Annotated in this window: 118 protein-coding genes, 2 pseudogenes and 1 other annotated feature (1 of these 121 running past the window's edge); of the genes and pseudogenes, 99 read left to right on the top strand and 21 right to left on the bottom strand. The window is 30.5% G+C overall.

What is annotated here, in order from left to right; genetic code table 11:
• Positions 1-1,364, top strand: the 3' portion of a protein-coding gene (locus ACREWB_RS13860) for a penicillin-binding transpeptidase domain-containing protein (protein WP_431548037.1). The gene continues 694 nt to the left of window position 1, outside the view; 1,364 of the gene's 2,058 nt are visible here — the last part of the coding sequence; its start codon lies off the left edge, out of view; it ends in the stop codon at positions 1,362-1,364.
• Between the two features lie 66 nt (positions 1,365-1,430).
• On the opposite strand, the gene ACREWB_RS13855 is transcribed toward ACREWB_RS13860, so the two are convergent.
• Positions 1,431-1,901: a GreA/GreB family elongation factor gene (locus ACREWB_RS13855; protein ID WP_431548036.1), complete on the bottom strand. Its 471-nt coding sequence runs from the start codon at positions 1,899-1,901 to the stop codon at positions 1,431-1,433.
• Positions 1,902-2,131: 230 nt separating this feature from the next.
• Between ACREWB_RS13855 and ACREWB_RS13850 the strand changes: the two genes are divergently transcribed.
• The 5 genes from ACREWB_RS13850 to ACREWB_RS13830 all read left to right on the top strand — a co-directional run bounded on the left by ACREWB_RS13850 (position 2,132) and on the right by ACREWB_RS13830 (position 6,552).
• Positions 2,132-2,857 carry a YybI family spore inner coat protein gene (locus tag ACREWB_RS13850; RefSeq protein ID WP_431548035.1) on the top strand — a complete coding sequence of 242 codons (726 nt, stop codon included), beginning with the start codon at positions 2,132-2,134 and terminating at the stop codon, positions 2,855-2,857.
• 253 nt (positions 2,858-3,110) lie between these two features.
• Complete coding sequence (locus ACREWB_RS13845; RefSeq protein ID WP_431548034.1) at positions 3,111-3,347, top strand: hypothetical protein; 237 nt, start codon at positions 3,111-3,113, stop codon at positions 3,345-3,347.
• Positions 3,348-3,473: 126 nt separating this feature from the next.
• Positions 3,474-4,637, top strand: a complete 1,164-nt coding sequence (locus tag ACREWB_RS13840; RefSeq protein WP_431548033.1) for a class I SAM-dependent methyltransferase — start codon at positions 3,474-3,476, stop codon at positions 4,635-4,637.
• Positions 4,638-4,661: 24 nt separating this feature from the next.
• Positions 4,662-5,576 carry an SMR family transporter gene (locus ACREWB_RS13835; RefSeq protein ID WP_431548032.1) on the top strand — a complete coding sequence of 305 codons (915 nt, stop codon included), beginning with the start codon at positions 4,662-4,664 and terminating at the stop codon, positions 5,574-5,576.
• Between the two features lie 76 nt (positions 5,577-5,652).
• Positions 5,653-6,552, top strand: a complete 900-nt coding sequence (locus ACREWB_RS13830) for a fumarylacetoacetate hydrolase family protein (RefSeq protein ID WP_431548031.1) — start codon at positions 5,653-5,655, stop codon at positions 6,550-6,552.
• 76 nt (positions 6,553-6,628) lie between these two features.
• Here ACREWB_RS13830 and nfsA read toward each other — a convergent pair whose 3' ends face one another.
• Complete coding sequence (nfsA, locus tag ACREWB_RS13825; RefSeq protein WP_431548030.1) at positions 6,629-7,366, bottom strand: oxygen-insensitive NADPH nitroreductase; 738 nt, start codon at positions 7,364-7,366, stop codon at positions 6,629-6,631.
• Positions 7,367-7,492: 126 nt separating this feature from the next.
• On the opposite strand from nfsA, the gene ACREWB_RS13820 reads away from it, so the two are divergent.
• Positions 7,493-8,425 carry a S66 peptidase family protein gene (locus tag ACREWB_RS13820; protein WP_431548029.1) on the top strand — a complete coding sequence of 311 codons (933 nt, stop codon included), beginning with the start codon at positions 7,493-7,495 and terminating at the stop codon, positions 8,423-8,425.
• Positions 8,426-8,448: 23 nt separating this feature from the next.
• Here the strand turns inward: ACREWB_RS13820 and metA are convergent, their stop codons facing one another.
• On the bottom strand, positions 8,449-9,366 hold the full coding sequence (gene metA / locus ACREWB_RS13815) for a homoserine O-acetyltransferase MetA (RefSeq protein WP_431548028.1): 918 nt from the start codon (positions 9,364-9,366) through the stop codon (positions 8,449-8,451).
• 245 nt (positions 9,367-9,611) lie between these two features.
• Positions 9,612-9,943, top strand: a binding site (T-box leader).
• Between the two features lie 65 nt (positions 9,944-10,008).
• Here metA and ACREWB_RS13810 point away from each other — a divergent pair.
• The 4 genes from ACREWB_RS13810 (at position 10,009) to ACREWB_RS13795 (ending at position 11,830) form a co-directional block, all read left to right on the top strand.
• A complete protein-coding gene (locus tag ACREWB_RS13810) occupies positions 10,009-10,254 on the top strand; it encodes an ACT domain-containing protein (protein WP_431548027.1) in 246 nt (81 codons plus the stop codon).
• On the top strand, positions 10,254-10,400 hold the full coding sequence (locus ACREWB_RS13805; protein WP_431548026.1) for a hypothetical protein: 147 nt from the start codon (positions 10,254-10,256) through the stop codon (positions 10,398-10,400). Before ACREWB_RS13810 ends, ACREWB_RS13805 begins: the two co-directional genes overlap by 1 nt.
• Positions 10,401-10,571: 171 nt before the next feature.
• Positions 10,572-10,940 (top strand): response regulator, encoded by a 369-nt coding sequence (locus tag ACREWB_RS13800; RefSeq protein ID WP_431548025.1) that lies wholly within the window; start codon positions 10,572-10,574, stop codon positions 10,938-10,940.
• Between the two features lie 17 nt (positions 10,941-10,957).
• Positions 10,958-11,830 carry a cyclic di-GMP-binding domain-containing protein, MshE-related gene (locus ACREWB_RS13795; RefSeq protein WP_431548024.1) on the top strand — a complete coding sequence of 291 codons (873 nt, stop codon included), beginning with the start codon at positions 10,958-10,960 and terminating at the stop codon, positions 11,828-11,830.
• Positions 11,831-11,903: 73 nt separating this feature from the next.
• On the opposite strand, the gene ACREWB_RS13790 is transcribed toward ACREWB_RS13795, so the two are convergent.
• Positions 11,904-13,928: an alpha-amylase family glycosyl hydrolase gene (locus ACREWB_RS13790; protein WP_431548023.1), complete on the bottom strand. Its 2,025-nt coding sequence runs from the start codon at positions 13,926-13,928 to the stop codon at positions 11,904-11,906.
• A 334-nt stretch (positions 13,929-14,262) separates the two neighbouring features.
• Here ACREWB_RS13790 and ACREWB_RS13785 point away from each other — a divergent pair, with 334 nt between their 5' ends.
• The 3 genes from ACREWB_RS13785 to ACREWB_RS13775 are packed head-to-tail and all read left to right on the top strand — an operon-like array spanning position 14,263 to position 16,180.
• Positions 14,263-14,823, top strand: coding sequence for a sugar O-acetyltransferase (locus ACREWB_RS13785; RefSeq protein WP_431548022.1), 561 nt, complete (start codon positions 14,263-14,265; stop codon positions 14,821-14,823).
• A gap of 6 nt (positions 14,824-14,829) precedes the next feature.
• Entirely contained in the window at positions 14,830-15,825 is a 996-nt protein-coding gene (locus ACREWB_RS13780) for a DMT family transporter (RefSeq protein WP_431548021.1), read from the top strand.
• A 4-nt stretch (positions 15,826-15,829) separates the two neighbouring features.
• Positions 15,830-16,180, top strand: a complete 351-nt coding sequence (locus ACREWB_RS13775) for a hypothetical protein (RefSeq protein ID WP_431548020.1) — start codon at positions 15,830-15,832, stop codon at positions 16,178-16,180.
• A 52-nt stretch (positions 16,181-16,232) separates the two neighbouring features.
• On the opposite strand, the gene ACREWB_RS13770 is transcribed toward ACREWB_RS13775, so the two are convergent.
• Complete coding sequence (locus ACREWB_RS13770) at positions 16,233-16,523, bottom strand: hypothetical protein (RefSeq protein ID WP_431548019.1); 291 nt, start codon at positions 16,521-16,523, stop codon at positions 16,233-16,235.
• 291 nt (positions 16,524-16,814) lie between these two features.
• Here ACREWB_RS13770 and ACREWB_RS13765 point away from each other — a divergent pair, with 291 nt between their 5' ends.
• From ACREWB_RS13765 to ACREWB_RS13720, 10 genes are all read left to right on the top strand, one after another.
• Complete coding sequence (locus tag ACREWB_RS13765) at positions 16,815-17,189, top strand: CidA/LrgA family protein (protein WP_431548018.1); 375 nt, start codon at positions 16,815-16,817, stop codon at positions 17,187-17,189.
• Entirely contained in the window at positions 17,182-17,883 is a 702-nt protein-coding gene (locus tag ACREWB_RS13760) for an LrgB family protein (RefSeq protein WP_431548017.1), read from the top strand. Before ACREWB_RS13765 ends, ACREWB_RS13760 begins: the two co-directional genes overlap by 8 nt.
• 146 nt (positions 17,884-18,029) lie before the next feature.
• The gene (gene ybaK / locus ACREWB_RS13755; RefSeq protein ID WP_503417247.1) at positions 18,030-18,491 is read left to right on the top strand and encodes a Cys-tRNA(Pro) deacylase; all 462 of its coding nucleotides are present in this window, start codon (positions 18,030-18,032) and stop codon (positions 18,489-18,491) included.
• A gap of 30 nt (positions 18,492-18,521) precedes the next feature.
• Complete coding sequence (locus ACREWB_RS13750) at positions 18,522-19,526, top strand: Gfo/Idh/MocA family protein (protein WP_431548015.1); 1,005 nt, start codon at positions 18,522-18,524, stop codon at positions 19,524-19,526.
• Between the two features lie 92 nt (positions 19,527-19,618).
• Complete coding sequence (locus tag ACREWB_RS13745; RefSeq protein WP_291639796.1) at positions 19,619-19,840, top strand: YdbC family protein; 222 nt, start codon at positions 19,619-19,621, stop codon at positions 19,838-19,840.
• A gap of 114 nt (positions 19,841-19,954) precedes the next feature.
• Complete coding sequence (locus ACREWB_RS13740; RefSeq protein ID WP_431548014.1) at positions 19,955-20,359, top strand: hypothetical protein; 405 nt, start codon at positions 19,955-19,957, stop codon at positions 20,357-20,359.
• 149 nt (positions 20,360-20,508) lie between these two features.
• Positions 20,509-21,603, top strand: a complete 1,095-nt coding sequence (locus tag ACREWB_RS13735) for a GerMN domain-containing protein (protein WP_431548013.1) — start codon at positions 20,509-20,511, stop codon at positions 21,601-21,603.
• A gap of 166 nt (positions 21,604-21,769) precedes the next feature.
• Positions 21,770-22,534, top strand: a complete 765-nt coding sequence (locus ACREWB_RS13730) for a histidinol phosphate phosphatase (protein ID WP_431548012.1) — start codon at positions 21,770-21,772, stop codon at positions 22,532-22,534.
• Between the two features lie 34 nt (positions 22,535-22,568).
• On the top strand, positions 22,569-23,477 hold the full coding sequence (locus ACREWB_RS13725; RefSeq protein WP_431548011.1) for an AEC family transporter: 909 nt from the start codon (positions 22,569-22,571) through the stop codon (positions 23,475-23,477).
• A 33-nt stretch (positions 23,478-23,510) separates the two neighbouring features.
• Complete coding sequence (locus ACREWB_RS13720) at positions 23,511-24,011, top strand: flavin reductase family protein (protein ID WP_431548010.1); 501 nt, start codon at positions 23,511-23,513, stop codon at positions 24,009-24,011.
• 145 nt (positions 24,012-24,156) lie between these two features.
• Here the strand turns inward: ACREWB_RS13720 and ACREWB_RS13715 are convergent, their stop codons facing one another.
• Together ACREWB_RS13715 and hisS are read right to left on the bottom strand one after the other, a co-directional pair.
• On the bottom strand, positions 24,157-25,506 hold the full coding sequence (locus ACREWB_RS13715; RefSeq protein ID WP_431548009.1) for an aminotransferase class V-fold PLP-dependent enzyme: 1,350 nt from the start codon (positions 25,504-25,506) through the stop codon (positions 24,157-24,159).
• Between the two features lie 147 nt (positions 25,507-25,653).
• Entirely contained in the window at positions 25,654-26,970 is a 1,317-nt protein-coding gene (hisS, locus tag ACREWB_RS13710; RefSeq protein WP_431548008.1) for a histidine--tRNA ligase, read from the bottom strand.
• Between the two features lie 308 nt (positions 26,971-27,278).
• On the opposite strand from hisS, the gene ACREWB_RS13705 reads away from it, so the two are divergent.
• The 46 genes and pseudogenes from ACREWB_RS13705 to ACREWB_RS13480 all read left to right on the top strand — a co-directional run bounded on the left by ACREWB_RS13705 (position 27,279) and on the right by ACREWB_RS13480 (position 72,936).
• The gene (locus tag ACREWB_RS13705) at positions 27,279-27,719 is read left to right on the top strand and encodes an RrF2 family transcriptional regulator (RefSeq protein WP_431548007.1); all 441 of its coding nucleotides are present in this window, start codon (positions 27,279-27,281) and stop codon (positions 27,717-27,719) included.
• A complete protein-coding gene (gene nifS, locus ACREWB_RS13700; protein WP_431548363.1) occupies positions 27,715-28,893 on the top strand; it encodes a cysteine desulfurase NifS in 1,179 nt (392 codons plus the stop codon). Before ACREWB_RS13705 ends, nifS begins: the two co-directional genes overlap by 5 nt.
• 1 nt (position 28,894) lies before the next feature.
• Positions 28,895-29,320, top strand: a complete 426-nt coding sequence (nifU, locus tag ACREWB_RS13695) for a Fe-S cluster assembly scaffold protein NifU (protein WP_431548006.1) — start codon at positions 28,895-28,897, stop codon at positions 29,318-29,320.
• A gap of 10 nt (positions 29,321-29,330) precedes the next feature.
• Entirely contained in the window at positions 29,331-30,407 is a 1,077-nt protein-coding gene (gene mnmA / locus ACREWB_RS13690; protein WP_431548005.1) for a tRNA 2-thiouridine(34) synthase MnmA, read from the top strand.
• Positions 30,408-30,591: 184 nt separating this feature from the next.
• Positions 30,592-31,098 carry a PRC-barrel domain-containing protein gene (locus tag ACREWB_RS13685; protein WP_431548004.1) on the top strand — a complete coding sequence of 169 codons (507 nt, stop codon included), beginning with the start codon at positions 30,592-30,594 and terminating at the stop codon, positions 31,096-31,098.
• On the top strand, positions 31,085-32,113 hold the full coding sequence (locus ACREWB_RS13680) for an AI-2E family transporter (protein WP_431548003.1): 1,029 nt from the start codon (positions 31,085-31,087) through the stop codon (positions 32,111-32,113). The genes ACREWB_RS13685 and ACREWB_RS13680 overlap by 14 nt, the downstream gene beginning before the upstream one ends.
• Positions 32,114-32,457: 344 nt before the next feature.
• Entirely contained in the window at positions 32,458-35,103 is a 2,646-nt protein-coding gene (gene alaS, locus ACREWB_RS13675) for an alanine--tRNA ligase (RefSeq protein WP_431548002.1), read from the top strand.
• Between the two features lie 159 nt (positions 35,104-35,262).
• Positions 35,263-35,520 (top strand): IreB family regulatory phosphoprotein, encoded by a 258-nt coding sequence (locus tag ACREWB_RS13670; RefSeq protein WP_431548001.1) that lies wholly within the window; start codon positions 35,263-35,265, stop codon positions 35,518-35,520.
• A gap of 74 nt (positions 35,521-35,594) precedes the next feature.
• On the top strand, positions 35,595-36,014 hold the full coding sequence (gene ruvX / locus ACREWB_RS13665) for a Holliday junction resolvase RuvX (RefSeq protein ID WP_431548000.1): 420 nt from the start codon (positions 35,595-35,597) through the stop codon (positions 36,012-36,014).
• Between the two features lie 58 nt (positions 36,015-36,072).
• Positions 36,073-36,330: a DUF1292 domain-containing protein gene (locus ACREWB_RS13660; RefSeq protein ID WP_431547999.1), complete on the top strand. Its 258-nt coding sequence runs from the start codon at positions 36,073-36,075 to the stop codon at positions 36,328-36,330.
• 125 nt (positions 36,331-36,455) lie between these two features.
• Positions 36,456-36,908 (top strand): Fur family transcriptional regulator, encoded by a 453-nt coding sequence (locus ACREWB_RS13655; RefSeq protein ID WP_431547998.1) that lies wholly within the window; start codon positions 36,456-36,458, stop codon positions 36,906-36,908.
• Positions 36,909-37,116: 208 nt separating this feature from the next.
• On the top strand, positions 37,117-38,940 hold the full coding sequence (gene typA, locus ACREWB_RS13650) for a translational GTPase TypA (protein WP_431547997.1): 1,824 nt from the start codon (positions 37,117-37,119) through the stop codon (positions 38,938-38,940).
• A gap of 21 nt (positions 38,941-38,961) precedes the next feature.
• A complete protein-coding gene (mltG, locus tag ACREWB_RS13645) occupies positions 38,962-39,957 on the top strand; it encodes an endolytic transglycosylase MltG (RefSeq protein ID WP_431547996.1) in 996 nt (331 codons plus the stop codon).
• A gap of 126 nt (positions 39,958-40,083) precedes the next feature.
• A complete protein-coding gene (locus tag ACREWB_RS13640; protein ID WP_431547995.1) occupies positions 40,084-40,758 on the top strand; it encodes an O-methyltransferase in 675 nt (224 codons plus the stop codon).
• Positions 40,758-41,981, top strand: a complete 1,224-nt coding sequence (locus ACREWB_RS13635; protein ID WP_431547994.1) for a peptidase U32 family protein — start codon at positions 40,758-40,760, stop codon at positions 41,979-41,981. The genes ACREWB_RS13640 and ACREWB_RS13635 overlap by 1 nt, the downstream gene beginning before the upstream one ends.
• Positions 41,981-42,610 carry a uridine kinase gene (gene udk, locus ACREWB_RS13630; RefSeq protein WP_431547993.1) on the top strand — a complete coding sequence of 210 codons (630 nt, stop codon included), beginning with the start codon at positions 41,981-41,983 and terminating at the stop codon, positions 42,608-42,610. Before ACREWB_RS13635 ends, udk begins: the two co-directional genes overlap by 1 nt.
• Before the next feature lie 82 nt (positions 42,611-42,692).
• The gene (locus ACREWB_RS13625; RefSeq protein WP_431547992.1) at positions 42,693-44,390 is read left to right on the top strand and encodes a penicillin-binding transpeptidase domain-containing protein; all 1,698 of its coding nucleotides are present in this window, start codon (positions 42,693-42,695) and stop codon (positions 44,388-44,390) included.
• A gap of 105 nt (positions 44,391-44,495) precedes the next feature.
• Complete coding sequence (gene sigK, locus ACREWB_RS13620; RefSeq protein WP_431547991.1) at positions 44,496-45,215, top strand: RNA polymerase sporulation sigma factor SigK; 720 nt, start codon at positions 44,496-44,498, stop codon at positions 45,213-45,215.
• Positions 45,216-45,299: 84 nt separating this feature from the next.
• On the top strand, positions 45,300-46,355 hold the full coding sequence (locus ACREWB_RS13615) for a type IV pilus twitching motility protein PilT (protein ID WP_431547990.1): 1,056 nt from the start codon (positions 45,300-45,302) through the stop codon (positions 46,353-46,355).
• Positions 46,356-46,710: 355 nt separating this feature from the next.
• The gene (gene ftsA / locus ACREWB_RS13610) at positions 46,711-47,952 is read left to right on the top strand and encodes a cell division protein FtsA (RefSeq protein WP_431547989.1); all 1,242 of its coding nucleotides are present in this window, start codon (positions 46,711-46,713) and stop codon (positions 47,950-47,952) included.
• Positions 47,953-47,967: 15 nt separating this feature from the next.
• Positions 47,968-49,059, top strand: coding sequence for a cell division protein FtsZ (gene ftsZ / locus ACREWB_RS13605; RefSeq protein ID WP_431547988.1), 1,092 nt, complete (start codon positions 47,968-47,970; stop codon positions 49,057-49,059).
• Between the two features lie 172 nt (positions 49,060-49,231).
• Positions 49,232-50,035 (top strand): sigma-E processing peptidase SpoIIGA, encoded by an 804-nt coding sequence (spoIIGA, locus tag ACREWB_RS13600; RefSeq protein WP_431547987.1) that lies wholly within the window; start codon positions 49,232-49,234, stop codon positions 50,033-50,035.
• A gap of 54 nt (positions 50,036-50,089) precedes the next feature.
• Positions 50,090-50,797 (top strand): RNA polymerase sporulation sigma factor SigE, encoded by a 708-nt coding sequence (sigE, locus tag ACREWB_RS13595; protein ID WP_431547986.1) that lies wholly within the window; start codon positions 50,090-50,092, stop codon positions 50,795-50,797.
• A 75-nt stretch (positions 50,798-50,872) separates the two neighbouring features.
• Positions 50,873-51,367, top strand: a pseudogene (locus tag ACREWB_RS13590) (sigma factor); the annotation flags it as partial.
• Between the two features lie 272 nt (positions 51,368-51,639).
• Positions 51,640-51,900 carry a YlmC/YmxH family sporulation protein gene (locus ACREWB_RS13585; protein ID WP_431547985.1) on the top strand — a complete coding sequence of 87 codons (261 nt, stop codon included), beginning with the start codon at positions 51,640-51,642 and terminating at the stop codon, positions 51,898-51,900.
• Positions 51,901-51,978: 78 nt separating this feature from the next.
• Complete coding sequence (gene nrdR, locus ACREWB_RS13580) at positions 51,979-52,434, top strand: transcriptional regulator NrdR (RefSeq protein ID WP_431547984.1); 456 nt, start codon at positions 51,979-51,981, stop codon at positions 52,432-52,434.
• Between the two features lie 81 nt (positions 52,435-52,515).
• Positions 52,516-53,232, top strand: coding sequence for a peptidoglycan editing factor PgeF (gene pgeF, locus ACREWB_RS13575; RefSeq protein ID WP_431547983.1), 717 nt, complete (start codon positions 52,516-52,518; stop codon positions 53,230-53,232).
• A 31-nt stretch (positions 53,233-53,263) separates the two neighbouring features.
• Complete coding sequence (locus ACREWB_RS13570) at positions 53,264-53,959, top strand: response regulator (RefSeq protein ID WP_431547982.1); 696 nt, start codon at positions 53,264-53,266, stop codon at positions 53,957-53,959.
• Between the two features lie 2 nt (positions 53,960-53,961).
• Complete coding sequence (gene pnpS / locus ACREWB_RS13565; protein WP_431547981.1) at positions 53,962-55,665, top strand: two-component system histidine kinase PnpS; 1,704 nt, start codon at positions 53,962-53,964, stop codon at positions 55,663-55,665.
• Positions 55,666-55,758: 93 nt separating this feature from the next.
• Positions 55,759-56,583, top strand: coding sequence for a substrate-binding domain-containing protein (locus ACREWB_RS13560; protein ID WP_431547980.1), 825 nt, complete (start codon positions 55,759-55,761; stop codon positions 56,581-56,583).
• Between the two features lie 287 nt (positions 56,584-56,870).
• Entirely contained in the window at positions 56,871-58,205 is a 1,335-nt protein-coding gene (locus tag ACREWB_RS13555; protein ID WP_431547979.1) for a DUF512 domain-containing protein, read from the top strand.
• Between the two features lie 2 nt (positions 58,206-58,207).
• Positions 58,208-59,524 (top strand): ribosome biogenesis GTPase Der, encoded by a 1,317-nt coding sequence (der, locus tag ACREWB_RS13550; RefSeq protein ID WP_431547978.1) that lies wholly within the window; start codon positions 58,208-58,210, stop codon positions 59,522-59,524.
• A gap of 1 nt (position 59,525) precedes the next feature.
• Positions 59,526-60,518, top strand: coding sequence for an NAD(P)H-dependent glycerol-3-phosphate dehydrogenase (locus ACREWB_RS13545; RefSeq protein ID WP_431547977.1), 993 nt, complete (start codon positions 59,526-59,528; stop codon positions 60,516-60,518).
• 154 nt (positions 60,519-60,672) lie between these two features.
• Complete coding sequence (gene spoIVA / locus ACREWB_RS13540) at positions 60,673-62,151, top strand: stage IV sporulation protein A (protein WP_431547976.1); 1,479 nt, start codon at positions 60,673-60,675, stop codon at positions 62,149-62,151.
• Positions 62,152-62,590: 439 nt separating this feature from the next.
• Positions 62,591-63,811, top strand: a complete 1,221-nt coding sequence (locus tag ACREWB_RS13535; protein WP_431547975.1) for an MFS transporter — start codon at positions 62,591-62,593, stop codon at positions 63,809-63,811.
• 288 nt (positions 63,812-64,099) lie between these two features.
• Positions 64,100-64,306, top strand: a complete 207-nt coding sequence (locus tag ACREWB_RS13530) for a hypothetical protein (protein ID WP_431547974.1) — start codon at positions 64,100-64,102, stop codon at positions 64,304-64,306.
• 170 nt (positions 64,307-64,476) lie between these two features.
• Positions 64,477-65,739 carry a putative DNA modification/repair radical SAM protein gene (locus ACREWB_RS13525; protein WP_431547973.1) on the top strand — a complete coding sequence of 421 codons (1,263 nt, stop codon included), beginning with the start codon at positions 64,477-64,479 and terminating at the stop codon, positions 65,737-65,739.
• Positions 65,732-66,547 (top strand): TIGR03915 family putative DNA repair protein, encoded by an 816-nt coding sequence (locus ACREWB_RS13520; RefSeq protein ID WP_431547972.1) that lies wholly within the window; start codon positions 65,732-65,734, stop codon positions 66,545-66,547. The genes ACREWB_RS13525 and ACREWB_RS13520 overlap by 8 nt, the downstream gene beginning before the upstream one ends.
• Before the next feature lie 109 nt (positions 66,548-66,656).
• Positions 66,657-67,022 (top strand): hypothetical protein, encoded by a 366-nt coding sequence (locus ACREWB_RS13515; protein WP_431547971.1) that lies wholly within the window; start codon positions 66,657-66,659, stop codon positions 67,020-67,022.
• A 177-nt stretch (positions 67,023-67,199) separates the two neighbouring features.
• Positions 67,200-68,393 (top strand): acetate kinase, encoded by a 1,194-nt coding sequence (locus ACREWB_RS13510; RefSeq protein WP_431547970.1) that lies wholly within the window; start codon positions 67,200-67,202, stop codon positions 68,391-68,393.
• Positions 68,394-68,525: 132 nt separating this feature from the next.
• The gene (locus tag ACREWB_RS13505; RefSeq protein WP_431547969.1) at positions 68,526-68,789 is read left to right on the top strand and encodes a DUF3243 family protein; all 264 of its coding nucleotides are present in this window, start codon (positions 68,526-68,528) and stop codon (positions 68,787-68,789) included.
• Between the two features lie 477 nt (positions 68,790-69,266).
• On the top strand, positions 69,267-71,084 hold the full coding sequence (locus tag ACREWB_RS13500; RefSeq protein WP_431547968.1) for an NAD(P)/FAD-dependent oxidoreductase: 1,818 nt from the start codon (positions 69,267-69,269) through the stop codon (positions 71,082-71,084).
• A gap of 151 nt (positions 71,085-71,235) precedes the next feature.
• Positions 71,236-72,207 carry a polyprenyl synthetase family protein gene (locus tag ACREWB_RS13495; RefSeq protein ID WP_431547967.1) on the top strand — a complete coding sequence of 324 codons (972 nt, stop codon included), beginning with the start codon at positions 71,236-71,238 and terminating at the stop codon, positions 72,205-72,207.
• Positions 72,208-72,231: 24 nt separating this feature from the next.
• Positions 72,232-72,396: a hypothetical protein gene (locus ACREWB_RS13490; RefSeq protein ID WP_431547966.1), complete on the top strand. Its 165-nt coding sequence runs from the start codon at positions 72,232-72,234 to the stop codon at positions 72,394-72,396.
• Between the two features lie 214 nt (positions 72,397-72,610).
• A pseudogene (locus tag ACREWB_RS13485) lies at positions 72,611-72,760 on the top strand (hypothetical protein); the annotation flags it as partial.
• A complete protein-coding gene (locus tag ACREWB_RS13480) occupies positions 72,751-72,936 on the top strand; it encodes a hypothetical protein (protein ID WP_431547965.1) in 186 nt (61 codons plus the stop codon). The pseudogene ACREWB_RS13485 and the gene ACREWB_RS13480, both read left to right, overlap by 10 nt.
• Before the next feature lie 223 nt (positions 72,937-73,159).
• On the opposite strand, the gene ACREWB_RS13475 is transcribed toward ACREWB_RS13480, so the two are convergent.
• Complete coding sequence (locus ACREWB_RS13475) at positions 73,160-73,699, bottom strand: hypothetical protein (protein WP_431547964.1); 540 nt, start codon at positions 73,697-73,699, stop codon at positions 73,160-73,162.
• Positions 73,700-74,138: 439 nt separating this feature from the next.
• Between ACREWB_RS13475 and ACREWB_RS13470 the strand changes: the two genes are divergently transcribed.
• From ACREWB_RS13470 to ACREWB_RS13460, 3 genes are read left to right on the top strand one after another with little or no spacing between them, the layout of a single operon-like run.
• Entirely contained in the window at positions 74,139-74,486 is a 348-nt protein-coding gene (locus ACREWB_RS13470; protein WP_431547963.1) for an FMN-binding protein, read from the top strand.
• A gap of 23 nt (positions 74,487-74,509) precedes the next feature.
• Complete coding sequence (locus ACREWB_RS13465; protein ID WP_431547962.1) at positions 74,510-76,093, top strand: ATP-binding protein; 1,584 nt, start codon at positions 74,510-74,512, stop codon at positions 76,091-76,093.
• A complete protein-coding gene (locus ACREWB_RS13460; RefSeq protein WP_431547961.1) occupies positions 76,086-76,781 on the top strand; it encodes a response regulator in 696 nt (231 codons plus the stop codon). The genes ACREWB_RS13465 and ACREWB_RS13460 overlap by 8 nt, the downstream gene beginning before the upstream one ends.
• A gap of 33 nt (positions 76,782-76,814) precedes the next feature.
• Here the strand turns inward: ACREWB_RS13460 and ACREWB_RS13455 are convergent, their stop codons facing one another.
• Together ACREWB_RS13455 and nudC are read right to left on the bottom strand one after the other, a co-directional pair.
• Positions 76,815-77,990 (bottom strand): DUF4317 family protein, encoded by a 1,176-nt coding sequence (locus tag ACREWB_RS13455; RefSeq protein ID WP_431547960.1) that lies wholly within the window; start codon positions 77,988-77,990, stop codon positions 76,815-76,817.
• An 85-nt stretch (positions 77,991-78,075) separates the two neighbouring features.
• Complete coding sequence (gene nudC / locus ACREWB_RS13450; RefSeq protein WP_431547959.1) at positions 78,076-78,903, bottom strand: NAD(+) diphosphatase; 828 nt, start codon at positions 78,901-78,903, stop codon at positions 78,076-78,078.
• Positions 78,904-79,103: 200 nt separating this feature from the next.
• On the opposite strand from nudC, the gene ACREWB_RS13445 reads away from it, so the two are divergent.
• Positions 79,104-80,258, top strand: a complete 1,155-nt coding sequence (locus ACREWB_RS13445) for a ribose-phosphate pyrophosphokinase (protein ID WP_431547958.1) — start codon at positions 79,104-79,106, stop codon at positions 80,256-80,258.
• A 150-nt stretch (positions 80,259-80,408) separates the two neighbouring features.
• Positions 80,409-81,122, top strand: coding sequence for a purine-nucleoside phosphorylase (gene deoD, locus ACREWB_RS13440; RefSeq protein ID WP_431547957.1), 714 nt, complete (start codon positions 80,409-80,411; stop codon positions 81,120-81,122).
• A 107-nt stretch (positions 81,123-81,229) separates the two neighbouring features.
• On the opposite strand, the gene ACREWB_RS13435 is transcribed toward deoD, so the two are convergent.
• From ACREWB_RS13435 to ACREWB_RS13425, 3 genes are all read right to left on the bottom strand, one after another.
• A complete protein-coding gene (locus ACREWB_RS13435; RefSeq protein WP_431547956.1) occupies positions 81,230-82,849 on the bottom strand; it encodes a carbon starvation CstA family protein in 1,620 nt (539 codons plus the stop codon).
• 14 nt (positions 82,850-82,863) lie between these two features.
• Positions 82,864-83,373: a DUF8052 family protein gene (locus tag ACREWB_RS13430; RefSeq protein ID WP_431547955.1), complete on the bottom strand. Its 510-nt coding sequence runs from the start codon at positions 83,371-83,373 to the stop codon at positions 82,864-82,866.
• Between the two features lie 153 nt (positions 83,374-83,526).
• Entirely contained in the window at positions 83,527-84,513 is a 987-nt protein-coding gene (locus ACREWB_RS13425) for an SNIPE associated domain-containing protein (RefSeq protein ID WP_431547954.1), read from the bottom strand.
• A 186-nt stretch (positions 84,514-84,699) separates the two neighbouring features.
• Between ACREWB_RS13425 and ACREWB_RS13420 the strand changes: the two genes are divergently transcribed.
• A complete protein-coding gene (locus ACREWB_RS13420) occupies positions 84,700-84,936 on the top strand; it encodes a TIGR04540 family protein (protein ID WP_431547953.1) in 237 nt (78 codons plus the stop codon).
• 53 nt (positions 84,937-84,989) lie between these two features.
• Here ACREWB_RS13420 and ACREWB_RS13415 read toward each other — a convergent pair whose 3' ends face one another.
• Positions 84,990-86,357 carry an MATE family efflux transporter gene (locus ACREWB_RS13415; RefSeq protein ID WP_431547952.1) on the bottom strand — a complete coding sequence of 456 codons (1,368 nt, stop codon included), beginning with the start codon at positions 86,355-86,357 and terminating at the stop codon, positions 84,990-84,992.
• A 205-nt stretch (positions 86,358-86,562) separates the two neighbouring features.
• Between ACREWB_RS13415 and pulA the strand changes: the two genes are divergently transcribed.
• From pulA to ACREWB_RS13400, 3 genes are all read left to right on the top strand, one after another.
• The gene (gene pulA, locus ACREWB_RS13410) at positions 86,563-89,298 is read left to right on the top strand and encodes a type I pullulanase (RefSeq protein ID WP_431547951.1); all 2,736 of its coding nucleotides are present in this window, start codon (positions 86,563-86,565) and stop codon (positions 89,296-89,298) included.
• A gap of 67 nt (positions 89,299-89,365) precedes the next feature.
• Positions 89,366-90,286: an alpha/beta hydrolase gene (locus ACREWB_RS13405; RefSeq protein ID WP_431547950.1), complete on the top strand. Its 921-nt coding sequence runs from the start codon at positions 89,366-89,368 to the stop codon at positions 90,284-90,286.
• A gap of 21 nt (positions 90,287-90,307) precedes the next feature.
• On the top strand, positions 90,308-91,252 hold the full coding sequence (locus ACREWB_RS13400) for a TRM11 family SAM-dependent methyltransferase (RefSeq protein WP_431547949.1): 945 nt from the start codon (positions 90,308-90,310) through the stop codon (positions 91,250-91,252).
• A 112-nt stretch (positions 91,253-91,364) separates the two neighbouring features.
• Here the strand turns inward: ACREWB_RS13400 and ACREWB_RS13395 are convergent, their stop codons facing one another.
• Positions 91,365-91,517, bottom strand: coding sequence for a lmo0937 family membrane protein (locus ACREWB_RS13395; RefSeq protein ID WP_431547948.1), 153 nt, complete (start codon positions 91,515-91,517; stop codon positions 91,365-91,367).
• A gap of 97 nt (positions 91,518-91,614) precedes the next feature.
• Positions 91,615-91,776: a lmo0937 family membrane protein gene (locus ACREWB_RS13390; RefSeq protein WP_431547947.1), complete on the bottom strand. Its 162-nt coding sequence runs from the start codon at positions 91,774-91,776 to the stop codon at positions 91,615-91,617.
• A gap of 167 nt (positions 91,777-91,943) precedes the next feature.
• Here ACREWB_RS13390 and ACREWB_RS13385 point away from each other — a divergent pair, with 167 nt between their 5' ends.
• The 4 genes from ACREWB_RS13385 to ACREWB_RS13370 all read left to right on the top strand — a co-directional run bounded on the left by ACREWB_RS13385 (position 91,944) and on the right by ACREWB_RS13370 (position 94,613).
• Positions 91,944-92,267 carry a hypothetical protein gene (locus ACREWB_RS13385; protein WP_431547946.1) on the top strand — a complete coding sequence of 108 codons (324 nt, stop codon included), beginning with the start codon at positions 91,944-91,946 and terminating at the stop codon, positions 92,265-92,267.
• A 124-nt stretch (positions 92,268-92,391) separates the two neighbouring features.
• Positions 92,392-93,348, top strand: coding sequence for an ROK family protein (locus ACREWB_RS13380; RefSeq protein WP_431547945.1), 957 nt, complete (start codon positions 92,392-92,394; stop codon positions 93,346-93,348).
• Between the two features lie 34 nt (positions 93,349-93,382).
• Positions 93,383-94,240 carry a DegV family protein gene (locus tag ACREWB_RS13375; protein WP_431547944.1) on the top strand — a complete coding sequence of 286 codons (858 nt, stop codon included), beginning with the start codon at positions 93,383-93,385 and terminating at the stop codon, positions 94,238-94,240.
• A 61-nt stretch (positions 94,241-94,301) separates the two neighbouring features.
• Positions 94,302-94,613: a hypothetical protein gene (locus tag ACREWB_RS13370; RefSeq protein WP_431547943.1), complete on the top strand. Its 312-nt coding sequence runs from the start codon at positions 94,302-94,304 to the stop codon at positions 94,611-94,613.
• Here the strand turns inward: ACREWB_RS13370 and ACREWB_RS13365 are convergent.
• The gene (locus tag ACREWB_RS13365) at positions 94,610-94,942 is read right to left on the bottom strand and encodes a hypothetical protein (protein ID WP_431547942.1); all 333 of its coding nucleotides are present in this window, start codon (positions 94,940-94,942) and stop codon (positions 94,610-94,612) included. The two genes, ACREWB_RS13370 and ACREWB_RS13365, sit on opposite strands and share 4 nt — an antisense overlap.
• Positions 94,943-95,123: 181 nt before the next feature.
• Between ACREWB_RS13365 and ACREWB_RS13360 the strand changes: the two genes are divergently transcribed.
• The 14 genes from ACREWB_RS13360 to ACREWB_RS13295 all read left to right on the top strand — a co-directional run bounded on the left by ACREWB_RS13360 (position 95,124) and on the right by ACREWB_RS13295 (position 109,089).
• Positions 95,124-96,659 (top strand): methyl-accepting chemotaxis protein, encoded by a 1,536-nt coding sequence (locus tag ACREWB_RS13360; protein WP_431547941.1) that lies wholly within the window; start codon positions 95,124-95,126, stop codon positions 96,657-96,659.
• 130 nt (positions 96,660-96,789) lie between these two features.
• On the top strand, positions 96,790-97,455 hold the full coding sequence (locus tag ACREWB_RS13355; protein ID WP_431547940.1) for a prepilin peptidase: 666 nt from the start codon (positions 96,790-96,792) through the stop codon (positions 97,453-97,455).
• 141 nt (positions 97,456-97,596) lie between these two features.
• A complete protein-coding gene (locus tag ACREWB_RS13350) occupies positions 97,597-98,778 on the top strand; it encodes a sensor histidine kinase (protein WP_431547939.1) in 1,182 nt (393 codons plus the stop codon).
• Positions 98,759-99,427, top strand: coding sequence for a response regulator (locus ACREWB_RS13345; protein WP_431547938.1), 669 nt, complete (start codon positions 98,759-98,761; stop codon positions 99,425-99,427). The genes ACREWB_RS13350 and ACREWB_RS13345 overlap by 20 nt, the downstream gene beginning before the upstream one ends.
• Positions 99,428-99,590: 163 nt before the next feature.
• Entirely contained in the window at positions 99,591-99,764 is a 174-nt protein-coding gene (locus ACREWB_RS13340; RefSeq protein ID WP_431547937.1) for a Flp family type IVb pilin, read from the top strand.
• 112 nt (positions 99,765-99,876) lie between these two features.
• Positions 99,877-100,266, top strand: a complete 390-nt coding sequence (locus ACREWB_RS13335; protein ID WP_431547936.1) for a TadE/TadG family type IV pilus assembly protein — start codon at positions 99,877-99,879, stop codon at positions 100,264-100,266.
• A 33-nt stretch (positions 100,267-100,299) separates the two neighbouring features.
• The gene (locus ACREWB_RS13330) at positions 100,300-101,193 is read left to right on the top strand and encodes a TadE/TadG family type IV pilus assembly protein (protein WP_431547935.1); all 894 of its coding nucleotides are present in this window, start codon (positions 100,300-100,302) and stop codon (positions 101,191-101,193) included.
• 33 nt (positions 101,194-101,226) lie between these two features.
• The gene (gene cpaB, locus ACREWB_RS13325; RefSeq protein ID WP_431547934.1) at positions 101,227-102,204 is read left to right on the top strand and encodes a Flp pilus assembly protein CpaB; all 978 of its coding nucleotides are present in this window, start codon (positions 101,227-101,229) and stop codon (positions 102,202-102,204) included.
• Between the two features lie 10 nt (positions 102,205-102,214).
• Positions 102,215-103,366, top strand: coding sequence for a CpaE/TadZ family protein (locus ACREWB_RS13320; protein WP_431547933.1), 1,152 nt, complete (start codon positions 102,215-102,217; stop codon positions 103,364-103,366).
• A 10-nt stretch (positions 103,367-103,376) separates the two neighbouring features.
• Positions 103,377-104,705 carry a TadA family conjugal transfer-associated ATPase gene (locus ACREWB_RS13315; protein WP_431547932.1) on the top strand — a complete coding sequence of 443 codons (1,329 nt, stop codon included), beginning with the start codon at positions 103,377-103,379 and terminating at the stop codon, positions 104,703-104,705.
• A 50-nt stretch (positions 104,706-104,755) separates the two neighbouring features.
• Positions 104,756-105,715, top strand: a complete 960-nt coding sequence (locus ACREWB_RS13310; protein WP_431547931.1) for a type II secretion system F family protein — start codon at positions 104,756-104,758, stop codon at positions 105,713-105,715.
• Between the two features lie 90 nt (positions 105,716-105,805).
• Entirely contained in the window at positions 105,806-106,657 is an 852-nt protein-coding gene (locus tag ACREWB_RS13305) for a type II secretion system F family protein (RefSeq protein WP_431547930.1), read from the top strand.
• 10 nt (positions 106,658-106,667) lie between these two features.
• On the top strand, positions 106,668-106,994 hold the full coding sequence (locus ACREWB_RS13300) for a DUF192 domain-containing protein (RefSeq protein WP_431547929.1): 327 nt from the start codon (positions 106,668-106,670) through the stop codon (positions 106,992-106,994).
• 97 nt (positions 106,995-107,091) lie between these two features.
• The gene (locus ACREWB_RS13295; protein ID WP_431547928.1) at positions 107,092-109,089 is read left to right on the top strand and encodes a YgiQ family radical SAM protein; all 1,998 of its coding nucleotides are present in this window, start codon (positions 107,092-107,094) and stop codon (positions 109,087-109,089) included.
• 44 nt (positions 109,090-109,133) lie between these two features.
• On the opposite strand, the gene ACREWB_RS13290 is transcribed toward ACREWB_RS13295, so the two are convergent.
• Positions 109,134-109,322: a hypothetical protein gene (locus ACREWB_RS13290; RefSeq protein ID WP_431547927.1), complete on the bottom strand. Its 189-nt coding sequence runs from the start codon at positions 109,320-109,322 to the stop codon at positions 109,134-109,136.
• Between the two features lie 188 nt (positions 109,323-109,510).
• On the opposite strand from ACREWB_RS13290, the gene cysK reads away from it, so the two are divergent.
• Positions 109,511-110,431, top strand: a complete 921-nt coding sequence (cysK, locus tag ACREWB_RS13285) for a cysteine synthase A (RefSeq protein ID WP_431547926.1) — start codon at positions 109,511-109,513, stop codon at positions 110,429-110,431.
• Positions 110,432-110,502: 71 nt separating this feature from the next.
• Positions 110,503-110,982: a PIN domain-containing protein gene (locus ACREWB_RS13280; protein ID WP_431547925.1), complete on the top strand. Its 480-nt coding sequence runs from the start codon at positions 110,503-110,505 to the stop codon at positions 110,980-110,982.
• 51 nt (positions 110,983-111,033) lie between these two features.
• Here ACREWB_RS13280 and ACREWB_RS13275 read toward each other — a convergent pair whose 3' ends face one another.
• The 3 genes from ACREWB_RS13275 to pgmB all read right to left on the bottom strand — a co-directional run bounded on the left by ACREWB_RS13275 (position 111,034) and on the right by pgmB (position 114,713).
• Positions 111,034-111,618 carry a protein kinase gene (locus ACREWB_RS13275; RefSeq protein WP_431548362.1) on the bottom strand — a complete coding sequence of 195 codons (585 nt, stop codon included), beginning with the start codon at positions 111,616-111,618 and terminating at the stop codon, positions 111,034-111,036.
• Positions 111,619-111,705: 87 nt separating this feature from the next.
• Positions 111,706-114,015, bottom strand: a complete 2,310-nt coding sequence (locus tag ACREWB_RS13270) for a family 65 glycosyl hydrolase domain-containing protein (protein ID WP_431547924.1) — start codon at positions 114,013-114,015, stop codon at positions 111,706-111,708.
• A 50-nt stretch (positions 114,016-114,065) separates the two neighbouring features.
• Positions 114,066-114,713 carry a beta-phosphoglucomutase gene (pgmB, locus tag ACREWB_RS13265; protein WP_431547923.1) on the bottom strand — a complete coding sequence of 216 codons (648 nt, stop codon included), beginning with the start codon at positions 114,711-114,713 and terminating at the stop codon, positions 114,066-114,068.
• Between the last annotated feature and the right edge of the window lie 630 nt (positions 114,714-115,343).

Here is a 115,343-nt window from a genome sequence, read left to right as displayed (position 1 = left end):
CAATTGTTAATATAATTAAAGGTGATAAAACATCTGAGGCTAACAAACTTGATGGAGTACTCTTCCAGTCTGATATTGGAAGAGTATATCCAGGAGGAGAAGCGTTTGGGTCGCTTATAGGATATATAAGGCCTATACAGGCTGATGATATAAAAAGAATGCCTGGTCAGGGTTATAGTTCGGTAAGTTTTATAGGTGCTGCAGGTGTAGAACAAGTATATGAAAAAAGACTCAAAGGAGAAAATGGAGGAAGAATATATATATCAGATAAAAGTGGTGTTGAAAAAAAAGAAATTCTTACAAAAGAATCTAAAGCTGGAGAAAATATAACATTGTCAGTAGAATTAGTGCTTCAGACAAAAATATATGAAGGAATGAAAAATGATGCGGGGGCTAGTGCAGCAATAAATCCAAAAACTGGAGAAGTATTGGCTTTAGTAAGTTCCCCGTCATATGATTCAAATGCATATACTACTTATAAATCTAATACAATAGTTGCAAAATGGGAAGAACTTCAAAAAAGTGGTGTGGATCCATTTCAAAATAGATTTTCAAGGGCGTATTCTCCAGGATCTACATTTAAATTGATAACGGCGGCTATTGGTTTAGAGCAAGGTACTATAGACCCAACTAAAAAAATAGAAATAATAGGTGAAAAGTGGCAAAAAGATGCATCATGGGGACCACATATGGTTACCAGGGTTGGGACTCGGGTAGCACCAGTTAATCTACAGGATGCATTTGTATTTTCTGATAACATATACTTTGCAATGTCAGCTCTTGACATAGGTAAGGATGAATTCATAAAAGGAAGCAGCAAATTTGGCATAGGGGAAAAGCTACCAATAGTTTATCCTATGGTAAAATCACAAGTAGCTACTGATAAAATTATAAATGATGAGGCATTAGCAGATACTGGTTATGGTCAGGGCCAGGTTCTTATGAGTCCACTCCATATTGCACTAGCATATAGTTCGATTGTCAACGATGGCAATATTATGTCCCCAACTTTAGAGGGTTTTAATGAAAAGGTAAAATCTAAGGTTTGGAAAGAAAGTGTAATTTCTAAGGAAAATGTTAAAATTATAAAAGATGATTTAACTGCTGTAATAGATACAAAAGGGGGCACAGGTAATGCTGCCCAAATTGCAGGGGTAGTTCTTGCAGGTAAAACGGGAACTGCGGAACTTAAGAAAAATGCAGAAGATGCTAATGCAAAGGAAAATGGATGGTTTATATGTATGGATACAGCAAATCCTAAAATAGTGGTAGCAATGCTTATAGAGGATGTCAAAGGAAGAGGTGGAAGTCATTATGTGGTACCGATTGTAAAAGAGGTAATGGAATATTACTTAAAGAGATAGTAAAATAATAACATCCCAAAATGCTCTAGCTAAAGTGATAGAGCATTTTGGGATGTTTTATTTGTATCATTCTTTATTTATATTTATTAATTCTATTTTATAATTTCCATCAGGAGATTGTACTTCTACAATATCGCCTATTGTCTTTCCAAACAAAACTCCTCCTATTGGCGACTCTATGCTAAATTTGCAATTTATTATATCCACTTGTAATGTTGTTACAAGTTCTATTTCTTCTACATCATCACTGCCTTCAAATTTTATCAGTAATTTATCTCCTATATTTGCACCTTTAATATTAACAATAACATCATCTATAACTTCGGCAGTTCTAATCATTTTTATTAAATAACCCATTCTTCTGTAGTTGTCGTACATGCTTGATTTTGCGGCTTTATATTCAGCATTTTCACTTCTATCACCATGAGCTGCAGCTATCATTTTTTCATGGGCAATTTCCATTGTCAAAGGCCCTTTACGATAATCAAATTCTTTTTGGAGTTGTTCAACATCTTTTTTAGTAAGTTTATTGTTCATTTTTTCACCTTCTTTTTTTAAAAATTACATTATATTAAAAAAACACTAAAGTCATATATACTATATATTGTGATTAAAATATTCTACGCTTAAGACAACCATTATACCACCAAAGTTATGGACTGATGTAACCTTTTATTTTAGTCAAGTGAAGTAAAAAAAGATAATGGAACATTTTTGTAGTTTAGCTCGTAAGCTATTATACAAAGCTTACATTGGAAGGAGCTACTATGTGTAATAGTTATTTTAGAGGTAATATTATATGTCCTATAATTGTATCTTATGCAAGAGGTGATGTAAACGGTGATGGAATACCTGACAATGTTTATTTAACTGGTGTTAAGACATCGGACAGTCCTTTTACGGAAGATATCACTCTAGTAATACAAAGCGGAAGGACAGGGAGTTTTACTAGTATACAACTAAGTGAAAACGTAGGTTATAACCCTACACTATTTTTAGGGGATTTTACAGGAGATGCTGTAGATGATATATTAATAAGTATTGCTACAGGTGGCAGTGGTGGAATAATGCACTACTACATTTATTCTTTCCTTAATAATAAAATACGATTAATGTTTGATTTTGATTTATTTAACGAGAAGTATCAATATGATGTTACTTTTGAAGACAATTATAAGGTTTACGTTATCAGTGTGATTAATAATGAGAAATATATTATAGATATATCCAATAAGGATGATGATTATTTAAATGAAATATACGATGAGTTTGGTAAGCTAAAGAATCCAATTGATGGATTTGTAAATCCGCTAAGTGGTTTATATCCTGTGGATTTTGATGCAAATAAAGTATATTCGTTACTCGCTTATCAAAAAATAGCTGGAAGGTACAACGCAGATTCTTTAGGTTATGTTATGAATACTCTAGAATGGAAAGATAACATATTTGTTTTGGATAACCAAAATGTAGCTATCTTTGGAGCAAAGGTATAGATATATGTTAAATCTAGTTAGTATTAACAGAAAAAAAGGACTATCTCAAAAGGTAGTCCTTTATTTTCTGTTAAAAAAAATAGGGGGTTTTATAGTATATGTATAGATTATTATATTATAAATTAGGGAATAATTCTAATAATACAGATTAATAATTACATGAATTAAAAGGTAATAGCTTTATCTAGGCCCTAGCTTTGAGAATAGCAAGGTTCACAATAGCATAGAATTTAACTGCATAGGAGGTAAACAAATGGGTGATGATTACAATGTGTATTGTTTTAATCACATAGCTAACACTGAAAAAGTTATTAATAATCAGATTGAGGATTTAAAAACTGATATTTCATGCTTAAGTTTTGAAATGGAAAATATGTCTCAGGGGCCTAATGGGCTTTATTCAACAGACGGAAGAGTAGCGGAACTAACTTATCAAATTAATAAGCTGAAATCGCAATTAGATAGACTAACAAAAGAAGAACAAAACTAAAAAAAGTTAATGGAGTATCGTCTTGTAAAAAGGAGGGTGCTTTATTAATTTTATGATGCTTAATTGTCTTTAAAGTGTTAGAATTAATTGATTTGATATAAAAATAAATTGTAAGGCGTGATGAAAATGGAAGAATTAAAGAGTGCAATTGATGAAATTATACAACAAGACGTTATAAAATTAGTTATAAGTAATAAAATGAGTGTGGATGAGAAGTACAATAAAATAACCTTTATTCTTAAAGAAAATGCTACAAAACAATATTATCAAATAGAAAAATGTACAGATAAGCAAGTATTTCATGAAAATATTAATATAGATATTTTAGGTGAAAAACTTTTAGAATATGTATCATCCCATTATAAACAAATTGATGCTTGGTCAGATACAACAACATTTGATTTGAAAATTTCTAAAAAAGGTAAAGTACATTTAGGCAAGAAAAAAAGTGATAATGCAAAACTTACCAATAAAGCACATAACAAAGAAAAAAATTATATTCTTAAAGAGGGTATGATAATTGAACCTCTTATAGATTTAGGCATTTTCACAAAAGATGGCAAGGTTGTAAGTTCAAAATATGATAAATATAAGCAAATAAATAGATTTGTTGAAGTTATTGATGACGAAATTAGAAATAATAATTTTGCGGAGCTTACAATAATAGACTTTGGTTGTGGGAAATCTTATTTAACATTTATACTATATTATTACTTTGTAGAAATTAAAAAAATTGATGTTAAAATGATAGGGCTTGATCTTAAGGAAGACGTGATTAACAACTGTAATGATATAGCTAAAAGGTATAATTATGAGAACTTGCATTTTGAGTTAGGGGATATAAATGGATTTAAATATAATGATAAAGTTGATATGGTTATAACATTACACGCTTGTGATACAGCTACCGATTATGCATTATATAATGCTGTAAAATGGAATAGTAAGATGATTTTCTCTGTTCCTTGTTGCCAACATGAAATAAATAGCCAAATTAAAACAGAGTCATTGTCTATAATAACTAAATATGGAATAATACAAGAAAGGGTTGCAGCGCTTATGACAGATGCAATAAGAGCAAATCTTTTAGAGTGCGTCGGATACAAAACCCAACTTCTAGAGTTTATAGATATATCACATTCTCCTAAAAATTTATTGATCAGAGCTTCAAAATCTAATATATCTACAGAAAAAAAATCAAAAGCGCTGGCTGAAGTTAATGTTTTAATTAATGAGTTTAATTTAAAGCCTACATTATTTAATTTATTAAAAAAGGATAATTTAATTTAAAATAGATGTGAAGGGATTTGAAATATGTTTAATTTATTTTTGGCTATATTGTGTAGCTCATCTATTGCTCTTATTTTTAAGTATAGTGAAGGCAATCAAATGAACAGATATGCAGTTACAAGTGCAAATTATTTTACTGCTTTAACTATAGGACTCCTAATGATTATAGTTAAACCACCACTAGAAATTAACTTTTCAGCAACAAATTTTATTGCTGAGTTCATTAATGTTTTATCACAAAATAATGTGGCTTTTTCTAAGGATGCCAGTTTTGTTTGGTCCATATTACTTGGTATAATAGGGGGCGTTTTTTTCTTTTTGTCATTCCTTTATTATCAGAAAAGTGTAAAGGAAAATGGTGCATCTCTTTCAGGAACATTTGGTAAGCTTGGAATTTTAGTGCCTATGGTGTTTTCTATCATATTTTGGAAGGAAATTCCCAAAGCTATTCAATGGGTAGGAATATTTATAGCTTTATTTTCAATAGTTTTTTCCAATATATCACAGGATGAAAATAAAAGTACAAGCATAAATTTTACACTCATTTTATTGTTTTTATTTGGAGGTATGGCAGAATTTCAAAATAAGTTATTTCAGAAATATGCTTTAATAGAATATAAAGATATATTTTTATTTGTTATATTTATTACAGCATTTTTATTTAGTTTATACTTCGTTGTAAAATCAGATAAGATAGTAATGAAAAGAGACTTACTCATGGGAATGTTGGTGGGGATACCAAATCTATTTTCTTCTTATTTTCTTATAATGGCTTTGAATTCCATACCCACATCCATAGCTTTTCCAGTGTACAGTGCAGGAAGTATAATATTTATAAGTATAGGAGAAGTAGTCTTATATAAAGAAAAGTTATCTAAAAAGAATGAAATAGCGATAGGACTAGTTATTATAGCATTAATATTAATTAATTTAGGATAATACTAAAGTGAATACATATTAGACTTGTGATATAATTACAGTATTATACAATTGAATAAAAAGTGGGGGGCTGAAAGTGAAATTCGTTACTTATACTTATAAAAATCAAACGTCAGCAGGAATATTAATAGGAACTAAAATAGTTCCTATTATGGAAACTATGAAAAGACTTAATCTACCAGAAATAAGTGGGCTTCAGGAGTTTATAGAAATGGCCGATGACAAGATAATAATGATGTTAGAAAATGAAGTAATTACAACAAATACTTATACCATAGAGTTATCAGAGGTAAAACTTTTGGCGCCTATTCCTTATCCTAAGAGAAATGTGTTTTGTATAGGAAAAAATTATGAAGAACATGCAAAGGAAATCAAGATTACTCAAATTTCAGATAATTTTATACCAGAGCATCCTATATACTTTACAAAAGTGGCTAGTCCAGCTATAGGAACTGGAGAAAAAATTTGTTTTTCAAAAGAAACAACTACTGAGGTGGATTATGAGGCTGAGCTTGCAGTTATTATAGGGAAGGAAGGTACAAACATAAAGCTAGAGGAGGCAGAAGATTATATATTTGGGTATACTGTTGCAAATGATGTTTCTGCAAGGGATCTTCAAGCAAAGCACAAGCAGTGGTTTAAAGCTAAAAGCCTGGATACTTTTTGCCCTATGGGTCCAACAATAGTGCATAAAAATGAAATTGTTTTTCCTGTAGAGTTAAACATACAGTGCAAAGTTAATGGAGAACTTAGACAAAACTCTAACACTAGAAATATGATTTTTGATATTGAACATATTATAAGCGATTTATCTAAAGGGTTAACTCTTAGGCCGGGTGATATAATCTGTACAGGAACACCGGCTGGTGTTGGAATGGGATTTCTACCAGGAAAAATGTTAAAAGATGGGGATGTAGTGGAATGCTATGTGGAGAATATAGGTTCAATTGTAAACGAGGTTTATAATAAAAACTAAAAGCATTTAGAGTAAAGAAATAAGGGATGCATACAATAGGGCATCCCTTATTTTTAACAGTATTAATTAGTTAAATCTATTTTATTATAAACCCTTGTTTTTCTAAAAAATCCTTCATATGAGGTCTTTGAGGTTCCTTCATTTGATTAGATATTTGATTTGTCCATGTGTCTAATCTTTTTCCTTTAGTTCTTCTCTCATAATAATCTTTAATATGAATATCGTATTCTTCTATTTTTTCAGCATCGCCGTTTGTGTTGTATTCATCTGTTTTAAATATCACGTCTAGTGGTAATCTTTCTTTTTTCTCTGGATTATGATTAGGATAACCTAGGCACATTCCAAATACAGGGTATACACCATATGGCAAGTGTAAAATTTCACTGATTTGTGATGGATTATTTCTTACTCCACCTATATATACTCCACCTAGGCCTAATGATTCTGCAGCAATTAAAGCATTTTGTGCAGCAAGGGCAGCATCCACAGTTGCAACAATGAATGTTTCAGTATATCCTTCTTCCATAGTCACATTATTAATTTCACAACATGTTTTAGCACGGTTTAAATCGGCACAGAAAACTAAAAATAATGGACACTGTTCTACATAACTTTGTTCTCCTGAAAGATATGCTATTTTTTTTCTGTTATCTTTATTTTTCACACTTATAATTGTATAAGCTTGAATATAGCTGGAAGTTGCAGCGCTTTGTGCACATTCTATAATTGTTTTTATTTTTTCATCTTCTACAGGTTGATCTTTATATTTTCTTATTGATTTATGAGATTTTAATACATTTATAGTTTCATTCATATTATTTACCACCTTAATTAAAAATTTAAGAACATTTATTCTTGTGAACAATATACCATAAACTAATGAAAATAAAAAGTATGTATGTAATACAGTGTATGATAATCATTAAAAGGGGGTATTGTAATGACTTTACCGAATGCATTAAAAATAGGAGATACAATAGGGCTTATTGCTCCGTCTAGTGCTTTAAGACAAGCTGATGAGCTAGAAAAATCCATTAAAGTTCTTGAAAAACAGGGATTTAAAGTAGTAATAGGGAAAAGTTGTGGTGAAAAATATGGATATCTTTCAGGGACCGATGAAATACGTGCAAGAGATATAAATACAATGTTTGAGGATAGTAATATTGATGCAGTTTTCTGTTTAAGAGGTGGGTACGGAGCCCCAAGAATTCTTGATATGTTAAATTATGAAATGATTAGTAAAAATCCTAAGATTTTTATGGGATATAGTGATATAACTGCAATTCATATAGCATTAAACCAAATATGCAATTTAATTACTTTTCATGGGCCTATGACTGCTACAGATATGGTGGGAAACTTCGATGAGTTTTCAAAACAAAGTTATGTTAATGCAATAACTTGTATTAATCCCTTAGGACAGATGGAGAATCCGTTAGGTTTTGAGATTAAATCACTGGTATCCGGAAAGGCTAGCGGTAAAATAGTAGGTGGGAATTTATCGTTAATTGCAGCTACGATTGGAACTGCTTATGAAATAGACACAAAGGGTAAGATTCTGTTTTTAGAAGATATAGATGAATTTACTTATTCTGTAGATAGGATGCTGACTCAGCTTAGGCTTTCAGAAAAGTTTAAAGATTGCGTGGGCATAATATTAGGTGATTTTAAAAATTGTTTACCGCAATATGAGGATTCTGATCATACGTTGATGCAGGTATTTAACGATATTGTAGTCCCAGCTAAAAAACCTACCATATATAATATCATGGCAGGTCATTGCACTCCTAAAATTACAATTCCTCTTGGAGTAAAAGCACTACTAGATGCTGATATTTCTACTCTTACAATTATAGAAAATTCTTTGAAATAAGCTAAAGAAAGTTTACACTGGCTTTAATCCAGGTGAACTAGATTGTAAGGTGTTTCCTGGTAAACATAATAGTTTAACCAATTAGAAAATAGTAAATTAGAATGTCCTCTCCATTTCACAATAGGTGGTTTTGACGGATCGTCATTGGGGAAATAATTGTCTGGAACATTTATGTCTAAACCCTTTGCTATATCTCTGTCATATTCAGTTTTTAACGTTAATGGATCATACTCTGAGTGGCCAGTTACAAAAATTTGACGTCCTTTTTTTGCTGATACAATGTAAATACCTGATTTTTTTGATTTGGATAAGATTTGGAGCTCCTTTATTTTATCAATATCAACTTTTCGTATTTCGGTATATCTTGATTGTGGAACATAAAATTCATCGTCAAATCCGCTCAAAAGTCTAATGTTTTGTTTTGTTATTTCATGTTTGAACACTCCAAATATTTTGCTATCCAGTTTATGTTTTTCAAGTCCATAATGATAATAAAGTCCTGCTTGAGCACCCCAACAAATATGCAAAGTTGAGTATACATTATGTACACTCCATTCCATAATTTTTTTAAGTTCCTCCCAATAATCTACTTCTTCAAAAGGAACGCTTTCGATTGGAGCCCCCGTTATTATCATTCCATCAAATTTAGAGTCCTTTATTTCATCGAAAGTATTATAAAATTTAATCAAATGTTCTTCAGATATATTTTTACATGAGTGGCTTTCGGGATGCAAAAGTACTATATCTATCTGTAGTGGGGAGTTTCCAAGAAGCCTCAAAATTTGTGTTTCAGTTTCAACCTTTGTGGGCATAAGATTTAAAATTATAATCTTCAAAGGGCGAATGTCCTGATGAAATGCTCGGTCTTCTGTAATAGTAAAAATATTTTCTTTATTCAAAGTTTTAAATGCTGGTAAGTTATCTGGAATTTTTATTGGCATTTTAATTTCCCCTTACGCTAACTTATTTTTTTATGATAAATTTGCAATTATGCTATAATTTAAATGTAATAGTACTATATTGTCTAATAATTGTCAACAAACGTTACATTAGGCAAGAATAAACGGACAGGCTTTATTAAAACTGAATATAAAGTTAAAATACAAATAAACAGAATATTAAAAAAAAAGAAATTTAAGTGTTGACAAATTATTATATTGTGTATATAATAATAAATAATATAATAATTAAAGCTATGATAGAGAGAAAAATATCACGGTTGAAACTACAGAGAACCAACGTTTGTTGAGAGTTGGTGTTGAAACGGATATATAATGATCACTCTTGAGCTGCTGAGTTGAACTTGAAAGTATTGTGATTATAAACTGCAAAAAAAAATATTTGCATGATTATCACAAGGACAGAATTATTTTACATTGAGTAAACGAAGACGGGTGCTCCCGATATAGAGCTATGGTTAAAGAAATATATTTTGCTGTTTCGCTTGACCAAATAAGGAGGTAATTTATAATAATAAATTACGAACTAGGGTGGTACCACGAATCTTTCGTCCCTATAAACATAGTTGATATGTGTTTATAGGAATGGAAGATTTTTTATTTGTCCAAAAAGGAGGAATCGAAATGTATAAAACTATAAGTGCTAAAGTAGAAAATGGTATAGATGCTTTAGTAAGAGTTACCAATATTTTAAAAAGAAAAGAATTTCAAATAAGAGGTCTCGTGATGACAGAAGGTGAATTTGGCGAGTATTCAAATTTGAAGATAACTATAGAAGAAGGCTCTAATTTAGGGATAGAACAGGCAATGATGCAACTAAGAAAAATTATTAATGTACATGAAATCAAAGAATTGAAGGAGGTAGAATAATGTTAAATATCAATGAAAAATCAGATCATATGGAAGATGTAGAAAAAATCAATAATCCTGAGGAAGAATCACAAAATCAAGCTGAACATTATAACTGGGATTATAATATTAACTATTTTGGGGTGGGTCGTGGATCCGAAGAATAAGCATATAATAAAAAAAGCACATTGAGAACTTTGACAATGTGCTTTTTTCTGTAAATATAAAGGAGAATTATAAGTGTTTGTAGAACTATACATATAGAATATGAAAAAGTATTTATAAATTAATTTAATCAATATCTGTTATGTCTTAAAATTACATGAGGAGGGATTTGAATGACAGAAAATATGCTCAAAATATTAATATGTGATGATTCTTTGCTAATTAGGAAAAAGTTAAAAGAGGTATTAAAAAATTGTGGATGTGAAAATATTTTAGAAGCTACTGATGGTCAAGTTGCAATAGATGTATACAAGGAGAGTAATCCAGATTTAGTCTTTATGGATATAATTATGCCAATAAAAAATGGTATTCAAGCAGTTAAAGAAATAATGGAATTCGATAAGGATGCAAAAGTAGTAATGGCTTCTTCGGCTGGAACAAAAGAACATGTAAAAGAGGCAATAAAAGTAGGAGCATTTGAATTTATACAAAAGCCTTGGGAAAAAGAGCAGATTAATAAAATTCTTCATAATCTAAAATAAGAGAGGAGGGCGAAACTATGTTTAGTCAATATTTTGGTCAATACTTATTACATGAAAATTATCTTACTGCTGAGCAATTATGCACGGCACTAGAATATCAAGAATCAGTTAAATTAAAACTGGGAGTTTTAGCTGTAAATGCAGGATATATGACAGCAGAGCAGGCAAGTAAAGTACATCAAATGCAAACAAAGGCCGATAAAAGGTTTGGGGAATTAGCTGTAGATGCGAAGTATTTAAAAGAGGAGCAAGTAGATGAACTCTTATCTTCACAAAGTTTTGGACATCTTTTACTAGCACAAGCTTTAATAGATAAAAACTTTATGTCTCTTGAAAAGTTTGAAATAGCAATGAGCGCTTATAAGAAAAAATATAATATTTCAGAAGGTCAGTTTGATGCCATTCAAAAAGATGACGTAGATGAAATTATAAATATTTATGTAAATTTAGAAGAGGATAAATACGGTATAGAAATAAAGAACTATATTTCCTTATTCATGCGTAATATAATTCGTTTCATCCATTCTGAGGTTTATACAAATAATATTATGAAAGTTGAAGAGTACAAAACAAAATGTGCAGTAACCCAAACAATAAATAACAAGATTAATTTAAAAACATATATCAATGCAGAACGGGATGTATTTGTAAAATTAGCGTCCATATATGCAGAGGAAGAATTAACCTGTATGGACGAATTGGCTAAAGATTCTGTAGGTGAATTTTTAAATTTAAATAATGGGCTATATCTTGTAGGTATGTCTAATATAGGAATAGAATTAGACATGGAGCCTCAGTCTATTTGTTTTAATGAAACTATTTGTTCTACATATGTGCTACCAATAGAATTACCTTTTGGTAAAATAGAACTAATCATTTCTCATTTATAGTGAAAAGAACTGCCGGAATATATTCCAGCAGTTCTTTTCGCTATAAATCATTAAGTTTACTTAAAAACACTATTTATATTTTCTTTAAAACTAATACTGTTCTACTTGGAGAATAAATAGTGATGCCGATTTTATTGTCTTTACCTTTCAAAGGTTTTGTGTCATAAATATAATTTGAAGATATTCTATCATACCCACCAAATATATTCAGATCACTGTTAAATATAACTTCATATTTACCAGCATCCGCAGTTGGAAGTTCATATTCTTCGAAGGATTTTGTTGGATTAAAATTAAATAAGAATACTAAACCACCTTTTCTAAAGGCAAGTAAATTTAAATTCTCATCACTCCAAAGATTCATCAAATCATTTGCTCCTAATATATTATGAGACTTAAAAAAAGTCAACGTTTCTTTATCAAAATTCAACAAGTAATCATAAACTAGATTTTTATTATCTATTAAACTCCATTGTCTTCTTGCATAATGAAAACTCCAATTATTACCTTCTCTTGGAAAATCAATCCATTCTGGATGACCAAATTCATTGCCCATGAAATTCAAATATCCTTCACCACCTAGAGAGATAGTGAGAAATTTAATCATTTTAAGTACTTCTACAGCTCTATTTATAATGGAATTATTATCTGTTTTTAACATGTGATCATACATTGCAGGACCTGCTAAACGAAACATTAAGGTTTTATCGCCTACTAGAGCTTGGTCATGAGATTCGGCATAGCCAATACATTTTTCCTCAGGACGTCTACTAGTGAGTTCATACCATAACTGTCGCATACTCCAATTCTCATCAGTACGTTCCTTAAGTATTTTCACCCAAAGATCTGGTATTCCCATTGACAAACGGTAATCAAAACCTATTCCTCCATAGCTTACAGGAAGAGCTATACCAGGCATACCACTCATATCCTCAGCAATTGTAATTGCTGAAGGTTTAATTTCTCTAACTAATTCATTTGCAAATTGAAGGTATGTGATTGCTTCAATATCAGTATCAGTACTAAAATATTTACTATAATCTGTAAATGCTACTCCTAGACCTTGATGGTGATATAACATTGAAGATACACCATCAAAGCGATATCCATCAAAATGATATTCCTCAAGCCAAAACTTAATGTTTGATAATAGAAAATGAAGAACTTCTGGTTTGCCATAATTAAAAAGTTTTGTGTCCCAAGCAGGATGGCTTCCTTTGCTTCCAGTGTGAAAAAACTGATAGTCTGTTCCATCGAATTCATTTATTCCTTCTGCTATATTTTTAATAGCATGGGAATGTACTAAATCAAGTAATACTGTAAGTCCCATTGAGTGAGCAGTATTAATTAATAGCTTAAGGTCATCTGGAGTACCGAACCAAGATGAAACTGCAAAGAAGTTTGATACTTGGTAACCGAAAGAAGCATAATACGGATGTTGCATAATTGCCATAAGTTGTATAGTGTTATATCCTTCAGCTTTTATTCTTGGAAGTATATTTTGTGTGAATTCATTAAAAGTACCCATATCTTCTTTTTCTTGAGCCATGCCAACATGAGTTTCGTATATAAATAATGGTTTTGAATGATCCACGTGAAAGTCACTATCTTGCCAAACAAAAGGATTATCTGGTTGCCATATTTGGCCAAGGAAATCTTTAGTAACTGGATTTTGTACTGTTCTTTTAATATAAAGTGGAAGTCTATCTTTGGATTCACCTTTAGCCACTATCCTAACTTTTACATTTGACATATGTTTAAGGGCCTTACTACCGCTTAAAAAGATTTCCCAATTACCATTCCCTATTTTTTTTAAGGGGTGTGACTCAGGATTCCAAAAATTAAAATCTCCAATCAGATAGAGACCTTCTGCAGCTGGTGCCCATTCCCTATAATACCAACCTCCATCGCAGGGATGGAAGCCATAAAACAAGTTTCCATTTGCAAAGGATTCGAAATTAGAATAGTTAGAAAGCAAAACCTCTTTAGTTTCTTTATAATGATTTACTCTTAAGGTAATATCTTTTTCAAAAGGTTTGAGATAGGGGTCAATGTCCAATATTTTTATATTGTTTTTTTTCTTATGGTTATCCTTCATAAAAATCTCCTCCTACTATATAATAAGTATCTAAAACATACAATTATTATGGTTTTCTAAAAAATAGTATTTTATATGTATAATTCAACTTATAATGTTTGATTTCCTCTTTTATTTGTAAATTTAACGCAAAAGTATTCTGTTTTTCCCTCGAAATTACTGTGAAACAACCCTATTAATCAATTTATATACTATAGCGTTTAAACACATGTCACATAGTGCCTTAAAGCCTATTATACTGTTTATAGTAGGATTTATAGACTGTTTGTGCATATTGGTTACGTCAATATGCTATACTTTTTGTTGAGAATAGATTAGATGAGGAGTGTAATAAATGATTGAAAAAGAAAAAATGCTAAATGGAGAAGTATATAATGCCTATGATGAAAATCTAATACTTCTGAGAAATAAAGCGAGACATCTTACAAAAAAATATAATAATACAGACCCTGAGGAAATAGAGAATAGGATAAACATACTTAAACAACTATTTGGAAAGATAGGAAAGGATTTTGAAATAGAGCCCCCTTTTTTATGTGATTATGGTACCAATATTGAAATTGGAGAAAATTTCTATGCCAATTTTAATTTTTTAGTTTTAGATGATGGACTTGTTAAAATAGGAGACGATGTTTTATTTGCTCCTAATGTAAGTATATTTACTGCAACTCATCTAATTGATCCTAAGTTAAGACCCAAGAATGCTGATTATACAAAAACTGTAACAATAGGAAATAATGTGTGGATTGGCGGTGGAGCTATAATAAATCCGGGTGTAACTATTGGCAATAATAGCGTAATTGGTTCTGGTAGCGTGGTTACAAAAAATATCCCGGAAAATGTAGTGGCTGCTGGAAACCCTTGCAAAATAATACAATACATAGATAAGGAATGATTAAAATTGAAAAATATAGCTGATTTAACACTAAGAAGAGATTTGAAGTATGCAAAAAATGGCATAGCTCATTCTTTAATTTCAGGAGTAACATGGGGTATGGATGCCTTAGTACTTGGATATGTACTAACTCAATATCCATTTAATAATAATAAAGCTGCTTTAATGGTGGCGCCACTTGTAGGAGCATGCATACACACAGGGCTTTCAGCTTTGCTTACTGTGATTTACAATTTATTTACAGGTAAAATTAAAGAGTTTGGAAGATGTCTTTTTAGTAAAATGGGGATATTAATTATTATTTCTGCTATATTTAGTGGACCACTTGCAATGTCTGGATATTTACTTGGAATTAATTTGGCGGGGCCTTCATATACAGCAGTTATCACATCTACTTATCCTGCTATTGGAGCTGTTATGGCAGTGATTTTTCTGAAAGAAAAATTAAGTAAACGAGTTTTGACTGGAATTATATTATGCGTAATTGGAGCTGTAATTACAGGGTATTCACCAATAACAACTTCATTACCTCCCAAATTTTATTTGGGAATTATATTTGCAGTTGTAGCCTCAATTGGTTGGGGACTAGAAGGTGTATTTGGTGCTTATGCTATGGATGTTGTAGACCCAGAAATAGCTATTGCAGTCCGTCAAACTACTTCATTTTTTATGTATTTAATTTTTGTGATTCCTTTTATACATGGGTTTGAAATGCTAATTAAGGCAGTTACATCTCCTAGTATGATAGTTTTTGCATTGGCAGGTATATTATGTAGCATATCTTATATAACATGGTATCTTGGTTTAAGCAAGACTGGAGTAGGTAGAGCTATGGCTCTTAATATTACTTATTCAATATGGGTAATAGTATTAGACTTTATAGTAAATGGTGTACATGCTGCTCCAAATTTAATAATTGGGTGTTTGATAATCGTTTTTGGGGCAATTCTAGTTTCGGGTAATCCAACAGAAATGATAAAATTGAGAGAATATAAGGAGTAATAATATGATGTTAAAAATACCAATGAAATTTAGAGTACTTCAATTAATTTGTGAAAGAAGTATTGAACTTAAAATAATAGATACATATCAAATTATAAAACTAATTAATTTAGAATATGGAAGTGAAAGACAATGCTCAGATAAAACTATAAAAACGCATATTCTAGCATTGAAATCAATAGGACTTATTAAAGAAATTAACGTGTTTGAAAATAAGAATGAATTAATATCTGAGTATAAGTCCACACGTGAAGGATTTAATAGAATGAAACTTATGCCTAGTGGTACTGAAAGTTATAAGGAATGGGTACCGTTTAAAAGACGAGCTAGTTCTTTAATAAATCATAGCGGCTAAAATTATTATATGAAAAAAAGTGCGAATTTTATAATTCGTACTTTTTTTATGCTTATTCTTCTTCTATGTAAGTAATATTACCATCAAAAATATAATTAAATGAGGTTTTTGATCCTTCTAATACATACATCATTTTTTCGATTACAACTTGTTCTTCCTTATTAGTGGTGATAGACAGTGTGCCTTCTTCATTAACTTCAGATTTTAGATCAAATTCATATATAAAATCTTTTATAAGTCGTATCCATTCAGAAATATCATTTGAACCTAAACTTTCTTTTTTTGCAAAACCTTTTAGAGTTTTTTCTAGTTGTTTTTTTGAAAATCTCAATATATTTGCCATTATTTTGCCTCCTATTTTAACTCTAATAAAGTATAACATAAAAACCTAACTCATACCAATGTTCAAAGGTTTATTGGATGGAACAGGTGGAAATAGAATTGTAATATTAAAATAACATATTGATTAATAAATATGAAAAGTAAAGAATGCTAACTCTTGGTTACTCTTACTGAAGATGTAATTGTTTACTTTGTTAGTAATCACTTTATATGAGAATTTACCACCTTAAAATAAAGATATAAAATAGATATAGTATTACACATAATTTTTTATATGCAAGGAGGTTTCAAAATGAAACTTTTAAGAGAGTTACTGCTTATTTTAGTTATTTATTTTACTGGAGAAATTTTAGCTGAATTTTTATACCTACCTGTACCAGGTAATATTATAGGAATGATTTTACTTCTGATTTTACTATGCACTAATGTTGTGAAGCTTGAGATGGTGGAGACCGTTGCTAATTTTTTATTGGATCATTTAGCTTTTTTCTTCATCCCAGCTGGAGTGGGCCTTTTAACTTCACTTGTAGTAATTAAGGATAACTTTGTAAGATTACTTATAGTATGCTTCATAAGCACTATTATTACTATTGCGGTTACTGCTTTAGTGATTGAATTTATGACAAAAAAAATGCTAAAAAACAAAAGGGAGTGTCAGAGTGAATAGCTTACTTAATAACTCACTATTTGGAATTATGTTATCCCTATTTGCTTTTGAAGTAGGATGTTATATTAATAAAAAAACAAAAATACCAATTTTTAATCCATTACTCATTTCTATTACAATAGTTATTGGAGTATTAGTTGGTTTCCAGATAGATTTTAACGTCTATAACAAAGGTGGAGAATTTATAAATATGTTTTTAGGACCAGCTACAGTAATACTAGCAGTTCCGCTTTATAAGCAAATTTCATTATTAAAAAAGCATGTAGTACCTATACTAGTAGGTATTTTCATAGGAAGTACAGTTGGAATTATTAGTATTATATTGTTATCCCATGCTTTAGGGCTTAATGAGATACTTATAAAATCATTAGCTCCTAAATCAGTTACTACACCTATTGGTATAGAAATATCAAAACAAATGAAAGGAATTGCTCCTATAACCGTAGCAGCTATAGTTATCTCAGGAATTTTTGGGGCAATTGTAGGACAGCCAATATTCAAACTACTAAGAATTAAAAGTAAAATAGCTATAGGGATTTCACTTGGAACAGCATCCCATGCGGTGGGGACTGCTAAAGCCTTGGAAATTGGAGAAACTGAAGGTGCTATGAGTAGTCTTGCTATAGGGATTGCTGGACTTATGACAGTTTTTTTGGCTCCAATTATTTATACTATTCTCATCAAGATTATATGAATAAGTTAATTTACCAAAGTAACAACAAAAGTAATTTTAATTTTAACTTATAAATAGATATATAGATTATTAGGCTCAGACTGTGTTAAAATTAAAGATAAAAGTGAAATGAGGTATAAACATTGGATAATTTTAAGACAAATGCTATGAGAATTCTTGATAAGGCTGGAATTTTATATAATGCATATACATATGATCATAGCGATGGCTTAATAGATGGTATTTCCGTTGCGCTAAAAATGGGTCAGTCTACGAGTCAGGTATATAAAACACTAGTGACTAGAGCGTCGAGTAGAGAATACTTTGTTTTTGTAATTCCTGTTGTGGATGAACTTGATTTAAAGGCTGCAGCAAGAGCAGTGGGTAAAAAATCTATTGAGATGATTTCGGTTAATGACATTAATAAGATAACAGGATATGTCCGTGGAGGTTGTTCACCGATAGGAATGAAAAAAGATTATAAAACAGTAATTGATAGGACATGCTTAGATCAAAATACGTTAATTATAAGCGCAGGTAAAATAGGACATCAAATCGAACTGTCTCCAAATGATTTGATTAAACTAATTAAATGTAGTACGGATTGTATTACGGTAAAAAAGAAGTAAAAATTTATATATGAAATAGGGGAGGATTTGATGAATAAGGAAGTTATAAGATTTGGAGTTATAGGAACAAGTAATATTACAGAATGGTTTTTAAATGGTGGGTTGGAAGTTAAAGATTTTGTTTTAACAGCAGTTTATTCAAGAAGTGAAGAAAAAGGTAAGGAATTTGCAGAAAAACACAATGCATCTTATGTTTTTACTGATTTAAATGAAATGGCCAAAAGTGATTTAATTGATGCCGTGTATATTGCATCACCAAATGCATTTCATTCAGAGCAAACTATATTATTTTTAAACAATAAAAAACATGTATTATGTGAAAAAGCATTTGCTTCAAATACAAAAGAGGTAATTAATATGATACAAGCTGCAAAAGACAACCAGGTTATTTTAATGGAGGCAATGAAGACAACACAACTGCCGAATTTTAAAATTATTAAAGAAAATTTACATAGAATAGGTAAGGTAAGAAAGTATTTTGCGAGCTATTGTCAGTATTCTTCAAGGTATGATAAATATAGGGAAGGAATAGTGTTAAATGCATTTAATCAAAAACTATCTAACGGTGCATTAATGGACATAGGTGTTTATTGTATTCATCCTATGATAAATTTATTTGGGAAACCAAAGGAAATAAAAGCAAATGCTTTAATTCTTGAATCTGGTGTTGATGGGGAAGGTAGCATAACATTTAAGTATGATGAAATGGATGCTGTAGTTATGTACTCAAAAATAACGAATTCAAAATTGCCTTCAGAAATTCAAGGAGAAGAAGGAAATATAATTATAGAGAATATTAATAAATTTGAAAAGGTAAGAATTGTTTTTAGAGATGGGAAAGAAGAAGATCTAACACAATTTCATAATGAAAATGATATGTGCTATGAAATAGAAACCTTTATTAAAAGTATTAAAAGTGGTGATATGGAGGAAAACTCTAATTTATTTCAAACTTCTAAATGGGTAATGGAGGCACTGGATGAAGCAAGAAAACAGACAGGACTTGTTTTCCCAGCAGATTTAAATTATAATTAATTCTACATTAATACAAGAATTTATTATATAATAAAATTATATTTTTAAAAGTTAATAATGTTTAAAAAAATTATAGTTAGGATGTGTAAAGAATGGCAGAGATTAAATATGAAATAAAAGAAACGCTAGGTGCCCTCTCAGAATCTTCGAAAATGTGGAAGAAAGAATTAAATCTAATAAGTTGGAATGATAAAGAAGCTAAATATGATATTAGAGACTGGTCACCTGAACATGAAAAAATGGGTAAAGGGGTGACTCTTACTGCGGATGAGTTAAAGTTACTTAGGGATATACTTAACAAGTTGGAATTGTAGTAAATAATGCCTTCTAGGATAAAAGTTTAATTGCTGGCCTAGGAGGCATATTACTTGTGTATCACCTAATAATATATATAAATATGGGTATTATATATATTAAGAGGTGATTTTATGAAAATCAAGGCAGTATGTATTATATTTTCAGGTGTATGTATCATGGGATTCTATGGAATTATTGGTACAACACCTTCAGTTCAAGCTTTTAATATGTCTCAAGAACAATCAATAATATCCCAAGGTCAATTGAAAATCATAAACTCTGTTTCCACTGTTAAGCACGGAGGAACGGGTCTTATAACAATACAGGGAATACCTAATACTAGGTACAGTATTACTACTTCTTATAAATTAAATAACAAAATAATCTCCGTTATTCAATGGCGTACAACGGATGGAATAGGAGTTACTACATTTAACTGGATTGTCAATATGAATACAATTGCTGGAACTTATGATGCTACAATCTCTGGCGGAGGAGATATACTAAAGACAAACCATACGGTTGTGCCACGGTAAATTTAATATTCGAATTTTAAGTAACTTTTTATACTTTACAATCGTCTTATATGTAAAGTGAAATAAATTATGGTAGTATAGAATAAACTTACTTTGTAATGAGATTTTCAAAGTAAAACTCATCAAAAAAATAGGGGGTGCATGACACTATGAAAAAAAATTTTTGTATTATATTAATAGTTCTTACATTTGGTTTACTAACTGGTTGCAGCAAGGAACTAACAACAAAAGTTACTCCTCCAGAAAATACAGATAACTCTCAGCCTAAAGATACTAGTACCCAAGTTAAAGATACTAGTTCAAAAGACACTGTTGTAACAGCTAAGATAGGCGATTACTATCCTTTTGATAAAAACATAAAGTATACTTATGCTGGTGAGGGTAATGAATATGCAACTTATTCTGTGTTTGTTGACTATTTAAGAGGAAACCGCCAGCAGATTAGAGTTAATAATGGTGGTACAGAGATGGCTCAAGTACTGGAAAACAGTGATGGAGAATTAAGACGGATATACACTAAAGGAGAAAGCTATTACAGAGAAGATGTTACTTCCCAAAGTAATGAGACCGATGTTTTATTAAAAGAACCACTTGTAAAAGGTAATTCTTGGATATCATTAGATGGCAGTAAACGAAGTATCACTAGTTTAAAAGTTACGATAAAAACCCCTTTAGCTAGTTATGAATGCATTGAGGTTACAACTGTAGGGAAAGATAGTACCGATAAAAGTTATTATGCAGCTAATGTAGGCCTGGTTAAAACATTGTTCTCGTCTGAGGGCTATGAGGTAACTTCCTCCTTAAGTAAAATGGAGAAAAATGTACCCTTTGTTCAAACAGTTAAATTTTATTACCCAAATGGAAATGACGGTATGAATTATACTACTGCTAAACAGCTATTCTTTAATACAAATGATAACACTAAAAAAATGTTTGAGAATCATTTTAAAGAAGCACCAAATAAAAATACAGGAAAATTAATTAGTACTAACACAACAATAAAAAGTCTTTATCTAAATAATGATAATATGGTATACGTGGATTTTTCAAAAGAATTTACTAAGGAAATGAATGCTGGTAGTGGTTATGAAAGCCAGATTCTACAATGTATTACTAATACATTGGGTGATTATTATATGGTGAAAAAGGTTTATATAACAGTGGAAGGTAAGCCTTATAGTTCTGGTCATATATTAATGAAAAAAGGTGAAGCTTTTACTGTGAATCATAAAAATACTAAATAATTTTAAGATAAAGGGATTACATTTTAGTAATCCCTTTTGTGTTTTATTTAATCATTTTTGAAATTTTTAACTTTAAATTGTATGTTTACAAACTATGGTATAATTAAATAACTATAAGTAGATAAGTGTTTTTATATGATTCACATAAAATTCAGGAGGTAATTAAATGATTGATTCACATGTACATACAGAATTTTCACAAGATTCTCAAATGAAGCTTGAAGACGGGCTGGAACACTCTGAAAACATCGGCATAGGAATGACTATTACAGAACATTTGGATTTGAAATTTCCAACAGGAGAAAATTTTACTTTTGATATAGATAAATATTTTAATGACTATGACAAGTATAAGAGTAATAAACTTATGCTTGGAATTGAAATTGGTATGCAATTAAATTGCTTAGAGGAAAATAGAGCTATAGCAAGTAAGTATCCTTTTGATTATATAATCGGATCCATACATGTAGCTGAAGGACAAGATATATATTATCCGAAATTTTATGAGGGTAAAACAAAACAAGAAGCATATGAGCAATATTTTGGAAGTATGATTGATTGCGTGAGACAGTATGATTTTATTGATAGTTTAGGTCATATTGATTATATATCTAGATATGCTACTTTTTATGATAAGGAAATACATTATGAAGAATTTAATGAATATGTAGATGAAGTGTTAAATACTATAGTTAGTAATGAAAAAGTAATAGAATTAAACACTAGAAGACTGGGAAATAAAGAAGCTTATAATAATTTAATTCATATTTATAGTGCGTACAAGCAAAAGGGTGGGGAATATGTTACTATAGGTTCCGATGCACATCATGCAGAACATGTTGGGCAAAACTTTAAGCTGGCTAATAGCATATGTGAAATATGTAATCTTAAACCTGTATATTTTAATAATAGAAAAATGGAATATATGTAATATTACTTTACTAGTATTTTTGAGGAGAATAGAAATGGAAAATAGCCAATTAATTAATCAAGTTATCATATTATTTATTATTATAATGGTGGGATTTTACGCTAAGAAAAAGAAATTTCTCAGTAACACAGTTGATAGAGGTCTGTCGGAATTATTAATAAATATAACCTTACCATTTATGATAATTACATCTTTTAATATTAAATATGAAGCACAGATGGTAAGTAATGCTCAAAAAATTTTATTATACTCGTTTTTGATACACATAGGTTTAATATTTATTAGTAAATTATTTTTCTTTAAGTTTCCTGAAAATAAACAAAAGGTATTTAGGTTTGTGACAATTTTTTCAAATGTGGGATTTATGGGTTACCCAGTTATTGAATCGATTTATGGTGGAGTAGGCGTTTTTTATGCGGCAATATTCAATATTCCTTTCAATATTTTAGTGTGGACTGTAGGTGTAATGATCTTCACCGGAGAAAAAGATTTCAAATCAGTCAGAAAAGCGGTAGTAAATCCAGCGCTTATAGCCGTATTTATTGGTATGATTTTATTCCTGTTTTCAATTAAATTGCCGTTCCCTATTGAAGCTTCGTTTAAACTGGTGGGAGCTACCACTACACCAATAGCTATGATAATTATTGGGTCTATGCTTGCGGAAATGAATGTTAAAAGTATTTTTTCTGATTTGTCTATATATTATGCTACAATGGTTAGGCTATTGGTAGTTCCATTAATTATTTATGTGGTAATGAAATTTCTAAAGGTAGATGAGTTGCTACTAAATATATGTGTTATACTTGAGGCTATGCCAGCAGGAGTAACAGCTGCAATAATTGCAGAGAAATACGATGGAGACCCGTTGCTTGCTTCACAGTGTATATTTATAACTACAATACTATCAGGAATAACTGTACCTATAATAATACTATTTTTATAGAATAAATTAAAGTTGTAGAATGGAGGATTTATAATGAAAGTTAATTTTACGGAAAATTTAGAAAAAGGTATGAGATTTTTACATACTCAAGGTGCATTTTTAACAGTGAAATCTGGTGAGAAAATTAATACTATGACTATAAGCTGGGGAAATGTGGGATATGAATGGAACAGACCTATATTTACTGTTTTGGTAAGGAAGTCGAGATATACTCATGATCTTATAGAAAATTCAGATGACTTTACTGTGAGCATACCCTTAAGTAAAGATCTAAAGAATGCATTAGCAGTTTGTGGAAGTAAATCAGGCCGAGATATCGATAAATTTAAGGAGTGTAAATTAACCCCAGAAGATAGTAGAAATGTTGATACACCGATAATTGGTGAATGTGAACTTCATTATGAGTGTAAAATTGTATATAAACAGGATATGAATCCGAAGCTTCTTTCAAAGGATGTTGCAGAAAGCTCTTACGCAGATGGTGATTACCATACTTTGTATTATGGAGAAATAGTAGCAACTTACACGAAATAGTAAATAAATTAATATAGGAATAGTACACAAGACTATTATCTAGAATTATAATGATACAAGTATTTTATAATCAAGCTTGTAATTTTCGTAATCTTAGGTAATTGCTGAAGTGTACTATTTTTATTTGTTGTTAATGAATCAAAAATTATACATCAAATAGAGTTTTTTTCATATTGCTATATTTAGTAATATAATAATTTTTGTTTAGTGAAATTTTAGTTAGTGCATAAGCCAATATATCGATTTCTGAGCGTGTATTATATAGGCCCAAACTAATTCTAACCATTCCAGGGCGGTACAAATCAGGGTTAGTAATATGCTTACGCATAGAATCGCCAGAGATATTTAATAGCTTAACAATATAAGGTTGAGCACAAAAGCAACCACTTCTTACTGAAATTCCCCATTCGTAAGAAAGTATTTTTGCAACTGTGGAGTGGTGAATTCCATCGATATTAAAGGGTATTATACTAACCCTGTCAACTTCTTTAGAAGTATCACAATAAATTTTTAAATTTGGAATATTCTTTATTAGATTTACGGCATAGGAAGTTAATTTTTTTTCTAAGTGTTCCACATTAGCCATTCCAATTTTATTTAGACACTTAATAGCTGATGCAAGAGCTATAGATCCCATAACATTTGGTGACCCAGCCTCGTGACGTTCAGGAGATTCATTCCACTTTATAAAATCATGAGTAACAATATCTACTGTTCCTCCACCTACTAAATCAGGGTCACAATTATCTAAGATACATTTAGGCCCAATTAATACTCCTGTGCCAAAAGGGGCATACATTTTATGGGATGAGAAGATTAAAAAATCAATATTACATTCTTTGTTTTCGCTGTTCATAATAAAAGGAGCATGGGGTACTAATTGTGCACCATCCACAAGGAGTTTTGAACCGAATTTATGAACTAATTTAGCTATATCATAAATGGGGTTTTTATATCCAGTTACATTTGAAGCACCTGAAATAGTAACTAGTTTTATATAACCATTATATTTGTTTAACTTAGACTCTAAATCCTCTAAAGATAACTTGCCAGCTGTATCTACAGATATATAATCTATAATAAATTTATCTCTCCATGGTAAATCATTTGAATGATGTTCCATATCAGTGGTTAGAATAACATTTTTTTTGTAAGGCTCGTAAAGTAAGTTGGATAACTTATTAAAAGCCTCTGTAGAATTTTTGACATAAATAACGGTATTATTATAATCAGCATTAATGAAACTACTGACAATACTTCTAGACTCTTCATATAGGCCAGTTGTTAGCTTAGATTTATAACCTTCACCACGATGAATGGAGGAATACCAGGGGGCAAAATCGATGATATCATTCATAACACATTTAAAGGGTGGGGTAGTTGCTGCATTATCAAAATTAATTGAAGTAACACTTTTTCCTGTTATTAGAGGTACCTTTTTATTTACACCAAGTATCAAATCCCTGTAGCTTGGACTATTGCCTCTAGATGACATAATACTCCTCCTCATAAAATTATTTACTAATATATAATATTAGATGTGAGAGGAAAAGGTGACTGGTAAAGACTCACAAAGCCATGATCATAAATGACTTTGTGAGTCTTTTTTATTAATAATATATTGCTTTTGTCTAATAAAGAATCATGAGTTAACGATGTCATAAACCTTATCAAAATCAACAGTTATTTGTTTCCCAGTTAACATATCTTTTATAGTAGCTGCTTTATTTTCAACTTCTTTTTCACCCATTAAAATCACAAAAGGAATACCTAATTTATTTGCATAACCAAGTTTCTTTACAAGTTTAGTTTCCTCAAGGTATATTTCTGTAATTACCCCCTTATCCCTAAGTGATTTTGCAAGAGAAATTCCATAATCAATATTATTATCTAATGGTATTACTAGTACTTTGGTTAAAGTAGTAGTAGGATCTTTTTTAAAGAACCCAGTTTCATTTAATTGATAGAATAATCGGGTAAGACCAATTGATATTCCAACTCCTGGTAGTTTTTGCTTTGTATAATACTCAGCTAAATTATCATAGCGACCACCTGAACACACAGAACCAATAGAAGGGTATTCATTTAAAAACGTTTCATAAACTGTCCCTGTGTAATAATCAAGACCTCTTGTTATTTTTAAATCTATTTTAAGATTATCCTCAGGAACTCCAAGCAATTTTACGTATTTAGTAACTAAAGAAAGCTCCTCAAAACCAGCTTTAAAGTTATCATTAGAAATATTTAGATTATTTAATAATAATAAAATGTCCTGATTGCTTCCATTTATATTAATGAACTTAAGGATTTTTTCTATAATTTCATTATTTAAGCCGCAAGTTAAAAGCTCCTGGGTAACGTTTGATGGCCCAATTTTATCTATCTTATCAATAATCCTTAAAACATTTGCACTATCTTGAATCTCTAATGATTCAAAAAATCCATTTAACAGCTTTCTATTGTTTATGTTTATAGTGAAATCCTGAAAGCCAAGGTTATTGAATACCGAATAAATAATACTAGGTATTTCAGCATCATTCAAAATATTTAAATTGTTATTTCCAACAATATCAATATCACATTGATAAAATTCGCGAAAACGCCCCTTTTGGTTTCGTTCTCCTCTATAAACTTTGCCAATTTGGTATCTTCTAAAAGGAAAAGTTAGGAAGCTGTAATTTTGAGCTACATACCTAGCTAAGGGCACGGTTAAATCAAATCTTAAGGATAAATCTGTACTACCCTTAGTAAATCTGTAAATTTGTTTTTCGGTTTCTCCTCCTCCTTTTGCTAGTAAAATCTCAGATTTCTCTATTATTGGTGTATCTATAGGCAGAAATCCGAAGCTCTCATAAGTTTTTCTTATTGTATCTGCTAATTTGTTAAATTGAATTTGATCTCCTGGCAGTAACTCCATAAAGCCAGATAAAATCGATGGTTTTACGATTTCTCTTTTCATATTTTACCTCCACTGCTTTTTTAAAATTATACTATATATAATTAAATCTTTCAATAATAGATTGCCTTAGAAAATAATAATTAAAAAGGTGCTATTTATAGTTGACAAGATTACTGGGGTTTGATATTATGTATTTATAAAGTATAGTAAAACACTCTACTTTAACTACATTTCAAAAGGAAAGCCTCCTATGTGTGTAGCTGGAGGATATGTATTATAATAAATAGAAAACTTCAGTGTTAATATTAACCTACTTTTGAAGTCGTTAATATTGCAGCACCGCAGGTGATGATTAAAGGGGTGGTTAAATGAAATTATCTACTAAGGGAAGATATGGGGTTAAAGCCATGGTAGATTTAGCAATTAATTATGGAGAACAACCTGTATCTATTAAAAACATATCCCAAAGGCAAAGTATTTCAGAATATTATTTGGAACAATTATTTTCTTCTCTTAAAAAGGCCAAACTTATTAAAAGCATAAGGGGGGCTCAAGGCGGTTATATACTAAATAGGGCGCCAGAGGAAATAACTATACAAGATGTTATTAACGTACTTGAAGGTCCAATTGAAGTATCAAATTGCCTAGAAGACGGAGCATGCAATAATATTGACTGTTGTGCAACAAGATTGTTATGGAAGAAAATTCAAAATAGCATAGATAGTGTAACTTCCTCAATAACTTTAAAAGATATTGTTGATGATTACAAGAATATAGCACTAATAAAAGGAGTGAAAGATAATGATTAAATCAATTTACATGGATCATGCTGCAACCACTTATACTAAACCAGAAGTTTTAGAAGAGATGATTCCTTATTTTACAACATACTTTGGTAATCCTTCATCAATTTACTCTCTATCAAGAGAGACAAAAAAAGCAATTGATATTGCTAGAGACAAGGTTGCAAAGGCTATAAATTCTAAGGAAAATGAAATTTACTTTACTGGTGGCGGATCAGAAGCAGATAACTTTGCAATAAAGGGTATAGCGTCTGCGTGTAAGCAAAAGGGAAATCATATAATTACAACAGTTATTGAACATCATGCTGTACTACACACTTGTGAATACTTAGCTAAAAACGGTTTTGAAATTACTTATTTACCTGTAGATGAATATGGATTTATTAATATAAAAGATTTAGAAAATGCTATGACAGACAAAACTATTTTAGTGTCAATAATGTTTGCTAACAATGAAATTGGAACAATACAGCCAATAAAGGAAATAGGAGCATTGTGTAGAAGTAAAAAAATATTATTCCATACAGATGCAGTTCAAGCTGTGGGTCATATTCCAGTAGACGTAAAGGAAATGAATATAGATTTATTATCACTAGCTGCTCATAAATTCTATGGACCTAAGGGAGTAGGAGCACTATATGTAAGAAAAGGTATTAAAGTAGATAATTTAATACATGGTGGTGGACAAGAAAAAAATAAAAGAGCAGGTACTGAAAACGTGGCTGGCATAGTGGGCCTTGGTAAAGCTCTTGAACTCGCCACTCAAAACATGGATGTTAACAATAAAAAACTAGTTTATTTAAGAGATAAGCTTATTAAAGGATTATTAGAAATACCATATACAAAATTAAATGGTCCAAGATCAGAAAATAGACTTCCAGGGAATTCTAATATTTGTTTTGAATTCATAGAAGGAGAATCTATACTATTACTTTTAGATGCCAATGGCATTGCAGGTTCAAGCGGAAGTGCTTGTACATCAGGATCTTTAGATCCTTCTCATGTTTTACTCGCCATTGGTGTCCCAGTTGAAATAGCTCATGGTTCTTTAAGACTTAGTTTAGGCGATGCTACTACTGAAGAAGAAGTAGATTTTGTAATAGAAACAGTACCAAAAATTGTTAAAAGGCTAAGAGATATGTCGCCATTATGGGATGACTTTTTAAAGGAGGAAAAATAATATGTATAGTGATAAAGTTATGGATCATTTTAATAACCCAAGAAATGTAGGAGAAATTGAAAATGCTGATGGTGTTGGAGAAGTAGGAAACGCTAGATGTGGTGATATTATGAAGGTTTATTTAAGAGTAGTAGATAATATAGTTATAGATGCAAAATTTAAAACTTTTGGTTGTGGATCTGCTATAGCATCTTCAAGTATGGCTACAGAACTTATTAGAGGTAAATCTGTAGATGAAGCATGGACACTTACAAATAAAGCTGTAGCTGAAGCCTTAGATGGTCTACCACCGATAAAAATGCATTGTTCAGTTCTAGCTGAAGAAGCTATTCATAAAGCAATTAATGACTATAGAAGTAAAGCTGGACTTGAAGTGTGGGATTACAAAGAACACGATGACATCCATGCACAGGTGCACGGAGAATAGGGGATATTAAATGAAAAAAAAAGTAGTTATTGGAATGAGTGGTGGAGTAGATAGTTCTGTAGCTGCCTATCTTTTAAAAGAAGAGGGTTATGAAGTTATAGGAATTATGATGAAATTATCTCCAGATAATCCTGATTATGAAGAAAATGAAGGTGGATGTTGTTCTATTTCTGCAGCTAATGACGCAAGACGTGTTGCAGATGTTCTAGGCATACCATTCTATGTTATGAATTTTAAGGATGTTTTTAAGACAAATGTTATTGATAATTTTATTGATGAATACATGGAAGGTAGAACGCCTAACCCCTGTATTGTCTGTAATAAAGTTATTAAATTCCACGAATTCTTAAGAAAGGCAAAGGCCCTTGGAGCAGATTATATAGCCACAGGTCATTATGCTAAAATTGAAAAAGTAGAAGGTAGATTTCTACTTAAAAAATCAGATGATGATAATAAAGATCAAACTTACGCTCTATATAGTTTAACTCAAGAACAATTAAGTCACACTTTGATGCCTTGTGGAGACTATACTAAGCCAGAAATAAGAAAAATTGCAGAGAAAATAGGGCTAGAAGTTTATAGAAAAAAAGATAGTCAAGAAATTTGTTTCATACCTGATAATGACCATGGTGCTTATATTGTGAAATATAGTAATAGGGAAATTAAAACAGGTAACTTTGTTGATAAGCAGGGGAAGGTTCTAGGAAAGCATAAGGGAATAGTGTACTATACTATAGGACAAAGAAAAGGACTAGGGATAGCTCTAGGCAAACCTGTTTTTGTAATTGATATAAATCCACTAACCAACCAAGTGATTTTAGGAGACGAAGAAGATATTTTTAAAACTACACTTATAGCAAAAGATTTAAATTTTATAATGTTTGATAAAATTGAATCCGATTTAAGAGTTACAGCGAAGATTAGATATTCTGCAAAACCACAACTCGCCACTTTAATTCCACTAGAAAATAATAAGATGAAAGTTATCTTTGATGAAAAACAAAGGGCTATTACTAAGGGGCAATCAGTGGTGTTCTATATAGAAAACACAGTAGTTGGTGGAGGAATAATAGAGGAAATTTTATAGGGTAAATATAAAAAAAGCTATGCTTATAGAGGGATACCTAGTTATAAAACTAGGTATCCCTCTATAAGCATAGGAAAAGAAATGAAAACTTAAAATAATATTAATTTATGTAATAACTTTTAAACTAATTGGAAAAGATAACTATATCTAAAAAATAATTACGCTGTTTAATATAGGAGATATTATGTTTAAAAGTAAAGATTTTAAATTTATGGATGTGGTAACTGTTGAGGGTAAGAGAATCGGATTTATAAAAGACCTGTTAATAGATTTTAATTGTGGAAAGGTAATTGGATTCTTGGTATCCCCATATCAATTTTTTCGTAAGAATGTAAGCGTGTTAAAGGAAGATATAATATATTTTAATAAGCATATGGTGGTTAAAAAAGTAGAGTATAATAAATATTTATGTTTAAATAGCTTTATTAATATGGATGTAATAGATAAATGTAGTAATATATTTGGTATGGTGGAGGATATTACTTTCACATATGATACCTTTGAAATAAAAGGGATTATAGTGTCTTCAGGATTTATCCCGAATTTACTTAGAGGAAAAAGAATAATGCTAATAAATGAACTTATACTTGGAGAAGAAAATCTTTTGTACCTTCCAAATTGTGAGGAATATTCTTTTAAAAGCATGCCACATAACTTCTTTGTAAAGGTAAATACAAATGAAAAAAAATAATAAAAGAAAACTGGTTATTACTATTATCAGTATTACTCTTTTTATAGTGCTAATTATTATGGCGATTAGAATACCTATTTTTAAACAATTAATTAACTTAGTCTTTATTTCATTTGTTGTGGCTTATTTACTAAAACCTTTGTATATGGTTTTAATTAATAAAGGTATAAATAAAAAAATAGCTTCTTCTTTAATAATATTTGGACTTGTAGGCTTAATATCATTAACTTTAATATTGATTATTCCATCTATATTTAGAGAAGGTTCAAACCTGGATAAGTCAATAAACGATTTAGGAAAGTACTTGATCCATGCAAATTCCAAGATAAAAGTGTTAAGCAAAAATAAAATTATGAGTGGTATTATAAACACCATATACAACAAGGCAAATGGACAAATAATTGTAATAGTTGATAGTGGATTGAATTCTATCATGGGCCTTTCTGAAAATATAATAACTTACATGGTTTCACCACTAATAATATATTATTTTTTATGTGATAGTGAAAATATGCTAAATAAGGCTTTAATAATATTTCCTCCAGAGAGCAGAAATGTAATAAAGAAAATTATAGAGGACATTGATAAGGTCCTGGGTAAATATATTATAAGTCAACTACTCTTATGTGGTTTCATAACTGTTGCTACTTTTTTCATCTTAATATTTCTAAAAGTTGATTTTCCGCTAATACTTTCTTTAATAAATGGGATCTCAAATATAATACCTTATTTTGGGCCCGTATTTGGGGTGATTCCTGCTGTTTTAATAGGACTATTGATTTCGCCTAAAACAGCTTTATACGTAGTGGTGTGTTTTTTTATACTTCAGCAAATTGAAGGGGACATAATATCACCAAAAATAATTGGGGATAGTATAAGTATGCACCCTTTAACAGTAATATTATTATTACTTGTAGGGGGAAAGGTTGGAGGTGTTTTAGGTATGATACTTGTAGTGCCTTTAGGCGTAATGATTAAAGTCGTATATGAGGATCTAAACTACTACTTATTTTAAAATATAAATCAATATATTGATGAATCATAGTTAAATATGCTATAATATATGAATATAATTTAATATTTGGTAATGATGAGAACTAGTAAATAAATTTTAACATTTAGAGAGGAAGTGTAGGGTGAAAACTTCTTGTTAAATATATTGAAGCTACCTTTGAACCATATTTACTTGAGAGATATTGCAATATAATTAATTTATATTAATTATATCGTTATATAATTAGGGTGGTAACGCGGAAAACTTTCGTCCCTTATATTGGGGGAGTGAAGGTTTTTTTATATATAAAAAATCATGATTTTTTTAATTACACGTGCGCAAACGTGATAAATGGAGGAGATATTATGGATAATTTAGGGCTAAATGAAATCAGAGAATCCTTTCTGAATTTTTTTGAAAGCAAGGGTCATCTTAGACTAGAGAGCTTTCCTCTAGTGCCTAAGAACGATAATAGTTTGTTACTTGTAAACGCAGGAATGCAACCACTTAAACCATATTTTACTGGAATTCAAACACCACCTAGTACTAGAATAACTAATTGTCAAAAGTGTATTAGAACAGGAGACATTGAGAATGTAGGAAAAACATCAAGACATGGTACTTTCTTTGAAATGCTTGGAAACTTTTCATTTGGAGATTATTTTAAAGAGGAGATTATTCCATGGGCATGGGAATATGTAACAGAGGTTTTAAATATTCCAAAAGAAAATTTATATGTAACTATATATATAGAGGATGATGAAGCTTTTGATATATGGTGTAAAAACACTGATATTGATGCTACAAGGATTTTTAGACTTGGAAAAGAAGATAACTTTTGGGAAATAGGTCAGGGGCCTTGTGGACCTAATTCAGAAATACACTTTGATAGAAATGCAGAACTAGGACAAATAAAAACTGCGGGAGAATTTGTTAAAGCAGGTAATGAAGATAGAATAATAGAATTTTGGAATTTGGTATTTACTCAATTTGACAAAGACGCACAAGGTAAATATAACATATTAAAAAATACTAACATAGATACAGGAATGGGTCTTGAGAGAATAGCTGCTATAATGCAAGGCAAAAACAGTATTTTTGAAGTAGATACTATAAAAAACATACTACAAGAAGTTTCAAAAATTTCAGGGGTTAAATATGGAGTAAGCCATAAAGAAGATGTATCCCTGCGCGTTATAACAGATCACGTTAGAAGCACAACCTTTATGATAAGTGATGGTGTACTTCCATCTAATGAAGGAAGAGGTTACGTTCTTAGGCGGTTACTTAGGCGTGCAGCAAGACATGGTAGATTACTTGGAATCAAAAATAATTTTTTATGCGAGCTTTGTAGCACTGCTATTGAAAATTCTTTTGTAGCATACCCAGAATTAAAAGAAAAAGCTTCATATATTAAAAAAATTATAAAGCTTGAAGAGGAAAGGTTTTCAGAAACTTTAGATTCTGGTATGGATATTTTAAGGAGTTATATACAAGAACTTAAAGATAATAATATAAAAATTTTAAGTGGAGAAAAAGCTTTTAAATTATACGATACTTTTGGATTCCCTTATGAACTTACGGAAGAAATATTAGATGAGGAAGGTATTGAAATTAATTTAGACGACTTTAATAGCGAAATGCAAAGTCAAAGGCAAAGAGCTAGAAATGCTAGGGCTCATTCAAATTATATGGGTAGTGGTGAAAGTAAATTAAATGTAATTCCTAAAAGTATTGTAACAAAATTTGATGGATATGATAAAACAGAGCTTCAATCTATTGCTAAAGTTTTAATTAGGGGAGAGGAACTTGTTTTAGAGCTTTCAGAGGGGACAAAGGGCATTATTATAACAGATGTTACTCCTTTTTATGCTGAAATGGGAGGACAAACTTTTGATATCGGAATTATTTTTAATGAGAATTTCAAAGCAGAAGTTTATGATTGTCAAAAGAGTGCTTCAGGTAAAGTTGTTCATTTTATAAATATGCTGGAAGGTTCACTTAAGCAAGATGAATTAGTGACTCTTGTGGTTGATAAGGATAGAAGAGCTTCAGTTTGTAAAAACCATACCGCAACTCATATGCTTCAAGAAGCACTAAAAAGAGTTTTAGGTGATCATGTTCATCAATCAGGTTCTTATGTGAATGAAGACAGATTAAGATTTGATTTTACTCATTTTTCTGCATTGACAGAGGAGGAAATTAATAGTGTTGAGATGATTGTAAATCATAATATTATGCAAGTATATAAGGTTGAAACGAATGTTATGACTATAGAAAAAGCTAAAACAAGTGGTGCTATAGCTCTCTTTGACGAGAAATATCAAGAGGATGTTAGAGTGGTTTCTGTTGGGAATTTTAGCATGGAATTATGTGGAGGTACACATGTGAAAAATTCAGGAGAAATTGGTCTATTTAAAATTTTGACTGAAGCTGGAGTTGCTGCTGGGGTTAGAAGAATCGAAGCTATAACAGGTAATAAATCAATTAAATATATAGAAGATAAAAACTATTTAATAAAAAATATTGCGAGTACACTTAAATGCACAGAAAAAGATATATTAAATAAGCTACAAGTTCAATTGACAGAATTAAAAGATAAAGAAAAGGCAATAATATTACTAAAAGGTAAATTAGCTTCTTCTTCAGGTGAAGAAATCTTAGATGATATCAAAGATGTTAAAGGTGTTAAAGTTATTTGCGGTATTGTAAAAGATACAGAGGTGGATGCCTTAAGAGATTTAGCAGATAAACTTAGAGATAAACTTGCAAGTGGCGTAGTTGTCCTTGGAAGTACCACAAATGATAAAGTTCATTTCGTTGCTATGGCATCCAAATCCGCAATAGATAGTGGAATTCACTGTGGAAAAATAATTAAAGAAGTTGCTAAAATAGCTGGTGGTGGTGGCGGTGGTAGACCAGATATGGCACAGGCGGGTGGAAAACTTCCTGAAAAATTAGAAGAAGCCATAAAAAATGTACCATCTATAATTGAAACAATGGTAAAATAGTATACTTTTTGTAAGAATTGTTTTATAATATAACTAATAGACATAATTCAATCCATGTTAGTATATAAGTATGGAACTTATTGTAACTAAGAAATTGTAACAATGGCTAATGGTGTGTTTTACAATAGTTAGTGCATAATAAGGGAAGGGGTGTATAGAATGGATACTAATGATAATACAGTCCAATTTGATTTTGTAAAAGATAAAAAGGATTTAACAAAAACTATTTTGACTGACGTTTATAATTCGCTTATAAAAAAGGGTTATAACCCGGTAAATCAAATGGTAGGATATTTAATTTCCGGAGATCCAACATATATAACGAACTATAATGGAGCAAGAGCGCTTGTAAGAAAGCTAGAGAGAGATGAAATATTAGAAGAAGTTCTAAAATCTTATCTAGACATTAAAAAATAAAATGTCCTTAGGGACATTTTATTTTTTAACGTTAATGTTATAGATTAATTAGTTATTATTAAAGGAGTATATGAATGAGAATATTAAGCTTAGATATTGGAGACAGAACAATAGGGGTAGCTGTATGTGACCCTTTAGGATTAACAGCTCAAGGAATTACAACAATAAAAAGGAAAAGTATAGTTTTAGATATTGATGAAATTGCACAGATATGCAAGAAATATGAAGTAGAAACCATTGTATCTGGACTTCCTAAAAACATGAATGGTACTATAGGACCACAAGGGGAAAAAGTTCAACGGTTTTGTGACAAACTTAAAGAAACATTGGGTTTAGAAGTAAAAATGTGGGATGAAAGATTAACAACGGTAGCTGCTAATAGGGTAATGCTGGAAGGTGATTTATCTAGGGCGAAAAGAAAGAAAATTGTAGATAAAATTGCAGCTACATTCATTTTGCAGGGATATTTAGATAGTTTGGGAACACGTTTATAAGTGTTCTTTCAAAATATAGAATTAAAACTAATTATACAATTTGAAAGGAGAAATTATAATGGATAATAATGTTGAAACAATAATGTTGAACGATGAAGAAGGTAATGATATAGAATTTGATGTGATAACTAAATTAGACATCGAAGATAAAGAATATGTTATAGTTGCACCAACTGGAGAAGAAGATATTGATGCAGTTGCACTTAGAGTTGATAAAGATGCAGAAGGTAATGATATATTAGTTACAGTAGAAGATGACGCGGAGTTTGAAATGATTTCACAAGCTTATGACGCAGTTTTTTCTGAAGAACTCTAATCTGAATTTACACCTAAATGATTATCAATTGACAATAGCTTAATAAAGTATTAAACTAAAATTATAATAAATGTAATTTAAATTTATGGGGCAGATAAATTGTTATACAAGAAGGGGGGATATTTATGCCAAAGTTATCTCTAGAGAGCATTGAGAGTTTAAAGGAAAATTTAAAAAAACAAGGATATAAGCTTACTACACAGAGAAGAGCGATATTAAATGGCATAATTAAAAGTGAAGGTAGCCATCTTACAGCCGAAGAACTATATGACTTGGTTAAATCTGACTGTCCGGAAATTGGGCTTGCTACAATTTATAGAACGGTTCAGCTTTTAGAAGAAATGGGCACAATCAGGAAGCTTGATCTAGACGATGGTTGCAGTAGGTATGAACTTAACCATGAAGAGGAGATTCATCAGCATCATCACTTGATTTGCAAACGCTGTGGTAGGGTAATAGAAGTTGAGGGAGACTTACTTGACGAGTTAGAATCAATTGTTGAAAAACAATACAATTTTAAAATTGAAGATCATAGTTTGAAATTTTATGGAGTTTGTGATAAGTGTTTAGAAAAATAATTTAGCTTAAGTTAAATATCAAATAAATCAACTAGAGTAGATTTATTATTTAGTAATAATATAGTGAATAATCTGTCTAGTTGACTTTTTTGTTACATAATATTAAAATAAGTATAGTAATGCGGAAATTGGATGCTGCAAGACGTATCCAATTTTCGTTTGTGTAAAATTTTTAAACACACGAAAAAAAATTGGAGGATTAATTAATATGAATTTATTTACAAGAAATGATGTTAGAAATATAGCAATAATTGCCCACGTAGATCACGGCAAGACAACACTAGTGGATTGTTTACTTAAACAAAGTCATGTTTTTAGAGAAAATGAAAGAGTAGAAGAGAGAGTAATGGATTCTAATGATCTAGAAAAAGAAAGAGGAATAACAATTCTTTCTAAGAATACAGCAGTAATGCACAATGGAATTAAAATAAATATAGTTGATACTCCAGGGCACGCTGACTTTGGCGGAGAGGTTGAACGAGTACTTAAGATGGTTGATAGCGTTCTTCTTGTAGTTGATGCATACGAAGGTCCAATGCCACAAACTAAATTCGTTTTGAAAAAAGCATTAGAATTAAATCTTAAGCCAATCGTTGTTATAAACAAAATTGATAGAAAAGATGCACGTCCAACAGAAGTACTTGATGAGGTCTTCGACCTATTCGTTGAACTTGGAGCAGATGATGACCAATTGGACTTCGCAGTGGTATATGCTTCTGCTAGAGAAGGGTTTGCTAAATTTGAAGTTGATGATGTAAGTGACAACATGGAACCATTATTTGAATCTATAGTAAAGAATGTAAGAGCGCCAGAAGGTTATTTAGAAATGCCACTTCAACTGCTTATTTCAACTATTGATTATAATGAGTACGTTGGTAAAATTGGAATAGGAAAAATCGAAAGAGGATCAATTAAAAGAAATCAACAAATAGCACTTATAAGAAAAGATGGCACAATTAATAATGTTAAAGTTTCAGCTCTTTTCGTTTACAATGGTCTTAAAAGAGAAGAAACTGAAGAAGCAATGCTTGGTGATATCGTAGCAGTTTCTGGTATTCCAGACATTAATATAGGAGAAACAATAGCTGATATTAATGAACCAGAAGCACTTCCATTTGTTGAAATTGATGAGCCTACACTAACTATGAATTTCATGGTTAATAATTCTCCTTTTGCAGGCCAAGAAGGAACTTATGTTACGTCAAGGCATATAAGAGATAGACTTATGAAAGAACTTGAAACTAATGTTAGTTTGAGAGTAGAAGAAATTGATGATGGTTTTGAAGTAAGTGGAAGAGGAGAACTACATCTTTCTGTTCTAATTGAAACTATGAGACGTGAAGGATATGAATTCCAAGTGTCAAAAGCAAATGTTATATTTAAAGAGGAAAATGGCCATAAAACAGAGCCAATTGAGCTTCTTACAATTGACGTGCCAGAAGAATTTATGGGCGTAGTAATGGAAAAAATGGGACCTAGAAAAGCAGAGATGGTTAATATGACTTCTGCTATTAATGGATACACTAGATTAGAATTTAAAGTGCCATCAAGAGGCTTAATTGGCTTTAGAAGTGAGCTAATGACTGATACTAAGGGTAATGGTATAATGAATCACGTTCTAGATGGTTACGATAGGTATAAAGGAGAAATTCCAGACAGAAGTAGAGGATCACTAATTGTATTTGAAGGAGGAGAATCAGTAACTTACGGATTATACAATGCTCAAGAAAGAGGAACTCTATTCATACCAGCAGGAATACCTGTATATGCAGGAATGCTTGCAGGAGAATGTGCAAGAGCTGGAGACATAGAAGTAAATGTATGTAGAAAGAAACAGTTAACAAACACTAGATCTTCAGGAGCAGATGATGCACTAAAACTAACTCCATTAAGACCTATGTCACTTGAGCAGTGCTTAGAATTTGTAGCTATTGATGAGTTAGTTGAAATCACTCCTCTAAATATTAGAATGAGAAAAAGATTATTAGACTCAGGAGAAAGAAAAAGAGCAAGTAGTAAATCAAATAAATAGTTTAAACTATGGGGTGGTTTAATGAAAAAGATAGGGCTGTTAATTGTAGTTTTGGTAGTTTGCATATTAGCTGGTAATTATCAATATAGAAAGATAATACAGCATCCTATTAAAGCTGATAAAGATGTCCATATTACAGTTAAAAGTGGAGATACTCTATATAGTATATTAGATGATTTAAACCAAAATGGGGCTATAAAAAATTCAAGTGTTTTGAAGTTTTATATCAAAAAAAATAATATTGTGTCAAATGTACACGCCGGAAGATTTTTTATTCCAAAAGATGCTACAGTTACCGAGCTAGCAACTATTTTATCAACTGGAAATGATGAAGATATAGTTAAAGTAACGGTGCCAGAAGGATATGATATAAACAGTATTGCAAAGCTGCTAGAGGAAAAAGGCATAATTAGTAAAGTAAAATTTATAGACAGCTGTAAAAACTATAAGCTACCTACTTATATTACTGAGAAGGAAAACCGAAGATATAATTTGGAAGGTTTTCTTTTTCCAGCTACCTATGATTTTAAAGCTGGTATGAGTGGAAATGAAATAATTACGTCTATGTTAAATAGATTTGATAGTACAATAATTGAATTAAATAAAGTAAAGCCTATTGATATGAAGAAAATATATAATATAATGATAATGGCATCTATTGTTGAAAAGGAAGCTAGTGATAAAAAAGAATTGGATATCATAGCTTCAGTTTTTTATAATAGGCTAAAAATTCACATGGATCTGCAATCTTGTGCTACTGTTTTATATTCTTTAGATAAACATAAAGATAAACTATTATATAAAGATTTAGAAGTAAAATCACCTTACAACACATACATAGTGGAGGGGTTTCCCATAGGACCAATTTGTAACCCAGGAAAAGAATCTATTAAAGCAGCTTTGTCTCCTGCTACAACAAATTATTTATACTTTGTTTCAACTAATGATGGGAAACATTTTTTTACAGATGACTATAAAAAATTTTTGGAAATTAAAAAGAAAACACAAGGATTTTAATACTGAGTGTTATTTATATGCACATAAATAACAAGTCAATATAAGTTTTTCTTTGACTTGTTATTTATTTGCATGCGTTTTAACGACATTTCAGATGATGATTTAATGAAGTTTTGGAGGAATTAAATGAGCGGGATAACATATGATTATATGGAACAATATTTAAGAGAATTGATTCCAAATAATACTGGCATTTTAGAAGAACTTGAAAATTTTGCTGTTGAAAACAGAGTTCCTATAGTTCAAAAGGAAACAGCTAAATTTTTAGAACTTATGATAACTATAAATAGACCTGTAAAAATTTTAGAACTAGGTACTGCCATAGGCTATTCAGCTATCTTAATGAATTTAGCTTCTGGTGGGACATGCAAAATTACAACTATTGAAAGAGACGAGAAAATGATAGAGATTGCAAAAGCTAACATAGAAAAATATAGACTAGGAAGTAAAATTACTGTTCTTAAGGGAGATTGCCTTGAAATTCTGGAAAATCACAAAGATGTATATGATATGATTTTTATAGATGCAGGTAAAGGTCACTATAATCATTTTCTTCCTCACTGTCTTAGATTATTAAGCAAAAAAGGTGTCCTTATTGCTGATAATGTCCTCTTTAGAGGGATGGTTGCGTCTAAAGAACTTTTTGAGCGTAGAAAAATCACTATAATAAAACGTATGAAAAGTTATTTAGAATTAGTATCTAATAATGATGAACTTATAACTTCTATAATACCAATGGGAGATGGCATCTCAGTTACGGTGAGAAGAAGTACAGATAGCAAAGAGGAGGAATTGAGCTAATGAAACCAGAAATACTAGCACCTGCAGGTAATTTAGAGAAATTAAAAGCAGCTATAAATTTTGGTGCAGATGCAGTTTATTTAGGTGGAAGTAAATTGAATTTGAGAGCTTTTGCAGATAATTTTAGTAATGAAGACTTAAAGGAAGGTATAGGTTTTGCACATTTAAGAGGGAAAAAGGTATATGTTACTTTAAATGTGTTTGCTCATAATGAGGATTTAGATGGTTTAGAGGATTACTTAAAAGAAGTATATGAACTGGGTGCGGATGCTATCATTGTGTCTGATCCGGGTATTATTATGACAGCTAGAGAAGTTGTGCCGAATCTAGAAATTCATTTAAGCACACAAGCTAACAATGTAAACTATAAGTCAGCTATTTTTTGGCATAAACAAGGTGTAAAAAGGATTGTCCTTGCAAGAGAATTATCGCTTAAAGAAATTAGTGAAATTAGACAAAAGTTACCTGATACTTGTGAACTTGAAGCTTTTGTTCATGGGTCTATGTGTATGTCCTATTCAGGGAGATGTCTCATGTCAAATTATATGACGAGTAGAGATGCCAATAGGGGACAGTGTGCTCAACCATGTAGATATAAATATTTCTTAATGGAAGAAAAAAGGGATGGAGAATACTTTCCTATAATTGAAGATGATAAAGGAACTTATATAATGAATTCAAAGGACTTATGCATGATAGAACATATACCAGAACTTATGGAATCAGGTATAATGTCATTTAAGATAGAAGGAAGAATGAAAAGCTCATATTATGTTGCTTCTGTATGTAAATCCTATAGGGACGCTGTAGATACTTATATAGCTAATCCTATAAATTATAAATTCCAACAGAAATGGATGGATAATCTCCTAAAACCTAGCCATAGACAATTTTATACCGGGTTTTACTTTGGGGATCCAAATAAGCAGATATATGAATCCTCTTCGTATATTAGAAATTATGATATTGTTGGAATTATAAGGCAGTACAATGAAGAAAATAGTATTGCATTAGTAGAGCAAAGAAATAAGGTTTTTGAGGGTGATACTGTCGAAGTATTAAGGCCTGAGGGAGACAATATTTCAATTGTACTTAATGATATGAGAAATTCTAAAGGGGAGGGCATAGCTTCTGCACCAAGTGCTCAGATGCTTTTTACTGTAAAAGCTGACGAGAAACTACGCGCAAATGATATACTTATAAAATCTAAGGAGGAAAAATAATGGATCGTCCGATTTTAATAGGCATAGCAGGAGGAACGGGTTCAGGTAAAAGCACTGTAGCAAGAGAAATTTATAAACATTTCGATTCTACATGTATTGCAATGATTGAACAAGATTCTTACTATAAGGATCAAAGTAATCTTTCTTATGAAGAAAGGATAAAAACGAACTATGATCATCCAGATGCTTTTGATACTTCACTTTTAGTTCAGCAGCTAAATCTTCTTTTAGAAGGACAAACTGTTAAAAAACCAATATATAATTTTGAAATACATAACAGAATAGAAGAAACACAAATTGTGCAGTCAAGGGAAATTATTATAGTTGAAGGAATTCTTATACTTCAGGAAAAAATTCTTCGTGATATGTTAGATATTAAAATATATGTAGATACTGATGCAGATGTGAGATTTATAAGAAGACTTGTGAGAGATATTAATGAGAGAGGTAGAACAACTGAATCTGTTATAAATCAATATTTAAAAGTTGTTAAACCAATGCACGAACAATTTACTGAACCTACTAAACGGCACGCGGATATTATAATACCAGAAGGTGGACAAAATAAAGTAGCTATCGATATAATTACTGCAAATATAAGTCAAATACTTCAAAAACATCAAAAGTAAAAAGTGAATATGAATATATTACCAAATATAAAGTATATAACATCTCATTATAGGCGAGAATTAGTCTAGGTGAGGTGTTTTTATGTATAGTGGAAACAATATCTTTGGAAAATCAAATTATAAGACTGGAATTGGAAAAAGAATTTGGATAATGATGATTATATTTATGCTTTTCTTTTGCTTGTTAATTTGGAAAATTTCAAATAAGATGTATTTTAAAGCTGAGCCTTTAAAGGCCATGTTTAATGCACAATATACAATAGATGAAAAATATGGTACGCCCTATAAATTACTTGATTGTAATGGAAATAATCTTTTAGAGTATAAAATGAACTATACTGCAGTTATTGATCCAGTGGATTATTTTAGATTTAACGAATACACCAGCAAATACGATATGGAATCTTTAACTATTACTTTAAGAAATTATAATGTGAACTATGATTTAGACAAAATTAAAGGTAGTGGTAGTTTTGAAAAAGTAAGATATAAAATTGATGAAATAACTTTTAATAAATTGAAGGATATCAAAGGTATAAAAGGTTTTTATACTTTTGCAGTAAATAAAGTTATTGAAGTAAAAAATTGGAAGATAGAAAATTTATTGTCTAATCCAAGAGACTCAGAAAATAGCAAATTTAAAAGCGCTGATTCTTTAGAAATGCAAATATATAATAAAACTAAAAATAATGAATATGAAAAAATAAGGTTTGTTAAGGGCGTAGATGGCGATATAGGTGAGGGGAAAATTATATATCCTCAAAACAATATTAATGTAAGACTCACTTTAGATAAAGAAATTCAAGATAGTGTTGAAAATATTCTTCATAAGAAAGAGTACAATAAATATGAACAAATTGGTGTTGTTCTAATGGAAAGTACCACAGGGAAAATAAGAGCAATGGCACAAAAGGATGATACGCGTTATAATGCGAATTTAGGAATGGTTGGTACTAATGGTGCTTATCCAGGATCCATTTTTAAAGTTATCGTGGAAGAGGCGGGGCTAGATTTGAATTTAATAGATGTTAATGAAAAATATAAATTAAATTCTGAATTGTTTAAGAAAGAGCATTCTAAAGGGAGAGACAGTTATACAGTTAGGGAGGCACTAACTTACTCTTCTAATAACATATTTGCTCAATTTGGATTTCTGATAGGCGGTAAAAGTATATATAATTATGCGGAAAAACAAGGATTGTTAGGTAAAGTACTGAATTTTCATGATGAGGAAAGTGGTAAATTTGAAGTAGAATTATTAAACTCTAAATTTATTGCTTCGGATATAAGTCAAGCATCCATAGGGCAAAATATTAGGATAACACCTTTAGCGGCAATTAGTATTCCTAGTACTATTATAAATAATGGAGTATATGTTAATCCAAGCATAATAGACTCATATGTAAACGACAATAATGAAATTATTGAGAGTGTTGCCCCTAAAAAAAGCACGATTTTAAAAAGAGAAACCGCAGAAGAGATTAAACTAGCAATGATGGATGTTGTAACCAAAGGGACAGGACAACAGGCTTACATCGAAGGTATGGATATAGGTGGTAAAACTGGAACTACTGAGTATAATGATGATGGTGAAAAATGTTCTGATGGATGGTTTGTTGGCTTTTTTAAATTGAATGGCAAAAAATATTCTATGGTTGTATTTGTGCCTAAAATTCTTATAAATGTTGAAGGTAAAGATGACGAAGAGGGAGGAACCACAGCTGCTCCAATATTCAAAGAAATAGTTAAGGCTCTTAAAAAAAATGGAAGTAACAAATAAGAAAGCTATAAATTCTATTAAATAAATTTTCATGTACATGCAATATTGTTAAAATAAAACATATTATATTAATAAGCACTATTAGGAGGAACATCCGTGTTTTTCATGAATTGTTTATTAGATATTCTTGGAAGTGTCACATTTTTAACAGCTTATATAACTGGTAGTAGTTCATTCCCTCAACCATTAAGTGAAGAAGAAGAGAAATGCTATTTAACAAAGCTAAAAGAAGGCGATTTGCTAGCTAAAGGAATACTGGTTGAACGAAATTTGAGATTAGTTGCACATATAGTTAAAAAATATTCCTACCCAGGAAAGGATGTAGATGACCTCATATCTATTGGAACTGTTGGGCTTATTAAGGCTATCGATTCCTTTGATACAAATAAGGGAACACGGCTTGCTACCTATGCTGCAAGATGTATAGAAAATGAGATACTTATGCTTATTCGCAATAATAAAAAAACTAAAGGTGAAGTTTACCTGCAAGACCCTATTGGAATTGATAAAGAGGGCAATGAAATATCTCTTATGGATGTATTAAGTAGTGATGAGGACTCTATTATTGAGATAGTGGAAAATAAGATCCAAATTAAAAAACTCTATAATAAGATAAACGTAGCGTTAATGGATAGAGAAAAAATAATAATTCAAATGCGCTATGGTCTGCTCGATGGTAACCCCAGAACTCAAAGAGAAATTGCGTTGATTCTAGGGATTTCTAGATCCTATGTGTCTAGAATTGAAAAAAGAGCTTTAAAAAAACTATATAGAGAATTAAATAATAGTAATAAATCTAGGCTAAATAGTACAAATAAATTATAATAAGTAGTTAAAAAAGGATAATCATATAATGTTGTCGAATATATAAATTTGAGAAGCTTCATTAACCAAACAGGGGGAAAAATAATGATATCACTTAGTGAATTACTAGAAAAAACAACAGAAGAAAGGGCGTCGGATCTGCATCTAACAGTTGGTTCTGTTCCAGTTATTAGAGTCAATGGTCATCTAATACAAGTAGGAAAAGATAAATTAACGCCAGTGGATACTGAAAATTATTCTAGAGAAATTTTAGAGAATTCCTATAATGAATACTGTGGGACGGGAGAAATTGATACTTCTTACTCCATTTACGGTCTTGGAAGATTTAGAGTTAATATCTATAAACAAAGAGGAAGCGATACTATAGCAATTCGAGTAGTTTCGTTAAAAATACCTACTTTGAAACAGCTAGATTTCCCAGAGGTTGCTAAGACTCTTACCACAAAACAAAGAGGTTTAGTTTTAGTAACAGGACCGACAGGTAGTGGAAAAAGTACTACGCTAGCGGCTATGGTTAATGAAATTAATACTACTAGAGCTTGTAACATTATAACACTGGAAGATCCTATTGAATATTTGCATAAACACAATAAATCAATTATTAACCAAAGAGAAATTGGTAAAGACAGTAAAAGTTATAAAAATGCGTTAAAAGCTATCCTTAGAGAAGATCCAGACGTTATATTAGTAGGAGAAATGAGAGATCTTGAAACAATATCAATTGCTATTACTGCAGCTGAAACTGGACATCTTGTTTTTTCTACGTTACATACTATAGGTGCCGCAAAAACCGTAGATAGAATAGTAGATGTTTTTCCTCCACATCAGCAGCAACAGATTAAAGTTCAATTAGCTGCAGTAATGCAAGGAATAATTTCTCAACAGTTAATCCCTAAAATTAATGATGGAGGGAGAGTTGCGGCTCTTGAGGTTATGATATCAACCCCAGCAATCCAAAATCTTATCAGAGAAGGTAAAACACATCAACTACAGTCTTGTCTTCAAACTGGTGGTAAATATGGTATGAAAACTATGGATATGTCACTTGCAGAGTTATTTAAAAAAGGTAGTATATCTAAAAATGATGCAATGACTTACTCGGTGGATACTGAAATGATGGTAAGAATGTTATCACTTTAACGATATTTAAATAAAGTTAAAAGCGTAGATAAAATATAGCTTTTAGCTTTATTTTTATTTTTAATTACTATGGCAATATTTTGTTACAAATACTTAACAATATATTATTGCAAATTTTATAGAATGCCATTATAATTACGTAGAAGAACAAATTAAATCTTTAATATCACAAGGTTAAGATAATTTACTAATTTCAAATTTAAATTTATATATATTACTAAATATGTTGTTATATGTGAGAAAGATTTAAATTATTTATAAATATTATAAATAATTGATTTAAATAAGAGGAGAATTTATTTTTTTGTGGAATATATACACTTAAGGTTTCTCTTATGAGGGGAGGATAGACTTAATGAATGAACATATAGTGGGAATTGATTTAGGATCTTCAAAAATATGTGGAGCCGTTGGTAAAATTAGTAGTAATGGCCAACTTCAGATTATAGGCATTACATCAGTTGTATGTAGTGGTTTAAATAAATCGGTTGTAATTGATATTGATAATACAGCTGAAGCTATAAAACAATGTGTAAAACAACTCGAGCGTATGACAGATACACAAATTAGTGAAGGATATATATCATTACCGGGAGGTATTTGTGAACTAGTAAAAAATACAGGTATGACTCTAATATCTTCTGAAGACAAGGAAATTAAACAAAGTGATATTGACAGAGTAATCGAATCAGCTAAACTTATTTCAATTCCATTCGATAAAGAAGTAGTAGGTGTTGAGCCTGAACAATATATTGTTGATGGATATGACAATATTAAAGACCCTAGAGGAATGAGTGGATTAAGGCTTGAAGTTGAAGCACAAGTTGTAATAGCAAAATCTACGGTAGTTAGAAATTTATTAAAAAGTTTCCAAAGGGCTGGGATTAAAGTTAATGGTATAGTACTGGGGCCTTCGGCAATATCAGAGGCTGTGCTAAAAAAAGCAGAGAGTGACATGGATATAGCACTAGTAGATGTTGGATCAGCAACTGTTGATATATCTATTTACGAGAGTGGAAGATTAAAACATACTTCTATTGTTCCTTTAGGTGGAGATAACATAACCAATGATATCTCAGTTTGTCTTAAAGTTCCTTTTAGCGAAGGTGAAAGGTTAAAACTTAAATTTGGAAGTTTAGTTAAAGGCAAAGAAGCTGAGGAGGAGAAAATTAGAGTTAAGGATTCTTATAGTAATGTAATGGAAATTGATAACAATTTATTAGTTGATATAATTCAAGCTAGGGTAGAAGAGACATTACATTTAATTAAAAGAAACTTAATAAATAGTGGATGTTACAAAGATATTTCTGGCGTTGTTATAGTTGGTGGTGGAATATCTTTGTTTAGAGGTGCTAGTGAACTAAGTAAATTCATATTGGATAAACCGGTTAGGATAGGCTCACCAGAATATGTAGGTGCTGCTAGCCCTATATATGTTACCGCAGTGGGAATAGTCGTCCAAGCTGTAAATAATATTAAAATTAATAATAGCTTATCTGAGAATTCAGATGATATTAAAATGTCACAAACCAAAAATAAAAACGGAAATAATAAATTTGCATCAAAAGTAAAAGATTTTTTTGCAGATTTTTTCTAAAAAGGAGGTATTGTTGTGCTAGATTTTGATGTTGATATGCAAGAATTTGCTCAAATTAAAGTAATTGGGTGTGGTGGCGGAGGAAACAATGCTATAAACAGAATGATTACAGAGGGACTTAAAAATGTGGAGTTTATAGCTATAAATACAGATAAACAGGCTTTAATTCTTTCTCAAGCTGTTCAGAAAATTCAAATTGGTGATAAATTAACTAAGGGGCTTGGAGCAGGTGCCAACCCAGAAATTGGTATGAAAGCAGCTGAAGAAAGTAGAGATGAAATTTCACAAGCAATAAAAGGGGCAGATATGGTATTTATTACTGCAGGAATGGGAGGCGGTACAGGTACTGGTGCTGCACCTGTGGTTGCAGATATTGCTAAATCAATGGGAATACTTACTGTAGGAGTTGTAACAAAGCCTTTTCCTTTTGAAGGCAGAAAAAGAATGATTAATGCTGAGATGGGAATAAAAACTCTTAAAGAAACTGTAGATACACTAGTAACAATTCCTAATGAAAGACTACTAACAATGGTAGATAAGAAAACTACTTTAATGGATTCTTTCAAAATGGCAGATGATGTCTTAAGACAAGGTATCCAAGGAATATCTGATCTGATTACTATACCAGGTCTTGTAAACTTAGATTTTGCAGACGTTAGAACAATTATGCTAGCTAAAGGTCTTGCTCATATGGGCGTTGGTAGAGCTTCTGGTGATAATAGAGCACAAGAAGCAGCAAAACAAGCTATTTCAAGCCCACTACTTGAAACTTCTATAGTTGGGGCTACAGGTGTACTGTTAAATATAACTGGTGGCTTAGACTTAGGTCTTCTTGAAATAAATGAGGCCGCGGAGATTGTACAAGAAGCCGCAGATCCTGATGCAAATATCATATTTGGTGCAGTTATAGATGAAAATCTAAAAGATGAAATAAGAATAACAGTTATTGCAACTGGTTTTGAAAGCGACAAAGTAGTGCAAAATAAAACTGTGCTTAAGTCTAAAGGGAAAGATACTATTAAGCCTATTGAAGAAGTTGCATATACTAAAGATTATGAGACTTCCGATTTAGAAATTCCTGCTTTTTTAAGAAGGCAGAATAAGTAAGTCATATTTATTTAATAAACAATAAAGTGCCTATATGGCACTTTATTTGCGTTTTAAATAATATGGAAATTAGTGGCGGTTTATAAAAGAATAAAAATATAGTTTTGTGGTAAAAAATGACAAAGTTTTAATTATATAAGTTATATAATATATTTTAAAGGAGGAAGGACAAGTGATAATATATATAGATGTTCTTATACTAGTGAATTTTATAGTTAATCTATTCATATTGCATGTAACTGTTCAAACATTAAGAAAAAGGATAAATATTATGTGGATGTGCCTTTCAAGTTTTTTAGGCAGCTTATATGTTTTAACAGTAGTGTATCCAAAGCTTAAATACTTGTCATATATACCTTTTAAAATATTAATAGTCATTGTAATGATTTTAATTGTTTTCAGAGAAAAAAATGTATTATTCAATATTAAGGCTTCATTAATCTTTATATTCTATTCGCTTCTTTTAGCGGGAATGTGTTTTTATATTGCAATGAGTAACTCAAGTAACACATCATTTAATGTAATTATAATTAATTTTCCTTATGAAAAATTAATGCTTTCAGTAATGATAATTTATATATTTATATATAGAATAGTTATTTTTATTGGGGATAGAAAAAAAATATCAACTCTTATATATACTATAGATATAGTAAATAAAAGCTATAAAAAAACTATTAAGGCTTTTTTAGATACGGGAAATGAGCTTCGCGAGCCTGCTACTAATTTGCCAGTATTAATTGTTGAACGTGAAATGTTAAGTGAGATAATTCTAGAAAAAAATAATACCTACCACATTCCATATAATGTAGTAAATGGAACTGGTGGAAAACTTATAGGGTTTAAACCCCAGTATATCAATATTCATATTGATAAAAATATTGAAACAAGGGATGTAATTATAGCTTTTTGTGAGTATAAACTAAGCAAAGACAACGACTATAATGGCCTAATGTCTATAGGTATACTTAGTTAATACACTCAGTAAATTTAATTATTACCTCTTAATAATAGCGATAAGGAGGAAATTATGTTTAATTTTAATGTAGTGTTAAACAAGTTATTTGTTAAGCTCAAAATGTTTTCCAAAAATTTGTTTTATATAGGGGGGAATGATGCATTACCGCCTCCTTTAACTAAGGATGAAGAGGATGAATTAGTAGTTAGGTTAGATACAGGCGACAAAAAGGTTAGAGCAACCTTAATAGAAAGAAATTTAAGGCTTGTGGTATATATAGCTAGGAAGTTTGAAAATACAGGTGTAAACGTTGAAGACTTAATTTCTGTAGGAACCATAGGGCTTATAAAAGCTGTGAATACTTTTGATCCCGAAAAAAAAATCAAACTAGCTACATATGCTTCAAGATGTATTGAAAACGAAATTTTAATGTATCTTAGGCGAAATAGCAAAATAAAAACAGAAATTTCTTTTTATGAGCCACTAAATGTGGATTGGGATGGTAATGAATTATTACTTTCGGACATCCTTGGCACAGACAATGATGTGGTTTACAACGTTATTGAAGATGACGTCGATAAACAATTACTTTGTCTTGCTATGCAAAAATTAAATTCACGAGAAAAGGAAATTGTTCAATTAAGATTTGGCTTAAATGGAACCATAGAAAAGACGCAAAAGGAAGTTGCTGATATTCTTGGGATATCACAATCCTATATCTCAAGACTTGAAAAAAGAATTATAAAAAGATTAAAAAAAGAAATTAACAAAATGGTATAAGGTTGTCTCATGTATAAAAATTTAATCATAGGGCCATAATTTAAATGTAATTATTTTGAAAGGGATGATGACCTTATGATAGTAAGTGAAATAGAATTATGTAGACTAAATTCTTCAAATTTGCCGGTGTTAAAAGATGAAGAAATGAATAAATTATTATTTAAATTGCAACATGGGGATTATGAATGTAAAGAAATATTTATAAAAGCAAATACAAAACTTATTTTGAATTTAATACAGCGTTTTAATAACGGAGGAGAAAACACAAATGATTTATTTAAGGTAGCTTGTATTGTTGTAATGGAGTCAATTGATAAATTCAATTTAAGTCTAAGTGTTAGGTTTTCAACATATGTAGTTCCTATAATAATTAACGAAATAAGAAAATATTCAAAAGCTTCTAACCCAATAAGAGTAAGCAGTTCACTAAGGGTTATTGCATATAAAGCATTGCAAGTTAGAGATGAATTAGTAGCTAAGAATAATAAGGAACCTACTATATCTCAAATAGCAAAAGAATTAGACTTATATAGAGAAGATGTTGTATTTGCTTTAGATACATTGCAAGAAACAAAGGTATATAGTAGAAAGAATTAATCGAATTACATTAGGAAGTGTGTAAAGGGTCCTCTAAAGGGGCCCTTTTTGTATAAACTTATTTTATAATACTAGATTTATAGTTTTAAGCTACATAATTTAAAAAAAGTTATATTTTAAAATAATATTTTTAGATTCTACTGAATATAAATAATATATAGTATAATCAACTAAAAAATAGACTAGCCTAATGAGTAGCTATTTTGGAAAAACAGTTCTATAAAAACCTACAAGGAGGGAATAAAATGGAAAGTTTAATGTACTCTATTAATAATTTAAGGCAGATGGAAATAATAGATATAAATTCGGGTTCTAAAATGGGATATATCAAAGATTTAAGAATTGATTGTGAAGACTATAGAATTATTTCAATATTACTCCCAAGCATAAAGTCATCTTGGTTTAATAAGAATAATAGTATTGAGATACCTTGGGAAAAAGTTAAAAAAATTGGTGTAGACGTTATACTTGTAGATGGTAGTGAGGTAGATATGGAAAGTGAGTAATAACTATTTAATTTAATATAAAAAAGTGTATAATGTTAGTATACTTGCTATTATACTAAGAAAAGAGCGTGAGGAGCATTGAAATGTCCATTTTGTAGTTGTGAAGAAAGTAAAGTAGTTGATTCTAGATCCACGGAAGATAATATTGCAATAAGGAGAAGAAGAGAGTGTCTAAGTTGTTTAAAAAGATATACCACGTATGAAAAAGTGGAAGATATACCTATACTGGTAATTAAAAAAGATTTTAACAGAGAATATTTTGATAGAACAAAAATATTGAATGGTCTAATGAAGGCCTGTCAAAAGAGACCAGTTTCTAGAATGCAAATTGAAACTATTTGTGATGAAGTGGAAAAACAGTTGAATAATGAAATGCTAACTGAAGTGAAATCTGATCATATAGGAGAAATAATCATGAGTATATTAAAAAATGTAGATGAGGTTTCTTATGTTAGATTTGCTTCGGTTTATAGACAATTCAAAGATATTAATACATTTATGGAAGAGATAAGAAAACTAATGTATAATGAATAAAAATGCCATTTCGGCATTTTTTTTATAATTTTAAAAAAGTAATTTCTAAAATCGTCAAAGTATTATAAATGAGGTGAAGTTGTGGAAGTTGAAACTATCAATAATTATGAATTTATAAAATTCGAATATGATAATGCAGTAATTCTATTTTCAACAGCAAAAGATGGGCTAAACTTTAATAAAAATACTGAGATTGGATTATTAAATCTTAAGAAGATTAAAGAAAATCACCATTTACAAGCTGTTGGATATTTAAATCAAATTCACAGTGATAGAATTTTGGAATTTAATGATGATATTAATAATAAGAATGGCGATGCACTAATAACAGATAAAATAAAAACAGCTATTGGCGTTTTTACAGCAGATTGTGTGCCTGTTATCTTCGTAGATACCAAAAAGCAAGTAATAGCAGCAATACATAGTGGGTGGAAAGGTACAAAAGCTTTAATTGTAAGTAAAACCATTGATAGACTACAAGAGACTTATGGCTCAATATCTAAGGATATAAAGGTTTTCATTGGTCCACATATATCAGGCTGCTGCTATGAGGTTAGTAGTGATTTAATAGAAGAGTTTACTAGAGAGGATATTTATAGTAATATTAAAATTAGTAATAACAATAAGCTAGATTTACAGAAATGCATTATAGCACAGCTTTTAGAAAAAGGTATTAAAGAAACGAATATAAGCACTACCAATATTTGTACCGGTTGTAATAAACACTACAAATTATATTCCTATAGATATAGTCAAAATAAGTCGGGAAGAATGTTTTCTTTTGTTTATTTAAAGTAATAAACCAATAAAAAGATATGGAGGGATTAAATTGGCTGATGAAAAAATATTAGTTGTGGATGATGAAGAACATATACAGGAATTAATTAAATTCAATCTAGAGAAGAATGGTTATAAGGTTATACTTGCTAATAATGGAATTGATGCTATAAAACTTGCTAAAGAACACTTGCCGCAACTTATGTTACTAGATTTGATGTTGCCTGGAATGGATGGATTAGATGTGTGCAAGGAAATTAGAAAAGATTCATCTATGGCAAATATGCCCATAATAATGATAACAGCAAAAGGAGAAGAAATAGACAAAATAATAGGACTTGAGTTAGGGGCAGATGATTACATTACAAAACCATTTTCAGTAAGAGAACTAGTAGCAAGAATTAAAGCTATACTTAGAAGGAGTACAATGCAAATAGTAGAAAAAGTATTTAAAGTTGGTAATTTGGATATTGATTTTGGTAAGCATGAGGTTCTTAAAAGCGAAATAAAAATTGACCTGACCTTAAAGGAATTTGAGCTAATGGAAATTTTAATAACTAATAAAGGGAGAGTTATGACTAGAGACTACTTACTAGATAAAATATGGGGTTATGAATACGTAGGAGAAACAAGAACTGTAGATGTGCACATAAGGCATCTAAGACAAAAAATTGAAGATGATGATAAAAATCCAATATATATCCAGACTATTCGGGGTATAGGATATAGATTTAATTTTGGAGAATAGCTATGAAGAAAAAATTAATGATATATTTATTAAGCTCTGTGATTTTTATATTTATTGTGGTAACTACACTATTTGTTTCTATTTTTAATTATGAATATCAACAAAATATGAAAGATAAGCTTGAAATGAATAATAATATGATAATTAAATTATTACTTAGTAATAATTTAATAGATGAAGAAAAATTTTTTACAGATAATTTATACGGTTCAGAACTTAGAGTTACATACGTTGACAAGAATGGCAAAGTTATCTATGATTCAAATGTAGATATGGAAACTATGGATAATCATAATAGCAGGGAAGAAATAATGGCAGCAAAAAGAAACGGTAGCGGATATATAGTTAGATATAGTAACACTACTGAGAAGAATATGATGTATTTTGCTACTGCTTTTGATGACGGGTTTATTATTAGAAGTTCTATGCCTGTTAAAATAGTAAATAGCCTTAGAAGTAAATATTTTAAATTTTACATTATTGCAATAATTTTTGCGGGAATGATGGCAATTTGGTTTTCTCTTAAATTATCATATATTATAGTTAAGCCTATTAAAGATTTAATATTTATTACTTCAAGGATTACTAAGGGTGAATTTAGTAGAAGAGTTAAGATATTAACAAATGGCGAAATAGGAGAGCTAGCCAAGAATTTCAATGAGATGGCAGATAAGCTAGAGTTTACATTGAATGAAGTTACGGAAAAGCAAAATAGGTTAGAGGCTATTTTGCAAAGTATGGACAGTGGCGTAATCGCTGTAGATAGAAATAATAAAGTTATAATGATCAACCCATATGCTAAAAAAATATTCGGAATCAATAAAGATATTATAGGCCAAAATCTTCTGGATAATATTAGAGACTTTGAATTAGAGAGTATCTTCCATCAAAATGATGATAATTATAAAGAAATAAAGATAGTTTGGCCTCGAGAAAGAGAACTTAGGATAAAGACAGCAGATATAATTAACAGAAGTGAACATATTGGTACTGTAGCTGTTGTTCAAGACATTACAGAAGTGAAAAAACTAGAGAATATGAGAACACAATTTGTTGCTAATGTCTCTCATGAGCTTAAAACCCCACTAACATCTATTAAAGGATTTGCAGAAACTCTAAAATATGTTGATGATGCTGATACCAAGGAAAAGTTCTTAAATATAATAAATGAAGAAGCTGAAAGATTAACTAGACTTATTACAGACATTTTAATACTTTCTCATATAGAACAACAAAAGGAGCTTAAAAAGGAAAAAATTGATGTTAATAGAATGGTAGAAGATGTTTACAATTTAATGAAGAACACTGCAGATGTAAAGGGGATTTATTTATCAATTCAAAAGGATAACCTAAAAACATTGATAGGCGATGCTGATAGGTTTAAACAAATGTTAATTAATTTAGTGGATAATGCGCTAAACTACTCAGAAACAGGTGATAGTGTTTGTATTGGTACAGAGGGCAAAGCTGACGGTGTCGTTCTATGGGTTAAGGACACTGGTGTTGGAATAGCTAAGGAGCAAACTTCGCGTATCTTTGAGAGATTTTACAGAGTAGATAAGGCTCGGTCTAGATCAAAAGGTGGTACTGGACTAGGACTCGCTATTGTTAAGCATATAGTACTTAAATTTGATGGCAAAATTTCTGTGGAAAGTCAGCTTGGAATAGGTAGTAAATTCATAATTGAAATACCATATAGTAAGTAGAAACATTAAAAAAAACGAATAGTTTTTACTGAAAATACAGAAACTACAATTACATTAACTATATATTTAAAATATTGTAGTGGAGTAGTGATTATGAAAAAAATGAGTTTAAAAACGTTGGCCACAATTATCTGTATGAGCATAATAATTCTAGTCACAGGGTGTAAAAAAGAGGCAAAAACTGAAGAACAACAACCTAAAATCATTAAAATAATTTGTGAAGAAACAGTTTATCCCATGGTAAATGATTTAGCACGTGATTACAATTTAAATAATGAAACCTCAATTACTGTAGAAACTCTCGAGAGAGAAAATGCTTTTACTAAACTAAATAATTCGGATGTGGATATACTAATTGGATATGTTCAGCCGAATAATGAGAAAATTGAGTTCAAGATACTAGCTTCTGATGGTATAGGAATTATTGTTAATGTTAGTAATAAAGTAAATAGTATTGGAACTCAAGAATTAAAAAAAATATATATGGGTAAAATAGTAAATTGGGTAGATTTAAAGGGCGAATCTCAAACCATAATACCAGTGTCATTTAAAGATTCTATAAGTTCAGTGCAACACCAATTCGATATAAAAATAATGAATACACCTATAAAAGAACAAATGAGTAGCAGTATGAAGTATGTATCAAGTGTGGAAGAAATGAAAAATTTTGTTGCTCAGAATAAAAACGCTATAGGCTTTATACCGGGACAGTGGTATAATAAAGAAAGTGTATTTATAAAACTAAGTGGTATTGAACTTACTCTTTCAAATCTTACGAATAAACTTTATCCACTGAGTTTTCCAATAAAAGCATATTATTCTAAAGAAAAAAAAGATAGTTTAAAAGATTTTTTTCAGTATCTAGAAAGTGAAGATGGCATTGAAATTATTAGAAAACATTGTATTGAAGCATCTTAATACCTCCTTCTTAGGAGGTATTTTTAGTCTGCGGTAAATGATACATTCAAAGTATGTTAAAAAACGAATACTGTCGATATATGCTTTTTTTCTCCTTTTAAATGCTAATATCGTTGACTTAGCTAGCTAAGTCATGTAATATATTTAATGGAATACTATAATATATTATTGTATTATCTACTATTATAAGTAGAGTATTATATATTTAAAAGTGGAATTTAATATAATATTTCTAATTCCTCATAAAACCTTTTAAATGAAAGGTTATGGTTGAGCAGGAGGTAAAAATGAAAAACCAAATAGCTAAGATCCTCCCAGAAAGTATTGCAGAAGAAATAAAGCTCCAAGTGGGAGATCGATTAATTAGTATAAACGGCAATGCTGTAATAGACATTATAGATTATAAATTTTTGATTACAGACGAACTTATTAACATTGAAATTGAAAAGACAGATGGGGAAGTTTGGGAAATTGAAGTTGAAAAGGACTATGATGAAGATTTAGGAATCCAATTTATTGATCCAATGTTGGATAAGCCAAAGAGCTGTCATAATAAATGCATATTCTGTTTTATTGATCAATTACCAGCTGGAATGAGAGAAACACTCTATTTTAAAGATGATGATTCTAGATTATCATTTTTTCAAGGTAACTTTGTAACATTAACTAATATGAAAGAAGAGGACATAGATAGGATAATTAAATACAAGATAAGTCCTATTAATGTTTCAGTCCATACTACTGATGTAGAACTTAGAAAGTTAATGTTAAACAATAAATTTGCTGGGAATGTTTATGATAGGTTAAAGAGGCTTTCTGAAGGCGATATAAAAATTAATTGCCAAGTGGTTTCGTGTCCTGGAATTAATAATGGAAAAGAGCTTTTAAAAACCATTGAGGATTTATATAAACTATACCCAAACATAGAAAATTTAGCGGTAGTGCCGGTTGGAATAACCCAATATAGAGAAGGATTATTCAATTTAACATTATACGATAAGGCAACTGCGTTAAAAGAAATTCAAAGTGTAAAAGAATTACAAGAAAGATATATTAGTGAAACAGGATCTCCCTTTGTAAGGTTATCTGATGAATTCTATGTCGTAGCAGGGGTTGATGTTCCGTGTGAAGAGTTTTATAATGGTTATGAACAATTAGAGGATGGCATTGGCATGATTAGACTGCTTAGAAATGTTATTGATGAAGATGTAGAAAATTTAAAGTTAAATAATAAAGGTGATTTTACATTAATAACAGGTTATTCAGCTTACCAAGAAATATTATGTGTAGCCAAAAAAATAAATTCAATTAATGAAAAAATTAAAATTCAGGTAAAAAAAATACAAAATAATTTTTTTGGAGAAACCATAACGGTAGCAGGACTTTTAACAGGAAAAGACATAATTCAGCAACTTGTGAATGAAAGCCTAGGGGAATATTTAATAATACCTAGTAATATGCTGAAAAGTGGATACGAACTCGGAAACTATGAGCAGCAAATATTCTTAGATAATATTACGGTAAGTGAATTAGAAAAAAGCTTAAGAACAAAAATTTTAATATGTGATTATACAGGAGAAGACTTAATCCATATAATAAACGAATTTAGTCAGGAGGAATAATAATGGCAAAACCAATAGTAGCAATAGTAGGAAGACCCAATGTAGGAAAATCTACTTTATTCAATAAGTTAGCAGGTAAAAGAATATCAATAGTAGATGATAAACCAGGTGTAACAAGAGACAGGGTGTACGCTGATGCAGATTGGCTTAGACACAATTTCACAATAATAGATACAGGTGGTATTGAAGTAGAAAGTCAAGATATTATTTTAGCTCAAATGAGAAGACAGGCACAAATAGCTATAGAAACAGCGGATGTTATAATATTTATAGTAGACGGTAAACAAGGACTTACAGGTGCAGATACTGAAGTTGCACAAATGCTTAGGGCAAGTAAAAAACCAATAGTACTCGTAGTAAATAAGATAGATCATTTAGAACTAGAAGCTAATGCCTTTGAATTTTATAATTTAGGTATAGGGACTCCTGTAGCTATTTCAGCCACACAAGGACTTGGACTGGGTGATATGTTAGATGAAGTAGTAGCACACTTTGAAAGTGTATATTCAAGTACAGAAAACGAAGAATATATTCAAGTTGCAGTTGTGGGTAAGCCAAATGTTGGTAAATCATCACTGATAAATAAAATGCTTGGAGAAGACAGAAATATAGTAACTGCTATTGCAGGTACTACAAGAGATGCTATTGATAGTAAACTGGAAACTGTAGATGGTAAATTCATTCTTATAGATACTGCAGGAATAAGAAGAAAAAGTAAAGTTAATGATGGGATTGAAAGATATAGTGTTATTAGGTCGCTAGCTGCCGTTGAGAGAGCTGATGTAGTAATACTTATCATTGATGCTACAGATGAATTAAGTGATCAAGACGAGAAAATTATAGGGTATGCTCATGAAATGAAAAAAGCAATATTAGTTATAGTGAATAAATGGGATCTTATTGAAAAAGATGATAAAACTATGCTTGAATATAAAAGAAAATTACAAGCAGGATTAAACTTCATGGCATATGCACCTTATTTATTTATTTCTGCCAAAACTGGTCAAAGAGTACATAAGGTATTATCAACAGTTAAAGAATGTTTTGATAATTATTCAAAGAGAATTTCTACAGGTATTCTTAATGAGGTTGTAAACAAAGCTGTACTTATGCAAGAACCTCCAACAGTGGCGAATAAGAGACTTAAAATATTTTATGTTACTCAAGTAGACTCTAAACCACCAACATTTGTTTTCTTTGTGAATAATTCCAATTTGCTGCATTTCTCATACCAAAGGTATTTAGAAAATCAATTGAGAAATAGCTTTGAATTTAGCGGAACAGGAATAAGGCTTATATTTAGGGAAAGGAAGGAATAGAATGCTAAAAGTTGCTTTTTTAGGTGGTGGGAGTTTTGGTACTGCATTATCAATAATGCTTGCCAAAAAAGGGACAAAAGTTAATATCTGGGACAGAAAGCTTGGTGTTGTTAATGATATTAACATTAAACGAGAAAATGTCAAATATTTACCCGGCGTTATCATACCAGCAGGAGTAACGGCATTCACCGATATAGAAGTGGTTTTAAGCGATAGTGATATAATAGTCCTTGCGGTGCCTTCGCATGTAATAAGAGAACTAAGTAAGATGATAGCACCTTATTTAAGAAAAAATCAAATTGTGGTTAGCATTGCAAAAGGTATCGAAGAAGGTTCATTAAAAAGAATTTCACAGGTAATAGAAGAAGAGATCCAAAGTAATCCTATAGTAATACTATCTGGTCCTAGTCATGCAGAAGAAGTGGCATTAGATATTCCTACAACAATAGTAGTTACATCTAAAGAAATGGAGTACGCAAAGATTGTTCAAGATGTATTCATGACTAGTAAATTTAGAGTCTACACTAATGAAGACATTATTGGTGTGGAAATAGGCGGCGCTGTTAAAAACATTATTGCATTAGCTGCAGGAGTGTCAGATGGTATAGGCTACGGGGACAATTCAAAGGCTGCACTTATGACAAGAGGAATGAGCGAAATTATAAGGATAGGCACTGTGCTTGGAGGTAAAACTGAAACTTTCTATGGCTTAACGGGTATGGGCGACCTTATAGTAACATGCACTAGTATGCATAGTAGAAATAGAAGGGCAGGAATTTTACTCGGTAAGGGTGTTCCTATGGATAAGGCTTGTGAGGATATTGGAATGGTAGTCGAGGGTATAAAAGCTACAAGAGCCTTCTATGAACTTAAAGAAAAACAGCAGGTGTCTATGCCTATAACAGATGCATTATACAAAGTACTTTTTGAAGGTAAGGATTGTAAATATGCGGTACACGAATTGATGTCAAGAAATAAAAAAGATGAATTCTAAAGATTATAAATAAAGTTTGATACAAAAAACCGATTTTTCACTAAGTAATTAATGAAAAATTGGTTTTTTTTATATTTTTTTAATCAGTAGTAATAATTTATTGTTATCTAAAATATAATTATAATGTTAATAATAAGAATTGGGAGGGTATATCTTGGATAATTTTGATATATACAAAGATATAGCGGAGAGAACTCAAGGGGATATTTACGTAGGTGTAGTAGGTCCCGTAAGAACCGGAAAATCGACATTTATAAAAAGATTTATGGAGCTTTTGGTAATTCCGAAAATAGACAATCCCCATAAAAAAGAAAGAGCCATAGATGAACTACCTCAAAGCGGTTCAGGTAAATCAATTCATACTACTGAACCTAAATTTGTACCTAACGAAGCAGTTGAAATTGATTTTGAAGGTGGTACTAAATTCAAAGTTAGAATGGTTGATTGTGTTGGGTATATTGTTAAAGGAGCGCTAGGATATGCAGAAGGAGAAACACCTAAAATGGTTACAACTCCTTGGTATGACTATGAAATTCCATTTGAGGAAGCAGCAGAGCTTGGAACAAAGAAGGTAATAAACGAACATTCAACTATTGGACTTTTGATCACTACAGACGGTTCTATCACAGGTATAGAAAGAATGGAATATTTAGATGCTGAAGAAAGGGTAGTGAATGAGCTTAAAGCCATTAACAAACCTTTTATAATGGTGTTAAATTCCAAAAATGCATCTGCACCAGAAACAGCAGATTTAGCAAGGGAACTAGAAGAAAAATATGACGTTCCAGTTCAAGTTATGGACGTACTAGCTATGAACGAGGGAGATATAGCCAATATATTCCAAAGAGTTCTTAAAGAATTCCCAGTTAAAGAAATTAACATAGATATGCCAGAGTGGATTGAAAATTTAAGTTCTAAGCATTGGGTGAAAATTAGCTTTATGAAATTCTTAAAAGATATGTGTAAGGATATATTTAAAGTTAGAGATATAAATAAATCGTTATTAAGTTTTAAAGAAGTTGATTTTTTAGATTCAGCAAGACTTGATGAAATGAATATGGGAGAAGGCACTGCTAGAGTTAATTTAATTCCTAGGCAAGAATTATTTTACAAAATACTAGGTGAAACTTGCGCTTGTGAAATAAAGGGAGAGAATGATCTTTTAAATTTAATGGGAGAATTTTCTAGAGCTAAAATTGAATATGATAAAATTGCAGATGCTTTAAGAGATGTTAAAGAAAAAGGATATGGACTTGTAGCACCACAACTCTCAGAAATGACTTTAGAAGAACCAGAAATAGTACAACATGGTGGCAGATATGGAGTCAAATTAAGAGCCTCGGCACCTTCACTTCACTTTATTAGGGCAGATATACAGACTGAAGTATCCCCTATTATGGGTACGGAAAAGCAAAGTGAGGAGTTCTATAAATCCATCTTAGAACAGTTTGAAACTGACAAATCTCAAATTTGGCAGAGTAATATGTTCGGCAAGTCTTTAGAAGTTCTAGTTAAAGAGGGACTTCAAAATAAATTATTTAAGATGCCTGATGACGTCCAAGTAAAAATTCAAAAGACTCTTCAAAGAATTATTAATGAGGGTAATGGCAGTTTAATCTGCATTATCTTATAATTATATTTTTATAAGATTCAAAAGGCAAGGAGAAAAACAAATAAAAAGTACGGTAATCATTTTATAATGAAAAGCCGTGCTTTTTTTATTTACAAACTAAGTTTACTATTCAAGCTAATGATTAATAAGGGGAGGGATACCTTAAATGATGGCTACAAGGCGTAGTTAGGTAGGTAGGCAATGTGTATAAGAATAAATATTATATGTGCTTAGAATGACGATATGAGCCTATGATATTGATATAATCTAATATTTTAATAAAAGTGGAACTTTGTTACTGTTGTATATTATTTGTGGATGGAGGATAATAAACGTAGATTTGTCCAAATGTCCATAAATAATGTACTAGAAAAATTTGATTGATTATATGATATTCAGATACTCATGGAGCTAATATTCCTGAGGATAGAATAATAATCAAAACTGGAGTGAGCATAGTATGAGTTATATACAAAAAAGAACAGTAGCTTTCCGTAAAACTTGCATGGCATTATTTTTTGCCGGTTTTAGTACGTTTGCGATAATGTACAGTACACAACCTTTATTACCAGCGTTTTCTAAGGTATTTCACATCTCTCCAGCTGTGGCCAGCCTGTCACTTTCACTGACAACAGTTGCACTAGCTATTAGCATGTTATTTGTTTCTTCTCTGTCCGAAGTCAAAGGACGAAAGCCAGTCATGATATTCTCTCTTTATGCTGCAACTCTTCTAGCAATTCTTATCGCTTTCGTGCCCAATTTCCGTATTTTACTAATTATTCGAACCCTTCAAGGGATAGTCCTAGCAGGTTTACCAGCTGTTGCAATGGCCTACCTCAGTGAAGAAATTGATCCTGCTAGCTTAGGGATAGCGATGGGAATTTACATTAGTGGGAATTCAATTGGTGGTATGAGTGGACGAATTATTATCGGAACGCTCAGTGATTATACTAATTGGCGGGTGGCACTGGGTAGCATGGGTGTTTTAAGTATCTTCGCCAGCTTAATATTTTGTTACCTACTGCCAGAATCAAAACACTTTAAGCCGCGGTCATTTGAGATTGGGAAATTGATAAAATCAATGACTAATCATCTTAAGGACCCCGGATTACTCTGCTTATATGGCATTGCCTTTTTTATAATGGGTAGTTTTGTCACACTCTTTAATTACATTGCATATCAATTAATGGCACCACCATATTCGCTAAGTCAAACAATAGTAGGTTGGATTTTTATAATATATATCGTAGGTACATTTAGCTCTACTTGGATGGGACGATTGGCAGATAAGCGTGGACGAGGACAAATGTTATTGGTAGCTGTACTCATTATGGCATCTGGTGCGGCAATCACCTTTGGAAAGCCATTGATACTGAAAATATTGGGCATTGCGATTTTTACATTTGGCTTTTTTGGCAGTCACTCGCTTGCTAGCAGTTGGGTTGGACAACGAGCAAGTCATGACAAAGCGCAGGCCTCGTCTCTTTATCTTTTCTTTTATTACGTAGGCTCTAGTATTGGTGGAACAGTTGGTGGCATTTTTTGGACTATGTTTGGATGGGGTGGTGTTATTAGCATGATATTAAGTTTTTTGTTAATCGCTCTTTCTTTATCACTTTACTTAAATTCCATTGAACCAATTATTAATCGACAGAGCTCTTCTGGTCAAATAACTCTATAAAAATCTATAAAATATCATAGAAAACCTAGAAATTATTTATCAATAGAATATGCTATAAATAAGGGAGCAGGTGTTTTAATCGTTAAGGATAATAAAAGAGTTGAAATGATTCAAGAGTGTTTTTGTAGAAGTGAAACGTTAGTAGATGTTAAAGTTACGAACAAAATACCAAAAATACTATTATTGGATCTGATAGATTTATAAAAACACTATCTTTTAAAGACTAGAAAAAATAAAAAATGTAGTATATTATATATAGATCTAACAATTGTGAATGAGGGTGGGAAAATGTTAAATAACGAAATTAAAGTCAATCTTTTAAGGGAAGGAATCCACGAGGATGCTATAAAATCTTTAGATGAAAAAGGTAAGTGTCTATTCGATATAAATAGCACAAGGGATGTGTGTTTTGAATTGATTGATATGGGAATTAAGTTTAGTTGTGAACAAAGTATTTTAGATCATGGATTGTATTTAATAAAAATTTTAAATTAGCTGTCCCTAATTTGAAATTTCTTATTTTTAAAATTATTAATTAAATGTACTATTATAAAGGCCTATAGTTGTCAATTTTGCACACCAGCGGACTTATATTAATTAAATAAATGTTTTATTTTTTATCAAAATATGATAAAATGGGAACAAACGTTTGCGAGGTGATAAGAATGGATGTAACGAGAAAACTTGAAATTTTATCAGATGCAGCTAAGTATGATGCGTCTTGTTCCTCAAGTGGGTCTAATAGAAAGAATACAGCGGGGGGCATAGGCAATGCATCAACAACTGGCATTTGTCATTCTTGGTCACAAGATGGCAGATGTATTTCACTTCTTAAAATTTTGTATACCAATAAATGCATTTACGATTGTAAATATTGTATTAATAGATCTAGTAATGAGGTAGAGAGAACAGCCTTTACTCCTAAAGAAGTAATAGATTTAACTATGAATTTCTATAGAAGGAATTATATAGAAGGCTTATTTTTAAGCTCAGGTGTAGAACGAAGCCCAGATTACACTATGGAGAATTTAGTTAGAATTATAAAGGATTTGAGACTTATTCATAAATTTAATGGCTATATTCATGTAAAGGCTATTCCAGGTGCTGATCCAAAATTAATATATGAGGCAGGACTCTATGCAGATAGAATGAGTGTAAATATCGAACTGCCATCGGAAAAGAGTTTAAAACTCCTAGCTCCTCAAAAGACTAGAGAAGCTATATTAAAACCAATGGGGTTTATTAAACACAGTATAATAGAGTCCAGCGAGTATAAGAAAAAAGGATTTAAAGCACCTAAGTTTACACCTGGTGGACAAAGCACACAGATAATGGTAGGGGCAACCAGTGAAAGTGATTTACGGGTAATTAGTCTTACGGAAGGATTGTACAATACTTTTGGACTTAAGAGAGTTTATTATTCTGCCTATGTGCCAGTAGTAGCAAATTCTAATTTGCCTTCTATTCTAACAGCACCTCCACTTTTAAAAGAACATAGAATGTATCAAGCAGATTGGCTTTTAAGATTCTATGGCTTTAAGGCAAATGAACTTCTAGATGATCGAAATCCTAACTTTGATATAGATTTAGACCCTAAAGCCTTTTGGGCATTAAACAATTTAGATAAGTTTCCAATAGAGGTAAATAGAGCGTCTTATGAAGAATTACTTAGAGTTCCTGGAATAGGAGTAAAATCGGCTTTAAGAATTGTAAGAGCAAGAAGACTTTGCAATCTTTCATATGAAAACTTAAAAAAACTTGGACTAGTTCTAAAAAGAGCTAGATACTTTATAACCTGTAGCGGTAAATTTTATGGGGATAAGAGTATGGAGAGGGGAATGATCAAAAACTACTTATTAGATCATGAAAGTTTTGATAAGCCTGAGCAGCTTAGCCTTTTTAACCAAAGGAGGGATTTATTTGGTTAGATACATTTACGATGGTAGTTTTGATGGATTTTTATCTGTTATTTACGCTTGTTATTACCAAAAGATACCTGAAAGTATAGAGAGAGAAAGTAGTTATAATTTCAGTATGTTATTTGAAGATGAAGTTATAGAAACTGATATAGTAAAATCAAATAAAGTGCATAATGCCATAATCAAAAAAATCTCAAAAGATACTTTAGTTTATGTTTATCAAGCATTTTTATCTGAGCAGCCAGGAATTGAATTAAAATTATTTGTATATATAAAACTGGGCTTTGTAATGGGAATAAAAGTTAACGATTTTCTAACAGACGATACCGTAAATGAGGTACAGAAATATTCGAGAAAAGTGGGATTTGAAGCACATAGATTTTTAGGATTAGTAAGATTTCAAGAATTCAATGGCATATTGTACGCAGCTATTGAACCTACTTATAATATTCTCGAACTTATAGGAAATCACTTTAAAGAGAGACTTAGGAATGAAAAGTGGGTAATTCATGATGTGAAAAGGAAAATAGGCATAGTTTATGAAAATAATGAATGGATACACAGGGATTTAAAATTTGAAAAACTCGAAAGTCATGAAACCGAAGAACTATTTTATCAGAATCTTTGGAAAGTTTTTCATAAGAGTGTTTCTATAGTGGAAAAGAGCAATGAGAGACTACAAATGCAGCATATGCCTAAAAAATATTGGAATAACTTAACTGAGATGAAGCCTGAGAAAAATACAAAAAATATAAATTTAAATACAAAGGAAGTTGAAAATAAAATGAAACAAATTGATAACAACGTAAAATACTGAATCTAATAGTGGTTATTTTAACATTTGTTATTAATATTATACTTAATCATGATATAATAGGTTTAAATGAGTTGTTAGAACATCACAACTAAAGAAAGGAACGATTATTATGAGAAAACCAATTGAATACACCGAAATAGAAACACCTAGTATAAGTATTGATAAAAAAAACAATATGATGAAAGAAATTTTTAGAATACTAGAAGAATTCGGGGCTACAAATATAGAAAGATCTAAAACGAGTAAAGAAATAAATAGTAAATTTAAAAAAGAGCCTGTAATTAAAGAAATAGGTAAAGTAAATAAAATTAAAAAAACTGGATTGAATACACCTTCATTCATAGGCTCACTTGCAGGCATTATGACTAAGTTTGGAATACTTGGCAAAGTGCATAGAGGAGAGAAATCAGAAGTTAAATGGTATATAAAAGGGAATATAAAAATGATTAGTGATATTAAGCCAAAAGATATGTAATAAATAAAAAAACCAAGTCTTATATTTAAGACTTGGTTTTTTTATTTACTAATTTATAACATAAATTAACTATGTCATAAATACTATGAAGTATGATATACTATATAGGAAATGTGATATACAAAAACAATAAAACTGGCAAAAAGAAGCAAACAACATACAGGAAGGGGAATGTTTATGAAAGTACTAGTTATTAACTGTGGTAGTTCTTCTCTAAAATATCAACTTATTAATATGAAAGATGAAAATTGTTTAGCGCAAGGTCTAATTGAGAGGATTGGTAGTGAAGGCTCTGTTTTAACTCAAAAAGTAGAAGGCAGAGAAAAATACATAGTAAAACAAAATATGAAGGATCACAAAGATGCAATTAAATTAGTCCTTAAAACACTTATAGATGAAATTAATGGGGTAATTAAAAGTGTAGATGAAATTTCAGCTGTAGGTCATAGAGTGGTTCATGGTGGAGAATACTATTCTGAATCCGTATTGATTGATGAAAACGTTATGAAGGCAATAGAAGATTGTTCCAAATTAGCACCGTTGCATAATCCACCAAATATTATTGGAATTAATAGTTGTAAGGCACTTATGCCTAACACTCCAATGGTGGCAGTATTTGACACAGCGTTTCATCAAAATATGCCAGAACATGCATTTATTTATCCAATACCATATGAATTATATGAAGAACACAAAATAAGAAAATATGGGTTCCACGGAACTTCACATAAATATGTTTCACAAGTAGCTGCAGATATGATGAAGAGAGATATTAAAGATTTAAAAATCATTTCCTGTCATTTGGGGAATGGAGCAAGTGTTGCTGCAATTAAAGGAGGTAAATCTATTGATACAAGTATGGGATTTACACCTCTTGCAGGTCTTGCTATGGGAACGAGATCAGGAAATATAGACCCTTCGATTATAACCTTTATGATACAAGAATTATCTATGTCGTCAGAAGAAGTAGCAGATATATTGAATAAAAAATCAGGAGTGCTAGGAATTTCTGGAGTAAGTAGTGATTTTAGAGATATTTGGGATGCTGCTAAGAATAATAAAAGAGCTCAACTCGCTTTAGATGTTTTTCATTATGATGTTAAGAAGTTTATCTGTGCTTATGCCGGTGCTTTAAGTGGCGTGGATTGTATCATATTTACTGCTGGCGTTGGGGAAAACTCAGTGAAAGCTAGAGAAGCTTGTTGCAACGGATTAGAGTTTTTAGGCATTAAAATAGATGTGGAAAAGAATAATGTTATAGGTAAAGCTGCGGAAATAAGCACAGCAGATTCAACAGTAAAAGTATTTGTAATTCCTACCAATGAGGAACTAATGATAGCAAGAGATACAAAGGAAGTTATTAATTCATAATATATAATTTAGATAAACCTCTACAAGTAAATTTGTAGAGGTTTATTTTATTTCCTTTATTTACATTTAAAGCGAATAATATTTTTCTTCTTTTATGTGAATAATAATTTTACAACGTGTGGAGGTGTAAAAATGGATTTAGATAATAAATTAATTGAAGATTTTGATAAATGGAAGAACACATTATACAATTTAATATTTGTGGGTGAAAAAGTAGGTCTATCAGAGGATACAATAACAACTTTGGGTTCGAAAATAGGAGAGCTTCTAGCCTATAACGTGGACCCTGGAAATAGGGAACAACGTCTTTTAAAGGAGCTATTCGATGTTGCAAATGAAAAAGAGAAAGAAACTTTAACGAGTCTAATTATAAAAATGATACAAAAGGAACATTAATTAATCTATCTAATGATATAACCTCTTTCCATCCATAGTTAGAAAGAGGTCATATCTTTATCTTTAAGCCAATTTAAAACTTCATCTAACTCCTTTTCAGAGGGCATAGAGGCCTTTAAATAATTTGGAAGAGTCAAGGTGCTTTTTACAGTTTCGGGGAAACCAGCCTCTTCAATTACTTAACATGTTGTAAATAACTATGAGTCCATTGCATAGAGCAATCTATATGATAGTTCTATGAACTAAATTAACAAAATATAATATTAATGACCAAATAGCTTTTTTTAATGCGTAGTGTATAAAATTATGATAAAATTTTAACTAAGATAGTAAAAAGTATATACTAAATGACATGTTAACTACGTATTTGATTTATGTAATGTTTTTAATAATTATATAGTTTAGTATGTAACAAACTATAATTTTTATAAAAATCAATCCCATAAATGATAATATTTAAATTAAGGGGGATTTAATATGAGTGAAAAGAAAAGAATTGCTATACTTGGCGGCGGTTACGGCGGAGTATTAACAGCAAAAAAATTAGCTAAAAAATTTAAAAAAGATGAAAATGTAGAAATTACTCTCATCGATAGGAAACCATACCATACTCTTCTTACTGAACTTCATGAAGTTGCAGCAGGAAGAGTTTCCGAGGGGTCAATTAGAATTGACCTAAAAAAAATATTTGCAAAAAGAAAGGTAAAGGTTGTACTTGATGAAATTACTGATTTGGATTTTAAAAATAATAAATTAAAATCAGAAAATAATACATACGAATATGATTATCTAGTTATTGGTTCTGGTTGTCAGCCAACTTTCTTCGGCACAAAAGGTGCAGAGGAATATGCGCATCAGTTATGGTCTTATGAAGATGCTGTAAATTTAAAAGAACATATTCTACAAATGTTTAGAAAAGCAGTGAAAGAAACAGACAGCGAGAGAAGACGAAAAATGCTATCATTTGTTGTTGTAGGTGGAGGGTTCACCGGCGTTGAAATGATAGGTGAGCTTGCTGAGTGGAAAGATAGACTATGTAAAGAGTTTTACATAGTCAAAGAAGAAGTAAAATTATACGTAGTGGATGCACTACCTAAAATATTACCTAATTTACCGGACAAATTAATTGAAAAAGCTAAAAAAAGGCTTACTAAATTGGGCGTTCAAATAATCACCGGCTCTGGCATTACAGAAGTTACAAAAGATTCTGTTACAATGGGAGAGAGCGGAACTATTGATTCTAACACTGTAATTTGGGCAGCTGGTGTTGAAGGTTCAGACATTGTTGGCAAAATGGATATTGAGCAAAAGGGGAGAAAAAGAATAGTAACTAACGATAAATTGCAATCCTTAGAGTATGAGAATGTCTATATTGTTGGTGATAATATTTTCTTTATTCCTGAAGGTGAGGAAAGACCTATTCCTCAGATGGTTGAAAACGCAGAACAATCTGCCCCTATAATTGCACATAATATTTATAGCGACATAAATGCTAAAGAAAAAAAATCCTATAAACCTTCATTCCATGGTGTAATGGTATGTATAGGTGGGAAATATGGTGTAGCAAGTGTTGGAGCAGGAACTAAATTCTTTGGTCTATCTGGATTTTTTGCATTATTTGTTAAACATTTTATAAATATTGTATATTTCATCCAGGTTGCTGGATTTAACAAAGCATGGTCATACTTAATGCATGAAATTTTCCATGTTAAAGATAATAGAAGTCTTGTGGGTGGATATTTTTCAAAGGCATCTCCAAATTTCTGGCTTGTGCCACTAAGAATGTTCGTTGGTTACATGTGGTTGTCAGAAGGACTTGCTAAATTACCTAAAGTATTAGCAGATCCAACAAATATATTTTTAATACCTGCTGCGCCAATTGATGGAGTATCTACAGCATCAGTAGCGGTAGAAGGTATATTAAAAGTGCCGTATTTCATACAAAATATAGTTAAATGGTCTATGGATGCTTTCTTCTATACAGGAGACGGTGGATATACAGGTTTAGCTACAGTTTTCCAAACAGGCATGGTGCTTGCAGAAATATTGGTAGGATTATTACTTATAGTTGGATTATTCAGCGCACTTGCTTCACTTACATCAATTGCTATGGGTATTATGATATGGACTTCAGGAATGGCTCCTAATGAGATGTTATGGTACTTAGCTGCAGGAGTAGCTCTTATAGGCGGATCTGGAAGTACTTTTGGTATGGATTATTATGTACTACCAATTCTAAAGAAATACTGGAAGAAGATAGGATGGGTAAAAAAATCTTATTTATATGTTGATTAATAAAACAGAATCATTAAAATTGAATTTTAAAAAAACAAATGTTCTTTTAAATATATTAAAAGGACATTTGTTTTTATAGTGGTATAGTAATAATAAGGAAGTATCCTTCACAATAATAAAAATTAAAAAATAATTGGACATAGGTGATAAAATGAGTAAATTATGGGAAAGTTACCCTGATATTACAGAAGAATTACAAGATATAAAAAAAATAATTGTGAATAATGTAAAATCAAGCGAAAAAGAGTTTGATGAAGCTATTTCTCCATTAGTTAATGCGGAAGGAAAGATGTTAAGACCTGCTTTTTTACTACTAGCAGCAAAATTTGGAGAGTATGACAAGGATAAAATGCACAATCTAGCAGCAGCCATTGAAATGATGCATATGGCCACACTGGTTCATGATGATGTTGTAGATGAATCTAAACTAAGACGTGGCGTAGAAACCGTGCAACATAAATATAGTAAAGAATATGCAGTGTATATAGGAGATTTTCTATTTTGCCAATGTTTTATAATGCTTGCATCATATAATTATTCCACGGAAAACTTAAAAGACATTTCAAAAGCCATATCTAAGATATGTATGGGTGAAATAATACAACATAATATGAGATACGTAACAAATACAAATCTTAAAAAATATATAAAGGTTATCTCTGGAAAAACAGCAGCACTATTTGCTATTAGTTTTTATACTGGCGCAAAGGAATCCAAATGCACAGAGAAAACTTCAAAGTTACTTGGAAGAGTTGGCTACTATATTGGAATGGCTTTTCAAATAATAGATGATTTGCTAGATTATAGTGGAGATGCTAGCGAACTGGGCAAAACCACTCAAACCGACTTAATTAAAGGCTATTATACGCTACCATTAATATATGCTATGTCTGAAGATAAAGAAAATAGAATTTCAACCATTTTAGATAACTCTTCATTTAATGAAGAGAATGTAAAAGAAATAACTATTCTAGTTAATAAATTTAAAGGGATAGATAAAGCTAAAAATTTAGCTGATAAATACACAAAAAAGGCGTTTGATTATATAGAGAAATTACCTGAGTGCGAAAGCAAAAAAACAATTAAAGATATAACAGAAAAATTATTAAATCGTACTTCCTAAATATTTTTAGAAAGGAGTGAATTGGTGGCCTATAAAGATTTACAGGATTTTATGCATCTTTTGAAAGAAAAAAAACTTCTGGATGAAATTCAAATAGAAGTAGACAGAGGTCTCGAAATTATACTTCCTCTAGTAATAACAGTTGACCCAGAAACTAATCAGCAAAATGTTGGTATGTACAGGCTTTAAGTATATGATAAGAATACTACTGGTATGCATTGGCATCTACTGCATGGAAAGTATTTAATAATATAGACCCAAGTAGATAAAGAATTGGTAGATGCCAGGTTGGAAAAATATGGTATTAAAGAAAATTAAAATCTATGGTGAGTTAGTTATGTTTTCACATTCGCTTTTCTCCCTACCTTTCGCACTAATTGCAATGATTTAAGCAGCTGATGGATTACCTTCAGCTGCTACAATATTTTGGATATTAGTTGCACTGATGGGAGCTAGAAATGGGTCGAATGCTCTTAATAGAATAGTTGATAAGGATATTGATAAAAAGAATCGTAGAACAGCAAATAGCGGCTATTGTTTACTTTGGCTATAGGTATACCAATAGGAATTTTAATGGGTTATTTCATTATGGATTCTTGGATGAGAGTAAGCTATATTCAAATGTATTCTGGTATTTTGATTTTAAGTATAATTGGTGTGTTTTTCTTTATCCTAATTGATATTTTAGAGGGTATATTTTGTCCTTGGAAATTTATATACGGTAGATAACCATTGATGATGGTAACACCCATAAATAAAGGCATATCTAAGAGTTTTTCTTAAATATCTCTTTTTATCTGCGTTGTCTCGCATAGAAATAAAAATGTTTTTCATTTAATAATCTACATAATAATTAGCCCCTAAAATAACATAGATTATAGTAAAGAAAGTAGCGGAAATTATAACTTCTGCTACTTATTTTTATTAATTTAATCGCTTTATAAGAAAAAAATCACTGTTTATTCCAGGAAACATATTTATCTGCCAGTGTCATTGGAACCATGTGAAATATATTGCCATACAAAACATTAACTTCATCATCACGCCAACCACTCTTAGCATGCATAATAATGTTTTGGTTTGACATACCACCGAAAACTGGAACTTCGTACATCACAGTTCTTCTATATTTATCATTATTATAAGCAATTACCGTTGCTGTGCCTATTTGACTGTCATACCTCTTATCAATTGGTACGGTCACTGTAATATCAGCAACACCATCTTTTCCCGTTTTCGTTGTTCCAACAATTTTGCCATTAGAATCAATTATAATTAAATTGATGTTTTGTATAATAGTAGTATCCGTATCATCACTTTCACGGGAAATAAAATGCAAAGGATATGTTACTGTTCCATCTTTGCTTTGCTCTTTGGCTTTAACAGAGAGGGTATTGAAAGAAGAACCATTGTGCTCTTTTATAGCAGAACAAGATGTAAGTGATGAAATTAATAAAATAGCTGAAATTGTTATATAGATTATTCTTTTCAAAAATATACCTCCTTTTAGATTACTATTAAATTCACTTTAGGAATAACTTAACACTGTTTATAGTACCCTTTTAGATGTCTTATAATTCGTAAAATTATATAAGTATATCATTATTGATTTATATAGAATATTAATATGAATTTCAAATATTTAACATGAAATTTCGGTTAGCCAACTACAGTCCTATTCGATTTAATTTAGTGATACGTTACGTGTTCACCCTTTCATCAAATCATTTTAAAGGTGAATTTTTAATGAGACAATTCAATATTTACGATAAATAAAATTATAAACCCTTTACTTTCAGTAGTTTATAACCATCAACGGATTATTACAGTATATAACTTGGAAATAAGTGAAATGACATAGTAGTTTAATAATGATATACTTATATAAATGGCTATGAAATCCCAACATGCCTAATAAGGAGGATACTTATTTGAAAAAAATATTAGGGTTAGCTTTAACAATAGTTTTAGTAGTTACAGTAGTAGCTTGTGGCGCTAAACCTAAAATTTACAAAGAAGGAACCTATGAGGGGAACGCTGAAGGACATATTGGAAATATAAAGGTACAAATAGTAACAGATCAATATGAAATTAAAGAAATTGTAATACTGGAGCAGCAAGAAACTCCAGTAGTAGCTGATATAGTTTATAAAAAAATTCCAGCAAGTGTAATAAAGAAAAATTCTCCAGAGGTTGATGTTGTGGCAGGAGCTACATATACAAGTAAGGCACTTATTAAAGCCATAAAGGATGGATTGTGTAAAGCAACATTAAAATAATAATAATATGAGGTGAAATGTTATTGAAATTACAGTATAGATTAACAATATTTATAAGCGTTATAATATTCATTGTAATTGGTGGCATAGGAATTGTTTCTTATTATCAAGTTCAAAATTCTGTGGAAACTCAAATGGGAAATAATGCTATGGATTTAGCTGTAACTATTGCTTCTATAGATAAAATTGAAGATACTTTAGCAACTTCAAAAGATTATAAAACAGTGCAAGATACTATAGAAAGTTTTAGAGAAAAAACAAGATTTCAATATATTATTGTTATGGATATGGAGGGGATAAAATACTCCTATCCTTATGGTCGTTCCTTAGGTAAAAAATATGCTGATGGTGGAGAAAAACCTGTGCTTACAAAAGGTGAATCTTACGTTGCTAAGGATAGAAATGTGTTGTTCTCTGCATTAAGAGCCTTTGTACCCATTTATTATAATGGAGAGCAAGTAGGAGCGGTTTTAGTTGGCCTTTTAACATCTACTGTATATGCTGAGCTTAGTATTCATATGCTTTATTTAAAGATAGCTTTAGTAGTAGGATTAATACTTGGAATAGTAGCTGCGGCGCTTTTAGCAAATTCAATAAAAAAAAGTATCTATGGATTAGAGCCAAAAGAAATAGCACTTCTCCTAGGGCAAAAGGATTTGATTTTACAGAATCTAAAAAATGGAATTATAGCTATTGATAGTTATGGAAAAGTAATACTTTTTAACAAAATAGCTAAGGAAATGTTAAAACTAGAAGATGAAGATATAGGTAAATATATTTCTGATTTGAATATGAAGTATTCAGAGGAAATTATGCAAGTACTTAAAAATGAGGAAGGAGTTTATAATCAAGAAATTAAAATGTGCTCTGATAAAACCCTTATGTGTAGTCACAGCTTACTTAAAAATCCTAAAGATGAAATTATAGGTGTTGTATCTAGTTTTCAGGATTTAACTGAAGTTAAACATATGGCAGAAGAATTAACTGGAATTAAAAAAATGACAAGTGCCCTAAGAGCGCAAAATCATGAATTTATGAATAAGCTTCATACTATTTCAGGACTTATACAACTCGAAGAATATGATGAAGTGGTTGAATACATTAGCGATATAGCTAAGGTTCGACAAGAAGTTTCTGATATTCTATGTAAAAGAATTAAAAATGTTCACGTAGCAGGTCTGTTACTCGCAAAATATAATAAAGCAACAGAAGCTAAAATTTCAGTAGAAATCGATTCAAATTCTTATCTAGATAAAATCCCTAAAACCATAACAGAAGATGAAATATGCTCCGTTATTGGAAACTTAACAGAAAATTCCATTGAAGAATTAGTGAAACTTGAGAAAGGTAAGATATATATACTTTTAAATTCTAATAATGGAGCACTCACAATAAGGATTAGTGATAATGGTCCTGGAATTAGCGAAGATATAATAGGTAGTGTTTTTACTCGTGGGTTTACGACTAAAACCGGCAATAGAGGTTTCGGACTTAGTATTGTTAAGCAAATAATAGAAGAGGCTGGTGGAAGTATAAATATTCTACAAGATAATGGAACTATATGGGATATATATATACCAATGAAAAGGGGTAGAAAGAATGATTAAGGTTCTTATTGTTGAAGATGACCCAATGGTTAGGGAGATTAACGAAAAATTTTTAAAGAAGGTAGAGGGATTTGAGCTATACGCCTCTGTTAATTCAATTGAAAAGGCAAAAGAAGTTATATTAAGTGGTCAAATAGACTTAATATTATTAGATGTTTTTTTACCACAAGGTAAAGGAACAGATTTATTAAAGTGGACCCGACTAGAAGATTTTAAATGTGATGCTATACTAATAACAGCGGATAGGAACACAGAAACAATAGAAGAATCTTTTAGATATGGTGCAGTGGATTATTTAGTAAAGCCCTTTATATTTAATAGGTTCAAGGAAGCACTGCTCCAATTTAGAAGCAGAAAGAATAGTTTTAAAAATATTGATAGTATGGACCAGGGAATTATTGATAAGTATACCATGAAAGAGAATAAGCATGTTATAGAATATGATGATTATATCGGAGACATTAAGGGTTTTAATCAATACACTTACGAAAAAATATTAGTAGGTATATCTGACATGAAAGACAATACTTTTACATCTGATGAGATGGCAAAAAATATAGGAGTTTCCAGAATAACGGCTAGAAGATATCTGGATTATTTGGAGAAAGAAGAAAAACTTGTGGTTGAAATGGAATATGGTAAAGTGGGTAGGCCTAAAAATAAATATAGAATAAAAGGAGAATATTAGTGCTATTATCATGCACTAATATTCTCCTTTTAATTAAAATTCTTCAGTTTCTAATTTGAATCCCTCTATGATAATATCTTCATCAATTTCAACAAGTAGGCATCTTCTGCCATCCTTATTTTTTACCTGTTTAACTGAATTGAGATCCTTAGGGGTTAAAGTAATATTTGCAGTTTCGCAAGTAATCTTAATTGATTTTGAATTAAAGTCCGGTAAAATATTATCTATCTTAAAATCGTACTTGGTACCACAGGTTTCTTCAAATGCAATTTCTATATCGGATAAAACCTCTGCACCACAATTATTAAGAATATTTTTAACGTCAGTGATCCCAAGAATAGGAGTCTCTCCTTCATCTGCTTGCTGTGCAAGTTCATATATATTAGCATAAATATCCTGTATAAGTTCAGGCTTAATTTTATCGCCAATTATAGATTTCAAAATATCACTAAAGCAATTTTTTTCGTCTTCAGCGGTAAATTTGAAACCACAGTTAAGAACATTCTCAATAAAAGGAATATTCAATTCCTTAGGTTTTGAAGCATAATATAAGATTTTATTAATATCGGAATATCCACTAGTAAGACTAGGGAACATGAAACCCTCTAAGGGTGCATTAAGATTTATAACTGTATCTAAAGCTGAATTTGCCTTAAATTCCTTATCATTATAGTCATATTTTAAAGTCCTTTTTGGAATATCTATTTTGTTCACACTTGATAAAATGAAATTAAAGGCTTGTACTGCATCATCAATACTTTCGTCTGCATCCAAATTTCTATGATTTGATCCGAGCCAGTACTCAGCTTTAATAAAAGTAACAATCACATCAGTATCATATTTATAGTTAGCTGTAATTTTTTCAATAAGCTTATTAATGTAGATTTGTATATGTTCTTTATTAGTTTCTTTTAAAGCATTAATTAAAAGCTTTTGAGTGTTATTATCTTCTTCAATATTTTCAAAATCTAATTCGAAAATTTTAGTATCAAGAGCACCAGTAAGTACTTTTTTAAAATTACCTAGAAATAACTCTTTCTTATCCATATCCATTCTATCAAAAAAATTAAATTCTGAATAAATAATTGGTTCAAAGTCAATTTGTACATTATCTTTTTTTAGATAAACACTATAAATTTCCTGTATTTTCATCATACCACTGTCTAATTTAAACTCTTTTCTTATGTTTGCTAACTCTTTTTTATTCATAATTAAACCTCTTTTCATTGTTATTTTCATTTATATGTCTAAAATTATAACACAAAATTATAGCTTCTATTTATTTTATATAAAGTTAATAATTTTTAATAAACCAATCTATTAGTTTTTTAGCTATACTTATACTATCAGGGGTTAAAGGCATATCATTGGAATTATAAAAGTTAGCACAACCAATCTCTTTACCATCTACTTCAATTTCACCACTTTCATATTCGGCAGTAAATCCTATCATTAGAGAACTGGGGAAAGGCCAGGGCTGATTCCCAAAATATTTTATGTTTTTAACAGTGATTCCTGTTTCTTCACGAACTTCGCGAATAACACAATCTTCAAGCGTTTCACCCACCTCTACAAAACCAGCAATTACACTATATAAATCCACAGGGAACCCATTATTATGCGCAAGAAGCAATTTTTTTTCTTTAATTACAGCCACGATTATGGCTGGTGAAATTCTAGGGTGATTTATAAAGTTGCATTTTGGACACGCCATAGCTCTTTCACCTTCTACAATATGAGTAAGCGAGCCACATATTCCACAATATTTGTGATCAGTATAAAAGTTTACTATTTGAATAGCTCTGCCACCAATCCAAAACATATCTTCTGATAGTTTATGAGTAAGAGCTTTAAGTTTGCTGAAATACATATTACTAGGGATTATAGTCTTTTTATCTAATTGCCCACAAAAGCAATTTAGCCCATTTATAGACCCAAAGTATTGAATATTGTTTAATTCTAAATTCACTAAGTCTATAAATGTGGGCATTACTGCATTATTATCTTTAGTTTTAACTAATAATTCATTGTCATAAAATAAAAAATAAATATCTAAATTTGTTTTAGGTGATAATAGCTCTACTGCTGGTATAAAATTCGTTGTATTTTCATCGCTCTGCATTGATATCATATCTCCAATCTATAATTGTATATAACTTCTTGATTTTATATAATTATAGCATATACATAAAATCATTAATATTAGAATTTTAACGGTTTTTTTTATGTTCATACATATAATTTGTGGTTTTGGGGTTCCTTTACATTGTATATATGGTAAAATTATAGGTGAGTAGTATTTGCATTTAAAGGAGGTATTATATGGATATTAAAGAATCACCTAGTATTCCTTATTGTAATATAGGAATTATGGCATTAGAAAGTAGTTCTGAGCTAGGTAATAGGATAAATGATATTTTAATGAAGAAACGTATGAACGATGTAAGTGAATCAGTAAATTATGCCCAGGGTGAAGATAATTCTTTTCTCATAAAAATGAAGGATATTAGATTTTCAAACGGTGAAGGTAAAATTATTATAGAAGATACCGTTAGAGGGAAAGATATATTTATATTATGTGATGTAGGAAATTATAGTTGTACATATAAAATGTTTGGTTTTGAAAACCATAAAAGTCCAGATGATCATTTTCAGGATTTAAAGAGAGTTTTGTCTGCATTAGGCGGGAAAGCAAGAAGAATAACAGTTATAATGCCATTACTATATGCAAGCAGGCAGCACAAAAGAAAGCATAGAGAGTCTCTTGATTGTGCTATGGGACTTAAAGAACTAGAAAAACTAGGTGTTAATGACATAATAACTTTTGATGTTCATGACCCAAACGTTCAAAATGCAATACCACTTATATCTTTTGATAATTTATACCCAACATATGAAATTGTTAAAATGATTTTACAAGAGGAGCCTGATCTATTAATAGATAAAACCAAGATGTTAGTAATAAGTCCAGATACCGGTGCAATGGATAGAGCAGTGTATTACTCTAGTGTGCTCGGTCTTGACATTGGGCTTTTCTATAAAAGGAGAGACCATTCAAAAGTAGTAAATGGTAGAAATCCAATAGTACAGCATGAATATATGGGCAGGGAAGTCGAAGGGCAGGATGTTCTCATAGTTGATGACATGATAGCTTCAGGTGAATCAGTATTTGATATAGTTCTAGAATTAAAAAAGCGTAAAGCTAATAGAATATTTGTTACAGCAACTTTTGCATTATTTACAGAAGGCATTGAAAAGTTTAATAAATTTTATGAAGAGGGTTTAATCGAAAAAATATATTCAACAAATTTAACCTATCTCCCTAAAGAGGTTAGAGAAGCTAAATGGTTCCGTGAGGCCGATATGTCACAGTTTATAGCTAACATAATAGATAACTTAAATTATGATAGATCCATAGCTCCGCTACTTGACGTTACTAGTCGCATAAAAAACTTATTAAATAATAGAACATCTTAAAAAAATGTAACAAATATTGTGGAAAAGTGACATATGTCATGTATTATTAAATTTTATTTGTTATAATCATTAATGTATGATTAAATTATACTAATAAGTTATTAAGATATTATATCTTTTAAACTAAATACAATTATAAGGAGGTTCAATATGATACCAACAGCACATATTGAAGTAAAAGAAGAAGGAATCATTGCAAAAACTGTATTAATGCCAGGTGATCCATTACGTGCACAATTTATTGCAGACACATTTTTAGAGAATGTTCAAAAATTTAATAATGTACGTAATGTGTTTGGATATACGGGTACATATAAGGGACGTAAAATTTCTGTTATGGCTAGTGGTATGGGTATGCCTAGTATTGGTATCTATTCATATGAATTATTTAATTTTTATGGAGTAGAAAACATTATACGAATTGGTTCATGTGGTGCTTACACTGCTGATTTAAACTTATATGATGTTATTTTAGCTACGCAGGCGTGGAGTGAATCTACTTATGCAAAAGTCCAAAGTGGATATGAAGGTGATATTATTGATGCATCGCCAGACTTAAATATTAAATTGGAGAAAATTGCAGAGGAATTAGATATTAAAGTTCATAAACATATAGTTCACTCCTCTGATGTATTTTACCGTGAAAATTTTGATGATTATAAAGATATTTATAAAAAACACGGCTGTACTTCAGTAGAAATGGAATCATTTGCATTATTTCATAATGCAAATATATCTGGTAAGAAAGCAGCTTGTCTATTAACAGTTTCAGATAACTTAGTAACTCGTGAGTTAACTACTTCTGAAGAAAGACAAGAAGCATTTACTAATATGATGAAGATAGCTTTAGAGATGGCTGAATAGTGCCATCCACGTGGCAAGTGGCAAGTTTCATAAAAATATTTTAAATTAATAAGAAAGTTCCTCAATAAAAATTATTGAGGAACTTTCTATTATATTTATAATGCTATTTATATTGCTTTTCGTTTTACAATTAAGGATTTGTAGGCTTCTATAATAAGTACTATTGCTAGGATGAATAACAAAACTGCAAAAGAACCAAGAATAAAATTTTTATCTTCACTGAAGATATATTGCTTAACAAGTAGGAATAATGCTGAAAGAGATACAGCAAACATGAAGATCATAGGAATTACAGTCATAGTAGTTTTCTTTCCCGTATTTGCAAGCCATGAACTTACTGCAAGTAAAGCCAGTGCTGCAAGTAACTGGTTTGCTGAACCGAATATTGGCCAAATCTTTTGATAACCATATGCTAATAATGCAGCTGATGCTAATACAGTTATGAGGGTTGAGGTATACATATTAGCATATATTTTTTTAGTTTTATAAGATGTATTACTAAAGAATTCTTGGAAAATATATCTACCAATTCTTGTAGCTGTGTCTAAGCTTGTTAAAGCAAATGCAGAGAATGCAAGAATAACAAAAACCTTTCCAATTTCTATTGGTAATCCAAAGCTATTCATAAAGGTTGAAACTCCACCTGCAAAAACTTGAGCTGGTGTACCTTGTGATTTTGCAATGTATCCAACGGAAATAAGAGCAATTATTGCAACTAATCCTTCTATGAGCATTGCACCATAACCTATAAGTTTTGCGTCACCTTCTTTAGAAATTTGTTTTGAACTGGTGCCAGAAGCAACCAAAGAGTGAAAACCTGAAACAGCCCCACAGGCAACGGTAACGAATAAGAAGGGGAATAGTGTTTGATTTTTAACTTTAAATGATGTAAAACCAGCCAGTTCCATAGTAGGATGAGTTAAGAATATTCCGAGCACCGCACCTGCTAGCATTGCATAAAGTAAGAAAGAACATAAATAATCTCTTGGTTGTAGTAACATCCAAACTGGAAGTATGGATGCTACAGTAATATAAATTAAAAGAAGGATATCCCATTGAAATTTAGTAAGCTTAACAAATGGGAAGGAATAACCAAGCCATATACATAAAAACAATAAAATAACTCCTACAATAGTAGATAATCCAACGCTAGCATTTTTTCTATAAACAGCAAATCCAAATGCCATAGCAAGGATAATAAATAGTAATGATGCTGTTCCTGCCTGAGCACCAATAAGAACTGTAGGATTTGTAGCATCATATGCAAAAGTTGAAGCGCAAATATCAGTAAAAGCAGCAACTACGAGTACTAATGTAACCCATGCAAAAATATTAAATATTATTTTACCTTTTTCACCAATGTTAGCTCTAATAATTTCACCTATTGATTTTCCGCCATGTCTTATAGATGCAAACAATGAACCGAAATCATGTACACCACCTATAAAAACACTACCAATTACAATCCATAAGAAAACAGGAATCCAACCAAAAACAGCAGCCTGAATTGGACCTGCTATAGGACCAGCACCAGCAATAGAAGAAAAATGATGACCTAAAAGAATTTTTGCGTCTGCAGGACAGTAATCTATATTGTCAAATTTTGTGTGAGCAGGAGTTTCTATTTTGGTATCAACACCCCATTTTTTAGATAGGTATGCACCATAAGTGACATAAGCAGTTAAAAAAAATATGATTCCTAAAAGTAGCAGTACAATTGAGTTCATAAATATACCCCCTTTTATTTATTTAAAGATGTAGGAATATACACCTTTTTTACACTGTTAGCTCTCTTATTGGGTATAACTAGGTTATTACTTAAATCAACTAATATTAATCTTATATCACTCCAACCATGAAAATATAATTTGTAGGATTTGGTATATTTGAATTTTTTGATAAACTTTTTTGTGCTTTTGTCTATGGATGTATTACATACAATTACACCTGTAATTGTAGAACTCTTATGCTCTCTATGAGGTTTTACTAAAGCAGTTACTAAAGTTTTTAAATACTCTGTATATTCTGAAACTTCTTCTCTATTAATCGAATTATAAACGTTTACAACGCAATACTCATTAAATTCGAATCTATCAATAATATCTTTTTGTGTAATAAATGTTCGGCCACCTATACCATTGTGCTCTGCAAAAAGGTTTATTCTTTTTTCGCAAAGGCTTACATCCACACTAACATTAAAGTTTTTATTGTATTTTATAGATAAGGTTTCTATATAATTGCTTGCTATCATGATAAACACCACCTATGCCTTAGATTAGAGTATTTAAACATCTAATACATTATATTTGAAAAAATATTAAAATATTACACTAACCTAATGGCTGGAAATATAAAAAATCACTCAATTAAGAGTGATTTTTTATTGTTAGTATATTATTTTATTCTATAATCTTCGTTGTTCCTCCAATTCCTCTTGCTTTTTTAGTCTATATTCGTAGCAGAGGTAAAGTTCCTCTAGCTTAGTATTATAATATTTAGTGGATATCTTAACTTGTGTTATATTACCAAGTTTATTCAAATCTTCAAAGAATTTTTTAATTATGGATTCTATTACTTTTAAATTACTATATTTAACCTTATCAATTATAGAATCACACTCGTCATTAAAAATTCTAAGAACTAGTTTAATCATGTCTTCTGTGGCATTGTCCACTAGTTGATTATTTTCATTTATATCCCCATCCACAATCCATTGTTTGAATTCTATAGCTTCTTTAGATTTAATCATGCTTATTTGCTTTTCTCTTATAGCCTGTAACAATATTGAAGACTTTTCTGATTCCATCAAATTATATTTAGGTTTAGAAATCCCAAAGCTTTGCATTAAAATATCACCATCTAAAGTAATTATTTGAGACTTTAAAGTATCTACACATGTTTTCACATTATTATATTCTAAATTAAGTTCATCAATAGCTTGTGTTTTAGTTTCTATTAAAATTTTGAATTCATTTGATTTCTCCTCCAGTTCACTTGCTTTATGTCCAATTAAATCCTCATACTCTTTACTTTTCTTTTCAACGAATTCATCATATTCATTAGATTTATCTTCAAGCACTTTGCTTTTTAATAGGATTAAATTATCATATTCATTTGATTTCTGTTCGAAGTCTTTAGATTGATATAAAGCTTGGCTATTATATTCTACATTAAGATCTTCGATATCTTTTGTTTTTGTTTCAATTAGATTAGAATATCCTTCTAACTCCACTTCAAGTTCTTTTGTTTTTGCTAGAATTTGACTCATGCCTAGTTGAGTTGGAGTTAATTTTATATATTTTAAATTTTTATTTTCCTCCATTAATTTATCAATCTCTGATTTATATTGTTGTGCATTTAAAGCATCTTTAATTGATGTAAGTATTGCCATTAAAAGTCCTCCCTATTTCCTTATTAATTTACAGTATACCACAAAAAATTCATTTAAAAATCTGGTAATGACGTCCAATATAAAACATTTCTACAAGATATCTTTAAATTATAAGTATATTAGTATATAATAATGGGAGCATCATTAGAAAAAACATTCATGAAAATGAATATTAAGGAGTACTTTATGAGAAAAGTTTATAAGGATCCAAAAGAACTTTCAATGTGTTTAAAAGATTTAGTGGATTTATATTTGGACAATATTATTACATATGAAAAGCTAGTAGAAAAAATAACTATCTTGCTTAATGCAAACGAAGAAAGGATTTATAAGGATGGTAATATATCAACAAAAATTTTATATATAATAGGTAGCACAAGAGTAGACATTATTAATGAAATCTATTCGGCAAGAGATAATTGATAAATTACATTAAAAAAACGTGGGATCCTCCACGTTTTTAAGAAATTATAAATTTAATCAGTTGACTTAATTATTGTTGTCTGCCAATTTCCTTTTTTATAAAGATAGTATCCATATAAACAAATAATTAAATTACTAGAGCTCATTGAAATCCATATTCCTGTTGAGCCAACTGTTGTAAAATACTTAAAAAGAAGTATCATAGGAAGTCTAACAAACCATAGCCTACCTATATCCATACTCATAGAGTATTTTGTGTGTCCTGAGCCCTGAAATATTCCTTGGAATACACTTAGTATACCCATTAGGGGCATAGAAAACGAAATATAGGTTAAATAAGTAATGGCCTGAGATATAACTTGATTATCATCTTTTGAGCGTATAAAAAAATTCACTATTGATTTATTTTTCCAAATAAGAATTATACATCCTATAATTGAAATAGTTATGGTAAGTTTTAATGCCTTAACAAAAGCTTCCTTAACTCTTGTTAACTTTGATGAACCAATATTTTGGCCTACGATAGCAGTTAACGAGGCTCCTATTCCCATGGCTGGTTGCATAATAAGAGAAGTTATTCTATTTACCATACCAAAGGCTGCAAGGGTTGCAGTTCCATAAGATACAATAAATCCATTAAGTATTATAAATCCAAGAGCAGCGCCAGTTTGACCAATAGTAGAAGGAAGTGAAACCTTAAATATTTCACTTAGAATATTTTTATCAAATCTGAAATTTTTAAAACTTGGTTTTATTTGCCATGTGGATTTATGGATCATATATAATCCAGCAATTGCCAGAAGAATCTTTGATATAATTGTAGCTACAGGTGCTCCTGCAATTCCCATATTAAAGGTAAAAATAAAAATAGGATCTAAGATAGCATTTATAATAACACTTATAGAAATTAATATTGTTGGTGTTAGTGTATTACCTTCAGAACTCATAATGGCATTAAAGCAGAAAAATAAAAAGGTGAAGGGCATATCTAAAAAGGTAATCCTTAAGAATATTTCACTGAAGCTCGCGAGTTCACCGGTTGCTCCCATAAGGTTTATTATAATTGGGCTCATTAAATATCCTACAAATGAGAAACAAAGACCAAACAGAGTTGCAATTGCAATAAGCTGAGAAGCGTATTGTGATGCTTTGTGATATTTTGATGCACCAATAAATTGGGATAAAATTGATGTTCCTGCAATAAATAAACCAACGCCTACAGAAATAAATAGGAAGATAACTGGCCATACAAAAGATATTGCAGCGAATTGTATTGAGCCAAGCTTACTTACCCATATTCCGTCAATTAAACTATATAGGGTTTGCATTAAATTACTAAGCATTATTGGTGCTGCCAAAGTTATTATCACTTTATACATTGACCCTTTTAGTACAAGATTCTTTCGCTCATTCATATTCATATATTAATCCCCCAAACTTTTTAAAAGGCGTTATGCCTTTATATCATTAGTTATATAGTGTCAGTTGACCTAATAATATTATATCATGCAAAAAAAAAAGCGCTAGAGGGACTTACTAATTAATAATTTTTATTAAAGAGAGGGTTTAACAATTTTACGTGGAATACTTAACAAGAAAGTATAATTTTTTTTGAGGAGGAATATTATGAACCTTAATATAAAGAATAACGCCAGAAAAGTGTTGAGTATTTTTCTAGCGATTATTCTAGTTTTTTCACAATTATTTTTGCTGTTTCCAAATGTCCAAACGTTTGCTTTAAACGGCAAAACAAAGGTAATTGTTCATTATGCTAAAGATGCCAAAAGTGATTTAAAATGGAACATGTGGATGTGGCCAGATAAAAAGGATGGAAGTAAATTTGATTTTACTAAAAGTGATACATTTGGTCAGGTTTGCGAAGCTAAGTTTGATGGAGACTTAAATAAAGTAGGATTTATAGTTCGTACTGATGAATGGGAAAAAGACATTGAGGATGATAGATATATCGAGAACTTCAAAGAGGGTGTTTCCGAAATTTGGCTTAATGGAGGCGATACTAACGTATATTATTCTCTAGCTGAAGCAATTTCCTCAAATGAAACTACGGCAGCTCTAGATAAATCAGGTAAATTTACAGTTGCAAAATTAGATGAGCTAAATATCATAAGCCTAGAAACAAACATAGCAATTCCATTTGTACCAGATAGTACTGAGGGTATTACAGTTAAGGTTGATGGAGTGGATGCAAAAATAGATAAAATAACAAGTGATGAAGTAGTAGAGGCTACTGCAACTATTGCTAAAATAGAGCTTGCCATAAATGTGAACCCAGGTCAAAAACTTGTGGTTTCTAAGGTAGGTTTCCCAGATAAGGAAGTAGTTCTTGGTGATGTAATGGGAAGTGATAGCTTTGAAAAAATGTATTATTATGATGGTGATGACTTGGGTAATACTTATGATTCAAGTAAAACAAGTTTTAGAGTCTGGGCACCAACTGCAACTGAGGTAAAGCTTGTAACCTACGAAAAGTGGGATGATAAAATTGGTAATGAAGCTGTTATGATGAAAGCTGGAAAGGGAACATGGACTATTGATTTAGTTGGAGACCAAAAGGGTATATTTTATACTTACAAGGTTAATATCGGAGGGGTTTGGACGGAAGCAGTTGATCCTTATGCACGTTCTGTGGCTGCAAATGGGGACAAAGGAGCTGTAATAGACGTAGAGGATACAAACCCAGAAATATGGAAGCCAAAAGAAAAACCTAAATTAGAAAATTTAACAGATGCAATTATTTACGAATTACATATTAGAGATTTTTCTATTGATAAATCAAGCGGCATGAAAAACATAGGTAAATTTTTAGCTTTAACTGAAACAGGAACAATTGGAGCCAATGGCAAAAAAACAGGTATTGATTATATAAAGGACTTAGGAGTAACACATGTGCAACTTATGCCAGTATTTGATTATGCTAGCGTAGATGAGACTTCAGAAAATCCCCAATTTAACTGGGGCTATGATCCAAAAAACTATAATGCCCCTGAAGGAAGTTATTCAACAGATCCATATAATCCAAACCTTAGAGTTAAAGAATTGAAACAAGCAGTACAAGCACTACATGACAAAGGATTAAGGGTAACCATGGATGTAGTTTATAATCACATGTTCAGTAGCAATGATTCTAATTTTAATAAGTTAGTGCCAGGATATTATTTTAGATATACTGAAGATGGTAAAGACACGAATGAAAGTGGATGTGGAAACACTATTGCTTCAGAAAATGCAATGGCAAGGAAATTTATAGTGGATTCAGTAATGTATTGGGCGAATGAATATAATTTTGATGGATTTAGATTTGACCTTATGGGTCTTCTTGATGTACAAACCATGACTGAAGTCAGAAAGCGTTTAAGCAGTTTAAACCCCTCTATCTTAGTTATCGGAGAAGGGTGGGATATGGGAACCACGCTTACTCCTGATGTGAAGGCAATCCAAAAAAATGCAAGCAAAATGCCTGAAATTGGATACTTTAACGATACAATAAGGGATGGAATAAAAGGTAGTGTATTTGAAGCAACAGACAAGGGCTTTGTTAACGGTAAAACTAATACTGAAGCCAGTATAAAAAAAGGGATAGTTGGTGGAATAGATTACTCCAGTGATATAACTACTTGGGGTAAGGTAGAACCCATACAATCTGTTACTTATGCAGAGGCTCATGATAATAATACATTATGGGATAAACTTCTTCTAACAAACCCAAAGGATGATGATAAAACAAGATTGAAAATGCATAGATTGGCAGATTCTATAATACTTACTTCCCAAGGTATACCATTCTTTCAAGCTGGTCAGGAATTTTTAAGAACTAAAGGTGGAGATGCAAACTCTTATAAGTCTTCTGATGCTGTAAATAAGCTTGATTGGGAAAGAAAATCTAAGAATATTGAAACTGTTGATTATTTTAAAGGCTTAATAACATTAAGAAAAGCACATCCTGCCTTCAGAATGACATCGGCAGATATGATTAAGAAAAATTTGGAATTCTTAACTGTACCTAAAAATGTGGTAGCATATGAAATGAACTATAATGCAAATATGGACACTTGGGCTAACATTGTAGTAGCTTTCAATGCAAATAAGGAAGATACAACAATTAAATTATCTAAGAAGGGTACTTGGAATATTGTAGTAGATGGTGAACGTGCCGGGGTTGAAACTATAAAACAATTTAGGGGTGATACACTAGTCGTGCCTGCACTAAGTTCTATTGTAATACATTATGAAGCCACAAATATATTTACAACGTTACCTTTTTGGATTTATACAATATTAATTTTGGCAGGAGTTACTACAATAATATTATTTATAAAGAGTAAAAAAAGGAAAAAATATTAAATTATATATGTAATTATAAAAGATTCTTATAATAAAATATAAGAATCTTTTATTAGGAGATGATATATTGTTAAAAATAATACTTTTAATATCACTTTTAATTATCATTGTTTTTCTTGTTGCTGTTTTTGTTATAGCGTGGCATTTTGCGAATATAATTCTGTACCCTAAGGTAGCAAAATATAACTACACATACCAGTACGAAATAGATAATGATAATATTCAAATAGAAGGATTTAACAAGTTAGAAAAACAAGAAATATATGTAGATTCTGAATATGGCTATAAAATTCATGGCTTTTTCTTTCCAAACAACAATTCTAAAAAAATTATAATATTGTGTCATGGAATAACTTGGAGTTTATATGGTTCTGTTAAATATATGGATATATTTTTAAAAAGAGGTTTCGCTGTGCTTATCTATGACCATAGAAATCATGGATTAAGTGGTGGGAAAGATACATCTTTTGGTTATTACGAAAAGTTTGATTTGAAAAAATGCACAGATTGGTTATATAATAATTTAGGTAAAGACATAATAGTAGGGTTACATGGAGAATCCATGGGGGCAGGAACAGTCCTTCAAAATATTGCAATAGACTCGCGTATTAAATTTTGTATAGAAGACTGTGGATACTCTGATGCAGAAGATTTATTTAAACACAGATTAGCAAAAGATTATAATATAAAAAAATTCCCCTTAATTAAATTATCAAGTAAAATTTGTAAGATAAGAGTAGGGTGGGACTTCAAAGATGTGTCACCAATAACTAGTTTACCTAAGGTAAAGATTCCAATATTATTTATTCACGGTGAAGAAGACGACTATGTACCTACTTTTATGTGCAATCAAATGTACTCAGTAAAGAATGGCTACAAAGATATATATATTGCGCAAGGTGCAGGACACGCGCAGGCATACTCTAAAAACAGTGGTGAATATGAAAAAAGAGTCAATGATTTTTTAAAAGATATAAATATAATATAAATGGTAAAAGGATGTGCTTTAATGTTTAAGCTAACACAAAATGAAAAAAAATATTTATACACAACTAATTATTCTAAAGATGAAGAAAGCTTATGCAAAATGGAAATGAAGTGCCTCTTTAATAAGCCACTCATGGATAAATACTTGTTTTCTGATATTTATGTAGATCCATCTAGAAGTCCTTTTATAAAAAAGTGCATTTCTATAATGTATTCTGGCGACACAATTGAAAAAATTATCGATCAAATTGTAATGGACAAATTAACTAGCAAAAATTATAAGGTTATTTATATAAATGCTACTGATGAAATCATGGGTTTTCATGATGGACGTAAGATTGAATTCCAAATTGGATATAGTATACTGGGAGAAGCTGAATTGAAAAAACCGGAAATTGTTTTTGGAGTAACAAAAATAGCTAACCAATGGGTATTCGGTGAGTGTGAAAGTAATACTTCTGACTGGGTACTTCACAATACAAAGCCCTTTTCTTATTCTAATGCACTAAAAGTTAATGTTTGTAGATCACTTGTTAATATAGCCGTAGGTAATCACCTTAATTGCAGTGTTGTGGATCCTTGTTGTGGCATTGGAACAGTGCTAATTGAGGCTATTTCAATGAATCTTAATATTAAAGGGTATGAGATAAATGCTTACATTGGTAAAAATGCAAAGACAAACCTTAGATACTTTGGTTATGAAGATGTAATAACTATTGGTAATATGCATGATATTAAAGAAAGGTTTGATGTAGCCATTGTTGATCTTCCCTATAACATATTCACTCAAATTACTCCTTTGGAGCAGTTGGCTATTATGGAAAGTGCACGCAGAATAGCAGATAAAATGGTTATTATAACATTTGAAGATATGGAGATTCAAATTAACTCGGTTGGTTTTCATATAGATGATAGGTGTACCATTTCTAAAGGAACATTTGAAAGACATGTATTTATATGTAGTTAGTATTTATTAAAAATTTAGCAAAAACAAACAAGTATATTTGCTGAAATGCAAATATACTTGTTTGTTTTTTAAAAGTTGTTACTAAAAATAGAAAACTATCTTTAGTATATCTCTATCTAATTCTTTTACCGGAAATCTTATCCACAATAAATACTATCGCAGCTATAACAAGTAATGTATGGATCATACTACCACCAATTTTAAATATTAACCCTAAAACCCAAAAGAATACTACAATTCCACCTACCCAGCGTAAAAATCCCATATACGACACTACCTTTCACATATGATTTATTTCTTATATATGTTAAAAAATTATATCATATATATTCATAATAAACTAATTATTCTCTAATATTATCCTAAGTTTTTCTTCTTCTACCTCTTTCTAAACTTAAATCTACAATAAATACTATTGCTGCAAGTACAAGTAACAGATGAATCATACTTCCTCCGATTTTAAATACAAGCCCTAATGCCCAAAAGAATACTACTATTCCACCTACCCAACGTAATAATCTCATTCAATACACTCCCTTTTATATATATTTACTAAATCTACTTATTTATTATAATGGCCTAAATTTAGAAAAAATATGTAAAATTATTTCAAATTCAATTTTAGTATCGTAACTGTGTCATTAAATATTATCCCATGTGCTATAATTATTAAATGGGATAGGGTGATTAAATGTTTTTTACAACTAAAAGAGCAAAACAAAAAAAAGAAAACGAAGCACGGCTTAGAAGAATTAATGGCTTTGAAGTGAGATATGTAACAACAAGAGATTCGAATAAGTATGGTGAATCAATAATTGGAAAGAGCTGCGTTATAAATATCATTAATAATCGGTTTAATATACGTTGTGATAAAAAAAATATTATTTCTCAAGACATAGATACTGTACGTTGCTCTGAATTAATGAGTGGAGAGGGAATAATTTTAAGATATGATGATGATAAAACTGGGGAAAATGTAGAGGTTATTGCTTATTATAAATACCACAGGAAATAAATATTTACAAATAAAACAATAAAAAAAACTCTGAATAATTTAATATATATGGTATAATTTACTCATATATTTGAAGGTATCATAATTAACGAATGATAGCAGAGGCTATGAAAGGGAGACTTATATGTATATCGGTATTGATTTAGGAGGCACTAATATTGCAGCGGGTATTGTTGATGATAAGGGAAATATAAAACATGAAAAATCCTGTCCTACAAAAGTGGGAAGAAAAACTCAGGAGATAATAGATGATATGATAGATTTAGTCTATAGCATTTTAGAGGAATATCCTATGGATTTAAAAGAAATAAAATCCATAGGTATAGGGATACCGGGTTTAGCTGATAATAATGGTAATGTAATATTATGTGTGAATCTTGGGTGGAAAAATGTACCTTTAAGAGAAATGTTAGAAAAGGTACTTCACAAGCCAGTATATATAGATAATGATGCTACAGTTGCTGCATTGGCAGAGTATGAAAGTGGTTCAATGAAAAATTGCAAAAGTGGGCTCATGATTACCCTGGGAACAGGTATTGGTGGAGGAATTATTTTGAATGGGGAAATATATAGCGGATTTAATGGGGTAGGCGCAGAGATAGGTCACGTAGTTGTGGGAGAAAATTTTTATAATTGTAATTGTGGGAGAAATGGCTGTTTAGAAACATTTGCATCATCCACTGCCATAATAAAACATACGAAAAAATTAATTGCAGATTTTAATGAACCTACTACAATTCTTGAAAGAGCAGAAGGAAATATAAACAATATAGATGCAAGAATGGTAATTGATTGTGCTAAAGAAGGCGATAAAATAGCAAATTTAGCAGTAGATAGGTTAATCAAATATCTAGGTATAGGAATACTTAACATAATCAATTTTATTGACCCAGAAATAATAGTATTAGGTGGCGGAGTTTCAGGGGCAGGACAATATCTTCTAGATAGAATTACAAAGGAAGTAATAGGGAATAAATATTATGAAGAATTACCTATTGCTAAAATCGTTTTAGCGGAGTTAGGTAATAAAGCTGGTATAATTGGAGCGGCAATGATTGCAAAACATGCAATTGCAAAATAAGAAACATAATTTATTTTCGAAAGGTGAAGTTAAAATGAGTAAGATTGCACTTATTACAGATAGTACATCTGATGTTGACAGTGAAATGATTGAAAAATATGATTTAAAAGTACTTCCACTAAGAATTATATATAAGGATAAAGAGTTTATTGACAGGGTAACTATTACCCCAAAAGAAGTTTATGATAATTTTATATATGAAATTCCATCAACTTCATTACCTTCAATGAATGATATGGAAGAGCTTTATTTGAAGCTAGAAGAAGAAGGATACACTCATGCCATTGCAATACTAATATCTGCAAATTTATCAGGAACCTATAATACATTTAGGTTGGTAAGTGAAAATCATCCATCAATAGAAACCTGCGTTTTTGATTCTAAATCACTAACTATTGGCGAAGCTGCTATTGTTGAAGAATGTGGTGATATGATAAAAGGTGGAATAACTTTTGAGGAAATTGTCAACTGTTTACCAGAAATACGAAGTAGGGTCACTGTTTACTATGCTGTAGATACACTTAAATATCTAATCAAAGGTGGTAGAATTGGAAAAGTAGCTGGAACTATAGGTGAAATATTGAATTTAAAACCAATAATTTCAATTAACAGTGATGGCGTATACTATACTTATGCAAAAGCCAAGGGAAAGAAGAAAGCTACTAGTAAACTCGTAGACATAGCAAGAGAAGCTCTTAAAGAGTCTCCCTGTAAAATTTGGGTTATGCATGGTGGAGCATATGAAGAAGTGAAGCCTTTTTCTGACACAATTTCGGGCCTGCAAAATATTACGAGATTATCATTTGGAGAAATAAGCCCAGTTGCTGGAGTTCATACAGGACCAGGATTACTTGGAATTATCATAGTAAAAGAGGCTACTGCTAAAAATTAAAAAGTATACATTAATAATAGAAATACGTTTCAAAAATAGAAAATACTAAGGAGTTGCCAGGATGAAAATGGAAGATGTAATATCAGGAGATTTTTCCAAGTATCCGGAAGAAACACAAGTATTTATGAAAGAGTACACTGAAAAGCTTCGAGAAAATATAAAAGAAGAAATAATAAATGATTTATCTCATAAAATGCTTGTGGACATAGATAAAAGTAAAGATTATTTCATCAATGTCTTAACTGATATATTAGATAATGGATATAAGGGCCTTAATAAAATGTCTACAAGGTCTCTTATAGATAAATATCTAGAATGTAAAAACGAAGAAGATTTTTTAGCATTGTTAGAAAGAGTTAATGATGAGGTCTAATACAAAATGCGTATTTCACCACTTAGGATTGTATCTTTAGCTTCAGTCCAATTAGCTTCAATTACGAGATTTGTTCTTAGACCTGTTATATAATTAAATGAAACCTCTTTATCATGAAGTATATGATCATTGTGGTAAATAACTGAATTTTTATTGGCTTTATCTCTAATTATAATTTTCCAAATTCCATTTTGAGGTTCGATTATTTTAGCTGTTATAATTAGCCGTGACCAAAATGTATTACTTAATCCAGTATCATAAATGCCATTACCATTCACAATATTTATTTTAAAATCCTGCTCAATTTTGTTACTTATTGACTTTGTCATATATTTTCTCCTTGTTATTATTTAAAAGCTCATATTATTTATTATACGTAAAAACATAAAAAATGTTAATCGAAATATTATATGGATATTTTTACACAGTATTGTCTAAATAATTTGTGCAATCGATTGCATTGCAATGTTTTTTTTAGTATAATATAAATAGAAGCTTAAACGATAAATTATGGGGGGAAATCGTGAAAAAGACAAACGTTATAATGTCTCCAGGGGAATAGAAACTCCATTATATTTTGAATTCGACAAGGAAATAAAAGCTAATAACACGCTAATAAAAAGTTCATTAGTAGAATATGAAAAATCAAACAGTGACCAGTTTCAAACTGAATATATTGAAAAGTTTAAAAGTGATTACGCTAATTATATGTTGATATGGGAATCTGTTAAAGTTAAGAAAAAAGAAGGAAATACTTCATTAACTATGGAAAAAGGTAAACTTATTACTTTAGAAAGAAGTGTATTTAATTCAATTAATGGTCTTATTAAATATAATAAATTAGCTGCTGAAAAATTAAAGGTAAATAGCAACAATATATATAAAGATAGTGTTAAGGTACTTTATGTTATAAATTTTGCAGCAATTTTTATCATAACTACTTTATCTATTATTATTATTATTAAAATTTTTAGACGCTCGCTTAAAGAAATGATAGAAGAAATTAATGTTATTTCGCAGGGAGATTTCACAGCTACCATAAATGTCAGTGCTAATAATGAATTCGGTACGATGAAAAAATCTTTAGGTAAAATGATTGATAATGTTTCAAATACATTAAGAACGGTAGCCGATAATTCCGACTGTATAGTTGAACAATCTCATAGTTTAAATCTAGTCTCACAGGAAATGAATTCAGCGTCAAAACAAATTGCTACATCTATAGAGAATGTTGCTGATGGTTCTATATCACAAAGCGAAAAGTTATTAAGTATTGATGAGACAATAATTAAGTTAAGACGTGAGATATCTAATATTTTGTCTTACATAGAAGAATTAGGAGAGGATTCAAAAACTACTGGTACCATAGCTGAGACTGGGAATGAAGAGATTGGGACACTGATGGTAGCCATGAGAAGTATTAATAGTTCTTTTAACAATGTTAATAGTGAAATTGTCATTTTAAGTACAAAAATCCAACAAATAAATGTTATAACAAATATGATTAAGAGTATATCCGATAAAACCAATTTACTAGCGCTAAATGCAGCAATAGAAGCTGCTAGGGCAGGAGACGCGGGTAAAGGGTTTGCTATTGTTGCAGAGGCAATAAGAAGCCTTGCTGAACAATCTAAACAATCATCAAAGGAAATCAATGTCTTAGTAGAAGATATTTCCTCAGGAGCGAGTAACGTAGTAAATATAACAGATACAGTAAATGGTCATTTAAAAATACAAAATGAAGCCTACGATAATACTGTTAATTCTTTTAAAAAGATAACAAATGCAGTAGGAGACATCCAGCCTAAAATCAAACATATAAATGAGATGATATTAGGCCTAGGATCTGAGCAGGACGAGCTAATTGTAAAGGTTGACGAAGTGAATATTATTTCAAAAGCAAATTCTGATCTATCTCAACAAATAACTGCATCTTCGGAAGAAATGACTGCGGCTGCTGATGAGGTTTCTTCTTCCTCAGAGCTACTTAGCAATATGACGGTTAAAATGAATGAGCAGATTAATAACTTTAAGCTTTCTAATTAAAAACAAGTAAAATAGTATATAATTAATTTTATATACTATTTTTCCTATGAAAACATAATTTATGATAGCCTTTAAGAATAATAAAGAAATAAACATGTGAAATTTTAAGGACTCACGAAAGGATGGTATTATGGCTACAGTGTTTTTTATCATTGGAATAATATTTGGTTTCCTTCTTAATACAGTTATAGAAAAAATTTCTTATATAGTCGTAAGTAAACAAAATGCAGAAAAGCAAATAGATTATATTGATTATAAAAAGTCTCGAAATCACATTAATGTTACGACTAAAAATATCATAGTTATTTTAATCAGTGCCATATTATTTTTAATATCGTTTTTACAGATAGGGTTGAATGTGATTCTTATTAAGGCATTAGTGCTAAATACTATACTTATTGTTGTTTCATTTATTGATATTGAGCATGAAATCATTCCTGATAAAGTAATTATTTTCACGTTAGTAGTGGGCGTTCTATTTTCATTTATTGATGATATATCTTTTGTAAATGCAGTAGGTGGAATGGTGTTTGGGGGTGGGTTAATGCTAATTTTAGCACTTGTACCTGGCGTTTTGGGTGGCGGAGATATTAAACTTATGTTTTCCCTTGGAATATTTTTAGGATTTAAAGGAACTTTATTTGCATTGCTTTTAGCATTTATATTAGCCGCTGTCATAAGTATATTGTTACTTCTTTTAAATATAAAAAAGAGAAAAGATTATATACCTTTTGGACCATTTCTAGCACTAGGAAGTTTTATTGTTTTTCATTTTGCAAATATAATGAAATTTTAAGTATGATTAAATTAAATTATATAATTCATGATTTAAAGTAAAAATGTCTATTAGGTAATTGTAATATTAGACGATATACTTATTGTAGGATATTTAATTTTTATTTATTATTAAAAATTAATAGAAGTAGGTGTTATACTAATGAATAATTCAAACATAGATATTGGTCACATTAATGATATTATAAAAAAAATAATAAAACAAATAAGTAATAGTCGTGAACAAATTCTTGAAATAGTTGATAATGCACGACTAGAGTATGAAAATTTAAAAACTGAAATAGTTGTAATTAGAAGGGACATAGACAAAGTTATTAACGAAGTTGACGCACTTGAGGTTCAGGATAAACTTATGCGTAAAAAGTTAGTGGAGGTTTCAAAAAAATTTAACTCATTTAACGAAGATGAAATTAGGTCTGTATATGAAAATGCTTCTGAAATCAGAGTAAAGTTTATTATGAAGCAAAATGAAGAAAAGCAGTTTAGAGTAAGAAGAGATACATTAGAAATAGCATTAAAAAAATCTGTAAAGAACATAGATAATTCAGAAAAAGTAGTTAACCAAATAAGTATCGCTATGGGTTATTTAGAAGGGGATATTCTTTCAGTCCTAGAAGGAGCTGATAAAAGTTCTGAGATGTTTATAGGAATTAAAATATTAGAAGCACAAGAAAATGAGAGAAAACGAATATCAAGAGATATTCATGATGGACCTGCACAACATATTGCTAATATTATTATGAAAACAGATATTTGTTCTAGGATTATCCAAAAGGATTTAAATGCAGGATTAAAGGAATTGGTAGATTTAAAAGAAAGTGTAAAAGTAGCGTTAAAAGAAGTTAGAAGTATTATTTTTGATTTAAGACCTATGTCCCTAGATGATTTAGGCTTAAATAAAACCATTGAGCAAGCTGTGAAATCAGTATCAGAAGATTTTAAAATTGATATAAAGCTAAAATTAAAACCAATGCAGACAGAGGTAGAATCAATTATTCAAGTAGCAGTGTTTCGTATTATTCAAGAGATCTTCAATAATATAAAAAAACATTCAAAGGCAAAACATGTAGATGTTAAATTAGATTATGGTACAAAATATTTAAGACTACTTATATCAGATGATGGTATTGGCTTTGATGTGGATGAAACACTAAAAAGGGTGAAAACAAAAGGGAACTCTTATGGACTTATTGGCATACTGGATAGAGTAAAACAATTACAAGGTGAAATTCATATAGAGTCTTCAAGCGGCGCAGGTTCAGTTTATAATGTTGTGCTTCCAGTTAATCGAGAGGTGATTAAAGATGAAAAAAGAGGGAATTAAAGTATTAATAGCAGATGATCATGACCTTATTAGACAAGGATTAAAGAGAATAATTGGTTTCGAAGAAGACATAATTATTGTGGGAGAGGCTGAAAATGGTCAGAAAGTGCTTGATATGTTAAAGGTATGTGAACCTGATGTCATATTATTGGATATGAAAATGCCACTAATGGATGGGCTTGAAGTCCTTGAAAAAGCTAAGAAAGAACTACAAAATATAAAGATAATCATGCTCACGGTTGAAAATGACAGGACTTTTATTATAGATGCTATTGATAAGGGTGCAGATGGATATGTGCTTAAAGAATCTGCTGGTACAGAAATTGTAGAGGCCATTAAAACAGTGTACAAGGGGGAAAAGTATATTGATAAATCATTAGTTTCTCTTCTTTTCTCAGGGTTTAAAAATAAGGAAAAAAAAGAGCAGACTGTTTTAGATTCACTTACAAAAAGAGAAGTTGAAGTTTTATTATATATCTCTAAAGGATTAAGCAACAAAGATATTGGAGAACGTCTTTTTTTATCAGAAAAGACAGTGAAGAACTATGCGACGATTTTGTTTAGAAAAATAAAAGCACATGATCGTGTAAAAGCTACTATATTTGCCATAGAAATGCACATCCAGCAGTATTATGATTCTAAGTTTTAGGACATCGAGGGATCCTTTCTCTATTTTCATTAGGGACAAAGGTCCTTTTTTTTATAGACTTTTATCTCTATAGGTTGTGACTTTTAGTATCTGACATATTGTTTTGTTTAGTATTATAATAAACTTAATAAAACAAATAAAACAAATTAGAGGAGGAGTTATTATGATAAGGTATTGTATGAATTACGTATCATTAAAGCTTAAAGAACAAAAGGGACAAGGTATGGTAGAGTATGCATTATTAGTAGGACTAATAGCCGTAGTTGTAATTGCAGCATTATTGTTACTTGGACCAGCAATTGCAGCTAAATTTGAAGAAATCACCGCTGAACTATAGTAGTAAAATATCTTATTTTGGAGGAGTTGAGAGTTGAGGTTTATTTTCTACCTGCTAGTATAAAAACTTTACTTTCCGATTTCAACTCTCAACAATAACAGAGGTGATAAGTATGAAATGTTTAAGAAATGAAAAAGGACAATCTCTTGTAGAGTTTTCTATTTTACTCCCTTTCTTATTGTTATTACTTATGGGGCTTTTAGAATTTGGCTTAATGCTAAATTCATACCTCGCCATTCATAATTCAGCTAGAGAAGGTGCTAGACTTGGTATAGTAGCTGGTTCTGATTCAGAGATTAATGAACTAATAACTAAAATGTCTCCTACTATTGACATTGAAAACATAATAGTAAACATAACTCCATCGGTAGGAAGCAGAAAATCTGGTGGCACCATTACAGTAGAGGTTATATATAACTATCAGGTAACTATTCCTATAATAAGTAATATCCTGAGTGGTGTGGTGGTTTTAAAAGCGCAAACATCAATGAGAATAGAATGAGAGGTGAGTTTGAAGCTTTAAGGAGATGATATAATGCGTAAATTAGATAACAAAGGGAATGTAGCAATTATATTATGTTTAGTTTTAACAGTGCTTTTGGGTTTTACAGCTTATGTTGTGGATATCGGTTTAATTTATGCGGAAAAAGTAAAATTATCTAATGCTATTGATTCTGCAGTATTAGCCGCTAGCTTAGAGCTACCTACAAATCCCATTAAAGCAAAAGATGTCGCTACAGAATATCTAGTAAAAAATAATGTTGATCCAAGCAAAGTTTCAATTACTATAAGTGCTGATAATAAAAGCATAGAAATGGTTGGAATAAAAACTGTGGATCATTTTTTTGCACCTATATTTGGGATAGATAGCAGTGATGTAAATGCAATTACGAAAGCAATTATAGCACCTGTCAAATCAGTAAAAGGTGGTATTCGACCCTTTGCAGTTGAAATATTTGATTTTTCTTATGGTGATGTGGTGACACTTAAAAATGGTGGCGGAGATGGCAGTAATGGAAATTATGGTGCAGTGGCACTAGGAGGAACTGGATCGAATTTATTCGAATCAAATGGAATTTACGGTTATAGCGGCATAATAACAGTAGGAGATATGATTGATACTGAACCCGGTAACATGGCAGGTGCTACTAATGGGATAAAAAATTATATAAACTCAGAATGTAGCGACTTTTCTAATTTTGGAAGAAATTCGATTAGATTGTGGACAATTCCTTTAGTAGATTCACTAAATGTTAATGGAAGAAAAGCAGTATTAGTAGTAGGCTTTGCAGAATTTTATGTGGAGGCAATTACAAAAAACTCAGGAAAAAATCAAATTCAAGGACGCTTTGTTAGATTTGTAACGAATGGAGAGGTTGATATGACCATAAGTGATACTGGAGTCTATGGCTCAAAACTTGTTAAATAGTAATAAAGAAATAGGAGTATAGGTGGTGTCTTTATGAAGAATACAGGAAAAAGAATGATTTTAATATCATTCATATTGGCAGTAGTAAGTATTGTAGTTATTTTTATATATTTAAAACCGTTAAAAACGACAAACATAGCGGGTGTGGAGAAAACTATTTTAGTTGCTGCTGTAACAATATCAGAAAGAACCTTAATAGATAAGAAGATGATTAAAGAAATTCAAGTACCTGACAATGAAATATTTAAAGATTATATTTTACAATCTTCTAATATTGTAGGAAAATATACTAAGGATGTTATTTTAAAAGATGAGGGTTTCCATAAAGATAAATTGATAAATTCACTTGATAACGAATTAAGTTTAAAAATAGAAGGTAATAATAGAGGCATTTCTATAAATGTTAATGGAAGTACCGGTGTGTCAGATCTTATTAAACAAGGAGATTTTGTTGATGTACTTGTATTCTTAGAAGAAAAGAAAGATGGTCAAAAAACTATAAGACCGGATTTATCAACCATACTACTTCAAAATATTCAGGTGCTGGCAATAGATAAAGCACTTAGTAGAGATGTTGAAAAAAGAGTAGAGGTACCTGCTAATTATTTAGTAACGTTATCTGTGCCAATTTTTGATATAGAGAAGTTAGCCTTGGCGGAGGATATTGGTAAATTAAAACTGGTGTTAAGACCTTTAAAACCGGACTATATTCATAAAACAGAAGGTGCAACTTGGGAACAACTTATTTTGGATGATTTTAAAGAAATGATAGATTTATTTCCAGAATATAAGACTAAAACAGCAGAAGAGAATAAGGTTAATTCAGGTGATTATAGCTATAAAAAATACGATTATTATGTGGTAAAAAAAGGCGACACTTTAAGAGAAATAAGCCAAGATTTCTATGGGGACGCAACAAAATATGCATTGTTAAAACAAGTTAACGGAATTTGGAATGAAAATTTAATTAAAACTGGAACAGGTATTAAAATCCCGGTACTAGAAAAATAGGGGTGAAAATATGAGTAAGATTAAAATATTAATTGCAGACGATATAGAAGAAACAAGAAATGTAATAAAGAAAATATTAACTTTAGAAAATGATTTTTTTGAAATTGTTGGCGAGGCAAGTAATGGAGAAGAAGTTTTAAATCTTATACCTAAAGTAAAGCCAGATATTGTACTAATGGATATTAATATGCCTGTACTTAATGGGCTGGAGGCTACAGAGAAAATTACAAATCAATTTCCCTCTGTTACGGTAATAATTATGTCTGTTCAAGCTGAAAGTGAATACCTAAAGAAAGCTATGTTCCATGGAGCAAAAGAGTATATTATTAAGCCTTTTAACTATGAAGTACTAGTTAATACTATACTTACTACCTATGAAAAATATAAAAATAAGGTTATAAATACAGCAAGTTTTGAAGAAAATCAGAGTACTGCAAAAATAATAACCTATTTCAGTTCTAAAGGAGGCGTAGGAAAATCTGTTTTAGCACTAAATAGTGCTGTAGCTTTAGGAAATGAGTACCATAAAAAAACTCTACTAATAGATTTAGATTTACAATTTGGAGATATATCAATGCTTGTAAACAAATATGCAGAAAAAACAATTCTTGATGTTATTGAAGATGGACAATTAGACTCATATGAAAATATAAAACCTTACCTTTATGAATATAATGAAAATCTTCACTTACTTTTTGCTCCTACGAAGCCTGAAGCAGCAGAGTATATTGGAAAAGATAGTATTGAAAAGATGATGAAAATTCTAAAGAAACATTATGATGTGATTATCGTAGATACTGGCATTAATTTTAATGATAGCACCCTTTATATGTTAGATATTTCAGAAACAGTCTTATTTGTTGCTACCATGGAAATAGTCGCTCTCAAAAACACTAAATTAGGGCTTGGGGTTATGCAATCACTCGGATATGATAAAAATAAAGTTAAATTAATTATTAATAATTTTACAACTAAATACGGAATAAGTAAGGTAGAAGTAGAAGGAGCATTTAGGGATGGAATTTTTGCTATGATTCCAGAGGAGCAAAATACAGTTAGTACCTCAGTGAATAAAGGGATGCCTTTCTGTGACTGTCCTAAATATGATAGGTTAAAAATAGGAAAAGCTATTGCTATAATGTGTAAAGAATTAGCAATGTAGAGGTGATTGTATGTCCCTTATAAAGAGACTAGAAAAGGTAAATGTGGATAAAAAATTTAATAAATCTGACGAAAAAGAAGTAGATCCCTATTTTGAATTAAAGGTAAAAATTCAAAATAGGGTAATAGAAGAGCTTGATATAGACTTTAATGATATATCAGACCAAAATGAGGAATTAAGAGAAGAAATAAATTTTATTGTTATGAAACATATTGAACAAGAATCTCTGAACATGACAACAAACCAAAAGAAAAAGATAAAGGAAGAACTATTGGATGAAATTATAGGTTTTGGTCCTATAACTATCTTACTAGCTGATAAAAGTGTAACTGAAATTATGGTCAATGGTCCGGATCATGTTTATATTGAACAGGACGGCAAACTGGTGCTTACAGATGCTAAATTTAAAAATAATAATCATGTGATGCATGTTATTAAAAAAATAGTTGCACCTATTGGAAGAAGAATAGATGAGAGTTCACCTATGGTTGATGCAAGACTACCCAATGGTTCTAGAGTAAATGCTATAATACCACCACTAGCTATTGATGGACCATCAATTACTATAAGAAAATTTGCTGAAGATCCTTTTAAAGTAGAAGATTTAATAAGTTTTGGAACTCTTAGCTCAAAGATGGCAGAACTACTTAAATATTGCGTTGAAGGGCGTTTAAATATTGTTGTTTCAGGTGGGACTGGTAGTGGGAAAACTACCACTTTAAACGTACTTTCTTCTTTTATACCTGAAACAGAACGTATTGTTACTATTGAGGATGCAGCGGAACTACAACTTTCTCAAATACATGTTGTGAGACTTGAGACAAGGCCCTCTAATATTGAAGGTAAGGGGGAAGTAAGTATAAGAGATTTAGTTAAAAATAGTTTGAGAATGAGACCAGATCGGATAATAATTGGGGAAGTACGGTCAGGTGAAACCTTAGATATGCTTCAAGCTATGAATACTGGTCATGATGGTTCCTTAACAACGGGTCACGCGAATTCTCCAAGAGATATGTTATCAAGACTTGAAACTATGGTGCTTATGTCTGGAATGAATCTACCTATTAAGGCGATTAGAGATCAAACGGCATCCGCTATTGATTTAATTATCCAACAGTCAAGACTTATGGACGGTAGTAGAAGAATAACCCATATAACAGAAGTTCAAGGTATGGAAGGTGAGGTTATAATCCTTCAAGATATTTTTAAATTTGAGCAAAAGGGACTAGACAATAAAGGAAAAGTAAAAGGAGATTATGTATTTACAGGAGTCATGCCTAAATTTCTTGATAAATTTAAAGAAAGAGGTATTAATTTACCAGCTGGTATTTTTTATTAATAAATATAATTCCTTTCATGTGTTTAAAATAAAAAGTGGATGTGATGAAAATGATATATATTATAATGTTGCTTGTTTTTTCTTTTGCTTGGACACTGATAGTTGGCCTACTAAATATATTATACAAGGAAAAGCCCATTGATAAACTAAAATATTATGATAGTGATTATGTAGTAAAAGAAAAAATTGAAAATAAGAAGAAAAGTAAAACAAGCCTTTTGAAAATATTATCACATTTCATTCCAGATATGAAATTCAGTGAAAAGCATGATAAAAAATTAGAGATTGAACTAATGAAAAGTGATATTCCTATTACTGTAGAAGAACTATTAGTGATAAAAATGCTTACATCAACAACTTTTTCACTTTTAACCTACGCTATTTCAAAGGATTTTATTATTGTGATTATTATGTTTGTTATAATTTGGAATATGCCAAAAGTCATTATATCTCATAGAAAAAAAGAAAGAATTAAACTCTTTAATGAACAGCTAAATGAGGGTATAATGATTATTTCAAACTCACTTAAAGCTGGTTATTCTTTTTTACAAGCTATAGCAGCAGTATCTGAAGAAACAAAAGACCCATTTTCTAAAGAATTTAAGAAGCTTTTGAAAGAAATGAGTTTAGGTATTTCTGAAGAAATTGCACTGCAAAATTTGCTAAATAGAATGGATTCAGATGATCTTAGATTAATAGTAAATGCTATTTTAATTCAAAAGGACATAGGTGGAAACTTATCAGAAATATTGGATAATATATCAAATACTATAAGGGAAAGGCAAAAGATCCAAAATGAAGTTAAAACTTTGACGGCACAAGGTAGACTAGCCGGAATCATTGTAATGTCTATCCCATTTTTTTTAGGTTTTATAATTTATTTGTTTAATAGAGAATATATGATGCCACTATTTACTACACCACTTGGTCTAGGTATGATAATAACAGCATTTATAAATCAAATATTAGGGTTGATTATGATAAGAAAGATTATTAGAATTGATATATAATGAAAGTAAATAATGATTGAGGTGATAACATTGCTATATATTTTATTATTTATATGTTTTCTGGCTATCTTTATGTTTTCATATGGAACTATGCTTATTCTAAGTAAAAATAAAATAACCGTTGGATCCAGACTAAAGCAAATAGAAAATATTGATACTGATAATAGATTAGATGTTGATAGAACATCTTTCTCGCAAAGAGCGCTTACACCTTTTTATGAGCGAATAAGTAAAATCTTAATAAAAGCAACGCCAAGGCGCAAAATTATTATACTTAAGAAAAAATTAGAAAAAGCAGGTTTATTAAAAAGTAGCACCCCTGAAAATTGGCTATATACTAGAATTATGATTATGCTGATTTTTTCAATATTATTTGGATTATTAACTTATTTAACCACAGCTAATTTTATTAAATCACTTCTCTTTGCACTTCTTATAATGCTACTTATTAGCACTTGTTTTAACTTCTATCTTTCAAAAAGAATAAATACAAGAAAGAAAATGATTGTAAGGGAATTACCCTATACACTTGATTTAATAACAGTAAGTGTTGAAGCTGGTTTGTCTTTTGATGGTGCAATGTCAAGGGTTATTATGAATATAAGTGGAGAGTTATGTGATGAATTTGCAAAAACACTCAAAGAAATACGTATGGGGATACAAAGAAAAGTAGCACTTAAAAATATGAGTCAGCGTTGCGAAGTTAAGGAATTATCTATGTTACTAACATCTTTAATTCAAGCTGATGATTTAGGAGTAGGTCTTGCAAATGTATTAAGAGTTGAATCTGAATCCTTACGAGAACGTAGAACGCAAATGGCAAGAGAAAAGGCTATGAAAGCGCCTATAAAGATGCTATTCCCACTTATATTTTTTATTTTCCCTTCAATATTCATTGTAATTCTAGGCCCGGCTATTCTTAAAGTTATGGATATACTCTAGGAGGGATGAAATGATTAAAACTTTAAAATATAATGATGAAACAATCCTCAATGTATTAATAGCTGATTCGTATTCTAAAAGGCTTTTTGGGTATATGTTTAGAAAAACACCTCATCATAAAGCTATTCTTTTAAATCCATGTAATAGCATCCATACATTTTTCATGAAATTTGATATTGATGTTTTGTTTCTGAATGAGCACATGCAGGTTATTAAAAAAATAGAAAATTTAAGACCAGGACAAGTGGTTACCAAGGTGGTAGGCGCTAGGGCAGTATTAGAATCTAAAGCTGGCTCATTTATAAATATTGAAGAGGGATGTAAACTATATATATAATTTATTATTTACAAAGAAATAAATCGTAAACAATGATATAATTGTATTTTGAATTAGATGTTAAAATTTACGATTATAACAAAAGAAGGTGGAAATAATGAAGGATAATAAATATTTACCTATTAATAAAAGTGATATTATAGATAGAAGTTGGACTGAATTAGATTTTATTTTAGTTACTGGCGATGCATATGTAGATCATCACAGTTTTGGAACAGCAATTATTTCAAGAGTTCTTGAAAGTGAAGGATATAAAGTAGGAATAATAGCTCAACCTGATTGGAAAGATACGGAAGATTTTAAAAAACTAGGCAAACCAAGGCTAGGTTTTTTAGTTAATTCTGGTAATATGGATTCTATGGTTAATCATTATACTGTAAGTAAGAAATTAAGAGAAAAAGATATGTATTCTCCTGGTGCAAAGATGGGTCTACGCCCTGATAGAGCAACAATAGTTTACTGCAATAAAATAAGGGAAGCATATAAAGGCATTCCAATTGTTATTGGAGGCGTTGAAGCAAGTTTAAGGCGTTTTGCACATTATGATTATTGGAGTGACAAAGTACGTAAATCTATGTTAATTGATAGTGGAGCAGATTTACTAGTATTTGGTATGGGCGAGAAACAAATTGTTAACGTTGCAAATAAATTAAATGAGGGTATAGATATAAAAGCCATTACAGAGGTGCTTGGAACATGTTATGTGACTGACGATATAGAAAATATAGGTGAATATGTTGAAATAGCCTCTTATAAAGAAGTTTGCACTGATATGAAAAAATATGCACAAGCTTTTAAAATACAATATGATGAGCAAGATCCTATTAGGGGTGACGTTATAGTACAAAAACATACTAATAAATATCTTGTTCAAAACAAACCGGAAATGCCACTTACTAGGGAAGAGTTAGATATTGTTTATAGCTTGCCCTACCAAAGGAATTATCATCCTATTTATGAAAAGCTCGGTGGCGTGCCAGCAATAGATGAAGTTAAATTTAGTTTAGTTAGTTCAAGAGGATGCTTTGGTAGCTGTGCTTTCTGTGCCATAACTTTTCATCAAGGTAGAATTGTTCAAAGTAGAAGTGAAAATTCATTGATAGAAGAAGCAATAGAAATTACAAAATTCAAGGATTTCAAAGGGTATATTCACGATGTAGGTGGACCTACTGCTAATTTTAGACAACCTGCATGTGACAAACAATTAAAGGTAGGTGCTTGCAAAGATAAGCAATGCTTAAATCCTAGCCCTTGTAAAAATTTAAAGGTTGATCATACGGAATATTTAGGTGTTCTACGAAAACTTAGAGAACTTCCTAACGTTAAAAAAGTTTTTGTACGGTCTGGACTTCGATATGATTATATTATGGCAGACAAAAACGACGCCTTTTTTAATGAACTTATAGAGCATCATATTAGTGGTCAATTAAAAGTTGCACCAGAGCATGTTTCTCATAAAGTTTTAAAATACATGGGAAAACCAGCAGGAAAAATTTATGATAAATTCAGAGAAAAGTTTTATAAGGCCACTGAGAAAATAGGGAAAAAGCAATATCTTATTCCTTATTTAATGTCTAGTCACCCAGGATGTACAATAAGTTCAGCAGTAGAACTAGCAGAATACCTTAGGGATATTAATTACCAACCTGAACAGGTTCAAGATTTTTATCCAACTCCAGGTACACCCTCAACAACTATGTTTTATACAGGACTAGATCCAAATACTCTTAAAGAAGTTTATGTACCTAAAACTAAGCATGAAAAAGCTATGCAAAGAGCATTGCTGCAATATAAAGATCCAATGAAATATGATTTAGTATATGAAGCACTAACAGAAGCTAATAGAGAAGATCTCATTGGTTTTGGACCTAAATGTTTAATAAAACCAAGAGGAAAGAAAAATAATGAAAAATTCAGTAACGCAAGAGTGAAAGAAAAGGAATTAAAAGGCAAAAGTTTAAGAAATAAGGCTTCAGATAGACCTATAGATAAAAACTCAAAAAAGAAAAGTAAGCCCTCAAATACTAATAGCAAAACTAGTTTTGGAAGTAGAAAAGATAATAAAAATAAGGCTAAAAATAAAAAAAGACAATAAAAGATATAATAAAACCTACATCCACGCCTTGGATGTAGGTTTTATTATATCTCCATTTTAACTATTTTGTTTATAGCACCTTCTTCTACTAGTTCACTTTTACTGAGTCCTTTTCTAAAATACCTAATTTGTTTATATTTAATTCCCTTCATTTCAAAATCCATTACATCAATTCTGTCACCTTTATAAATAACAGCTTGTTTAATACCTTTTAAATATACATGTACTTCCATAGTTTTATTTTTGCTGTAGTGTAGCAGCTACTCCTCTCTTGGTATTTCTATTTTTAAAGCGCACTATCAAAATTATAATGTTATTATTAGCATTTATCAAGGTGAAATAAGAAAGAAATTTAATAAAAGTTAACCATTTATTTATATTCAGAATATAATATAAATAAAACTAGTAGTAGGTGGTTAAAATGTACACAGATAGCATTTTAGATTTAATTGGAAATACCCCACTTATATCCTTAAAGAAGCTATATGGTTCAAATATATTTGCTAAGGCTGAATTTTTGAGTCCAGGCGGAAGTATAAAGGATAGAATCGCAAAATTTATGATTGAGCAAGCAGAAAAGGATGGAATTCTTACACCTGGAATGACAATAATGGAAGCTACTTCAGGAAATACAGGGATAGGTTTAGTTTTGGTAGGAATCCAAAAGGGTTATAGAGTTGTTATTGTAATGCCTGAAAATATGAGTGATGAAAGGAAGAAAATAATAAGGTTACTTGGAGGAGAACTTATATTAACCCCCAAGGAAGAAAATGTTCAAGGTGCTTTAGATGAGGTTAAAAGACAATTAAACAGGAGTAACAACATTTTTGTTCCTAATCAATTTTCCAACATCAATAATCCACTAATTCATTATAATTCAACTGCTCTTGAGATATGGAATCAATTAGATGGCAATGTTGATATTTTCATATCAGGTATAGGTAGTGGAGGAACACTTCAAGGTGTGGGTTCATTTTTAAAGTGCAAGAATTCAAACTGCATAATTGCTGCTGTAGAACCAAAAAATGTTTCCGCCCTTTTAGGTCATACTCCTGGATTTCATAAGATCCAAGGAATAGGGGATGGCTTTATTCCTGAAGTGTTAGATGTTTCATTGATTAGTGAAATACTAATGGTTACTGATGAAGAGGCTATTGATACTTCCAAAAAAATTGCAAGAGGAGTGGGAGCTTTAGTTGGAATCTCTTCTGGAGCAAATATATGGGCAGCACAAAAAATGGCAGAGAAATACGGTAAGGATAAAAATATAGTAACTATTCTACCAGATAGAGCTGAGAGATATTTTAGTATGGATTTATTCAAGGACAATAGAAATTTCTGATTTTAAATTATAATACTCATATTTTTTTATTGTAAATCAAATACGATTTACTTGTAAAAGGAGATAAAAAGATGATTTGTAAAGAATATTTATTAGATGCCAATATAGTTATAAAAGTGTGGAATAAATATCCTAATTTACTTGATTCTATTGAAACTACAGACTATATCGATTTTAAAATATCGCAGGATATAGCTGGAGAGTTGTCCGTAAAAGAATATGTAAAATACAATAAAGATTTTGTATTATCAACTAAATTCATGAAGTTATTAAGGCATATTATAACTGACACTGGCGCTAGTTATACTGAAAAATCTATAGAAAGCGACTTTGTTAAATATGAGCAGAATAAAAATATCTATTTTAAGAGTGGAGATAAAATTTCTATCAATGATTATAGTTTAATCAGTATTTGCGAAAAAAATGAAGACTATACGCTTGTAACTGAAGATAAAAGAATGCTGCGAAACGCAAAAATTATATTAGATTCTTCAAGGGTGCTAAATTTCGAACAGTTTTTAGATGAATTAAAACAACTAGATGTGCTATAATAGCAAAATAATATAAGCAGTTGCAATTTTTGTAAATTGCAACCGCTTATATTATTTTATATTTTTCTCTAAATACTGTTTAAATCTAAAGTTCCATAACTTATAAATATCAAAATCTTGTGCTCTAACTAGGTCTAAAAATTCTTCTATTACCCCTAATCTATTTAGACCTTTCATAAGGTGTCTTGGATAAATAACTTTTTTAGAATAATTGTTTTTTGGATCAATTACCGTAATAGAGAAATCCTCCTTTAAGTATAAATCTTTACACCTAATATCTAGTTTATTAAATTTTAGTTTCTTGAATTCTTTAATAAGTTTTACTATATTGCAAGATATTTCACTATTGATACCATGCTTTTTAATGTATTTATCCAAGCGTACACCACATGCATAATCTCTTATAATATAATAAGAGCCATGTTCATAAACTTTAGGAAAGTATTTGCTTTTACTAGTTCTCATAAAAATATTGTATTCCGTCTCACAAACTTTTTTATTTTTAAAAATTTTAATCACTCGCTCGTTAGGGAGTAAGTAAACTATTCCATTATGACCGGAACCTAAAAATTCTGATGTTCTAAGTATTTTTTCAACTCTACTATTTAACCTAATATAATAATTTGTATCTTGAATCATATTATCCTCTTCTTTATAATTATGTTATTATATTATATGATAGGAGTTTGTAAAATATAAGCTGAGAACTTTTATAAATTTATTTTATTGCATTACAATTTGAAGTGAACCATTTGAACTTAAGCTATAATCACTGTTAAACACTGATAAATTCACACTTTTGTTATTTTCATTTTGAATTTCAAGAAGCGTTTTAGTAACTTTAATATTTAAAAGTGCACCTCTAAACATTATTTTAAAAGAACATGAGCTCCAATGCTCCGGAATGAATGGATTTAAAATAAGTTTATTATCTCTAACACGTAATCCACCAAAACCATGGACTACGGCCATCCAAGTTCCCGCCATGCTAGTGGTGTGGCAACCGTCATTTGTGTCATTGTTATAATTATCAAGATCAAGTCTAGAAGCTCTTAAATACATCTCATAAGCTTTATCATGATTTCCAATTTTCGCTGCTAAAATAGTATGAATGCAAGGGGACAGGGAAGACTCGTGCACTGTTCTAGCCTCATAAAAGTCATAGTTTCTTTTAATAGTATCATTGTCATATTCATCTTCAAATAAGGAGATACCTTGAAGTACATCCGCTTGTTTTATAAAACATGAACGTAATACTCTATCCCATGACCATTTTTGATTTAATGGTAAGTGTTTTTTATCTAGGTCTTTGACTAATACCTGTTCTTTATCCATATAGCCGTCTTGTTGAAGGAAAATTCCAAGTTTCTCATCGTAAGGAGAGTACATATTTTGAATAATATCCTTCCAAACAATCATTTCATCATCATTAAAATTGATTTTTTCTTTAAGTACATTGAATCTTTCAGGTTCATTTTCACTTAAATAACTTATAACCTCTAGTGTATACTCTAGCGTCCAGCAAGCAATCTTATTAGTATACCAGTTATTATTTACATTGTTTTCATATTCATTAGGACCAGTAACCCCTAAAATCACATATTTATTTTTGTTTTTTGAAAAAGTAGTTCTTTGAGCCCAAAACCTTGATATGGCGGCTAGCACTTCAAAGCTAAATTCGGAAAGACAAGACTTATCTCCAGTGTAATTTACATAATTATATATAGCATATGCTATAGCACCATTTCTATGGATTTCCTCAAAGGTTATTTCCCATTCGTTATGGCATTCTTCACCATTCATTGTTACCATAGGGTATAGAGCAGCTCCATTTGTAAAACCTAGCTTCTCAGCATTTTCTATGGCCTTCTGTAAGTGCTTGTATCTGTAGTATAAAAGGTTTTTAGATACTTCTCCATCAGAAGTACTTAAATAAAACGGAATGCAGTAAGCTTCAGTATCCCAGTAAGTGCTTCCACCATATTTTTCACCAGTAAAACCTTTTGGTCCTATATTCAGCCTATGATCCTCACCTGTATATGTTTGATTTAGTTGAAATATATTAAATCTAATACCTTGTTGGGCTGACACATCACCTTCGATAACTATGTCGCTACCTTTCCATTTTTCACTCCAAGCATTGGATTGCTCTTTTAATAATATTTCAAATCCATCTTTTTTAGCTTTGTTTAAATGGTCTTTAGTTATTTTTATCAAATTTGATACTTCAAAATATCTTGATGAGGTATTTGCAACATATTTATATATTACAATTTCATCATTTTCACTACAATGAATTAAAGCAGTATTAGATACATATTTTTCACTTTGATTTAATGCTACAATTGGTTTTATTAGTTCACCATTTTTAGTTAATTCATAGGCCATATATGTGCAAATGTGAAAATCTAATTTTTTAGTCTTTAACATTAAAAATGCTTCATAAGGGTTAGCTTCTTTAGTAATCTCATTCCAAAACTTCTCATCATAATTGGAATCTGAATTTACAACATCCCCATCTAGATAAGGTGTAATCTCTAATTTACCATTGAAATTCAAGGGTTTTATGGAATATTTAATTGCTCCTATTTCTCCACGGGTCATACTTATAAATCTTATAGCTGTTACCTTAACCTCATTTCCATTTGAGAGTATAGCTACAAAGCTTCTTTCTAAATATCCTTCTTTCATATTTAAAACTCTGTAAAATTCTTTTACTTCGCACTTAGAAAGGTCTAAAGGAATATCATTAATTTTAATGTTAATACCGATCCAATTTGTGGAGTTTAAGACCTTAGCAAAATACTCAGGGTAGCCATTTTTCCACCATCCAACTCTTGTTTTGTCGGGATAGTAAACTCCCGCTATATAATTTCCCTGAAGAGAAGAACCACTGTATTCTTCTTCGAAGTTTGCTCTTTGCCCCATGTATCCATTGCCTAAGCTGAATATACTTTCGGATATTTCATTGTTATCATCACTAAATCCTTGTTCGATAATATTCCATTCATCTAATTTATAATAGTGTTCCATTAAAAACCCTCCTAAGTTATTATACGTAAAAAGCCATTGAAATTATCAAGTTATAATTTCAATTTATCAAAAGTAATATCAGTAAAGCCAGAAAAAACTAAATCAGCCTTTTTAAGTATACTCTTAGAACCTATACCAATGCAATGCATTCCTGCATTAACAGCAGCTTCAACGCCTGCTTCTGCGTCTTCAAATACCATGCATTGACTAGGTAATAGGTTAAGAGCCTCAGCACCTTTAAGGAATACTTCAGGATTAGGTTTTGCTTTAGAAACCTTTGTGCCATCTATTATTGCATCGAAATAATTGGTTAAATTCAATTTATTAAGGATAAGCATGGAGTTCTTACTTGCAGAACCCAAGGCGATTTTTATATTATTTGCCTTAGTGCTTTCTATAAAAGTGATGACACCAGGTAAAATATCTTCTGGGGTTAATTTTGAGATATATTCCACATACCAATCATTCTTCTTTTGTGCTGCATTAAATTTAGATTCATCATTTAATGTAGTATCGCCTATCTCTAATATAATGTCTAATGATTGCATTCTACTTACACCTTTTAATCGTTCATTATCTTCTACAGAAAATTCTATATTTAGTTCTTCTGCAAGTCTTTTCCAGGCTAAATAATGATATTTTGCAGTATCAACCAATACTCCGTCTAAATCAAATATAATTCCTTTAATGTTATTCATAATTTCCTCCTCGATTTTTATGTTGCTTACTATAGAAATAAACTAATTACTATAGATTCATTCATAAATTAGTTAGAATTCATAGGTAAGGGATTAAAAAATTGATATTATTACAGTATATAAACCTTACCTTACTATAATAATCTAAAATTACTGATTTGTGAATGCGTTTGCACAAAATAAATTATATTATTGTGATAAAAGGGATTATTTCTACATAAAAGTATTAAACTCTCCTCTATTAATTTAGTAGAAGGGATTAACAAAAGAGTTATTTGCGATTTCTAGATAATGTTGATTTTAAAAGGTAACGTCCATTATTGAATGTATTGGTGGTGATATTCACTTTAAAAATTGAGTATTTACAAAAAAAAGAAAAAGAAAATTAAGAAAATTGTTTGACATTCAAGAAAAGTAATAGTAAAATAAAAATAAGCAAACGGTTGCATAAAATTATTTAAATCATTTGTAAAAAATATTCAAGTAGTTTTAAAAAGCTGATTTTATAATATTAAGGGGGAAGAAAAATGGTAAAAATTAAAAAAATTATTGCTATGGCTATGATGTCAACTTTGGTTGTAGGATCATTAGCGGGATGTGGGAACAATAAGGTTAATAGCAAAACTGAGG

The organism is Clostridium sp., assembly GCF_050717635.1.
GTDB lineage: Bacteria > Bacillota > Clostridia > Clostridiales > Clostridiaceae > Clostridium_AD.
The sequence above is the reverse complement of the archived record's forward strand: the minus strand, read 5'-3'. Positions and strand labels throughout refer to the sequence as shown.

Bases quoted from the DNA above. Each gene is read 5' to 3' on its own strand.
- ACREWB_RS13500 (WP_431547968.1), top strand. From the start codon at position 69,267: ATGAGTGAAAAGAAAAGAATTGCTATACTTGGCGGCGGTTACGGCGGA.
- ACREWB_RS13510 (WP_431547970.1), top strand. From the start codon at position 67,200: ATGAAAGTACTAGTTATTAACTGTGGTAGTTCTTCTCTAAAATATCAA.
- ybaK (WP_503417247.1), top strand. From the start codon at position 18,030: ATGAGAATTCTTGATAAGGCTGGAATTTTATATAATGCATATACATAT.
- ACREWB_RS13735 (WP_431548013.1), top strand. From the start codon at position 20,509: ATGAAAAAAAATTTTTGTATTATATTAATAGTTCTTACATTTGGTTTA.
- ACREWB_RS13460 (WP_431547961.1), top strand. From the start codon at position 76,086: ATGATTAAGGTTCTTATTGTTGAAGATGACCCAATGGTTAGGGAGATT.
- ACREWB_RS13795 (WP_431548024.1), top strand. From the start codon at position 10,958: ATGTTTAGTCAATATTTTGGTCAATACTTATTACATGAAAATTATCTT.
- ACREWB_RS13420 (WP_431547953.1), top strand. From the start codon at position 84,700: ATGAGAAAAGTTTATAAGGATCCAAAAGAACTTTCAATGTGTTTAAAA.
- ACREWB_RS13455 (WP_431547960.1), bottom strand. From the start codon at position 77,990: ATGAATAAAAAAGAGTTAGCAAACATAAGAAAAGAGTTTAAATTAGAC.
- nifU (WP_431548006.1), top strand. From the start codon at position 28,895: ATGTATAGTGATAAAGTTATGGATCATTTTAATAACCCAAGAAATGTA.
- ACREWB_RS13360 (WP_431547941.1), top strand. From the start codon at position 95,124: ATGGGGGGAAATCGTGAAAAAGACAAACGTTATAATGTCTCCAGGGGA.
- ACREWB_RS13670 (WP_431548001.1), top strand. From the start codon at position 35,263: ATGGATACTAATGATAATACAGTCCAATTTGATTTTGTAAAAGATAAA.
- ACREWB_RS13515 (WP_431547971.1), top strand. From the start codon at position 66,657: ATGAGAAAACCAATTGAATACACCGAAATAGAAACACCTAGTATAAGT.
- ACREWB_RS13800 (WP_431548025.1), top strand. From the start codon at position 10,572: ATGACAGAAAATATGCTCAAAATATTAATATGTGATGATTCTTTGCTA.
- ACREWB_RS13740 (WP_431548014.1), top strand. From the start codon at position 19,955: ATGAAAATCAAGGCAGTATGTATTATATTTTCAGGTGTATGTATCATG.
- typA (WP_431547997.1), top strand. From the start codon at position 37,117: ATGAATTTATTTACAAGAAATGATGTTAGAAATATAGCAATAATTGCC.
- ACREWB_RS13625 (WP_431547992.1), top strand. From the start codon at position 42,693: ATGTATAGTGGAAACAATATCTTTGGAAAATCAAATTATAAGACTGGA.
- ACREWB_RS13330 (WP_431547935.1), top strand. From the start codon at position 100,300: ATGCGTAAATTAGATAACAAAGGGAATGTAGCAATTATATTATGTTTA.
- ACREWB_RS13745 (WP_291639796.1), top strand. From the start codon at position 19,619: ATGGCAGAGATTAAATATGAAATAAAAGAAACGCTAGGTGCCCTCTCA.
- ACREWB_RS13560 (WP_431547980.1), top strand. From the start codon at position 55,759: ATGAAAAAAATGAGTTTAAAAACGTTGGCCACAATTATCTGTATGAGC.
- ACREWB_RS13705 (WP_431548007.1), top strand. From the start codon at position 27,279: ATGAAATTATCTACTAAGGGAAGATATGGGGTTAAAGCCATGGTAGAT.
- ACREWB_RS13640 (WP_431547995.1), top strand. From the start codon at position 40,084: ATGAGCGGGATAACATATGATTATATGGAACAATATTTAAGAGAATTG.
- pnpS (WP_431547981.1), top strand. From the start codon at position 53,962: ATGAAGAAAAAATTAATGATATATTTATTAAGCTCTGTGATTTTTATA.
- ACREWB_RS13310 (WP_431547931.1), top strand. From the start codon at position 104,756: ATGATATATATTATAATGTTGCTTGTTTTTTCTTTTGCTTGGACACTG.
- ACREWB_RS13280 (WP_431547925.1), top strand. From the start codon at position 110,503: ATGATTTGTAAAGAATATTTATTAGATGCCAATATAGTTATAAAAGTG.
- ACREWB_RS13715 (WP_431548009.1), bottom strand. From the start codon at position 25,506: ATGTCATCTAGAGGCAATAGTCCAAGCTACAGGGATTTGATACTTGGT.
- ACREWB_RS13270 (WP_431547924.1), bottom strand. From the start codon at position 114,015: ATGGAACACTATTATAAATTAGATGAATGGAATATTATCGAACAAGGA.
- ACREWB_RS13770 (WP_431548019.1), bottom strand. From the start codon at position 16,523: ATGGCAAATATATTGAGATTTTCAAAAAAACAACTAGAAAAAACTCTA.
- metA (WP_431548028.1), bottom strand. From the start codon at position 9,366: ATGCCAATAAAAATTCCAGATAACTTACCAGCATTTAAAACTTTGAAT.
- ACREWB_RS13615 (WP_431547990.1), top strand. From the start codon at position 45,300: ATGATATCACTTAGTGAATTACTAGAAAAAACAACAGAAGAAAGGGCG.
- ACREWB_RS13835 (WP_431548032.1), top strand. From the start codon at position 4,662: ATGTTTAATTTATTTTTGGCTATATTGTGTAGCTCATCTATTGCTCTT.
- ACREWB_RS13320 (WP_431547933.1), top strand. From the start codon at position 102,215: ATGAGTAAGATTAAAATATTAATTGCAGACGATATAGAAGAAACAAGA.
- ACREWB_RS13785 (WP_431548022.1), top strand. From the start codon at position 14,263: ATGATTGAAAAAGAAAAAATGCTAAATGGAGAAGTATATAATGCCTAT.
- mnmA (WP_431548005.1), top strand. From the start codon at position 29,331: ATGAAAAAAAAAGTAGTTATTGGAATGAGTGGTGGAGTAGATAGTTCT.
- ACREWB_RS13655 (WP_431547998.1), top strand. From the start codon at position 36,456: ATGCCAAAGTTATCTCTAGAGAGCATTGAGAGTTTAAAGGAAAATTTA.
- ACREWB_RS13495 (WP_431547967.1), top strand. From the start codon at position 71,236: ATGAGTAAATTATGGGAAAGTTACCCTGATATTACAGAAGAATTACAA.
- ACREWB_RS13305 (WP_431547930.1), top strand. From the start codon at position 105,806: ATGCTTATTCTAAGTAAAAATAAAATAACCGTTGGATCCAGACTAAAG.
- ACREWB_RS13805 (WP_431548026.1), top strand. From the start codon at position 10,254: ATGTTAAATATCAATGAAAAATCAGATCATATGGAAGATGTAGAAAAA.
- ACREWB_RS13445 (WP_431547958.1), top strand. From the start codon at position 79,104: ATGGATATTAAAGAATCACCTAGTATTCCTTATTGTAATATAGGAATT.
- ACREWB_RS13850 (WP_431548035.1), top strand. From the start codon at position 2,132: ATGTGTAATAGTTATTTTAGAGGTAATATTATATGTCCTATAATTGTA.
- ACREWB_RS13720 (WP_431548010.1), top strand. From the start codon at position 23,511: ATGAAAGTTAATTTTACGGAAAATTTAGAAAAAGGTATGAGATTTTTA.
- sigK (WP_431547991.1), top strand. From the start codon at position 44,496: ATGAATTGTTTATTAGATATTCTTGGAAGTGTCACATTTTTAACAGCT.
- ACREWB_RS13365 (WP_431547942.1), bottom strand. From the start codon at position 94,942: ATGACAAAGTCAATAAGTAACAAAATTGAGCAGGATTTTAAAATAAAT.
- ACREWB_RS13765 (WP_431548018.1), top strand. From the start codon at position 16,815: ATGAAACTTTTAAGAGAGTTACTGCTTATTTTAGTTATTTATTTTACT.
- ACREWB_RS13425 (WP_431547954.1), bottom strand. From the start codon at position 84,513: ATGGCAATACTTACATCAATTAAAGATGCTTTAAATGCACAACAATAT.
- ACREWB_RS13810 (WP_431548027.1), top strand. From the start codon at position 10,009: ATGTATAAAACTATAAGTGCTAAAGTAGAAAATGGTATAGATGCTTTA.
- ACREWB_RS13390 (WP_431547947.1), bottom strand. From the start codon at position 91,776: ATGAGATTATTACGTTGGGTAGGTGGAATAGTAGTATTCTTTTGGGCA.
- sigE (WP_431547986.1), top strand. From the start codon at position 50,090: ATGTTTAATTTTAATGTAGTGTTAAACAAGTTATTTGTTAAGCTCAAA.
- pgmB (WP_431547923.1), bottom strand. From the start codon at position 114,713: ATGAATAACATTAAAGGAATTATATTTGATTTAGACGGAGTATTGGTT.
- ACREWB_RS13395 (WP_431547948.1), bottom strand. From the start codon at position 91,517: ATGGGATTTTTACGCTGGGTAGGTGGAATTGTAGTATTCTTTTGGGTT.
- ACREWB_RS13775 (WP_431548020.1), top strand. From the start codon at position 15,830: ATGATGTTAAAAATACCAATGAAATTTAGAGTACTTCAATTAATTTGT.
- der (WP_431547978.1), top strand. From the start codon at position 58,208: ATGGCAAAACCAATAGTAGCAATAGTAGGAAGACCCAATGTAGGAAAA.
- ACREWB_RS13585 (WP_431547985.1), top strand. From the start codon at position 51,640: ATGGAAAGTTTAATGTACTCTATTAATAATTTAAGGCAGATGGAAATA.
- cpaB (WP_431547934.1), top strand. From the start codon at position 101,227: ATGAAGAATACAGGAAAAAGAATGATTTTAATATCATTCATATTGGCA.
- ACREWB_RS13350 (WP_431547939.1), top strand. From the start codon at position 97,597: ATGAATAATTCAAACATAGATATTGGTCACATTAATGATATTATAAAA.
- cysK (WP_431547926.1), top strand. From the start codon at position 109,511: ATGTACACAGATAGCATTTTAGATTTAATTGGAAATACCCCACTTATA.
- ACREWB_RS13430 (WP_431547955.1), bottom strand. From the start codon at position 83,373: ATGATAGCAAGCAATTATATAGAAACCTTATCTATAAAATACAATAAA.
- udk (WP_431547993.1), top strand. From the start codon at position 41,981: ATGGATCGTCCGATTTTAATAGGCATAGCAGGAGGAACGGGTTCAGGT.
- ACREWB_RS13750 (WP_431548015.1), top strand. From the start codon at position 18,522: ATGAATAAGGAAGTTATAAGATTTGGAGTTATAGGAACAAGTAATATT.
- ACREWB_RS13435 (WP_431547956.1), bottom strand. From the start codon at position 82,849: ATGAACTCAATTGTACTGCTACTTTTAGGAATCATATTTTTTTTAACT.
- mltG (WP_431547996.1), top strand. From the start codon at position 38,962: ATGAAAAAGATAGGGCTGTTAATTGTAGTTTTGGTAGTTTGCATATTA.
- ACREWB_RS13345 (WP_431547938.1), top strand. From the start codon at position 98,759: ATGAAAAAAGAGGGAATTAAAGTATTAATAGCAGATGATCATGACCTT.
- ACREWB_RS13855 (WP_431548036.1), bottom strand. From the start codon at position 1,901: ATGAACAATAAACTTACTAAAAAAGATGTTGAACAACTCCAAAAAGAA.
- ACREWB_RS13790 (WP_431548023.1), bottom strand. From the start codon at position 13,928: ATGAAGGATAACCATAAGAAAAAAAACAATATAAAAATATTGGACATT.
- ruvX (WP_431548000.1), top strand. From the start codon at position 35,595: ATGAGAATATTAAGCTTAGATATTGGAGACAGAACAATAGGGGTAGCT.
- ACREWB_RS13525 (WP_431547973.1), top strand. From the start codon at position 64,477: ATGGATGTAACGAGAAAACTTGAAATTTTATCAGATGCAGCTAAGTAT.
- ACREWB_RS13660 (WP_431547999.1), top strand. From the start codon at position 36,073: ATGGATAATAATGTTGAAACAATAATGTTGAACGATGAAGAAGGTAAT.
- ACREWB_RS13415 (WP_431547952.1), bottom strand. From the start codon at position 86,357: ATGAATATGAATGAGCGAAAGAATCTTGTACTAAAAGGGTCAATGTAT.
- ACREWB_RS13530 (WP_431547974.1), top strand. From the start codon at position 64,100: ATGTTAAATAACGAAATTAAAGTCAATCTTTTAAGGGAAGGAATCCAC.
- ACREWB_RS13340 (WP_431547937.1), top strand. From the start codon at position 99,591: ATGATAAGGTATTGTATGAATTACGTATCATTAAAGCTTAAAGAACAA.
- ACREWB_RS13545 (WP_431547977.1), top strand. From the start codon at position 59,526: ATGCTAAAAGTTGCTTTTTTAGGTGGTGGGAGTTTTGGTACTGCATTA.
- nfsA (WP_431548030.1), bottom strand. From the start codon at position 7,366: ATGAATGAAACTATAAATGTATTAAAATCTCATAAATCAATAAGAAAA.
- ACREWB_RS13635 (WP_431547994.1), top strand. From the start codon at position 40,758: ATGAAACCAGAAATACTAGCACCTGCAGGTAATTTAGAGAAATTAAAA.
- ACREWB_RS13820 (WP_431548029.1), top strand. From the start codon at position 7,493: ATGACTTTACCGAATGCATTAAAAATAGGAGATACAATAGGGCTTATT.
- ACREWB_RS13730 (WP_431548012.1), top strand. From the start codon at position 21,770: ATGATTGATTCACATGTACATACAGAATTTTCACAAGATTCTCAAATG.
- ACREWB_RS13370 (WP_431547943.1), top strand. From the start codon at position 94,302: ATGAAAATGGAAGATGTAATATCAGGAGATTTTTCCAAGTATCCGGAA.
- ACREWB_RS13295 (WP_431547928.1), top strand. From the start codon at position 107,092: ATGAAGGATAATAAATATTTACCTATTAATAAAAGTGATATTATAGAT.
- ACREWB_RS13335 (WP_431547936.1), top strand. From the start codon at position 99,877: ATGAAATGTTTAAGAAATGAAAAAGGACAATCTCTTGTAGAGTTTTCT.
- ACREWB_RS13355 (WP_431547940.1), top strand. From the start codon at position 96,790: ATGGCTACAGTGTTTTTTATCATTGGAATAATATTTGGTTTCCTTCTT.
- ACREWB_RS13400 (WP_431547949.1), top strand. From the start codon at position 90,308: ATGTTTAAGCTAACACAAAATGAAAAAAAATATTTATACACAACTAAT.
- ACREWB_RS13300 (WP_431547929.1), top strand. From the start codon at position 106,668: ATGATTAAAACTTTAAAATATAATGATGAAACAATCCTCAATGTATTA.
- deoD (WP_431547957.1), top strand. From the start codon at position 80,409: ATGATACCAACAGCACATATTGAAGTAAAAGAAGAAGGAATCATTGCA.
- ACREWB_RS13535 (WP_431547975.1), top strand. From the start codon at position 62,591: ATGAGTTATATACAAAAAAGAACAGTAGCTTTCCGTAAAACTTGCATG.
- alaS (WP_431548002.1), top strand. From the start codon at position 32,458: ATGGATAATTTAGGGCTAAATGAAATCAGAGAATCCTTTCTGAATTTT.
- ACREWB_RS13315 (WP_431547932.1), top strand. From the start codon at position 103,377: ATGTCCCTTATAAAGAGACTAGAAAAGGTAAATGTGGATAAAAAATTT.
- ACREWB_RS13555 (WP_431547979.1), top strand. From the start codon at position 56,871: ATGAAAAACCAAATAGCTAAGATCCTCCCAGAAAGTATTGCAGAAGAA.
- ACREWB_RS13845 (WP_431548034.1), top strand. From the start codon at position 3,111: ATGGGTGATGATTACAATGTGTATTGTTTTAATCACATAGCTAACACT.
- nudC (WP_431547959.1), bottom strand. From the start codon at position 78,903: ATGCAGAGCGATGAAAATACAACGAATTTTATACCAGCAGTAGAGCTA.
- ACREWB_RS13380 (WP_431547945.1), top strand. From the start codon at position 92,392: ATGTATATCGGTATTGATTTAGGAGGCACTAATATTGCAGCGGGTATT.
- ACREWB_RS13290 (WP_431547927.1), bottom strand. From the start codon at position 109,322: ATGGAAGTACATGTATATTTAAAAGGTATTAAACAAGCTGTTATTTAT.
- ACREWB_RS13840 (WP_431548033.1), top strand. From the start codon at position 3,474: ATGGAAGAATTAAAGAGTGCAATTGATGAAATTATACAACAAGACGTT.
- ACREWB_RS13685 (WP_431548004.1), top strand. From the start codon at position 30,592: ATGTTTAAAAGTAAAGATTTTAAATTTATGGATGTGGTAACTGTTGAG.
- ACREWB_RS13385 (WP_431547946.1), top strand. From the start codon at position 91,944: ATGTTTTTTACAACTAAAAGAGCAAAACAAAAAAAAGAAAACGAAGCA.
- ftsA (WP_431547989.1), top strand. From the start codon at position 46,711: ATGAATGAACATATAGTGGGAATTGATTTAGGATCTTCAAAAATATGT.
- ACREWB_RS13680 (WP_431548003.1), top strand. From the start codon at position 31,085: ATGAAAAAAAATAATAAAAGAAAACTGGTTATTACTATTATCAGTATT.
- ACREWB_RS13505 (WP_431547969.1), top strand. From the start codon at position 68,526: ATGGATTTAGATAATAAATTAATTGAAGATTTTGATAAATGGAAGAAC.
- hisS (WP_431548008.1), bottom strand. From the start codon at position 26,970: ATGAAAAGAGAAATCGTAAAACCATCGATTTTATCTGGCTTTATGGAG.
- ACREWB_RS13375 (WP_431547944.1), top strand. From the start codon at position 93,383: ATGAGTAAGATTGCACTTATTACAGATAGTACATCTGATGTTGACAGT.
- pulA (WP_431547951.1), top strand. From the start codon at position 86,563: ATGAACCTTAATATAAAGAATAACGCCAGAAAAGTGTTGAGTATTTTT.
- ACREWB_RS13725 (WP_431548011.1), top strand. From the start codon at position 22,569: ATGGAAAATAGCCAATTAATTAATCAAGTTATCATATTATTTATTATT.